Genomic DNA, 115,343 nt, shown 5'->3' on the forward strand with positions numbered 1-115,343 from the left:
CGAACGGCAAGGTCCAGGTGAACGGCAAGGCCGCGACGAGCTTCACCGGCGCCGAGCTCGCCGCCGGCAAGGTCAGCTTCGTCCACTCGGGTGCCGAATCGACCAAAGCCTCCTTCAAGGTCTCCGTCGAGGACGGCAACGAGGACCGCTCGACGCCGGTCGCCCGGACCTTCAGCTTCACCGTCACCCCGGTCAACGACGCACCGGAGCTCGTCGCCACGCAGACCTTGCGGAAGATCGCCGAGGACGCCTCGACCGCCTCGGCGCGCAAGGTGGCGACGCTGGAGATCTCCGACCCCGACGGCGGCAACAACAAGCTGTCGCTCGCCGGCAGCGACGCGAAGCTGTTCGAGATCAAGAACGGCGCGCTGTGGCTGAAGAAGGGGGCCAAGCTCGACTACGAGACCAACCCCTCCCTGAACGTCACCGTGCGCCTCGACGACCCCTCGATCGGCACGAAGCACGAGGACTGGCAGACCTTCAAGGTCGCCGTGACCGACGTGGCGGAAACGAAGACGGGAACCTCCGGCAAGGACAAGCTGACCGGCACCTCCGCCAGCGACGTGCTCAATGGCAAGGGCGGCAACGACGTGCTCGAGGGCCGGGGCGGCAACGACATCCTCTCGGGCGGCTCCGGCAACGACCGGCTGCTCGGCGGCTCCGGCAACGACCGCCTGACCGGTGGCTCCGGCGTCGACATCATGACCGGCGGCTCCGGCCGCGACACCTTCGTCTTCACCTCGATCAAGGATTCCGCCCCCGGCCAGTCCGGCCTTGTCAATAACGGCGGTTACAACCCGCTCTCGGGCAGCGACAAGCGCGACATCATCACCGACTTCGTCCACGCCCAGGACAAGCTCGACCTGTCGAAGATCGACGCCGACAGCACGCGCTCCGGCAACCAGGACTTCGTCTGGCGCGGCAAGAACGACTTCACCGGCAAGGCCGGCGAAGTGATCTTCCGCATCTTCGACGAAAAGGGCACGAAGAACGACCGCACCATCATCTACGGCGACACCGACCGCGACCAGCAGGCCGACTTCCAGATCGAACTGACCGGCATCATCGGCCTGACCAAGGGCGATTTCATCCTCTGAGGCGGGACTGGCGGGGCAATCCGGCAGCGACGAATTGCCCGGCCCCGCCCCTCACCGGAAGCCGCAACCGTCTTTCATCCAACCGACTGGAACGAAACGGTTTTTCGAGCGCCCTGACATCGGGCCGCCGGGCGAACGCCGGGGCTGCGCCCTGCGAAAGTTTGTCGGAAAAGCCGCGCCGGTATTGACGATCCGCAACGATCACCCCTACCTGTAGGGCAGCCACCCTGCAATGCCGGAGGCTCGAGGCATGCGGCCGTATCCCGTGCAGACGGCAGGGGACCGCAGGCCGCCCCCGGGACGCCGGCCTAGCGGAACATGGCCTTCCTGCCCGCCGCATGCGGGCAGGCCGATTGTGCAATACGCCTGCGAATTTCTGAGACAGTACTTTTTCTGAATGCCGGATGTGCCTGCTATTCCCTAGCCGGAGACCGGTCCCGTTTCGATCGAATCTATTCGAAGCCGAAGGCAAAGCTCATGACCAGGATCCTCGTGCCTGCCAGTCTCTTCGTCGCAATGTCCGCCTTTCTCGCCTCCGCGGTTCTCCCCTCGACAGCGCTTGCCCAGAACGCTCCGCCGAGCGTCACCGCGGCGAAGCCGATCGTCCGCGAGGTCATCGACAACGACGAGTTCATCGGCCGCTTCCAGGCGGTGGACGAGGTCTCCGTGCGCTCCCGCGTCGGCGGCTACCTCCAGGAGATCCATTTCAAGGACGGCTCAATCGTCAAGCAGGGCGACCTCCTGTTCGTCATCGACCAGCGGCCCTTCCGGACAGCGCTCAACGAGGCGGAGGCGACGCTGGAGGTCGCCCGCTCGACGCTGACCTTCGCCGATGCCCAGTTCAAGCGCGCCGACGCGCTGGTCAAGAGCGGCAGCCAGGCGATCCAGACACTCGACGACCGCCGCCGCGAACTCGCCTCCGCCGAGGCCAACGTGCGCGGCGCCGAGGCCTCCGTCGAGCGCGCCAGGCTCGACCTGGAATATACCAGCATCACCGCGCCGATCGCCGGCCGCGTCGATCGCCGGCTGCTGTCCACCGGCAGTCTCGTGCAGGCCGACCAGACCGTGCTGACCACGATCGTCAGCCTCGACCCGATCGACTTCTATTTCGACGTGGACGAGCGGCGGCTGCTCTCCTATGCCGACACTGCCCGCGCCAGCGGTACGCAATTGCAGGAGGGCGGCAGCGGCCTGCCGGTGAAGGTGACGATCGGCGACTTCCAGCACTCCACCTTCGACGGAACCCTGAACTTCGCCGAGAACCGGGTCGACGACCAGACCGGCACCATGCGCATCCGCGCCCGCCTGCCCAACCCCGACTACGTGCTGCAGCCCGGCCTGTTCGGCCGCATCCAGATCGGCGGCTCCCTGCCCTACCAGGCGATCCTCGTGCCCGACGAGGCGATCGGCTCCGACCAGAACGAGCGCGTCGTCTATGTCGTCGCCGAAGACGGCTCCGTCAGCACCAAGCCGGTGCGGACCGGTCCGCGCATCTACGGCTACCGGGTGATCCGCGACGGGCTGGACGGCAACGAGACGATCGTCGTCAACGGGTTGATGCGCATCCGCCCGGGCATCAAGGTCGCAGCCGAGACGGTGCAACTGCCGGCCGAGCGCGCGCAAACCGTTCCCGAAACGATCAGCGCGGAGCAGATGCAGTGAGGTTCGCCCATTTCTTCGTCGACCGGCCGATCTTCGCCTCGGTCCTCTCCATCGTGCTCCTGATCGTCGGCAGCATCGCCTATTTCCAGCTGCCCGTGGCGCAGTATCCCGAGATCGCGCCGCCGACCATCGTGGTGCGCACCAGCTATCCCGGCGCCGACGCCCAGACGGTCGCCGACACGGTGGCGACGCCGATCGAGCAGGAGATCAACGGCGTCGAGAACATGCTCTACATGTCCTCCTATTCCACCGCCGACGGCTCCATGGCGCTGACCATCACCTTCAAGCTCGGCACCGACCTGGACCAGGCGCAGGTGCTCGTCCAGAACCGCGTCGCCATCGCCGAACCGCGGCTGCCCGAAGAGGTCCGCCGCATCGGCATCACCACGGTCAAGAGTTCGCCCGACCTGATGATGGTCGTGCACCTCCTGTCGCCGAACGACCGCTACGACCAGCTCTACATCTCCAATTTCGCCAAGACCCGCATCCGCGACCGGCTGGTGCGGCTGGACGGCGTCGGCGACGTCACCCTGTTCGGCGAGCGCGAATATGCGCTGCGCATCTGGCTCGACCCCGAAAAGCTCAGTGCCTACGGCATGACCGCGAGCGACGTCGTGCAGGCGCTCCGCGACCAGAACGTGCAGGTTTCCGGCGGTTCGATCGGCGGCCCGCCGACCTCCGGCGACAACGCCTTCCAGTATACGGTGACGACGGAAGGGCGCTTCTCCGATCCCCGCCAGTTCCGCTACGTCATCGTCAAGTCGACCGAGGCGGGACGGCTGGTGCAGTTGCAGGACGTCGCCCGCATCGAACTCGGCGCCAGAGACTACGTCTCCAACAGCTATCTCGACGGCAAGCCCGCGGTCGCGATCGGCATCTTCTCCCGGCCCGGCACCAACGCGCTGGACGCCGCAACCGACATCCAGGGCGTGATGGACGAGGTCTCGCCGCTGCTGCCGCCGGGCCTCGAATACCGCATCGTCTACAATCCGACCGAGTTCATCTCCGAATCGATCAACGAGGTCTACAAGACCATCATCGAGGCGGCCTTGCTGGTGGCGATCGTCGTGCTCGTCTTCCTCCAGTCCTGGCGCACGGCACTGATCCCGATCATCGCCATCCCCGTCTCGCTGATCGGCACCTTCGCCTTCCTGCTGGCCTTCGGCTTCTCGCTGAACATGCTGACCCTGTTCGGCCTCGTGCTGGCGATCGGCATCGTCGTGGACGACGCCATCGTGGTGGTGGAGAACGTCGAGCGCAACCTCGCGCTCGGCATGACGCCGAAGGAGGCCGCGCACGTGACGATGGACGAGGTCGGCGCGGCCGTCATCGCGATCTCGCTGGTGCTGATCGCCGTCTTCGTGCCGACTGCCTTCATCCCCGGCATCTCCGGCCAGTTCTACCAGCAGTTCGCCGTAACGATCGCAGTGGCGACCGCGATCTCGGCGTTGAACTCGCTGACCCTGTCGCCGGCGCTGGCCGGCATCCTGCTCAGGCCCCACTCGCAGGAAAAGCACAGCAGCAATCCCCTCACCCGCACCGTCCGCAAGCTTTCGGACGGCTTCAACTACGGTTTCGACCGGCTGAGCGAAGGCTATTCCTGGATCGTGCGCCACCTCGTCTCGACCTGGACGGCGATCGGAGCCAGCCTGCTCGTTTTCGCCGGCCTGCTCTACGCCACCTGGCACATGGGCGAGGTCGTGCCGCGCGGCTTCATCCCGACGATGGACCAGGGCTATGCGATCGTCGTCGTGCAACTGCCCGACGGCGCCTCGCTCGCCCGCACCGACGAGGTGGTGCTGCGCGCCTCGGAGATCATCCGCAACACGCCGGGCGTGAAGAATGCGGTCGCCTTCTCCGGCTTCTCGGGCGCCACCTTCACCAATGCGTCCAATGCCGGCGTGATCTTCGCGAGCTTCGCAAGCTTCGAGGAGCGGCTGGAGCACGGCCACAACGCCGACCAGATCATCGGGCAGTTGTTCGGCAGCCTGCAGAGCATCCAGGAGGCCTTCATCATCGCCGTGCCGCCGCCCTCGATCCGCGGCGTCGGCAACTCCGGCGGTTTCAAGATGCAACTGCTCGACCTGGAAAGCGCCGACATGAACCGCGTGCTGGGCCTCGCCTACCAGATGATGGGGGCCGCCAACCAGACCGAGGGGCTGAACGGCGTCTTCACCACCTTCTCCGCCTCCAGCCCGCAATTCTACCTGGAGATCGACCGCGACAAGGCGCGCGCCCTGAACGTACCGATCCCCAACATCTTCGAGACACTGTCGATCAACCTCGGCACCTCCTACGTCAACGACTTCAACGCCTTCGGCCGCGTCTACCAGGTGCGCGCCCAGGCCGACCAGCAGTATCGCCTCGACCGGGCCGACATCCTGGCGCTGAAGGTCCGCTCCGCCACCAGCGCGCTCGTACCGCTCGGAACGCTGGTCGACATCCGCGACTCCAGCGGCCCGACGCTCGTCCAGCGCTACAACATGTATGTCTCCGTGCCGCTGCAGGGCAATCCGGCGCCCGGCGTCTCGACCGGCACAGCACTCGACAAGATGGAGGCGCTGGCCCGCGAGATGCTGCCGGCCGGCACATCCTTCGAATGGACGGAGCTCGCCTTCCAGGAACGGGCGACCGGCAACACGGCCTTGTTCATCTTCGCCCTGTCGGTGGTCTTCGTCTTCCTCGCGCTCGCCGCGCAGTATGAGAGCTGGGTGCTGCCGCTGGCGATCATCCTGATCGTGCCGCTCGCCGTCCTCGCCGCCCTGATCGGCGTGCATCTGCGCGGGATGGACAACAACATCCTGACCCAGATCGGCCTGATCGTGCTGATCGGGCTGGCGGCGAAGAACGCGATCCTGATCGTCGAGTTCGCCCGCCAGGCCCAGCGCGAAGGCAAGACCGCGGTGGAGGCGGCCGTCGAGGCGACGCGCCTGCGCCTGCGGCCGATCTTGATGACGGCATTCGCCTTCATCTTCGGCGTGGTGCCGCTGATGATCGCGACCGGCCCCGGCGCCGAAATGCGCCAGTCGCTCGGCACCGCCGTCTTCTCGGGCATGTTGGGCGTGACGTTCTTCGGCCTGTTCCTGACGCCCGTCTTCTTCGTCGCGCTCCGTTCCGCCGGACGGCACACCCCGGAACGGGTGAGCGAGCGCCGCAAGGACGCGGCACTGGAGGCCGCCGACCTGTGATCGCGGTGGCGACGGCCACCCGATCACGAATATATGAACGCCATTCACCGCTTCCTGGGGATCACGGATCTCCGACGGACTGGACTTCCGGCCGATATGCCACCATCACTTTTTCAGGAGGGGGCAAGGAGAGGCGAATGGCGCGCCGCGCGAGCGTGAACAAGAGCCGACGGAAGGGATCGACATGAAACCGTTTTATGCGACAGGCATCTTTCTTCTTCTGCTGACTTCGGTCTGCTCCGCCCAGGACGCCCCCCAGGCTGCCCCCGAGGACGCGCTGGTGAAGATCACCCGCAGCGGCTCACAGCCGCCCGAGATCGGCATCCCCGACTACTATACCGGCATCGTTCGCAAGGAAGCGCTCTTCGACGCCGAGGATCCCTCCCGCGTCGCCGGCGGTGTCGTGACCTACGAGCCCGGCGCGCGCACCGCCTGGCACATCCATCCGCTCGGCCAGGTCCTGATCATTTCGTCTGGCACCGGCCTGGTCCAGCAATGGGGACAACCGGTGCAGGAGGTCAGCGAAGGCGACATCATCTGGATCCCGGCCGGCGTGAAGCACTGGCATGGCGCCACCGACGGCTCCCGCATGCGCCACGTCGTGATCACCGAATCCCTTGACGGCAAGTCGGTGGAATGGCTGGAGAAGGTCGAACAGCACGACGGCTGACTTTACCCGGCGGCGGCCGGCGCCGCCCCTGACGGCGTCACGCGCGCTTGCTCCGGGAACCGGACGCCATAGTCCCGCCATACGGGAGGCTTGCGCATCCTGCGTGGTTGCTTTACCGGCCCTTACGGGCAATTCTTGACAAAAGCCAAGATCCCCAGCGACGAAGCGGGAGACTGACGAACGATGGCCGCCGAAACAGCATCGCACGGTGTCGATCTCATTCCGGTCGTCACCCTTCTCGCAGCCGGCGTCATCGCGGTGCCGCTGTTCAAGCGGTTCGGGCTCGATTCCGTCCTCGGCTATCTCGCCGCCGGCCTCGTCATCGGCCCCTTCGGCCTCGGTCTCTTCACCGACGCGCAGAGCATCATCCACGTCGCCGAACTGGGCGTCGTCATGTTCCTCTTCGTCATCGGGCTGGAGATGCGGCCGTCGCGCCTCTGGGGCCTGCGCAGCGAGATCATGGGCCTCGGCCTGCTGCAGGTCGTCCTCTGCAGCGCGCTTCTGACCTTCGCCGGCATGGCACTCGGCTATTCGCCGTCGGTCGCCTTCGTCTTCGGCATGGGCTTCGTGCTGACCTCGACCGCGATCGTCTTCCAGATCCTGAACGACCGCGGCGAGCTCTCGACGCCGAAGGGACAAAGGATCGTGTCGATCCTGCTTCTGGAGGACCTGGCGATCGTTCCCCTCCTCGCCGCCGTCGCCTTCATGGCGCCGGGGGCGGAGACCTCCGACCTGTCCTCGGACCTGATGCACGTGGCCATCGCCCTCGGCGCGCTGGCGGCGCTGATCCTGATCGGGCGCTATCTGCTGAACCCGCTGTTCAAGGTGCTGGCGCAGGCGGGCGCGCGCGAGGTGATGACGGCCGCCGCCCTCCTCGTCGTGCTCGGCGCCGCGCTCGCCATGCAACTCGGCGGGCTGTCGATGGCGATGGGCGCGTTCCTCGCCGGGGTCATGCTGTCGGAGAGCACGTTCCGCCATCAGCTCGAAGCCGACATCGAACCCTTTCGCGGCATCCTGCTCGGCCTGTTCTTCCTCGGCGTCGGCATGGCGCTGGACGTCGACATGGTCATATCCAACTTCCCACTGATCTCCTTTGCCGTCGTGGCCTTCATGCTGCTGAAGGGCATCGGCATTTACGCCGTCGCCCGGCTGCTCAGGTCGGACCACGAGGAGGCGATCGAGCGGGCGGCGCTGATGGCCCAGGGCGGGGAGTTCGCCTTCGTGCTCTACGCCGCGGCGACCACCTTCGGCGTCATCGACGCGCAGACCAACGCCATCTTCACCTCGACCGTCATCATCTCGATGGTGCTGACGCCCCTCGTCACCATCGCCGTGACCATGGCCACCAACCGGCTGACGCCGGCTGCTGCCGCCACCTCGCTCGATGGCATCGACGCGCCGGACGGGTTGACCGGCAACGTCCTCATCGTCGGCTTCGGCCGCTTCGGCCAGATCGTCAGCCAGCCGCTGCTCGCGCGCGGGCTGGAGGTCTCGATCATCGACAACGACGTGGAAATGATCCAGGCCGCCGCCGAATTCGGCTTCAAGGTCTACTACGGCGACGGCACCCGGCTGGACATCCTCCATGCCGCCGGCGCCGAGAACGTGGGGGCGATCATCGTCTGCGTCGACAAGGCCGACGTGGCGCTGCACATCGTCGAACTGGCCAAGGCGGAGTTCCCGCTGGTGCAGGTGTTCGCCCGCGCCTACGACCGCGGCGCCGCGCTGTCCCTGATCGCGGCCGGCGTCGACTACCAGCTTCGCGAGACGCTGGAATCCGCGCTCGTCTTCGGCTGCTATGCCCTGACCAAACTCGGCGTACCGGAACTGGAGGCCGAAGAGATCATGGAGGAGGTCCGCCGCCGCGACGAGCAGCGGCTTGCGATCCAGCAGGTCGAGGGATTGTACGGCGGCAAGCAGTATTTCCAGGGCAACCGGCCGACCCCGACCCCGCTGACCACGCCGAAGCGGACCGGCCGGTCGGGCAACGCCGAAGCCGAAGCCGTGCTCAAGGGCTCCGCCGACGCCGGCGGCACGGCTGCGACCTGACGCCCGGCAACAGCGACGGGCGCATCAGGCCTGCGCGATTTGCACGGCTGGATCGCCGCCGACGCGCTATCACATTCCTTCGACTTCGCCCGCCGCGGTTTGACACGGCCGCCCGGCACGTTACGGCTCGCGGGCCCTGCCGCGACTGCGGCGGACGGATGCGGCCCCGCCCCGGGCGGCACCGCAAATGACATCGACACCGGCTGGCCGCAGCCCTGCGACGGGCCGGGAACGGGAGTTCACACATGGCAGACTATTCCTATCCGCACACGCAACTCTTCCTGAACGGCGAATGGAGGCCGGCGGCAGGCGGTGAGACGATCGCCGTCACCGACCCGGCCACCGGCGAGGTGATCGGCCAGGTCTCCAAGGCCGGCATCGCCGATCTCGACGCAGCCCTTGCCGCGACGCAGGCGGGCTTTGCGACCTGGAGTGCCACCTCGGCCTATGAGCGCGCCCGCATCATGCGCAAGGCCGCCGACATCCTGCGCGAGCGCAAGGACAGGATCGGCTGGATCATGACCCGCGAGCAGGGCAAGCCACTCGCCGAAGCCACCGGCGAGGTGGCTGCTGCGGCCGACCTCATAGACTGGTTTGCCGAAGAGGCGCGCCGCACCTACGGCCAGGTCATCCCGTCGCGGGCGCCGAACGTCTCGCAGCAGACCATCAAGCTGCCGGTCGGCCCGGTCGCGGCCTTCACGCCGTGGAACTTCCCGATCAACCAGGTCGTGCGCAAGCTCTCCGCTGCCCTTGCCGCCGGCTGCTCGATCATCATCAAGGCGCCGGAAGAGACCCCGGCTTCGCCCGCCGAACTGATCCGCGCCTTCGCCGACGCCGGCGTGCCGGTCGGCGTCATCGGCCTCGTCTATGGCGTCCCGGCGGAGATCTCGGAATACCTCATCCCCCACCCGGTCATCCGCAAGGTCACCTTCACCGGCTCGACCCCGGTCGGCAAGCATCTGGCGGCCCTCGCCGGCAAGCACATGAAGCGGGCGACGATGGAACTCGGCGGCCACGCGCCGGCGATCATCATGGCGGATGCCGACATCGACAAGGCCGCCAAGGTCATGGCCTTCTCCAAGTTCCGCAACGCCGGCCAGGTCTGCGTCTCGCCGACGCGCTTCCTCGTCGAAAAGCCCGCCTTCGGCCGCTTCGTCGACGGCTTCGTCGCGGCGACCAGGGGCGTAAAGGTCGGCAACGGCCTCGATGCATCCTCCACCATGGGCCCGCTCGCCAACGAGCGCCGCATCCCGGCGCTGGAGGAACTGATCGCCGACGCCGTCGAGCACGGCGGCAAGCTCGAGACCGGCGGCCGCCGGATCGGCAACAGCGGCAACTTCTTCGAGCCGACGGTGCTGACCAACGTGCCGGTATCGGCACGCATCATGAACGAGGAGCCCTTCGGCCCGGTCGCCGTCATCAACCCGGTCGCCGGTCTCGAGGAGGCGATCACGGAATCGAACCGCCTCCCCTTCGGCCTGGCCTCCTACGCCTTCGCCGCCTCGCAGGCCGCCGTGCACGCGATCGGAACGCGGGTGGAATCGGGCATGACGACGATCAACCACCTGGGCCTGGCGCTGCCCGAAGTCCCCTTCGGCGGCATCAAGGATTCCGGATACGGCGACGAGGGCGGTTCGGCCGCGATCGAAGCCTACCTGGTGACCAAGTACGTCACCACCGCGGCCTGACGGTCCACGCCGGGACCGGAACCCGGCGCACGAACGCACAAGGAAGCCGCGGACCGATCCGGGTCCGCGGCTCTTCCTCGGGGTTCTTCGCTTCCCAGATGGCTCCGGTAATACCAGTGTATAGTGTCGCCGCCGCGCGCCGGGCGCTATTCTTTCTTCATCGCCCCATCGGCGTGTAGCGCGGCCCTCCCGCTACCGGCTCCGGAGACCTCCCCTCCTCCGGGTCCGCGGATCGCGCGATCCGTCTGACCGCCCGGCTCCGCCCCGGGCGGTCTCTTTTTTTATCGCTCGACCGGATGAACCGGAGATGGCGGCCCTTGCCAATCGCGCCGCCCTGCTCGACAATTACACATGCGTAGAATTTGCCCTTTACAGTTTTCATCGAACTGTGATTTGTTGTGATCATAATTACAAAAAGCCTATCACAAAGCTGAAGAAGAGCCGCCGAAGCGGCCGCCCAACCCCCGGATCTCGGAAGAGGAAACCGAGTTCCGGACGAGACATGGGGAACTTATGGAGCAATCCCGAGCGACGGCCGCCCATGGCGGCTCCATCGGAATGCATGGCATCAAGAAGTGGTTCGGGAACTTCCAGGCCGTCGATGACGTGTCGCTGGAGATCCGCCCGAACGAGTTCTTCACCCTGCTCGGCCCTTCCGGCTGCGGCAAGACCACGCTGCTGCGGATGATCGCCGGCTTCGAGATGCCAACCGAGGGCAGCATCCGGCTCGACGGTACCGAGATCGCAAGCCTTCTGCCCAACCAGCGGCCGGTCAACACGGTCTTCCAGAACTACGCGCTGTTTCCGCATCTGACGGTCGCCGAAAACATCGGCTTCGGCCTGAAGATGCTGGGCAAGCCGAAGGCGGAGATCGCCGCCACCGTGGCGGAGATGCTCAAGCTCGTGCACCTGGAGGGCCGCGGCGAAAGTCCCGTCACCCAGCTTTCCGGCGGCCAGCAGCAGCGCGTGGCGCTGGCCCGTGCGCTCGCCCCCCGGCCGAAGGTGCTGCTGCTCGACGAACCGCTCTCCGCGCTCGACCTGAAGCTCCGGAAATCGATGCAGATCGAGCTGAAGCGGCTGCAGGCCGAGACCGGCATCACCTTCGTCTTCGTCACCCACGACCAGGAGGAGGCGCTGACGATGTCCGACCGCATCGCGGTGATGAGCCAGGGCAAGGTCCGCCAGGTCGGCGAACCCTGGGAGATCTACGACCGCCCGGCCGAGCGTTTCGTCGCCGACTTCATCGGCGACACCAATTTCCTCGACGTCGACGTGGTCTTGATCGATGGCGAGCGGGCGCGCGTGCGGCTGGCCTCCGGCGCCGAGATCCTTGCCACCTTCCCCGCCGACATCCGCCCGGAGGGCAAGGTGACGATCGTCATCCGGCCGGAGCATGCGCGCGCCGTTTCCCCTTCCTCTGGCTCTCCGCTGTCGGGCACGGTCCACGACGTCGTCTATCTCGGCACGGACACGCACTTCCACGTGCGTCTTGCGGACGGGACGAACTTCATGGTCCGCCAGCAGAACGCCCGCAGCGGCAGCCGCGGCTTTGCGGTCGGCGAGCCGGTGGGGATCGAACTCGGCGACGACGTCGCCCAGATCCTGAGGGATTGAGATGAGCGTCAGCCCCGCCGAACTCAGCGAGACGCTCCGCCGGAAGGACATCCGCGACCGCTGGTTCCTCAGCGCTCCCGCCCTCCTCCTGATCGGCGTGGCGAGCGCCGGGCCGCTCCTGATCGTCGTGCTCTATTCCTTCCTGGCGCCCGGCAGCTACGGCGACGTGAAATGGGTGTTCTCCACGGACGGCTGGTTCAACGTCTTCTTCTCGCGCGACATCTTCGACGAGACCGTGTCGCTGGCCGAGGCCCACTTCAGCATCTTCTGGCGTTCGGTCCGCATTGCGCTCGCCACCACGGTCCTGTGCCTGATCCTGGGCTTCCCCACCGCCTATTTCATCGCCACGCGCCCCCCGCACAACCGCTCGCTCTGGCTCTTCGTCATCACCATCCCGTTCTGGACGAACATGCTGATCCGGGCGTTCGCGATCCAGGAGGTGATCCGCACCGAGGGCCTCGTCAACACGCTGCTGATCAGGCTCGGCATCATTTCCGCCCCGATCCAGATGCTGTTCACCGATTTCGCCATCCTGCTCGGCATGACCTACGTGCACCTGCCGCTGATGGTGCTGCCGCTCTATGCGAGCCTGGAGAAGCTGGATTTCCGCCTCGTCGAGGCGGCCTACGATCTCTATGCCTCGCGCCTGAACGTGCTGATGAAAGTGATCGTGCCGCTGGTGAAGCCCGGCCTGATCGCCGGCTCCATCCTCGTCTTCATCCCGGCGCTGTCGTCCTACGTCATCCCGCGCGTCCTCGGCGGCGGCAAGAACCTGATGATCGGCAACCTGATCGAGCTGCAGTTCGGACAGGGGCGCAACTGGCCGCTCGGCGCAGCCCTCTCGGTGACGCTGGTCGCCATCGTGCTGGTCGCGCTTCTCTTCTACGTCCGCAATGTCGGCAAGGCCGGAGGCGGCGCGCATGGCTAGAAACGGCGCCAGGAACTTCTCGATCAAGCGCCAGCCGGGCTTTGCGACGATCGCCATGCTCTGCTTCTTCATCCTTTACCTGCCGATCGCCACGCTGGTGGTCTATGCCTTCAACGCCGGCACGTCGATCGCGATCTGGGAGGGCCTGTCGCTGCGCTGGTTTGCGAGCGCCTGGCAGAACCAGCAGGTGATCGACGCCTCGATCCGCTCGCTGCAGATCGCCTCCGTCGCAGCCGTCATCGCCACCGCCTGCGCCACGCTCGCAGCCCTTGCCACCACCCGGACGGCGCCCTATCGCGGCCTCACCTTCAAGTATTCGATGCTGAACATGCCGCTTCTGGTGCCGGAGATCGTCACCGCCGTGGCGCTCCTGATCCTGTTCTCGCGGATCAAGGTGTGGACGGGCTATTCCGGGCTCGGCTACCTCATCGCCGCCCATTCGGCCTTCTGCGTGCCCTTCGCCTACCTGCCGATCCGCGCGCGGCTGGAGAACATGGACCTGTCGCTGGAGCGCGCGGCGGCCGACCTCTACGCCACGCCCTACAAGACGTTCCGCTACGTGACGCTACCGCTTCTGTGGCCCGGCATCCTCGCCGGCATGATGCTCGCCTTCGTCATCTCGCTGGACGACGTGGTGATCACCGAATTCGTCAAGTCCGGCGGCCAGGACACGCTGCCGACCTACATGCTCGGCCAGTTGCGCCGCGTCGTCACCCCGGAGATGAACGCGATCTCGACCGTCTTTCTGATGCTGTCGTTCGCCATCGTCACCGTGTTCTTCCTCATCAGCCGAAATCCGCAGAAAGACGAACCATAACGACAGCCAACAGGAGAACAGCATGAAACCGGTACTGGGAGCAGCAACCTTCGCCGCAGGGCTCATGGCCTCGACCGCCATCGCCTTTGCCGCCGGCGAACTGAACATCTTCAACTGGGGCAACTATACGAGCCCGGAGATGATCAGGAAGTTCGAGGAGGCCTATGACGTCAAGGTGACGATCACCGACTATGACAGCAACGACACGGCGCTTGCCAAGATCCGCCAGGGCGGCCACGGCTTCGACATCGTCGTTCCCTCGGCCAGCGCCATGCCGACCTTCATCTCCGAGGGCCTGCTGCTGGAATCGCACCCCGACCAGATGGAGAACTTCAAGAACGTCGATCCGCAGTGGGTGGACGTGCCCTTCGATCCGGGCCGCAAGTACTCCGTTCCGTGGCAGTGGGGCACGACGGGCGTGACCGTCAACAAGTCCGTCTATTCCGGCGACGTCAACACCTCGGCGATCTTCCTGGACCCGCCGGCAGAGCTCGTCGGCAAGGTCAACGTCCTTCCCGAAATGTCCGACGTCATGCACATGGTCGTCACCTATGCGGGCGGCGAGCCCTGCACCGGCGACCTGACGGTGCTGAAGAAGGCGCGCGACCTGCTGCTCGCCGCCAAGCCGAAGTGGATCGCGATGGACTACGGCAACATCGAGAAATATGCCAAGGGCGACCTGTCGGCCGGCACCAACTGGAACGGCGCCTCCTTCCGTTCGCGCCTGCAGAACCCCGACGTGGTCTACGGCTATCCGAAGGAAGGCTATCCGGTCTGGATGGACAATGCCGCGATCCTGGCCGACGCCAAGAACGTCGACAACGCCAAGCTCTTCCTGAACTTCGTCATGGATCCGGAAAACGCCGCCATGCTCTCGGCCTTCGCGCGCTATGCCAACGGCATCAAGGGATCCGAGGCCTTCATGCCGGAGGACATGAAATCCGCGCCGGAGATCGTCATCCCCGAGGAACTCAGGGCCGCCGGCAAGTTCAACCTCGCCTGCCCGCCGGACGTCCAGGAGCTCTACACCAAGATCTGGACCGAGTTGCAGAAGTAACGGACAGGACAATCGAAAGGATCGTGGACGCGGGGGCGCGAATGCTCCCGCCTGTCTGCGGCGGATGACCATGATACCGACATTCAAGGACGAGAACGGCTTTGCCCGCCGCGACGTGACGCTCGCGAACTGGCGCACTGCGCCTTTCAGCCGCTGGGCCTTCCACAACGTGCGCGACCTCGTGCCGACCGCCGCCTTCGAGAGCCGCCGGCCGGAACCGGAAGAAGCGATCGACAGTCGCGACCGGCTCGACGCGCGGCTGGAGACGGAGATCGAGGGGGCGGCCACGATCCGCGCCTATCTGGAGAAGGCGCAGACCGACGGCTTCCTCGTCATGCGCGGCGGCCGCATTGTCCTCGAACACTATGCGCCCCATTCCGGCGTCAACGCCCGCCACATCGTCTTTTCGATCTCCAAGTCGCTGACGGCGCTTTTGTCGGGCATCCTCGAGGCCGAGGGCGTGATCGACCCCGACCGTCCCGTTTCCCACTACCTGCCGGAAGCCAAGGGCGGCGCCTATGGCGACAGCCGCTACCGCGACCTGCTGGACATGCGCATCAGCCTCGATTTCGAGGAGGCCTATCTCGATCCGAAGAGCGCCTTCGCGCGCTATCGCCGCGCCATGCTCTGGAACCCGCCCATGCCGGGCGAGACGCCGGAGACGCTGGCTGCCTTCCTGCTGACGCTGAAGAAGGGCGACGGCCCGCATGGCGGCCCGTTCGCCTATGCCTCGCCGAATTCCGACCTGCTCGGCACCATCATCGAGCGGGTGACCGGCGCACGGTTTTCCGACCTGTTCGAGGCGCTCGTCTGGCAGCCGCTGGGCGCCAGGAACGGCGGCTACGTCACCGTCGACGCCATCGGCACGCCCCGCACCGCCGGCGGCATGTGCGTGACCGCGCGCGACCTCGCCCGCATCGGCGAACTGATCCGGACCGGCGGCGCGGCCGGCGGCAGGCAGATCGTGCCCGAGGCCTGGATCACCGACATGAACGAGAACGGCGACCGCCAGGCATGGCAGGAGGGCCGCAACGTCGACCTTCCGAACGGGCGCTACCGCAGCCAGTGGTACCAGTCGGGAGAGGCGGACGGCGCCTGGTGCGCGATCGGCATCCACGGCCAGTGGCTCTATGTCGACCCCTCCACCGAGACCGTGATCGTCAAGCTGTCCTCGCAGGACGACCCGCTCGGCGACGAGGACAACCACGACATCTTCACCTTCTTCCGGACGCTGTGCCGGATGGACCTCTGACCGGGCAGGAGATCCCATGCAGACGAAGGCTGATCTCATCATCCGCAACGCGCACGTCCTCACCATGGACGAGGCGAGGCCCCGCGCTACCGCGATCGCAGTCGCCGGAAACCGCATCCTCGCCGTCGGCGCGGAGGCGGACGTGCTCGCCCATGCGGGCCCCGCCACCCGCACGATCGACGCGCAGGGCGGAACCGTGCTGCCGGGCTTCAACGAATCCCACATGCACATCTTCCCGGGCTCCGTCGAACTCGGCGAACTGTCGCTCTACAAGGTCAAGGGCTACGCGGCGCTGGAGAAGGCGGTCCGCGCCTATGCCGGGGAGTATCCGCAGCGACCCCTGCTGATCGCCCAGCACGCCGACTACTCCGTCCTCTCCGACGACGAGCGGCTGACCCGCCACGTGCTCGACCGCATCCTGCCCGACCGGCCGCTGCTGGTCGTCGCCCCCGACCACCACACCGCCTGGGCCAACACGATCGCGCTGGAAAAGGCCGGCATCATAGAGGGCCGCGACGTCGGGATCGGCAACGAGATCGTCATGGGCGAGGACGGGCTTGCGAACGGCGAGCTGCGCGAGAGCAACGCCATCCGCCCGGTGGCGGCCCTCGGAGAAACAGGTGGTCGCGAGATGCTCGGCATCGGCACCGGCGGCGAGCCCGAGCACGTCACCGCCGAAGACCGGGCCAGTGACATCGCCGTGCTCAGGCAGGGCCTCGCCTACGTCGCCTCGCTCGGCATCACCTCCTTGCAGAACATGGACGGCAATCACTACCAGCTCGAACTGCTGGCCGAGATCGAGAAGACCGGCGGCCTGCCGGTGCGCGTCCGCATGCCCTTTCACATGAAGAACTTCATGCCGCTTTCCGACCTTGAGGAGAAGGCGGCGCAATGGCGCGAGGAATTCTCCGGCGACCGGCTGCGCTGCGACTTCGTCAAGATGTTCATGGACGGCGTCACCGAGGGCGAGACCGCCGTCTTCGTCGACGACTATGCCCACAAGCCGGGCTGGAAGGGCGAGCCGCTGTTTTCCCAGGAGCAGTTCGACGCGATCGCCGTCGAGGCCGACCGGCTCCGCCTGCCTGTCGCAGTGCACGCCATCGGCGACGGCGCGGTGCGCATGGTGCTGAACGGCTACGAGGCGGCGATCCGGAATAACGGCAGGCGCGACAGCCGCAACCGCATCGAGCATATCGAAGTGGTGCATCCGGACGACATTCCCCGCTTCGCCGAACTCGGCACCGTCGCCTCCATGCAGCCGACCCATCCGCCCGGCAGCGCCGGCCTGCCGCTGGAACCCTATCTGGGCTTCATCGGCGAGGCGCGCTGGCCGCTCGCCTTCGCCTGGAAAACGCTGGTGGACGCGGGTGCCGAGATCGTGTTCGGCACCGACTGGCCGGTCTCGCCGCTCGACCCGATGAACTGCATCCGCGACGCCATGGTCCGCACGCCGTGGCGGGAGGGCGATCCGGACCAGCGGCTGTCGCTGGCGCAAACGCTCGCCGCCTATACGAGCACCGGCGCCTGGCTGGAATTCATGGAGGACCGCAAGGGTCAACTGAAGGAGGGCTACCTCGCCGACCTCGTCGTCCTGTCGGGCGACATCGAGGCAACCGCCCCTGCGGATTTCGCCGCCATCCGTCCGGTGACGACCATCTGCGACGGCCGCATCACCCACGAGGCCTGAGGAACGAACATGCGCACCGTCACCGTCGCCGCCACGCAGATGGCCTGCACTTGGGACACGCCGGGCAATATCGAGCGGGCGGAAAGGCTGGTTCGCACGGCGGCCGCGCAGGGCGCGAACATCGTGCTCGTCCAGGAACTGTTCGAGACGCCCTATTTCTGCCAGGACCAGGACGCGCAGTTCTTCGACCTGGCGAAGCCGTTTGCGGAAAATCTTCTGATCGCGCATTTCGCCCGGCTGGCCGCCGAACTCGGCGTTGTCCTGCCGGTCAGCTACTTCGAAAAGGCCGGCAAGGCCCATTTCAACTCTCTGGCCGTCGTCGATGCCGACGGCGCCGTGCTCGGAAACTACCGCAAGAGCCACATTCCCGACGGCCCCGGCTATACCGAGAAGTTCTATTTCTCTCCCGGCGATACCGGCTTCCGGACCTGGAAGACCCGCTTCGGCACGATCGGCTGCGGCATCTGCTGGGACCAGTGGTTTCCCGAAGCCGCCCGCGCCATGGCGCTTCTGGGCGCCGAGATCCTGCTTTATCCGACCGCGATCGGCAGCGAGCCGCAGGATCCGTCGATCGACAGCGCCGCCCACTGGCAGCGGGTGATGCAGGGCCATGCCGCCGCAAACCTGATGCCGGTGGTCGCCTCCAACCGCATCGGCACCGAGGACGGGCGAAGCGGAACCTCGATCACCTTCTACGGCTCGTCCTTCATCGCCGACCAGACCGGAGCGAAGGTGGCCGAGGCCGACCGGGACACCGAAACCGTGCTGACGGCGACCTTCGACCTCGACGCGATCGAACGCCAGCGTCGGGCCTGGGGGCTGTTCCGCGACCGGCGGCCGGAACTCTACACCCCGCTTGCGACGCTCGACGGCATCTCCTGATCGCCGGACCGGCAGAAAAAGGCCCGCGCGACGACCGTTGCGCGGGCCTTTTTGCATGTTCCGGCAGAGGGCCTGCCTCAGTGCCCCGCCGGTTCCTGTTCGTCGCGGCTCTGGTCCAGCGCCCGGCTGACGGCGAGGACGACGAGCGTGCAGATCGCGCCCGAGATCAGGTAGCCGCCGATGAAGATGATGCCGAAATTGGTGGCGAGGCCCAATGCCACCAGCGGCGCGAAGGCCGCGCCCACCAGCCAGGCGAGATCGGAGGTGAGGGCTGCGCCGGTGTAGCGATAGTACTGGCCGAAGCGCGAGGACATCACACCGGAAGCCTGGCCGAAGGACAGGCCGAGGATGCCGAAGCCGATGATGATGAAGGCGTCCTGCCCCTTGCCGCCGGCATCCAGCAGGAACGGGGCGGAGAACGAGAAGATGGCGATGATGACCGCGCCGATCATCAACTGGCTGCGTCGCCCGATCCGGTCGGCGATCACACCCGAAAGCACGATGCCGATGAGGCCGACCGCCGCCCCGATCACCTGCACGAACAGGAACTCCGCCGGCGACTGCCCGCCGTTCAGCGTGACCCAGCTCAAGGGGAAGATCGTCACCAGGTGGAACATCGCGAAGCTTGCGAGCGGCACGAAGGCCCCGAGCACGACGTCGCGCGCATGCTTGCTCAGCATTTCGAAGATTGGCCGTGCCTCAAGTTCCTGGGCCTCCATCGCCGTGCCGAACTCCTTGCTGCCGACGATGCGCAGGCGCGCGAACAGCGCCACCACGTTGATGGCGAAGGCCACGAAGAACGGATAGCGCCAGCCCCAGTCGAGGAAGTCCTGCTCGGACATGTTGGAGACGAGATAGCCGAACAGCACGCTCGCCAGCGCAAAGCCGATCGGCGCGCCGAGCTGCGGGATCATCGCATACCAGCCGCGATGGTTGGGCGGGGCGTTGAGGTTCATGAGCGAGGCGAGACCGTCCCAGGCGCCGCCGAGCGCAAACCCCTGGCCCAGCCGGAACAGCGCCAGGAGCGCAACCGCCCAGTATCCGATGGATTCATAGCCCGGCAGGAACGCGATCGAGGCCGTCGAGCCGCCGAGGATGACGAGGGCCACCGTCAGCTTCGTCCCGCGTCCGTAGTTCCGGTCGATCCACATGAAGATGAACGAGCCGACCGGGCGGGCGATGAAGGCCAGCGGAAAGATCGCAAACGACATCAGCGTCGCTGCGACCGCATTGGGCGCGAAGGGGAAGATGAGCTTGGGGAAGACGAGCACGGAGCCGATGCCGTAGACGAAGAAATCGAAGAACTCCGACATGCGGCCGATGATCACACCGATGGCGACGCTGCCCGGTGAAACGGGCTTGTCTCCATGGAAGCGTCGGGCGTCGGCTTCGAGGCCTCTCGATGTGGGGTTGGCAACCGTTGCCATGTCGTTCATCCTCCTGGCGATAATGCGCCTCTTGGGAATGTTGATCAAACCCCCGGCGAGATCAAGAAAATGCGCAAACAAAAATATCGCAGTGCCCGTTTGCCGCCTTTTCGTACCCGTCTGGGAGCATGCATAGACCTCTGCTACAGTGCCTCGGCGCCCCTTGTGCAACGCGACAGATTGCTGCACTGCGACAAATGAACCCATTTCCCCCGGCGCTCCTGCGCGAGTAGTCAAAACTTAGACAAACGCAAATTCGAGTCCGAAATGTCCATTAAGTTCAAGTCCGCGGCAGGCCTGTTGGCCCTCCTGCCCCTTTTGGCACTTTCCGGATGCAACATGGTCGTCATGTCGCCATCGGGCGACATTGCCATGCAGCAGAAGGACCTGATTCTCGTCTCGACCTTCCTGATGCTCCTGATCATCGTCCCGGTCGTCTTCCTGATCTTCTTCTTCGCCTGGCGCTACCGACACTCCAATACCAACGCCACCTACGACCCCGAATGGCATCACTCGACCGGCCTCGAGGTGGTGATCTGGTCGGCGCCGCTGGCGATCATCATCGCGCTCGGCGCGATCACCTGGATCAGCACCCACAAGCTCGATCCCTACCGCCCGCTCGACCGGATCGACGCCGAGCGCGCCCTTCCGGCCGAGACCAAACCGCTGGTGGTCGAAGTGGTGGCGCTGGACTGGAAATGGCTGTTCTTCTACCCCGAATACGGCATCGCCACCGTCAATGAGATGGCGGCTCCCGTCGACGTGCCGATCCAGTTCAAGATCACCGCCTCTTCGGTGATGAACTCCTTCTACGTCCCCGCCCTTGCCGGCATGATCTATGCGATGCCCGGCATGCAGACCCAGCTTCACGCCGTCATCAACAAGGAAGGCGACTTCGAGGGCCTGTCGGCCAACTACAGCGGCGACGGTTTCTCGCACATGCGCTTCCGCTTCCACGGCCTGCAGCAGGGCGGCTTCGACGAATGGGTGGCCCGCGTCAGGCAGAACGGCACCGCCCTGAACCGCGACACCTACCTCAAGCTCGAAAAGCCGAGCATCAAGGACCCGGTCCGCTACTTCGCCACCGTCGATGACGGACTCTTCCAGGCCATCCTTAACATGTGCGTTCGCCCCGGCCAGATGTGCATGAGCGAGATGATGCATGTCGACATGATGGGCGGCGCCGGCGTCGAAAGCCACGAGAACCGCCAGAAGCTGGAATACGACAACCGCCACGCCAACGAGGAAGCCCCCGGTGCGACCCATCCCGCCACCGGCAACGCTCCCCGCAGCGAGGAACCGGCCGAGGGCATGGACGAAAGCGGCGCGGCCGCACCTCACGACATGAATCACACCATGAACCATGACATGCACCAGGGCCATTCCATGCCGCAGGACGGCCAGGACGGGCCGGCCCCGGCGCAACTGAACACCAACGACAGTGCGCAGCCCTGAGGCTGCATTTCTAGAGAATTTGGACAGATCGATGTTCGGCAACACTACTCTGACGCAATTCATCTTCGGGAGGCTTACCTGGGAGGCCATCCCCTATCACGAGCCCATCCTCGTGGTGACCTTCATCGCGGTCGCGCTCGGCGGCATCGCCCTGCTCGCGCTGGTCACCAAGTTCAAGCTCTGGGGCTATCTCTGGAAGGAATGGTTCACCAGCGTCGACCACAAGAAGATCGGCATCATGTACGTGGTGCTGGCGCTGGTCATGCTTCTGCGCGGCTTCGCCGATGCGATCATGATGCGTATCCAGCAGGCCTGGGCCTTCAACGGCAGCGAGGGCTATCTCAACCCGCATCACTACGACCAGGTCTTCACCGCCCACGGCGTGATCATGATCTTCTTCATGGCCATGCCCTTCGTGACCGGCCTGATGAACTACGTCGTGCCGCTGCAGATCGGCGCCCGCGACGTCTCCTTCCCGTTCCTGAACAACTTCTCCTTCTGGATGACGACCGCCGGCGCCGTCATCATCATGATGTCGCTGTTCGTCGGTGAGTTCGCCCGCACCGGCTGGCTGGCCTATCCGCCGCTGTCGGGCGCCGACTACAGTCCCGGCGTCGGCGTCGACTACTACATCTGGGGCCTGCAGGTCGCAGGTGTCGGCACGACCTTGTCGGGCATCAACCTGATCGCCACGATCGTGAAGATGCGCGCACCGGGCATGACCTTCATGAAGATGCCGATCTTCACCTGGACGTCGCTCTGCACCAACATCCTGATCGTCGCCACCTTCCCGATCCTGACGGTGACGCTGGCCTTGCTCTCGCTCGACCGCTACGCCGGCACGAACTTCTTCACCAACGACCTTGGTGGCAATCCGATGATGTACGTCAACCTCATCTGGATCTGGGGCCATCCGGAGGTCTACATCCTCGTGCTGCCGGCCTTCGGCATCTTCTCCGAAGTCGTCGCCACCTTCTGCGGCAAGCGCCTGTTCGGCTATGCGTCGATGGTCTACGCGACCTGCGTGATCATGATCCTGTCCTACCTCGTCTGGCTGCACCACTTCTTCACCATGGGGTCCGGTGCGTCGGTGAACGCCTTCTTCGGCATCACCACCATGATCATCTCGATCCCGACGGGGGCGAAGATGTTCAACTGGCTCTTCACCATGTATCGCGGCCGCATCCGCTACGAAGTGCCGATGTACTGGACGGTCGGCTTCATGTTCACCTTCGTGATCGGCGGCATGACCGGCGTCCTCCTCGCCGTCCCGCCGGCAGACTTCGTGCTGCACAACTCGCTGTTCCTGATCGCCCACTTCCACAATGTCATCATCGGCGGCGTCGTGTTCGGCCTGATGGCGGGCGTGGTCTACTGGTGGCCCAAGGCCTTCGGCTACAAGCTCGATCCCTTCTGGGGCAAGATGAGCTTCTGGTTCTGGCAGATCGGCTTCTTCTTCGCCTTCATGCCGCTCTACGTGCTCGGCCTGATGGGCGTCACCCGCCGCGTTTCGCAGTTCGAGGATCCCTCGCTGCGGATCTGGTTCATCATCGCCGCCTTCGGCGCCTTCCTGATCGCGCTCGGCATCGCCTCCTTCATCGTCCAGCTCGTCGTCAGCTACCTCAGGCGCGACCAGTTGCGCGACTTCACCGGCGACCCGTGGAACGGCCGCACGCTTGAGTGGTCGACCTCATCGCCGCCGCCCGACTACAACTTCGCCTTCACCCCGGTCGTGCACGATCACGACAGCTGGTACGACATGAAGAACCGCGGCTACGAGCGCCCGCTCGGCGGCTTCAAGCCGATCCACATGCCGAAGAACACCGGGACGGGCGTGATCCTGGCCGGCCTCAGCATCGCGCTCGCCTTCGGCCTGATCTGGTACATGTGGTGGCTCGCGATCGCCTCCTTCGTCACCATCGTCGGCGTGTCGATCGCCCACACCTTCAACTACAACCGGGACTTCTACATCCCCGCCGAGACGGTAACGGCAACAGAGGACGCGCGCTCCGAGCTGCTGGCGGAGCGGACCTGACATGAGCAACGAAGCACTCCAAGAAACCGAAGCGCCCCAGTTCTACCTGGAAGAGGACCATCATCCCGAAGGCAGCACCATGCTGGGCTTCTGGATCTACCTGATGAGCGACTGCCTCATCTTCGCCGTGCTGTTCGCCACGCACGGCGTGCTCGGCCGCAACTATGCGGCCGGCCCTTCGCCTGCCGATCTCTTCGACCTGTCGCTCGTCGCCATCAACACGGCGATGCTGCTGTTCTCGTCGATCACCTACGGCTTCGCCATGCTCCAGATGGAGCGCAACGCCAAGATGGAGACGATCTTCTGGCTCGGCGTGACCGGCCTCTTCGGCCTGGCCTTCCTCGGGCTGGAGCTCTACGAGTTCTATCACCTGATCCATGAGGGCGCGGGCCCCGGCCGCAGCGCCTTCCTGTCGTCGTTCTTCGTGCTCGTCGGCACCCACGGCCTGCACGTCACCTTCGGCATCATCTGGCTCGTCACGCTGATGGTGCAAGTGAGGATGCACGGTCTCATTCCGGAGAACCGCCGCCGGCTGATGTGCCTGTCGATGTTCTGGCACTTCCTCGATGTCGTCTGGATCGGCGTCTTTTCCTTCGTCTACCTGATGGGAGTTCTCGGATGAGCCCGCAAGCCCACGCACCCGCCCACGAAGACGCCCACAACGTCCACCATGGCCACAGCCACGGGCACGACGCCGGCCACGGCTCGCTCAGGACCTACCTGATCGGCTTCGTCCTCGCCGCCATCCTGACCGCCATTCCCTTCTGGCTGGTCATGGGCGAGGTGTTCGAGAACAAGCTCATCACGGCCGTGCTGATCATGATCTTCGCAGCCGTCCAGATCGTCGTCCACATGGTCTGCTTCCTGCACATGAATGCGCGTTCGGAAGGCGGCTGGACGATCATGGCGCTGATCTTCACGCTGATCATCGTCGCGATCATGCTGGCCGGTTCGTTCTGGGTCATGCATCATCTCAACACGAACATGATGCCCATGTCGCCCGAGATGATGAAGAACATGCCCTGACGGGCCGGAGGGCAGACCCATGGCCGCCGGCCATCGAGATCAGGGCGGCGCGGCGGCACCGGGTGCCGCCCGCGCCGGCAGATCCCGCCTCGTCTTTACCGGCGCGATGCTGCTCCTGGCCGCCGTCTTCATACTGCTCGGCACGTGGCAGGTGCAGCGGCTCTTCTGGAAGCTCGACCTGATCGCCCGGGTGGAAGCCCGCATTCATGCGCAGCCTGTGCCGCCGCCGCCACGGACGGCATGGCCGGACATCGCCGCGCCGGCCCATGAATACCTTCGGGTGACGGTCGAAGGCACGTTCGACCACGCCCGGGCAGTGCTGGTGCAGGCGGTGACGGAACGCGGCGCCGGCTTCTGGGTCATGACCCCGCTTCGCCAGGCGGACGGGACCGCCATCCTCGTCAATCGCGGCTTCGTGCCGCCCGACCGGCGCGATCCGGCATCGCGCAGCGAAGGCGACATCGCGGGACCTGTGCGGGTGACCGGGCTCGTTCGGATGAGCGAACCCGGCGGCGGCTTCCTGCGCGCCAACGATCCAGCGCACGGGCGCTGGTACTCACGCGACGTCGCCGCGATCGCGACGGCCACGGGTCTCGAAGGCGCCGCCCCCTATTTCCTCGACGCCGACGCCACGCCCAACCCCGGCGGCCTGCCGGCGGGCGGACTCACGATCGTCCGTTTCCGCAACAGCCACCTCGTCTATGCGCTCACCTGGTACGCCATGGCCGCGATGAGCATCGGCGCCATGCTCGTCCTCGGGCGGCACGCGCGCCGCGCGGGGTAGCCCCCCGCCAGCGCATCTCCCGCCCTGAGGAAACCGCCCATCCACCGCATGCGCAAGGCTGCGCCGCCTACTCCCTGGACGCGCTTCGCGCGCGCTTTGCAGCGGCAGGGGGAATGCACCTAGTCAAATAGGGGGAGACCCCGCGCCGCCAGGTACTACCGATTGCGGTAGTTTGTCGGCGCCCAAATGTCGGCAGAATGATCTCCGGGCAAAGACAAAGCGCGGGGGCATCGATGTTCAGGTTTCAGATCAAGAACCATGACCTGCTGAGCATGTCGGGCGGTTCGGCAAGAACCTATGTCGGCACCACCAACGGCACGCTGCCGGCTGGCGCGAACACCGACCATTCCGCCGGTACGCCGGCCGCGCACGGGGCGCAGACGGCCGGCGACGCAGGCTTCGGACCGGCGCTGGGACGCGCACTGCAGCCGATCGCATCCGCCCTGTCCTTCGCGTCTAGCCTGGACTTCTCCTCGGGAACGCCGGCTGCACCGTTGCCCGGCGGTCCGGCCATCGCAAGCCCGGTCTCCCTCTGGTCCTACGTCTTCAGTGCGCCTTTGGGCGACTGGAGTTCCCTGAAGCCCTCGGGCGATGCCGGGGGGCGGCCCGGTGCTACGGATGCCGGCGGCAAGCCGGCCCTCTCCCCCTTCGGCGCGGCCTCGAAACCGGCGGATGCGGCAGGTCCCGCGAACACGCCGGCCGCTACCGGTGCAACGACCCCGCAGGCCTCCGCCACGCCGGCCATGAAGGTTCCGACGGGGCAGACGCCCGGCAATCCGGAGGGGACGGATAGCTCCACCACCTCGACCGAGTCCCTCTCCCCGACCACGCAGGGGAGCACGCTCGAGGGCAGCGACAAGGAGACCATCGCACCGGAAATGACCGCCGGCACGGCCGGCGCGGAAATGCCGGGCCAACAGACGGCGTCCTTGTCGGCCACGGGCGCGCAGGCTCCCGCATCAGCGCCGGACGCCACGACTGCCGAAGACGGCGGCGCCGCAACACTTGCAGCCGCCGCCGCGGTGCCGAACAAGATCGCGCTCGAGAACATGAAGGAGGGCAACCCCTATTCGGAATGGAGCATCGAGGGCGACGGCGACGCCACCATCCAGGGGTTTGCGACCGAGATCAGCACCAATATCGGCGGCACGGTCGACTTCAAGATCGCGACCGATTCCACGAACTACCGCATCGATATCTACCGGCTCGGCTACTATGGCGGCGACGGCGCCCGCCTGGTCGATTCCATCCAGAAATCGCTGACCACGGCGCAGGTGCAGCCGCACCCGATCGTCGACATGTCGATCGGCCTCATCGATGCCGGCAACTGGGACGTGTCGGCGAGCTGGGAGATCCCCGACGACGCCGTCTCCGGCGTCTACATCGCCAAGCTCGTGCGCCTCGATGGCAGCGAGGGCGCGAGCCACATCCCCTTCGTCGTGCGCGACGACGCCTCGACCAGCGACATCGTCTTCCAGACCTCGGACACCACCTGGCAGGCCTACAATGCCTGGGGCGGCGCCAGCCTCTACTTCGGCGAGGTCCCCGTCGATCCCGCCGACATGATCGGCTACCTGCCGCCGAACTGTAGCTGCGGCGTGACCGCCATCGGCCGCGCATCCGCCGTCAGCTACAACCGCCCGATCGTCACCAATACGAGCCCGATCGGCGGCACCCACGACTTCGTCTTCGGCGTCGAGCACTCCGCCATCCAGTGGCTGGAGCAGAACGGTTATGACGTCTCCTACATCTCCGGCGTCGATTCCAGCCGCAACGGCCAGATGATCCTCAACCATGACGCCTTCCTCTCGGTCGGCCATGACGAGTACTGGTCCGCCGAGCAACGCGCGGCTGTCGAACAGGCACGCGATTCCGGCGTCAACCTCGCCTTCTGGGGCGGGAACGACATGTACTGGAAGATCCGCTGGGAAGACAGCATCGACGGCAACGGCACGCCCTACCGCACGATGGTCTGCTACAAGGAGACCTGGGGCACCAGCACCGACCCGAGCGACACCGGCACCGGCACCTGGCGCGACCCGCGCTACGCCGACCCCGGCCAGAAGCCGGAAAACGCGCTGATCGGCACGATGTTCACCGTCGACAGCTATCGCAGCGACGAGATCACCGTCGGCTACGATTTCTCCAACCTGCGCTTCTGGCGCGACACCGACATTGCCGACCTGCAGCCCGGCCAGACCTACACCATGCCGAAGAACATCCTCGGCTACGAGTGGAATTCCGACGTCGAGAACGGCTTCAGGCCGGCCGGCCTCGTCAACCTGTCGCTGTCGACCGTCTCTGTGGAATCCTACCTGCGCGACTACGGCACGACCGTCGGCGATGCGGTCGTCGAGCACAGCCTGACCATGTACCGCGCCGAAAGCGGCGCGCTCGTCTTCAGCGCCGGAACGGTGTTCTGGTCCTGGGGCCTGAACGACCAGCATTCCGGCCCCTACATGGAGACGGACAGGAACGTCCAGCAGTCGATGGTCAACATGTTCGCCGACATGGGCATCCAGCCGACGACGCTGGTCTCCAGCCTGATCCTGGCATCGGAATCGACCGATACGCTTCGACCGACCTCGACCATCACCACGCCGGTGGTCGGCGCAACCTTCATCGAGGGCCAGCACGTGACCGTCACCGGCACCGCGGCCGATCTCGGCGGCGGCGTCATCGCCGGCGTGGAGATCTCCACCGATGGCGGCCAGAGCTGGTTCAAGGCCACCGGCCGCGAGAACTGGAGCTTCAACTGGGTGGTCCAGGCGAGTGGCACCTACACGATCATGTCGCGCGCGGTCGACGACAGCCTGAACCTGGAGACGCCGGGTGCCGGCAAGCAGGTCACCGTCAACCTGCCCTCCAACACCGTCAGCCTGTGGACGCAGGCGTCGAAGCCCGCGATGGAAACGACGATCGACCGCGACGGCGTCGAGGTCGGCCTGCGCTTCGAGACGACGACCAACGGCACCATCGAGGGCATCCGCTTCTACAAGGGCTTCTATAACACCGGCAGCCACCGGGTCAGCCTCTGGGACGAGGCCGGCAACCGGATCGCCACCGGCATCTCCACCAACGAATCGATCACCGGCTGGCAGACGGTCAAGTTCTCGAGCCCCGTCCAGATCACCGCGGGTACGACCTACACCGCCTCCTACCATACCAAGGGCTACTACTCGTCGACGCTCGACTACTTCGACACCGGCTATCAGAACGGCTTCCTCAAGACGAATGCAAATGCCAGCGTCTATTCCTACACCGACACGCCCGGCACCTTCCCGGGCAGCATCGCGGACGGCCGGAACTACTGGGTCGACGTCCTCTTCAACCCCGGCGCGAACACAGCGCCGGTAGCCGTGGACGACAACGGCTTCACCATCGGCCGCAACGGCATGCTGACCCTGTCGATCGCGGCCCTGGTCGCCAACGACACGGATGCCAACGGCGATCAGCTGACGATCACCGCCGTGGGCGGCGCGGTCAACGGCACCGTCACCCTCAACACCCAGAACGGCACCGTCATCTTCCAGCCGAACGAGGGCTATTCCGGGCCGGCGAGCTTCACCTACACCGTCTCGGACGGGCGCAACGGCACCGACCAGGGCAGCGTCAGCCTCACGGTCGAGGAAGGCCCGAGCGGCGTCTCCCTGTTCAATCCCGGCGATACGCCGGTGGGACCGGTCTATGTCGAAGGCACCGGCGTCGAACTCGGCATGAAGTTCGTCGCCTCCTCGGCCGGCGAGATCACCGGCATCCGCTTCTACAAGGCCCCCGGCGATACCGGCACGCACACCGGCGCGCTCTATGACGCGAACGGAACCCGGATCGCCTCGGTGACGTTCACCAACGAATCGCTCAGCGGCTGGCAGACCGCCACGTTCTCGAACCCGATCCAGATCACCGCGGGCCAGACCTACACGGCCTCCTATCACAGCAGCAACGGCACCTACTACGCCACCGGCGGCTACTTCAGTTCGTCGCGCACGAACGGGCCGCTGACCGCCCCCTCCTCCGATTCTGTGGACGGCGGCAACGGCGTCTTCCGCTACGGCACCGGCGGGCTGGTCCCGACGCAGAGCTACAACGCGTCCAACTACTGGGTCGACGTCGTCTTCAAGCAGAGCACGGTCAACGCCGCGCCCGTCGCCGCAAACGACAATGGCTATGTCGCGACCTACAACACCGCGCTGTCGATCGGCGCGTCCCTGCTGCTGGCCAACGACAACGACCCGGATGGCGACGCCCTTGTCATCACCGGTGCCGGCAACGCCACGAACGGAACGGTCGCCTACAACAGCCAGACCAATTCGGTCGTCTTCACCCCCACGACCGGGCACACCGGAGCGGCGAGCTTCTCCTACACCGTCTCGGACGGCCGCGGCGGCACGGATACGGCGACCGTCAGCCTGACGGTGGCGCCGCAGTCGAACGCCACCAGCCTGTTCTCGCCCTCCGACACCCCGTCGGTAACGTCGAGTTCGGACACCACGCCGGTCGAGCTCGGCATGAAGTTCGTCTCCTCCTCGAGCGGCCAGATCACCGGCCTGCGCTACTACAAGAGCGCACAGGACAACGGCACCCATGTCGGTTCGCTCTGGACGGCCTCTGGCGACCTGATCACCTCGGCCACCTTCGTCAACGAGAGTGCGAGCGGCTGGCAGACCGTCCTGTTCTCGCAGCCGGTCACCATTTCGGCCGGGACCACCTACGTCGCGAGCTACCAGTCGAACGGCCGCTATGCGGTGACCCCGAACTACTTCACCACGACCCGGACCAATGGCGACCTCAGCGCGCCGTCGAGCGCCACGATCGGCGGCAACGGCGTCTTCGCCTACGGCTCCGGCAACGAATTCCCCAACCAGAGCTGGAATTCGTCGAACTACTGGGTCGACGTGCTCTACGAGCGCAACACCGTCAACACCGCGCCGGTCGCCGTGAACGATCCCGGCTACCAGACGCAGACCGGCACGCCGATCACGATCCAGGCCTCCGCCCTTCTCGGCAACGACACCGACGCCGACGGCGATCCGCTCACGATCACCGGCGTCTCCAATGCCGTCAACGGCCAGGTCTCGTTCGACAGCCAGGCGAACACGGTCACCTTCACCCCGACGGCCGGCCACCAGGGATCCGCGAGCTTCCGCTATGAGATCTCGGACGGCCAGGGGGGCGTGTCGTCGGCCCAGGTTTCGCTCAACGTCAACGCGCCGAACACCGACCAGACGATCTTCGCGAATTCCACCCCGACGATCGTCTCCGTCAACGACAACTCCCCGGTCAATCTCGGGATGAAATTCCAGGCGGACGTGGATGGCTGGATCACCGGCATCCGCTTCTACAAGGCCGCCAACAACACCGGCCCGCATACGGGCTACCTCTGGAGCGCGGACGGCGACCTGATCACCAGCGCCACCTTCACCAACGAGACGGCGAGCGGCTGGCAGCTGGCCGATCTCGCCCAGGACGTGGAGATCGACGCCAACACCACCTACATCGTCTCCTACAGCACCAACGGCAACTACTCGGCGACCGCCGGAGGCTTCAACTCCGAGGTTTCGAACGGCAACCTGCGCGCCCTCTCCTCCACGCTGAGCGGCGGCAACGGGGTCTATGCCTACGGGTCTTCGGGCGTGATGCCGGCCAGTTCCTACAACAGCACGAACTACTACGTCGACGTGGCCTTCCGGCCGCAGTTGGCGGCATGAGGAGGTCGATGGCGGTCTCGAAGGGCGACAATCGGCTCCCCGTCACCGTGCTTTCGGGGTTTCTGGGAGCCGGCAAGACGACGATCCTCAACCAGGCCCTGCGCAACCGCGAGGGGCGCCGCGTCGCAGTCATCGTCAACGACATGAGCGAGGTCAACATCGACGCTGACCTCGTGCGCGACGGCGGTGCCGGCCTGTCGCGCACCGACGAGACGCTGGTCGAACTGACCAACGGCTGCATCTGCTGCACCCTGCGCGACGATCTGCTGAAAGAGGTCCGCCGCCTCGCCGCCGAGGGCCGGTTCGACTACCTGCTGATCGAGGGAACCGGCATTGCCGAGCCCTTGCCGGTCGCCGCGACCTTCTCCTTCCGCGACGATGCGGGGCAGGCGCTCTGCGACGTGGCGCGGCTGGACACGATGGTCACCGTCGTCGACGCGGCCAGCCTGCTCTCCGACTACCGCAGCACGGACTTCCTGCGCGACCGCGGCGAGACGCGCGACGATGCAGACACCCGCTCCCTTGTCGACCTGCTCGTCGAGCAGATCGAATTCGCCGACGTCGTCGTCGTCAACAAGGTTTCCGAGGTCGCCGCCGGCATGCGGGCCGAGATCCGCCGGGTCATCGCCGCGCTCAACCCCGACGCCCGCGTCGTCGAGGCGGACTACGGCCGCATTCCGCTGCAGGTGATCCTCGATACCGGCCTCTTCAGCGAGGCGAAGTCGGCACGGCATCCGTTCTGGCACAAGGAACTCTTCGGCTGGGGCGACCATGTGCCGGAGACCGAGGAATACGGGATTGCGAGCTTCGTCTACCGCGCAAGGCGCCCGTTCGATCCGGCGCGGTTCCACGCCTTCCTGGCGCTGGAGCGGCCCGGCCTCCTGCGCGCCAAGGGACACTTCTGGCTCGCCAGCCGCCCGGACTGGATCGGCCTCCTGTCGATCGCCGGCACGCAGGTCCGCGCCGAGCCGAAGGGGATGTGGTGGGCGAGCGTGCCGCGCGCGCACTGGCCCCGCCACCCGCAGTTCCAGGAGATGCTGCAACGGCACTGGACCCCCGCCTGGGGCGACCGGCGCCAGGAGCTCGTCTTCATCGGCAGCGGCATGTCCGAGGACGCCATCCGGCAATCGCTCGATGATTGCCTGACCGGCGAGGACACCGGATACGACCCGCGCCTCGCGCGCGGGCTCTTCGACCCCTTCCCCGTGTGGGGACACGATCATGTCGCCTGAGCGACGCGACGCAACAACCAAGGAGGCCCAAATGTCCAGCGAACTCTATTCCGACGGCATCGGCGAGATCACCGTCACCGGCACCATCGTCCGCATCGACCTGATGTCGCTGTCCGCCACCGAGCGCGACGCCAACAACAATCCCGTCCCCGTCTTTCGCCAGCGTATCGTCATGCCCGTCGATGCCTTCGCCAACGCCGTGGACCTGATGCAGAAGGCGCTGGGCGGGCTGGTGGAGGCCGGCGCCGTCCGCCGCGTCGGCGACGTGCCGAATGTGCAGGCGGCCGAGGCCGCGCAGAAGGGCCAGCCGACGTCGAACGCATCGCCCAACTTCAACTAGACCCGTCCGGGGCCGCAACGGCATGACCAAGAACCCGCATACGAACCTGCAGTGCCTGGTGCTGGTGGCCCGCCATCACGGCGTCGACCTTTCGCCCGAGCGGCTGATGCACGACTATGCCGTGGGCGACGCTCCCGTCACCCGGCGCCAGATGCTGCGCATGGCCAAGGACGCGGGACTGCGGGCGCGCCACGTCACCCTCGACTGGGACGGGCTGTTCGGGCTCGGCGAGGCGTTTCCCGTCATCGCCGAGCTGGAAAACGGCAACTGGGTCCTGATCGCCGGCGCCGGCGGCGAGGGCGACAACCGGATGATCCGGGTCCTCGACCCGCTCGCCGAGCGTCCGGAGTTCATGCTGCTGGAGAAGAAGCGGTTCCTGCGGTCCTGGCACGGCTCGGTCATCCTCGCCAAGCGCAGCTACCGCATGTCCGAAGTCGACCAGCCGTTCGGCTTCCGCTGGTTCATACCCGAGATCATCCGCCAGCGCAGCCTCTTCCGCGACGTGGCGCTCGCGGCGCTGGTGCTCTACGGGCTGGGGCTCGCGACCCCGATCTTCTTCCAGCTCGTGATCGACAAGGTGCTGGTGCACCAGAGCTATGCGACGCTGACGGTGCTGACGATCGGCATTGCGATTGCGCTCGTCTTCGACGCCGCCTTCACCTTCCTCAGGCGATACCTGCTGCTCTACGCGACGAACAAGATCGACATCAAGATCGCCACCCGCACCTTCGGCCACCTCTTGAACCTACCCGTCGCCCTCTTCGAGCAGACCTCGGCCGGCGTGCTCGTCAAGCACATGCAGCAGACGGGCCGCATTCGCGAATTTCTCACCGGCCGCCTGTTCCTGACGCTGCTGGACGGGCTCTCCCTCTTCGTCTTCGTGCCGATCCTCTTCCTCTACAGCGTCAAGCTGACCCTCGTCGTACTCGCCTTTGCCGGCCTCGTCGGCCTCGTCGTCATGCTCCTGGTCGGCCCGTTCAACCGCCGCCTGCAGGCGCTCTACCAGGCCGAGGGCGAGCGCCAGGCGCTGCTGGTCGAGACGGTGCACGGCATGCGCACCGTCAAGTCGCTGGCGCTGGAGCCCCGCCAGCGCAAGGTCTGGGACGACAGCTCCGCCCAGTCCATCTCCGTGCGCTTCCGTGTCGACCAGATCTCGGCGATCGCCCAGTCGCTCATCGGGCTGGTGGAAAAGCTGATGAGCGTCGCCATCATCGGGCTCGGCGCGCTCGACGTCTTCGGCGGCGCCATGACCATCGGCGCGCTCGTCGCCTTCAACATGCTTGCCGGTCGGGTCTCCGGGCCGCTCGTGCAGATCGTCACCATGGTGCACGAGTACCAGGAGGTGGCGCTGTCGGTGCGCATGCTGGGCGAGATCATGAACCAGCGGCCGGAGCAGTATGGCCGCGGGCGCGGCATGCGGCCGGAGCTGCACGGCCGCATCGAGTTCGACAACGTCACCTTCCGCTACGGCCCGGACGGCCCGCCGGCGCTGGATGCCGTCTCCTTCACCGTCCCGGCCGGCTCGGTCTTCGGCATCGTCGGCAAGAGCGGCTCGGGCAAGACCACCGTCACCCGGCTGATTCAGGGCCTCTACCAGAACCAGCAGGGGATCGTGCGCATCGACGGCTACGACAGCCGCGAGATCGACCTGGTCCACCTGCGCACCAGCATCGGCGTGGTGCTGCAGGACAACTTCCTGTTCCGCGGCACCGTCCGCGACAACATCGCCGCCGCAAGGCCCGACGCCAGCATCGAGGAGATCGTCGAGGTCGCGCACATGGCCGGCGCCGAGGAGTTCATCGAGCGGCTGCCGCGCGGCTTCGAGACGATGCTGGAGGAAAACGGCTCGAACCTGTCCGGCGGCCAGAAGCAGCGCCTCGCCATCGCCCGCGCGCTGCTCACCAATCCGAAGCTCCTGATCTTCGACGAGGCGACCAGCGCGCTCGATCCCGACAGCGAGGCCATCATCCGCCAGAACCTCAGCCGGATCGCCGCGGGCCGAACCGTCATCATCGTCTCCCACCGCCTTTCCACGCTCGTCGACGCCGATGCCATCCTCGTCGTCGATCGCGGCAAGGTCGCCGACATCGGCCGGCACGACCAGCTCGTCTCGCGCTGCATGACCTACCGGCACCTGTGGAGCCAGCAGACGAGGCAGGTCGCATGAGAAAGAGAACCGGACCTCAAGGGAAGCCCCCCTCGAACGGTGCCGCCCCGGACGACAGACCGGGCGTCGGCAAGCCGGACGCGGACCGACCGCAGGAGCAGGGGCCGGGCGAAGGCGGGCCGGTTGAAGTCAGCGCAGTCGAAGTCGGTTCGATCGAAGCTGCGGCCGGAAAAGTCGAAGACGGCGAAGCCAGTGCCGACGAGAGCAAGCCGGACGGAGACGACCGGGCAGACGAGAAGATCAACCTGCCCGTTCCGGTCAGACAGCCCGGCACCGAGCTCGTCATCCGGCGCACGCTGCCGCCGGTCATCGCCGAGTTCCAGAGCGACGCGGTGGAACTGGAAGAGCGCGTACCGCCGCGCATCGCAAGGCTGACGCTCTACGGCATCACCGCGCTGATCGCCGCCGCCATCACCTGGGCGAGCCTGTCGGAGATCGACGAGGTGGTGGTGGCACCCGGCAAGCTGATCACCACCCGGCCCACGATCGTCGTCCAGCCGATCGAGACGTCGATCGTCCGCACCATCGATGTCGCCCAGGGCGATACCGTGCGCGCCGGCCAGGTGCTGGCGACCTTCGACCCGACCTTCAGCCAGGCCGACGTCGACCTGCAGCGCACCAAGTTCGCCGCCCTCGACGCGCAGGCGAACCGGCTTGCCGCGGAGCTCAGCGGCGAGGACTATGCGAAGTCTGCCGGCTTCTCTCCCGACGAGCGGCTGCAACTGCAGCTCTTCGGCCAGCGCCTCGCCTTCCACACCGCGCAGTTGCAGAATTTCGACCACCAGATCGCCGGCCAGAACGCCACCCTCGTCGCCAGCGCCAACCAGCAGCACATCCTCGCCAGCCGCAAGCAGAACCTGGCCGAGATCGAGGCGGCGCGCGAGCTTCTGTGGCGGACCGACAGCGGCTCACGCATCAATTTTCTCGGCGCGCGCGACGCGCGGCTCGACGTCGAATCCGACCTGTCGCAATTGCAGGGCCAGGCGGCGGAGGCCGTCCATGCGCTGGCCAAGCTCAGGGCCGACCGCCAGGCCTTCATCGAGGATTTCCGTCGCACCACCATGGAGCAGCTGGTCGAGACGAAGACCCAGCGCGACGCCGCCGCCGAGGAACTGAAGAAGATGGAGCGCCGCCGCGACATGGTCGAGATGCGGGCGCCGGCCGATGCGGTCGTGCTCGACATGGCGCAGCGCTCTGTGGGATCGGTCGTGCGCGAGGCCGAGCCGATGGTGACGCTCGTCCCGCTCGACGCGCCGCTGGAAGCCGAGATCTCGATCAATTCCCGTGACATCGGCCAGGTCACCGCCGACAAGGACGCGCGCATCAAGTTCGACGCCTATCCGTTCCAGAAATACGGCACGGTCAACGGCAGCATCCGCACGGTCAGCCGCGACGCGTTCAGCCCGAGCCAGCAGGAAACCGCCGCGGGCCAGCCACCCACGCCCTATTTCAAGGCGCGCATCCCGCTGGCCGACACCGAACTCCACTATGCCGGCCAACCCGTCCGGCTGCTTCCGGGCATGACCGTATCGGCCGAAATCAAGGTCGGCCGCCGCACCGTCATCTCCTATTTCCTCTATCCCCTCGTCCGCGGCCTGGACACCGCCCTGCGCGAGCCCTGACGATCGGCTCTCGCCGGGGACGAACAAACAGAAGCACGCCTCTCACGATCGCGCAGCGTTATCGCGAACCGCGCACGATCGAAATACGCGAGGACAAGAGCGGTTCAGAAGACGCGAGGTTGCCTCAGTCGGGACACTCGGCCCCGGTCGCGACCCACGCGTCGATCAGGGCGGCAAGGGCTTCCTGCGAACCCGGAGGCGTACTCCTGCCCTCGCCCGGATGCCAGGCCCAGCCGACCAGATGGTCCTCGCCCATATGGCGCACGAGGTCGGCATGCGTGCGATCGCCGTTCCGCTCCGGATCCTTCACCTGCCGGCAGATCTCGCCGACCGTCAGCCCCTGCCAGGCCATGCTGGCCGGTGCCAGCGACCAATGGGCATTGCCCGGAATGGACTTCAGCCGGCTGCCGACGATCGGACGGTTCTCGTCGCCGTGGCAGGCGCTGCAGGCGAGTCCGGCCGGACCCACGGAACTTTCGGCCGCGATCATCAGCGGCACATGCGGATGCAGGTCCTCGCCCTGGGTGGGGCTGCGCGTCGCCGGATGGCAGTTGATGCAGCGCGGATGCGTCAACACCCGGCTGGCCTCCACGAAGATCGCTTTCGAGCGCGCGCCGGTGTCGGCGATGGTCTCGAAGTCGGAGGCCGCCTTGAGGGGGCCGCCATCCGACGTCTCGGCGTAGCTGCTCAGGGGGCCCATGCCGGCGGCGACGCCGACGGCGGCCAGAACGGCAAGAAGCGGCATTGCAATTGCCTTGCTGGCCATGGTCATACCCTCCGCAATTCGCCCTGGTCGATCGGGAGCGTCCGCAGCCGCTTGCCGGTCGCCACGAACAGCGCATTGAGGAGTGCGGGCGCCACGCCCGGGGTGCCGATCTCCCCGATGCCGCCCGGCGCCTCCGAACTCGGCACGATGTGCACCTCGATCTTCGGTGTCTCGTAGATCCTGAGAACGGGAGAATCGTCGAAGTTGCCCTCCACGACGGCGCCATTCTGGACCGTGATGCGCCCATAAAGGGCAGCGCTCAGGCCATAGACGATACCGCTCTGGATCTGCGCCTCCACCGTGTCCGGATTGATGACCTGGCCGCAATCGACGGCGCAGACGATGCGGTCGATCCTGATACTTCCGTCCGCGGCGATCCCGGCTTCGGCGATCATCGCGGCAAAGCTGCCGAAATCCTCTGCGACGGCGATGCCTCTGCCCATCCCTTGCGCCGGCGCGCTCGACCAGCCCACCTTCTCGGCCGCGAGATCAAGTGCACCCAGGAGACGCGGCTTGTGCTGGAGCAGCCGGCGGCGGTATTCGAGCGGATCGATGCCGGCAAGATGGGCCAGTTCGTCGATCCCGCCCTCGACCGGCGGGATGTTGCGCGTGGCGCCGACGCCGCGCCAGTTGCCCGTCAGCATGCCGTCTGGCGCCTCGTGCCGCACGAAGTCGGTATGTTTGTTGACGATGGCATAGGGCGTCTCCGCACCCGCCATGATGTCGAGGTCGATGCCGTCGCGCGTGAAGGCGGGCAGCCAGCGCGCCATGACGGCAGGGCCGATGACACGGTGACGCCACGACGCGGGCAGGCCGTCGGCCCCCAGGGTCGCGGTGACCTTGCTGTAGTTGAGGTAGCGATAACAGTCGTGGCGGATGTCTTCCTCGCGGCTCCAGGTCACCTTGACCGGGCCGTCGACCTGCTGCGCGATCTTCGCCGCCACGATGACGCCGTCGACGTCCAGCCTACGGCCGAAGCCACCGCCCAAAAGGTGGTTGTGCACCACGACCTTCTCCACCGGCAGCCCGGTGACATCGGCCACCGCCTGCCTTGCCCGCCCCATGACCTGCGTGCCCACCCAGACCTCGCAGCCGTCGCTGCGGACATGGAGCGTGCAGTTCATCGGCTCCATCGCCGTATGCGTCAGGATCGGCAGGCGATAGACGAATTCATGGACCGGCCCGTGCTCGGCCTCCGCCTTTTCGACATCGCCCTCGTTGATATGCGGCAGGGCGCTGCCCTCGATCGCATCCTCGATGCGCCCTTCAAGATCGGCGAGCGTAAGGGCGCCGTTCGGGCCCGGGTCCCACTCGATGGAAAGAGCGGCGAGCCCCTTGCGGGCGGCGCCGGTATTGTCGGCCACGACGGCAACGGCGTCCTCGACCCGCACGACCTGCCTGACGCCCTTGACCGCCAGTGCGGGCGCATCCTCGAGCGCGCGCAGCTTGCCCCCGAAATGGGGACAGAGCGCGATCGCCGCATAGGAGACGCCGTCTGGGCGGGCATCGATCCCGAACATGGCCGTACCGTTGACCTTCTCGGGACTGTCAAGCCGCCGGAGGGACTGGCCGATCACCTTGAAACTGGTCGCAGGCTTCAGCGGCACCTCCTGCGGGACCGCCTGCGCCGCTGCCGCCTCGACCAGGCTGCCATAGGCGGCGCGGCGGTTGCTTGCGGCATGGACGACGTGCCCGGCCTCGGCCGTGCAGGTCTCCGGCGCCACGTCCCAGCCGCGCGCGGCGGCATTCACCAGCATGACGCGCGCGGTGGCGCCGGCCTTGCGCATCTGCTCGTAGACGCCGCGGATGGCCAGCGAGCCTCCGGTGATCTGGTCGCCGAGCAGGGGGTTTGCATATCGCGCCGGATCGGCGGGCGCATGCTCCAGTTCCACCTGGTCGAGGGAGACTTCCAGTTCCTCGGCCAGAAGCATCGCCACGGCCGTGTAGATGCCCTGCCCCATCTCCACCGAGGGCATGACGAACACGATCTTGCCCTCGGGCGGGATGCGGATGAAGGCACCGGCCTCGAAGGCCTCCGGTGCGGCGGATGAAGGGGTGGGCCTGAGGCCGATGACGAGGCCTGCGGCGGTCAGGGATGCGCCGATCAGGAAATGGCGGCGCGATACGGGAAGGGTGACCTTGTCGTGGATGGACATCGCGCTCACCTCTCCGCGGCGGCCAGCTTGATCGCGGCCCGGATGCGCGGATAGGTCCCGCATCGACAGATGTTTCCGGCCATGACCGCGTCGATATCGTCGTCGGTCGGCGAGGGATTGGCGGCAATCAGCGCTGTGGCCGACATGATCTGCCCGGACTGGCAGTAACCGCACTGAACGACGTCGATGTCGAGCCAGGCCTTCTGCACCCGCGCCCCCTCCGCAGTCTCGCCGATCGCCTCGATCGTCGTGATCGCCTTGGACACGGCGTCGGACACCGGCATCACGCATGAGCGGACAGGCATGCCGTCGACATGCACCGTGCAGGCCCCGCACATGGCGATGCCGCAGCCGAATTTCGTTCCGGTGAGCCCTATGGTGTCGCGCAGGACCCACAAAAGCGGAATATCGCCGTCTACATCGATGGAATAGGACTTACCATTGACTTGAAGATCGTATGACATGTGGAATATCGGCAAATAGCCGCCCCCTGGGGATCCATGCCGCGCCGGCAAAATAGCACAACTCCGGCGCGACGGAGCGCTAACAATATTGTGAAATCCGGACGCCCGTTGGCGCTTGCAAGTCACCGTTTGGCCATATTTCGAGCAGCCCGGAATTTGCCCGCCGCCGCGACGCCTGAAGCCGGCCGGGCGGCTATTGCGCCAGGTAGCCGCCGTCGATCACCAGTTCGGTGCCGGTGACGTAGCTTGCCTCGTCGGAGGCGAGGAACAGGCAGCCATAGGCGATCTCCATCGGCGTGCCGCCGCGCTTCATCGGCGTCGCCGCGATGACCGCATCGTTGAGGTCCTGCGCCTGCGCGTCCGTCAGCGGCGTATGGATGAAGCCCGGATGCACCGAGTTGACCCGAATCCCGTCGGAAACATAGGTCATCGCCGCGTTCTTCGACATGTTGCGGACGGCCCCCTTGGCGGCGTGATAGGAATGCGCGCCGGCGACCGCAGCACTGCCCCAGATCGAGGAGACGTTGACGATCGAGCCGGACTGCTGCTTGCGCATGACGCGCACCGCCTCCCGCATGCCGAGAAACACGCCGGTCTGGTCGACCGCGATCATCTTCAGCCAGTCCTTCATCTCCAGCTTGTCCAGCGGTTCGTAGGCGATGATGCCGGCATTGTTGATCAGCACGTCCAGCCGTCCGTGCTTCCGGACGATCGCGGCGACGACCGTAGCCCACTGTTCCTCGCTGGTGACGTCGAGCTTCATCGCCTCGGTCGCCTTGGGATAGGGCTTTTCCGGCTGCTTGATGTCGCCCGCAACCACGATGGCGCCTTCGCTTTCGAACAGTTCCGCGACGGCGTGGCCGATGCCGCCCGCAGAGCCCGTGACCAATGCAACCTTGCCCTTGAGTCTCATCTCGAAGCTCCCTTCGGTTTGGTGCGTCCTGCGCCGACAATGGGCCGGGCGCGCTGCCCTAGTTGCCGTCCGGCGCGAGGATCTCCATGCGCATCACCTTCACGCCGCCGTCGGCCAGTTCGGGCAGCCTGGCAAACCAGTCCTGCACATAGGGCATGGCGTTGTGGGCCTCGAAGTCGGCCTCGTTGGCGAAGATCTCGTAGAAGATGAAGTGCCCGGGGCTCTCGTGGTTCTCCTGCAGGAAATAGACGATGTTCGCGGGATCGCCGCGGACGAGATCGATCAGCGGGAGCGTGATCGCGCGCAGTTCGGCCTCCTTGCCCGGCTTGGCCCGGACCTCGGCAACGATCGAATAGGCTCCGCCGGCGACATTTGCATAGCCGCCGCCGGGCCCCTGGCCGGAACCGTCCTGTGCCGTCGCCGCGCCCGCGGCGGGAAACAGGCCGGCGAGCAGGACGGCGCCCGCGATAAGGCGGGCCGGAGTGTGCAGCCGCAGCGTCGTGGTCATCTCGTTTCTCCCTGTTCCGTATCCAGTGTCCCGTGTCTGGTGTCCCGTCGAGGGCAGCAGGGCGATCCGGACCGGACCGCCACAGGCCGGATACGCCTATTGCGCCTCAGAGGCCCAGATGGGCCTGAAGCGCATCGGCGAACCGTTTCTTCACCGGTCCGATCGCCTTGACGAATTCGAGCTGCTCGCCCTCCGGGCCCTTGCAGTAGATCAGTTCCCAGCCGTCAGAGGGCGCAACCGTCACCTTGTTGGTGTTGGCGCTCATGGGCGCCGCCCTTCGCTCGTCTTCGGTGGAAACGCGGATGATGCGGTTGGCCCGCACCTGCGTCATGCCGCGCCTGGCGGATTCCGCCTCGAGATCGGCGATGAACTGGTTGAAGTCGACATCGTCGCCGACATGGAAGCAGATGTGCATCATCCGCGGGAACGCCGGGCTCATGTGTTCCACCGGCTCGGCGAAAGCCTTGGGACCGCCCATCGGCTGGTCGGCGTCGCGATACTGCAGAAGCTCGATCACGACGTTGTCGAACTGGATGAAGCGGACATCGAGCCGCTGGGCCCCGCCCCTCAGGTCGGGCACGCCGATCGTCCGCGGGTTGACGCCGAGCTCGTTCGCCAGGATCTCCTGGTCGGCCAGCAGCGTGTTCTGGACGGCGTCGCCCTGGAAGTCGCCGTGGCGAAAGACTTCCGTCCCGCCGAGGACCGCCGTGTAGAACTCGTAGGCGCGCTCCATGTTCTGCACGGTCAGGCCGAAATGCTGCACGCCCTGGAGCCGGCCGCCCAGCGAATTCGGATCGCGGCTTGCGGCCGGCGTTTCCTCGGCCGACGCCGCCGTGCCGGCCGCAAGCGCGGCGGCAATTCCGCCGATCGCGGCGCCTCCGGCGGCGCACAGGATGGCGCGGCGCTCCGGGTCATCCGGTTGGACGGCTGCTGGCTGCTGAGACATCGTCGCCTCCTGTCGGTCTTGGGGAACTGTCCGGATGCTAGCGCAGCCGCCGGCGCAAGGGTTGTTAAGAACGGTGAAATTTGGTGAACTGCCTGCGGTCCGGTCGGCACGACCAAGGCCTCTGCGAACCACACGGCAAGGGCGGTCGGGACATGGATACGGACGCGGGGCGGGGCCGACGGATTGCAATCGTGCTGGGTTCCGGCGCCGGGATGTATCTCAGCATCGGCATCGTGCTGATCTACGGCTTCAGCGTCTTCATCGTGCCGATCGCGGACGACACCGGCTGGGACCGGACGCTGGTGGCTGCCGTCGTCGCGCCGATCGCCATCGTCAACGGCCTGATGTCGCCGGTCGTGGGCGCGCTGACGGATCGCTTCGGCCCGCGCCGGGTGCTCACCTTCTCCTCCGTGTCAATGGCGGTCGGCCTGATCTCGATCGGGATCGTCTCGCACAGCCTGCCGGCCTTCACCGCCGCCGTCGTCGCAGCGAGCCTGCTGGGCGCCGCACAGACCGGCGTGCCCTATACCTATGTGATCGTCGGCTGGTTCAGCGCCCGGCGGGGCCTCGCGCTGGGCGTCATGCTCTCCTTCGTCGGGCTCGGGATCGCCACCGTTCCGCCGGCCCTTGCGCTCCTGATTTCGCAATGGGGCTGGCGCTCCGCCTTCATGGCGGCCGGCCTCGTGTCGATGGCGATCACCCTTCCGGTCGCGCTCTTCGTCATTCGCGACCCGCCCGTACCGAGGTCGCCCGACCGCGCCGGGGTCGAGGGCGAAACCGTTCGCCAGGCGGTGGGGACGGCGAGCTTCTGGCTGATGCTGGGTGCGTTCTTTCTCAACTACTTCGCCGCCGCCGCCGGATCCATTTCGCTGCCCGTCGTGCTGGCCGACCGCGGCGCCGATCCGGCAGAGGCGGCCCTGGTCATGAGCCTCGTGGGGCTGGCCTTCATCGTCATGCGCCTCGGCTTCGGGGCCCTGCTCGACCGGTTTCCCCCGGTTCCGTTGACGAGCCTTGCCTTTCTGTCGCCGCTTGCCGGCCACCTGGTCCTGGCGAATTCCGACAGCCAGGTCCCGGTCTACGTCAGCGCCGTCATCTTCGGGCTGGCCACGGGAGCGGAAGGCGACGCCATCGGCTTCCTTCTGGCGAGACGCTTCAGGATGCGAAGCTTCGGCAAGCTCTACGGCATCAACTACATGGCCCTGACCATCGGCGCCGGCCTCGGCCCGGCCTCGCTGCACGTCATGGCCGCCGAAGGCACGCGCTACGCCGAGACCTTCACCACCTTTGCCGCCATCGCCGCGATCGCCCCGATCCTGCTGATGCTGGACAGGCGCACGCGATCGCTGACCCGATAGAAGACAGTGTGCAGCGGGTTTGCGACGGCGACATGCGTAAGGTCAAAGGACCGAAGCGCGGGAGCGAACCCGAAAGAGCGCGGCGCGCTTTGGATCCTGCGCTCAAGGACGGGCAAGCATATGCCTGCCGCGGCGGGCCCCGGAGACGCCCGCACCTCTCTCGCGTCCCTCCCCGGCGGCATCGAGAAGCGCGCGCGCCGCAAGCAGGTCGCGGGTGGCAAACCCTTCCGTAAAGCGCCGATGGATCGGCGCCAGAAGGCCGACCGCCTTTTCGCCCCGGCCCGCGGCAAGCCAATGCCCGGCAAGCCCCGTGGCCGTGCGCAATTCCCAAGACAGCGCACCCTGCCCGCGCGCCAGGTCGAGGGCCTGCACGAAGAGCGCCTCCCCGCCCTCCGTCGACCGGCCGGGGCCTTCCTTGAGCGACAGTTCCGCCTTGATCCGCAGCAGTTCCGGCATGCACCAGATCTCTCCCGTCGATGCCGAAAGCGCGATCGCCTCGTCGATCGCCGCCTGCGCCGCCGCAATCTCTCCGTGATCGCCCAGCCCCGCCGCATAGACGCCGACGTAGAAGGGACCGCGCATGCGGAAACCGACCGCGAAAAGCTCGTCGAGCGCGCCTCTCAGAAGGGCCAACCCGGCAGCATCGCCCCCCTGAAGGAGCCAGTCGGCGCGCAGGCAGCGCGCCATGGCGCTCCAGATCGTCATGGCGTGCCGGGCCACATGCGCCTCGATGGCGGCGAGCATCCGCTCCGCACCGGCAAGATCCCCCGTCAGAAGCGCGATCGGGCAGGTCGTGTGGACGAGGGCGTTGCAGAGCGCCAGCGCATGCTCCGCCGCCCGCGCCTCCTCCAGCTGGCGCTGCGCCATGGCGACCGCCTTGTCGGGGTGCCCCTGCAGCCAGAGGATGTTCGCAAGCGTTCCCCGCGCCGCCGACCGCGGATCGAGCTGGAAGCGCGCAATGTCCGAGCGGGCGACCGGGGGCGCGTAGAGGGCGATCATGCGTTCGAGGTGACGCCGCGCGCCGGCGAGTTCTCCCAGGTAGCGCAGGGCCGTGCCCGCCTGCCTGTCGACGTTGGTGCAGGCGGCGAGGTCGCCGCGATCGCTCGCCAGCTTCCTGATCCTTTCGGCCATCGCCAGCGCCGCGTGGTGATCGCCCGTCCAGGTGTGGTAGTCGCACAGTCCCCAGAGGCAGCCGAGCGCGCATTCGGCGTCGCCCAGCGTCTCGGCACAGGCGAGCGCCGTCGTCCAGGCCGCCTTGACCTCGGGAAGCGGACCGCTCGTATGAAGCAGCGTGGTGCCGAGCGCGAGCTGCAGCTTCATGTCGTCGCGGACGCTGCGGAACCGGGCAAAGGCAGGGTCGAGCGCGCGCTCGACGCCGGCGCGGCCCTCCTCCACCAGCGACAGGTTCTCCCAGAACGGGATCGCCGCGACCGTGAGCGCGATGCCGGTGGCGATGCTGCGGTTTCCGGAAAACGCCCAGCTCAGGGCGCCGCGAATGTCGTCGACCTTGCGCCCGTATTCGGCAAGCCACTGGGCGGTCGGCCGGATCCTCCATTCCGCCCCCGCGCGTTCGCCAAGGGCCAGCAGATGCTCGGCATGGCGCTGGCGGAGCCAATCGAGCTCGCCGCTCTCGGCCAGTTTCTGCAGCGCGTAGCGGCGGGTCGTATCGAGCAGCCGGTACTGCGTGCCGAATTCTCCCCGCTCGGTCGAAACCAGCGATTTCGCAACGAGGCTGGCGACGCCGTGAATGCATTCGGCGCGGGCGCGGCCCTTGTCGAGCACGACCGTGCAGGCCGATTCCAGGCTGAAGGCGCCGGCGAAGACCGAAAGGCGTCGCAGAAGCATGCGCTCGGGTTCGGCAAGAAGGCCATAGCTCCAGTCCAGCGTCGCAGCCAGGGTATGATGGCGGCTGTGGCCCGATCGCCTGCCGCCCAGCACATGGGACTGATCGGAAAGGAGCCCCACGAGTTCGCGGGGACTGAACGCATCCAGCCGCGGTGCGGCGAGTTCGATCGCGAGCGCCAGGCCGTCCAGCCTGCGGCAGATCTCCGCCACGTCCGGCGCATTGCCGTCGTCGAGCGCGAACGCGCCGAAGCTGCCGCCGGCGCGCTCGACAAAAAGCTCGACCGCCGGGAACGCCAGCGCCCGGGCCGCCGAAAGGCCGCAACCCTCGAGCGGCGTGTCCAGCGGCGGCAGGCGATAGACCTGTTCTCCCGGGGTCCCGGTCGGCTCGCGGCTCGTGGCGAGAATGCGCACCCCGGCCGCCGCGGCAAGCAACATGCCGGCGCAGGCCGCAACCGCCTCGACCAGATGCTCGCAATTGTCGAGCACGAGCAGGAACGCCCGGTCGGCCGCAAAGGCTGTAAGCGCAGCGCCGATATGCGCCGAATGCACCCGCAGCCCGATCGCAGCCGCAATCGAGGTCGGCACCAGCGCCGCATCGTTCACGGTCGCGAGATCGACGAACCAGACACCATGCTCATAGGCCGCGGTGCCGGAGCCCTCAGCGCTGGAAACCTCAGTACCGGCCTCCTCCGTGCCGACACCGTCCGTGGCGCATCCTGCCGCCAGCCGCTCGGCGACGGCAAGCGCCAACCTGGTCTTGCCGATCCCTCCGGGACCCACGATCGTCAGCAGCCGCGAGGCCTCAAGGGCGCGCAGGACCGCCGCCACCGCGTCGTCCCGGCCCACGAGGCGACCGGTCGAGACCGGCAGATTATGAGCTCGGCCATCCTGGGACCCTGCTGGAACCGCGATCCCGCCCTGCCCCGACACATCCACGGGCGCGACGAAACGATAGCCGCGGCCGCTCACCGTCGCGATATAAGACGCCCCGTTCGCCCCGTCGCCGAGCGCCCGGCGCAGCGCTGCGACGTTGACCTTGAGGTTGCTCTGTTCGACGAAGGTCTCCGGCCAGGCCCGCGCCTCGAGCTCGGCTTTGCTCAGAAGCTCGCCGGGACGCTCCACCAGCGCCGCCAGGATCTCCAGCGCCCGGCTCCCGACCCGGACAGCCGCCTCCCCCCGCCTCAGCGACTGCCGCGCAGGAACAAGGACGAATGGCCCGAAGGAATAGGAACGCACGATCAAAACTCCGCACGCGAATGAACAGACCTCCCCGGCCCCTGAACGACGGCTTAACGAAACCGCTCACAGCCTACCCTGCGACAATAACGGCTATCGCACGGGAAAGACACTGTAAGGGCGGTATTGCGAGCGAACGCGGCGATCGACAAGATCGCCTCCGCGGCGCACGGGTGCGTGGAACAGAGAGTTTTGGTGGGCCCGGAGGGACTCGAACCCCCAACCAAGCGGTTATGAGCCGCCGGCTCTAACCATTGAGCTACAGGCCCTGCCGCCGGGGCGGCTCGGGGTCAATGGCGGCCCCGGGGAATTTCGTCTAGACGAAATCGTCGCGGCCGACAAGCGCCGCCGCAATGCTTACACAATCGCACTGGATGAAACGTGCGAGGACAACCAATGGGAGACCCCTTATGCTTCGAGTAGGATTTTCGCGTGCGCTGGCCGCCACCGCGCTGGCAGCGGCACTGACGGCGGCAGCCGCCGCACCGGTGCTGGCGCAGGAGACGCGGCCGCGCGAGCCCGTGATCACGGTGACCGGCGAAGGCCGCGCCGATGTCGCCCCCGACATGGCGGTCGTCGATCTCGGCGTCGTCAAGGACGGCAAGACCGCCCGCGAGGCGCTGGACGCCAACAATGCGGCCATGGCCGAAGTGATGAAGGCGCTGAAGGATGCAGGCATCGCCGAGCGCGACCTACAGACCTCCGGCTTCGTCATCAACCCGCAGTACCAGTTCCCGCAGGGCGACGGGAACGAGAACAAGCCGCCCGTGCTGGTCGGCTTCCAGGTCTCCAACATGCTGTCGGTGCGTATTCGCGACCTCGCGAAACTCGGCACCATCCTCGACCAGACCGTGACGCTCGGCGTCAACCAGAGCGGCGGCATCCGCTTCACCAACGACAAGCCGGAAGCTGCCATCAGCGAGGCGCGCAAGAAGGCCGTGGAAGACGGCATCGCCCGGGCGCGCGAACTGACATCCGCCGCCGGCATCGATATCGGCAAGGTGCTGGAGATCTCCGAGACCTCCTACCGCGCACAGCCCATGCCGATGATGCGCGCCGCGATGGCCAAGGACTTCGCCCCCGAGGCCGTGCCGGTCGCAGCCGGAGAGAACAGCTACTCCGTCACCGTCACCATGACCTTCGAATTGAAGAACTGACTTTACGCTGCGAGGGCGCCCGCAAGACGGCGCCCTCGATGGCATCCCCTCCCTGCGGAACGTGTCCGCAGCGCCCGGATGCATGCGTTGACCGCTGCCGGCGGCATCTATCGGTCGGATAACGGATCTCCCGGGCCGCTCGCCGTCTGCAGCTCATCCTGCGATGGCCAAGGACTTTGCCGCGAGACTGCTCCGGTCGCAGCCGGAGAGAACAGCTACTCCGTCATCGTCCCCATGACCTTCGAACTGAAGAATGACGTCGCGTCGCGAGGGCACCCGCCAAGGCGGCGCCCTCGATGGCATTTCCTCCCCGCGGAGCGTGTCCGTGGCGCCCGGACGTGCGATCGGCCGGTGCCGGGGCCCGCTGGGCCGCCGCCGTCCGTAGCCCATGCCGAAGCGCGCAGTGATGGTCGACTTTGCCGCCGAGGCCGTTCCGGTCGCTGCCGGCGAGAGCCGAGGAACTGAGCGCAGACCGACAGCATCGGTAGAAGGAGCCGGGAAGCCGGGAAGCCGGCGGCTGGCCTCCGGCCAAGCCCGGATGACGAAAGAAGGCGAGATCCCGCAAAGCGAACATGTCCACATACAAAGGCGGCGCCGGATGGCGCCGCCTTTTCCGTTTCAGGGCTTCAGGCCGGCCATGATGCCCGGCCGGGGTCCCCCCCGTCTCAACGCCAGAGCGTCGGGCAACGGGCGACGTTGGCGAAGGCGACCTGCGTGTAGCGATGGTGGCGCCAGCCCTCGACCACGACGCGGCGGTGGTTGACGGCGGCGACGCGGGCGCCGCGAAGGCCGTGGCTGCGGGCCTTGTCGACGGCGACCCAGGGCGCGCAGCGGCCGCGACGGTCGTCCCAGCGGTCATGCCGGCGGTCGTGACGGTCCGGGCCGCGGCCGTAGTAGCCGTCCCGGTAACCGACCGTCTCGATGCGGATATCGAGCCCGCCCGCCGAGGCGGCAGGGGCTGCGGCGGACAGGCCGGCGACCGCCAGCAGGGCGACGGCCACCGCCTTTCCAAGAAGGGACTTTGCAGACGAGGATTTTCCAGAGAGGTTCGACATCGGTTGCGCTCCATCGAATGCGCCGTCGAGTGTTGCAGGGCATCGTCCGTCGCGGGTTTCAATGAGAGCACCCTATCCATGCCGGGCTGAACGATAGCGGAACCGCGCGTTCAGCCGTCGTTCAGCCGCCGATCCTGCCCGGGAGACTGCGGCGGGTTGCAACGATTCCCCGCCGGGCCCTTTCGCGAGCCATTATCTGCCGGCCGCTGCCCCGGCGTCCGAAAACAGCGAAAGGCGCGATATCCTGCCGCCGTCGATCTCGACGAGCAGCACCTTCTCCATCGAATAGGATGTTGCCGAAGCGTCCCGGCCCCGCGCCGTCACGCGGATCGCGACGGGCGAACCGCCAGCCGCCTGCATGACCACAGCGTCGCCGAAGCTCTCGTCCAGCGCCGCGAAATGGCGGGCAAGTCGGTCGCGCAAGGCCTCCCGGCCCTGATCGCTCCCCGCACCGAGCCCGGAGATCGCCACGTCCTCGTCGCAGAGCGCTGCGATCGTCGCATAGTCGCGCGCATTCAGGGCGGCAACGAGATCCGTTGCGATGGCTGCTGTATCCGGCATGGCGTGGTTCCTTTCCTGTCTCGCTTCCTGTGGGCAGCAATGCGCGGCCGGCCCGGGAGTTCCGCAATTCGCTTTCACGGCCCCAGATGCAGGACGATCTCGCGGTCGTGCGGACGGTCACGATGCTCGAACAGGTAGAGCCCCTGCCAGGTGCCGAGCACAAGCTGGCCATCCGCCACCGGAATGCCGATCGAGACCTGGTTGAGCGCCGCCTTGATATGGGCCGGCATGTCGTCCGGCCCCTCCATCGTATGGACAATCCAGCGCATGGACGGATCGTCGGACGGCGGCACCAGGCGGCGGAAGAAGGCGGCAAGGTCGCGACGCACGTCGGGATCGGCATTCTCCTGGATGAGGATCGAGCAGGAGGTGTGGCGGACGAACACCGTCAGAAGCCCCTCCTCCCTGCGGTTCTCGCGCACAAAGGCGGCCGCCTGCGCGGTGAATTCGTAGAGCCCCTGGCCCCTCGTCGCTATGGAAATTCTCGTCTGCGGCACGCTGCCCCCGTTGGCATCGAAGTCTGCTTCATGGCTTGCATCCGGCCCGGCCGCCATGGAGACGAAGGGCCGGACGCAAGGTGGCGCTCACAGGGCCAGGAAGCTCTGGAAGCCGCCATAGATCATGCGCTTGCCGTCGAATATGTCCCGCCATTGGTCTCCGGCAAGGCGCGGGTCGTCCATCACCTTGGCGACGACGGCGTCGCGCATCTCCCGGCTGTCATAGGTCACCCACGAGAAGATCACCACCTCGTCGTCCTTGGCATGGACCGCACGGGGAAAGGACGTGAGCTTGCCGTAGGGCACGTCGTCGCCGACGCACTCGACATAGGTGAGCGCGCCATGCTCTATCCAGATCGGCCCGGCGAGGTCCGCCAGCGCCTTGTAGTCGTCAAGCTTCTGTTTCGGAACGGCAATCAGGATACCATCGACATATGGCATGGATACCTCCCAACGGGCAACTCAAACGCGTGCCCTGTCCGCCGCGCCGATGCGCGGTCCCCGCAGGACAAGGGAGCCCGACCGGTTTTTCGATATCGTCCCGCGGCGACTGCGTCATGGACGGCAACGAGGGCCGCGGGGATGGCCGGTCCGGCTGTGGTCCTGGGGCAACAGCAAGGATACGCCCGCCCCGACCGCCGGACAACTGCGGCACTACCCCCTACCACCATTGCCGGAGAGACAATTAGTCTTCACTGATATAATCTTTGCCGGCTCGGTCAGTCTGGATGCACCGGGAGGCGCGGATGTCGGAGTTGCAGCGCGTTGCGATCGCCCTCGCCGGATCGGCGATGCTCTTCTGCGCGTCTATGGCACCCGCCGCCGAGGTGATCGGCCAGGCGTCGCATATCCGCACCAGCGTCACCGGCGACGGCCAGGAGATGGTGGTCCGTGACCCCGTCCACCGCGACGAACGCATCCGCACCTCCCGCTCCGGCCTCGGCCAGTTCGTCTTTCGCGACGGCACCCGGCTCGCGGTCGGCTGGGGTTCCTCGGTCGTGATCGACCGCTTCGTCTTCGACGACGGCAATTCCCTGAAGAAGCTGACGCTGAATACCGCCAGGGGCACGTTCCGCTGGGTCAGCGGCAAGTCGAAGAGCAACGCCTACGAGATCGTCACGCCGGCCGGCACGATCGGCGTGCGCGGCACCGCCTTCGATTTCTACGTCGGTCCCGACGGGACCACGGCGATGGTGCTGCTGAACGGCTCCGCCTCGTTCTGCGGCCGCGGCGGATGCCGTCAGCTGGTGCGGCGCTGCGATTGCGTGATCGCGACGCCGGGCGGCGGCATGACCAATGTCCGGCGCGTCGACCGCAGCATCCTGCAGCAGGTCGGCAACGCCAGGGCCCTGCCCTTCCTCTCCGGCCACCAGCAGCTTGCCGGCGGTTTCCAGGACGGCGCCTGCAGGCTCGAAGCGGCGATGCAGCCGCGGCAGGAACGGCAGGAGCGGCCCCCGCGTCAGCCTGCCCCCACGCCGCCGCCCGACAAGCGCAAGAAGGTGGAACGGCCGAGCTGGGACCGGCCGGACCGCGAAACGCGCGGCAGGGACAAGGCCGATTTCGACACGCCCGGCCGCGTCAAGCCGGACCGCGACAGACCGGGCTTCGACCGGCCGGACAGGGAAAGGCCGGACAGGGACCGGCCGGGACGCGAACCCTCCGATCGCGACCGGCCGGGCCGCGACAGACCCGACCGAGATCGGCCGGACCGCGACGGCGGCGGCCCGGGAACGCCGGCCCGGGACAGCCCCGGCCGCGACCGCCCGGATTTCGACTGAACGGGCGCAGGTCGCCAGAAACCGCCACCGCCTTTATTTTGCCTGACCGGCCTTGCTTTTCGTCTTCGGCGACGGCTCGACATGCTGCAGCGCCATCTCCTGGTCGCGCGCCAGTCGCAGGTCGGCAAATGCGCCCTGGATGCCGGCGAGCGCTTCGAGCAGGCCGGGATCGTTTCCGATCTGCCGAACGATGCTTCGGCGACGCTCGATCAGCCGGATGACCGCGGCGTCTATTTCGTCTACGAATTGTGAAGCCATGAGACGCCTACCCCCCATGCGTGCATCATCGCACAGGATACACGCGGCGGCGACGCAGTCGCTATTTCGTGGCAACCTCCGGCGGGTCTTCCAGTTCGCGCTGGAAATGCTCCCCGCGGCGGCCCATGCGGCGGTAGAATTCCGGCAGCGCCGCGTCGAACGCCGTTGCCTTCTGCCGGGCAAGGCGGACGAGGTCGCGGGCCCTGCCAGACCGGGCGCGCAGCGCCTCGACGAGGCGCGCGTGGAGTGCGCTCAGCTCGGTGAAGGCGCCGGTGGCCGCTACCTGCTCGTCGCCCACCACCGCGAGAATCTGCGTGCGCGACTGCCGCCCCCGCAGCGCCAGCGCGCCGGCCTCGAGGAGCGCCATGCCGGACAGGCCGCGCGCCGTGCTGTCGGAGATGAGCACGTCGTAGCCCACCTCCTTGCTGGCCGCCTCGATCCGGGCGGCGATGTTGACCGTGTCGCCCACGGCCGAATAGTTGAAATGCACCTCCGCGCCCATGTTGCCGACGCAGGCGAGCCCGGTATGGATGCCGATACCGATCGCCACCTTCTGCCCGCCGAAGCCGAAGGCGTCCCGCGCATTGAGGCGCGCGAGCGTCCGGCGCATGGCAAGGGCTGCGCGCACCGCCTTTGCGCCATGGTCGGCGACGTCGACGGGCGCGTTCCAGAAGGCCATGATGGAATCGCCGATGAACTTGTCGAGCATGCCCTCATGGGCGATGACGTCGCGGCTCAGCGCGTCGAGCAGCAGGTTCAGGAATGCCACCACCTCCTTGGGCGAGCGGTGCTCGCTGATGGCGGTGAAGTCGCGCACGTCGACGAACATCACGGTCAGTTGGCGCTCGTCGCCGCCGAGCTGCAGGGCGTCGCGGGTATGCTCGACGCGATGGAGGAGCTCCGGCGAGAGATACTTGCCAAAGGCGCGGCGGACCTCGCGGCGCTCCCGGTCGATGACCAGGATCCGGAAGGCGGTGACGGCGAAGTGCGTGATCGTGCCGCAGACGATCGGGGCGAGCGGATCGAGAAGCAGCCCGGCATAGAGAAAGGCGAGCCAGGAGGCCCCGAGTGCGGCGACCGTCACCAGCAGGCCGAAGGCGAGCGCGATGGCCGGGCTGAAGGCCATCGTCAGCTGGACGATCAGGATCCCCGCAAGCGCGATCGACACGATCTCCAGCCCGTCGGCCCAGTCTGGCCGCGACAGGAACCGGCCCGTCAGCACCTGCTCGGCCGCCTGGGCATGGATCGACACGCCCGGGACATGCTGGCCGAGTGCGGTGGTGCGGATATCCTGCAGGCCGGCCGCCGAGGTGCCGACGAAGACGATCGCGCCCTGCAGCGCCGCGCGCACCTCGTCGGGCGGGCCGCCGTCGGCGAGCACCTTCGCCGCCGACACATAGCGCTCGGCCCGGTCGGGGGTGACGTAGAGCCACATCTCGCCGGCTGCCGTCACCGGGATGACGAAGGCGCCGACCTTCACCATCATGATCGTATCGGCCCGGTCCGGCGCATTGGCAAGGACATAGGTCGAAGCCCCCTGGGCGATGCGCAGCGCCTCCATCATCAGATTCGGGTAAAGCTGCTGGCCGTCGCTGAGAAGCAGCGGCATCGTGCGCACCACCGAAGACGGGTTGCCCGGGTCAAGGCTGATATGGCCGATACCGGTGGCGTTCTGCTCGAATTCGGGCAGAAGCGGCGTCGCCGCCCGGATCTGCGGCGGCGCGCCGAACGGGGGCTCGCCGGTGAAGGCGAAGCCGGCCTTGACCTGCGGCAGGAAACGGCCGTCGTTGGAAATACCGAAGCCGAGCACGATCGGCCGGCCCTCGAAACTGCGCGCGAAGACCGCATCATTGTCCGGCAGCCGGCCCAGGAGCTCGGGCGACACGCCCTCGACCTCGCGCACGACCGAGCGCGGCGACAGCCGGTCGGGCTCGGAGAAGAGGATGTCGAAGGCGATGGCGGCTACCCCCATGTCGGAGAGCCGCTCGACCAGCCGCGCCAGCCGATCCCGCGGCCACGGCCATTGTCCCAGCACCTTCAGCGACGCCTCGTCGATATCCACCACCCGGACCGGCACGTCCTCGAACGGCCGCGGCGCCAGCCTCTGGTACTCGTCGAACACCGTTTCCCGCGCCAGCCTGAAGAACAGCGGATCGCTGGCCCGCAGCAGCGTCAGCGCTGTGACGATGACAAGCCCGACGATGACGCCGACCTGCTGCGCGCGTGTCATGATGCCCTGCTCGCCCTCCCCTTGCCCGCACGCCGCCAAAGGCGGCTGCGCGCCCGGCCGGATCGGCATCGGCACGGGCCATGCCCGGCGCGCCGGGACGGGTGGCGGAGGTGTCGGATGCCTGTATCGGATGCCCGTATCGATTGCAGCCGCTTACGATCGCTGAACGACCGACGCCGGAAGCCGCAGCATACAATGCTTTGCGCCCGTGGCCAGCGCCTGCGGGAAAATGCGTGGCCGCCCTCAGGCCGGAGAATGCGGGCGCCTGTCTACCAGGCGCTGCAGTTGCGCAACTGGGTGGAGTAGCGCGCTGCCATCTTCGAGGCGCGGTTCGCGCCGGCCTTGGCGGGCGCGCTCCACCGGCCGCGCTTATAGCCGGCGTGACCTTCGTGGTAGGCGATGTAGAGCCGGTAGGCGTCGTTGAGCGCAATGCCGTTCTTCAGGTGGCTCTGGTGATGGTACCAGCCGATGAAGCGGATGGCGTCGCCGAAATCGTTGCGCTTGGCCATCCACCGCCCGGTCTGCTTCTTGTAGCTGGCCCAGGTGCCGTCGAGCGCCTGCGAATAGCCATAGGCGGAAGAGACGCGCTTCCACGGGATGAAACCCAGAAGCTTGCGGCGCGGCGGCTTGGCGTTGTGGCGATAGCCGGACTCGGCATAGACCGTGGCCATCAGGACGGCGACGGGCACGCCGTATTCGCGCTCCACCCGGCGGGCATCGCGCTCCCAGTTCTCGAACAGGCCGTCGCGCTGCTCGAAAACGGCGCAGGCATTGTCGGTCTGGCGCGGAACGGTTCCGCAGGCAACTAGCATCATCGTGAGGACGACGACAAAAACGCAACGCATCGCTCGATCTCTCAATTTTCGAGAGATTGATAAATCGTAAAGTTTAAGGTTTGGTTTTTACGCGATTGCGAACATCCTGTGCGCCTGCGAGATGTGGCCGGCCGTCACGGCTGCGGCCGGTCCGCGCGGAATGCCTCCTTCAGCTTTCCGGCCGCTTCCGGCGTCCACTGCCCCTCGAGCCCGAGCACGGCGATCCACGGATCGACGTGATGCTCGCCGGCATAGACATGGCCGAAGCCCATCGGCGTCGTCGTCGCCATCGCCATGTCGAGCCCGAGCTGCAGGAAGGTCACCAGCGGATACCAGCGCAACTGCTGCGACACGTCCGGGCCGCGCGGGCCAACCATCCAGGCGGGCGGCCGGCGATAGGCGCCCTCGTCGAAGAAGGTCACCGGATCGCTCGCATATTGGAGGTAGACGAGCCGCATCGGCCCCCACGGCGCCGTCGCCTCGCCGAGCGCATCCTTCTGGCTGGTGAAACGGACATAGGAGCCGTCGCCGAAGCGGGGCAGCCAGGCCGGCGTTCCCGCGTTGCGGCCGGCGGTGAAGCGACGCCAGATGCGGCTCTCGAAGGGAGGACCGACCCAGAGCGCGCCCTGGTAGGGATCGCCGATCACCTCGAACAGTTCCGTCGACTGCTCCGAACTCAGCGCGCCGAGGCTGAGACCGTAGAGATAGAGCTTCGGCCGGGCATCCCGCGGCAGCTTCGTCCAGTGGTCGTAGACCTGGCGGAAGAGCGCACGCGCGGCATCGGACCCGTAGCTCGGCTCCACCAGCAGCGACAGCCAGCTCGACAGGTAGGAATACTGGATCGCCACGGAGGCGACGTCGCCGTCGGTCAGGTACTCCAGCGGACCCATCGCCTCCGGATCGATCCATCCCGTCCCCGTCGGGACGATGACGACGAGGTATTTGCGCGAGAACCCGCCGGTGCGGATCAGTTCCTGAAAGGCGAGATGCGCCCGCTCTTCCGCGTCTTCGCCGGAGCTCAGGCCGGCATAGACCCGCACCGGCTCCTTTGCGGGCCGGCCGGTCACGGCCGAGATCTCCTCCGGCCGGGTGATGCCGGCGACGAATTCGCGCCCGCGCCGGCCGAGATCGGCCCAGGAGACCAGAGAGGCGGCGCTGCCGGTGCGCTGCGGGTCGGTCGGCTGCGGCGTGTCCGGCTCCATCAGCTCGTCGAGCCTGCGAAGGGAGGAGTCCATCGCATGCAGGGCCGAGCGGAAGAGAACCCCCTCCACCGCCGTCCAGAACAGCACCAGCGCGATCAGGCCGCCGACAAGGCTGGCGACGCGCCGGGGGGCCACGCGCAGAAGCGCTCGCGAAATGAGCCGCCAGGCCAGCGCGAACAGGCGGGCGAAGACGATCACGACGACGAAGGTGGCAAGCGCGATCAGCCCGACCTTGAACGGATGGCCGGTCTCGACCGGAGCGAGCTTCATCAGCGTGCGGATCGAGTTCTGCCATTCGGCCGTCCGCCAGAGGAACACGAGCACGACGACGACGCAGGCGGCGGCAGCCAGGAGTTTTACCCCCCGCCAGAAGCGGCCGGCCGGCATCGGCAGTTCCAGATAGGCCCAGACCAGTGCTGCCAGCGCGCCGATGCCGTATCCGACCGCAAAGCAGACGCCGGACAGGACGCCCTGTGTCAGGAAGGTGCGCGGCAGGAGGCTCGGCGTCAGCGATCCGGCGAAGAACAGCGCGCCGAGCAGAAGACCGAGAACCGAGAGCGACCCCCAGAACCTCAGAATGAACCGATGCGCCATCAACTGCCCCCTGCTTGCCGCCCTGTCGCGGCCCCGTCGCGGCAGATTGGCATGCCGGCCGTCGCGAGGCAATGCGGGGTTGCGGCACAGAGCCGCAGCCAAAGGCATCTCGGAAATCGCTCGAACTGCATGAATCGCATTTTCCGCAATCGACAGCAACCCCATGATCCGAATGGCATTTTCGACGGACTGCGAGTGCATGCGCGGAGGCAGGCGATCCAATCCCTGCCCTGCCGATGCGACGGATTTCGGCGCCGTTCCGAGGGATGGTGTATAATTCGATTGCGGTTGCGTATTTATGTTGCGCGCAGCAGGCGCATTTCCTAGTTAACATGCTTAAATTAGCGCCATCTCGATCAAAAAAATCGCATGTGCGCTTGGAGGCTTCCGCTGCAACCCTGCCCTCCGGCAAGGGAGGCACGCGGATATCGGGATCCGTCGGATCTGCTCAAGGGAGATGAACCATGAAACTGAAGACACTCGCCGGCGCCACGTTTGCAGCGACGCTGCTCCTGTCCAGCGCGGCCTATGCCGACATCACCATCGGCGTGATCGCGCCCCTCACCGGCCCGGTCGCTGCCTATGGCGACCAGGTCAAGAAGGGCGCCGAGGCGGCTGTCGCCGAGATCAACAAGAACGGCGGCATCCTCGGTGAAAATGTCGTGCTGAAGCTCGCCGACGATGCGGGCGAACCGAAGCAGGGCGTGTCGGCGGCCAACCAGCTGGTCGGCGAAGGCATCCGCTTCGTGGTCGGCCCGGTCACCTCCGGCGTTGCGATCCCGGCCTCCGACGTGCTGGCCGAGAACGGCGTGCTGATGGTCACCCCGACGGCCACCGCCCCGGACCTCACGGCGCGTGGCCTGCCAAACGTGCTGCGCACCTGCGGCCGCGACGACCAGCAGGCCTCCGTCGCTGCCGAGTTCGTGCTCGCCAACCTCAAGGACAAGAAGATCGCGATCGTCCACGACAAGGCCGCCTACGGCAAGGGCCTGGCCGATGCCTTCAAGGCCGGCCTCAATGCCGGCGGCGTGACCGAGGTGCTCTACGAGAGCGTGACGCCGGGCGAAAAGGACTTCGGCGCGCTCGTCACCCGCCTGAAGGCCGAGGGTGCGGAGATCATCTACTTCGGCGGTTACCACCCCGAGGCCGGCCTGCTCGCACGCCAGCTGCACGACATGTCGGTCAACGCCACGATCATCGGCGGCGACGGGCTCTCCAACAGCGAACTCTGGGCGATCGGCAACGAGGCCGTGGCCGGCACGATCTTCACCAACGCCATCGACGCCCTGCAGAACCCTGACTCCGCCAAGGCGGTGGAAGTTCTGAAGGCCGCCAACATCCCGCCCGAGGCCTTCACGCTCAACGCCTATGCCGCCGTCGAGGTCATCAAGGCCGGCATCGAGAAGGCCGGCAGCGCCGACGATGCGATGGCCGTCGCCGCCGCACTGAAGGCCGGCGAACCCGTGCAGACGGCGATCGGACAGCTGACCTACGGCGAAAACGGCGACCTGACCTCGCCGAGCTTCTCGCTGTTCAAGTGGGAAGGCGGCAACATCGTCCCGGCGAAGTAACACGCGCCACACGACAGACTGCCGGCGCCGGAACCCCGGCGCCGGCCCCGTCCCGGCAGGTGCGGTGCGTCCATTTGCCCGGAAATGCGCGGCTTCCCGACGAGCCGGCGCGACCAGCCTTAGCGCTTGGTTAAACTATGCGCGCTAGCTTTTGCGGCGGACAAACCGTCGGAGCATGAGGCGCCGATCTCCTCACATCTCCAGGCATTGGCGGCGGCCCCATGACGGCCCGCGCCGCGATTTCGGCGTCCTCCCATGAAAAACCTTCGTATTCCCATCCAGCTTTTCCTGCTGATCGGCGTGCTCATGCTCGCCTTCTCCGTCGCCACCTTCCTGCAGCTCCGCTCGACCACGCAGATGATCTACCAGCAGCGCTACGAGATGCTGCGCACCGAGGTCGAGACGGCGCTCTCCCTGCTCAAGACCTATCACGACAGGGAACTCGCCGGCGAACTGACCCGCGAAGAAGCGCAGAAGCAGGCCTACGCCCAGGTCGGCGCGCTCGCCTTCAAGCCGGACGGCTATTTCTTCGCCTATGACGAAGACGTCACCATGGTGCTGCACCCGGATCCGAAGCGCGTCGGCCAGAATTTCAAGGGCAAGGCGGACAGCCAGGGCTACGCCTATCGCGACGAGCTGGTGAAGCTCGCCCAGGCCGGCGGCGGCCGCACCGACTTCTACGGGCCGAAGCCCGGAGAGGACGGCGACGGCTTCCGCAAGACGGCCTATGCCGAAGAATTCAAGCCCTGGAAGATCGCCATCGTCACCGGCCTCTACATGGACGACCTCGACGCCGAGGTTTACTACACCATCGCCAAGGCGCTCGCGATCGGCATGGTCGGCACGGTCGTCGCCCTTATCCTCGCCTACGTCGTCGTGCGCGGCATCTCCCGTCCGCTGACCGCGATCCACGGCGCGCTCGAAGCCGTTGCCGACGAGGACGTCGACATCGCCATCCCGCACACCGAGCTGAACAACGAGATCGGCCTGATGGCCAAGGCGACCAGGTCGCTGCAGGAGAAGGTCCGCGAGCGCCACGCCATGGCCGTGCGCCAGCAGGAGCAGCAGCGCGAACTCGAGGGCGAGCGCCAGCAGCACGCCTCCGAGCAGGAGGCCGAGGCCCGCCAGCAGGCCCATGTCGTCTCCACCATCGGCGCCTCGCTGGAGCGGCTCGCCGAAGGCGACCTCACCGTGCGCTGCGGCGATCTCGGCCCCCGATACACGGGCCTGCGCGACAACTTCAACGACGCGCTCGCCCGTCTCGAGGAAGCCGTCGGCCGCGTCAGCCTCAAGGGCATCGACATCGGCGTCAGCAAGGAGGAGATCCGCCGCGCTTCCAATGAACTCGCCCAGCGCACCGAGCGCCAGGCTGCCAACCTGGAAGAGACCTCCGCCGCCCTCGACGAGCTGACGGTTGCCGTGCGCCAGACCGCCGAAGGCGCCCGCGATGCCGCGAGCCGCGTGGGTGCGGTCAGCGCCGAGGCCAGGGAGAGCGACGCCGTCGTCGCCCGCGCCATCGAGGCGATGAGTGGTATCGAGCAGTCCTCCGCCGAGATCTCCAAGATCATCGGCATGATCGACGACATCGCCTTCCAGACCAACCTTCTGGCGCTGAACGCCGGCGTCGAGGCAGCGCGTGCCGGCGAGAGCGGCAAGGGCTTCGCCGTCGTCGCCCAGGAAGTGCGCGAGCTCGCCCAGCGCTCGGCGGCCGCCGCCAAGGAGATCAAGGACCAGATCGCCCGTTCGTCGACCCAGGTCGATCAGGGCGTCCAGCTGGTCGGCCAGGCCGGCGAGGCGCTGAAGCGCATCTCCCAGCAGATCGGCGGCGCCAACGAGATCGTCTCGAAGATCTCCCACAGCGCCCAGGAGCAGGACACCACGCTCCGCTCGATCTCGTCCTCGCTCAACCAGCTCGACGCCGCCACCCAGCAGAACGCCGCCATGGCGGAGGAAACCACCGCCTCCGCAGAAGTCCTCGCCAGCGACACCGGCGACCTTCTCGAACTGATCGGCGGCTTCAAGACCGCCCAGTCGCGCGCGCATGGCCAGTCGGCAACCCAGCCGACCTCCGTGTCCGCTCCGCTGCGCAAGGCAGGCTGACGCCACAATCACAGCTCAAACGACCAGGCCGCCGGCATCGCCGGCGGCCTCTCTTTTTTCCGAGGTCCATTGTCGCGGCCCGGCGCCACCATTGACCCGGCGCGGCTATCCGAGCGTCGCGATCAGTTCCCTGTAGGCCTTTTCGGGGAAGGCCTTGAGCGTCTTTGTACGGACATTGCCGCCCTGCCCGAGCGTCAGGCAGAAGCGGGCGATGACCGCGTCGTCCGGCGCCTCGCAGACGGCGACCATGTCGTGTTCACCCATGGTCAGGTAGAAATCCTTGAACGAGCCCCCCATGTCGCCAAGAACCTTCTTGGCGATATCGAGCCGCTTCGGCGACTCGCGCACGTTCTTCACGCCCTGTTCCGTCCAGTTGATCAGCATGATGTACATGGTCATGGCAGACCTCCCCTGCTCGCGTCCGCGACGCGGCGAACCTGCCCTCAGCCCATCTGGATTATACGCCTGCGTCGTTGCCCCAACAAGGAAGACGGGGCCTCGCGAGCGAGGCTTGCCGCAGTTCAGAGCGAGGGGAAACCCCGGCTTTTCCATTCGTTCCGCGGGACCTCCGAGCCGATGTCGAAGGCGAAGGAAACCACGCGCCTGGCATCCTGATCCACCTCGCAGCGGAAGGCCAGGTTGTACCAGCGGGTATTGGCGCGAAACGCCGCGCGCCGGATGTCGAGCACGGTGCCCTGCTGCAGGCGATAGGAGGGCAGAAGCTCCGGATTGTAGGACGGCGAGCCGTTCCGGAGCTGCGCCAGAAGCTCGGTGCTGCACAACTGCTCGATGCGCGTGCTGCGCGGAATGTCGCCCATCGCCGTCTGCGCGATCATGCCGCCGGTATCGTTGTCGGAATAGATGCGCTCGGCCTCGGTCAGCGGCTCGCGGGCAGCCTCAGTCTGGGCGGCAGCCGCGTCGACCTCCGCCGTCTCGGTCTCCTGCGCAGGCGTCGTCGCCTCCTCGCCGGCAGACGGCGCGCCATCCACGAGCGCGGTCGGCACGCCTTCCTCCGTATCCGTCTCCGGCTCCGTGGCCTCCTGCGGATCGGGCATGGCGGACGCATCCGCGGGCTCGCCCGCCTCTTCGGCGGCCGCCGTCTCCGATGTCTCCGCCTCGCCCTCGGCCGGCGCGTCGGGCGCAACGCCGCCCCGGGCCAGTTCGCTGACGTCGACGCGCGGCCCCGTATCCTCGTCGCCGAACTCCAGCACCGGCCGCAGCACGGGAAGCGGCCCCTGGTCGGGAAGTCCCGCCCCGGCCTGGTCCTGTTGCTGCTCGGCCTCCTGCTGCTGCGCCTCTTCCGGCGGCGGCTCCTGTGTCTCTTCCGGGGGCTGTTCTTCGGCCTGCTGCTCTTCCGGTTCCGGTGGCGGCGGCGGCGGCGGGGCCTCGACGCCCTGCTCTTCGGCAGGCGTCTGCTCCTCCGGCGGTGGCGGCGGAGGCGGTTCCTCTTCCGGCGGCTCCGCCTCGGCCTGCTCTTCCGGCTGCGGTTCTTCTTCCGGCTGAGGCTCCTCTTCCGGCGGCGGGACAAGCTCGACGCTGACGCTTTCCTCCTCCGGCACCGGCGGCTCGTAGGGCGGCAGGTGGATGAGCAGGGCGATTGCCACGGCGGCATGCAGCAGCACCGAGACGATCGCGCCCCAGCTCAGCTCCTTTACCCGCTTCTTTTCGCCCTGCCTTGCCACCTAAGCCATCAGCCTTCGCTGCGCGCGCCGGTCCGGAGAAGTCCGAAGCCTGCGGCGCACGCTCACCATCCGGTCAGTTTGGTTGTCCAGGCGGTGATTTCAAGGCAAGGCGATGTCACATGGACCAGTCCGCATCAAGCGAATAGGCGCGCACATAGTCGATTTTCATCTGCGCGCCGTCGTCGAAGTCGCTCGACGGCGTCCCGGCCGTGCCGCCGACGGCGAGGTTGAGGACCATGTACATCGGGTCGTGCATGTCGGCCGGCGTCTTCTCCCGGGCGATCTCGACGTCGTCGAAGTACCAGACGAGTTCGTCCTCCGTCCACAGCAGGCCGTAGTTGTGAAACCCGTCGGTGCTCGGCACGGAGGTGGCGGTCGTCTCGCTTGTGCGCGAACCGGTCTCCATCGAGTGGACGGTCGTGTGGATCGTGTTCGGCTCCTGCCCGCGCATCTCGACCACGTCCAGTTCCGGCGGCCAGGTGCCGTCCTCCGGCAGGAGCCAGAAGGCCGGCCAGGCGCCCTGGTCGTCGGGCATGTCGGCACGAACCTCGAAATAGCCGTAGGTCTGGGAGAAGGAGGCATGGGTCGTCAGGATGCCAGAGGTGTAGTCGTAGCCGGACACGGCGGACTTCATGTCCTCCGGTGTCCGCTGGGCGGTGATCGTCAGGATGCCGTTCTGCACGGAGAAGGGATTGAGCGATTTGGTCGGCCCGTAGGCAGGGTTGACGTACCATTGCAGTTCGCCGTTGGTGTGCAGCGTGCCGCCGCTCTCCGGCGCCCAGGGAAATTTCCCCTCCCAGATGCCGCTCTTGCCGTTGTGCAGCCAGAGCGTGGAGAAATTGTCGAAGAAGCTCTGCGTCATGTTCGACTTGTCGATCGACAGGTCGAACTGGTCGGCGCGCAAGTCGTCGGCGCTGGTATTGGCGAAGACCAGCTTCTCGCCGCCGCCGAGGTCGAGATGCAGGTTGTCGCCCTTCTGCATCAGCCGCGCCTGCACCTCGTCGAAGGACTTGATCCCGTAGCCCTTCAGCCGCACCGTGTCGTCGGCGCCGAAATCGGCGATCAGGTCGCTGCCGGTCCCCTTCTCGAGAAGGAAGATATCCGCGCCGCCGCCGCCGATCAGCACGTCGTTGCCGCGCCCGCCGTAGAGCGTCTGCGATCCGGCGCCGCCGGTGATGATGTTGTCGAGCCCATTGCCGAAGCCGTAGCGTCCGTCGCCGGTCACTTCCAGGTTCTCGAAATTCGAAGGCAGCGTGTAGCTCATCCAGGTGGAGATCGTGTCGATCCCCTCGCCCGCCGCCTCGTAGGCGACATTGTGTGCGGAGTAGACATAGTAGATGTCGTCGCCCGTCCCTCCGTTCATCGTCACCGCCACGCCGGCGCTGCCCCAGATGGAATCGTTGCCGGCCGTGCCGTCGAGGACCGGTCCGGAACCGACGGCGGAAAACCAGGCGGTCGATGCGCCGCTGTAGGCGAGCGGCTTGCCGAGGGCGTTGAGGATGCTTGAACTCATCGGGCTTCTCCGTTTGAAGGCGCGGCCCCCGCCCCGGCGACAGCAATGGGTCGCGATGACGGGAGGCCCATTTGCTGCAATGCAACAAATGAACGGTATCGCACACAACGAAGGAAAGCAACCGCTGGTCGCACGGAAAGCCGCGCCGGCGGCTCACCGCGGCGCGGACGGTCGAAACGGGGCGGAATGGGCGGGTCGCTCAGACCTTGCGCACGGGCGGGATCACCCACGAGCCGTCCAGGATCGACGGCGGGCTGTCGTCGGGCCAGTAGAGCCGCATCATCAGCACGAACTTGCCCGCCGGCGCCGGCAGCCAGTTCTCTTCCTTGTCGGCCCCCGGAGACTGGTGCTGGATATGGAGGTCGATGGAGCCGTCGGGATTGGCCTTGAGATTTTGCCGCGCACTGATCGAATAACGGTTGATCGGATTTTCGACGAAGAAATACTTGTCGTTGTACATGGTGATCGACCAGAAGCCGCGGACCGGTGGCATCTGCCCCTTCGGGAAGGTGATCACATATTTGTTGGCCCCGTCATATGCCCGCCCGAACAGCCCCTCCTTCATCTTCGTCGAGGTCGGGTAGATCGCGTCCTGTGGCCGGTTGGCCCCAAGCCCGATCGCGGTGATCAGCGCGCGCTGGAGGTAGTCGGTACCGTAGACGCCGGTCTTGGTGGTGAAGCCCCAGCCGTTGATGTCCTTCAAGTCGCCGTCGGAGAACTTGAAGTGCAGCATGATGCGGCCGACGGCGATCTCCGGGATCTGCCGGACGAAGCGCGTGTCGAGCTTGCTCTTGTCGAAATCCTGGCCGGGCACGAGGCCGACCCGCGCCATTTTCTCCACCATCTCCGCATCGGCTGCCGTCGGCGGATTGGTCTTCATCAGCTCGCTCAGAAGCGTGAAGTATTCGATGGCGTCCATGCGGTTGACCTGGTCGCGCACCGCCGTCTTCATGTCGATGCTTGGGTCGACCTTGCCCGGCGGCGGCGTCCACGGCTTGCCATGGGCGCTGAGCGGGCAGAGCGTGCATTCGTCCTGGATGGCGTGTACGGCCTTGTAATCTTCCGGCGTGCCGGTGCAGTAGATGCGCCCCAGGATCCAGACGAGGCTCGTCGGCGACTTGTATTCGACGACGCCGTCGGGAAGCGTGCCCTCCCAGCCCGGGCCGGTGATCGCCACGACATGCCCGCCCTGCCCGGTCGTGCGCGATCCCGGCACCTGGAACACCGTCGTCCAGCCGTCCAGCATCGGAAACAGGAAATAGCGGTCGTCCTTCATCTCGGGGAAGGAGAACACCCATGGCTCCGCGCCGACGTCGATGAAGGCGGTGGTGTAGAGCGTGTCGGCGTTCGGCGCGGTGACGGCGGTGAACGAGGCGTCCGGATACTCGCGCAACTTGATGATGTGCCCCATCGGCCCCTTGCTGCCCTCGGGCTTCTCGACGTTCGTGACGACGCGCCGCGTCATTTCCATGGTCACGAGCGGATAGCCGTAGATATAGGCCTCGACAGCCGTCCAGAAGTCGCCGTCCCCTTCGAAGGGGTCGGTGATCGGAAGATCGAAGGCACGGGCAGGCAGGGTGCTTGCGGCAAGCAGGCCCATCCCGCCGAACGATACGGCACGGCGCGAAATCTTCATCGGAATCTCCCCCAAGGAAAGTCGTGGCGCGACGGGTCCCACCATCGGCGGCACGATCAAAACGTGCATTTCCGATGTAGGCCCCGGCCCCGGCAGGACCATCGGCAAGGAGAAGTAGACGGGACACACCCATCCGGCGTAGGCGCCTACACCCTCCGGCGTAGGCAGCAAGGTCGACCAATCCGCGAACGAAAAAGGGGCCGGACACTTGGTCCGACCCCTTCGATGTTTCCAGATGTGCGTCCGGTCAGCTGTCGAGGAAGCTTCTCAGCTTTCTGGACCGGCTCGGATGCTTCAGCTTGCGCAGCGCCTTCGCCTCGATCTGGCGGATACGTTCGCGGGTCACCGAGAACTGCTGGCCGACTTCTTCCAGCGTATGGTCGGTGTTCATGCCGATGCCGAAGCGCATGCGCAGGACACGCTCCTCGCGCGGCGTCAGCGATGCCAGAACGCGGGTCGTCGTCTCGCGCAGGTTCGCCTGGATGGCGGCGTCGATCGGCAGCAGCGCGTTCTTGTCCTCGATGAAATCGCCGAGGTGGCTGTCCTCTTCGTCACCCACAGGCGTTTCGAGCGAGATCGGCTCCTTGGCGATCTTCAGGACCTTGCGGACCTTTTCTAGCGGCATGGCAAGCTTCTCGGCCAGTTCCTCCGGCGTCGGCTCGCGGCCGATCTCGTGCAGCATCTGGCGCGAGGTTCGGACGATCTTGTTGATCGTCTCGATCATGTGCACCGGGATGCGGATCGTGCGGGCCTGGTCGGCGATCGAACGGGTGATCGCCTGCCGGATCCACCAGGTCGCATAGGTGGAGAACTTGTAGCCGCGACGATACTCGAACTTGTCGACCGCCTTCATCAGGCCGATATTGCCTTCCTGGATCAGGTCGAGGAACTGCAGACCGCGGTTCGTGTACTTCTTGGCGATCGAGATCACGAGACGGAGGTTGGCTTCCACCATCTCCTTCTTGGCGATGCGCGCCTCGCGCTCGCCCTTCTGCACCATCGAGACGATCCGCCGGAACTCGGCGATCGAAATGCCGGTTTCGGTGGCGAGGTTCTGGATCTCCTGGCGGATGTCGCGGATGGTCGCGTTCTCGGCCTTGGCGAATTCCTTCCAGCCCTTGGCGGCGAGGTTGCCGATCGACTTCATCCAGTTCGGGTCGAGCTCGGCCCCGGAATACTGCTCCAGGAACGAATCGCGCTTGACGCCGTAGCTCTCGGCGAGCCGCAGCAGGCGGCCCTCGTTCTGCATCAGCCGCTTGGAGATGTCGTAGAGCTGCTCGACCAGGCTGTCGACGCGATTCTGGTTCAGAGACAGCGACTTCACCGCGGTGATCAGTTCGTCCTTGAGCTCCTTGTAGCGGCGCTCCTGGGCCGGCGACAGCGTACCGGTCGCCTGCAGGCGGGCTTCCACCTGCTGGTCCTGCAGCTTGCGCAGCTTCTTGTAGGTCTCGGCGATCGTGTCGAGCGTCTCCATGACCTGAGGACGCAGTTCCGCTTCCATGGCGGCGAGCGAGAGGTTCGACTCGTCGTCGTCCTCTTCCTCTTCCTCAGGCGCAGGCATGTCGCCGCCGACATTGGTGATGTCGTCGTCGTTGGCAGCCGTGCGCGCCTTCTTCGCCTTTTCCTTCTCCTCGGCCGCCTTGCGGTCGGCCTCGATCTTCTCCGGGCTCTGGAACTGCGGCGCAGCCTTCGCCTCGGGACCCGAATAGGTCGTCTCGAGGTCGATGATCTCGCGCAGCAGCGTCTGGCCTTCGTTCAGTTCGTCACGCCAGATGATGATGGCCTGGAAGGTCAGCGGGCTTTCGCACAGACCCGCGATCATCGTCTCGCGGCCGGCCTCGATGCGCTTGGCGATCGCGATTTCGCCCTCGCGCGACAGAAGCTCCACCGAGCCCATCTCGCGCAGGTACATCCGCACCGGATCGTCGGTCCGGTCGGTCGGCTCCTTCTTCTTGGCGGCCGCAAGCGCGGTGCCGCTGGAAGGCGCCAGATCGCCGCCTTCGCTCTCGGTATCGTCGTCGCTGTCGTCGTCGCTCTGGGCTTCCTCGGCTTCCTCGTCCTCGATGACGTTGATGCCCATGTCGGAGAGCATGGACATGGTGTCCTCGATCTGCTCGGAGGTCACTTCCTCCGACGGCAGCACCGAATTCAGCTCGTCCATCGTGACATAGCCGCGCTTCTTGGCGGCCTTGATCATCTTCTTGACGGCGTCGTCGGAAAGATCCAGAAGCGGGCCGTCCGGTGCACCTTCGCGTTCGGTTTCGGCTTCTTCGTTCTCTTTGACCTTTGTTGCCATTTAGTCTTCGCTTTCCTGGGGTGTCCAGTTTCAGTGCCGCCGGGATCCATGCGAGCGCCCGCTTTACGCTCCGGCGCCGTGCCAACCCGTTTCACTGACCTAACGGAATGAAACTTAAATCCTGATTAACCACGCCTCGCTTCCGGAGGCCGCGGACATGTCGCCGTGGCAACATGATTGACATGACTTCCCGGTCCGCCGTACCCATCGCATTCTTTGCCAGAGATGGTGATTCCCAGATTTTTCGGCTCCGTCAAGCTTTTCCGCCAAAAAACCCGGAAAACCCTTTGATTCGGGTCTTCAAGGCGTGGGGCGCCGGTTGCGGGTGTTGGCCAAGATGTAGGAGCGGCCGCGAAAAAGACAAGGGGGCGCTGTCGCCGCTGATTCGCAACCGCACCGCCCCGCCGCAACCGACCCCTCACCAGTCCATCACCACCTTGCCGGAATTGCCGGACCGCATCGCCTCGAAACCGTCCCGAAACTGGTCGATGCCGATGCGGTGGGTGATGATCGGCGAGAGGTCGAGCCCGCCCTGCACGAAGGCGATCATCTTGTACCAGGTCTCGAACATCTCGCGCCCGTAGATGCCCTTCAGCGTCAGCATCTTGAAGATCACCTTGTTCCAGTCGATGCCGAAGCCATCAGGCGCGATCCCCAGGATCGCGATCTTGCCGCCATTGTTCATCGCGTCGATCATCGAGCGGAAGGCGGGCGGCGCACCGGACATCTCAAGCCCGACGTCGAACCCTTCCGTCATGCCGATCTTCGCCATCACCTCGCTCAGGTCTTCGCTCGAGGCATCCACCACATGCTCGATGCCGACCTTGCGGGCAAGCTCGAGCCGCACCGGATTGATGTCGGTGATCACCACCTTGCGGGCGCCGGAACGCCGGGCCACCATTGCCCCCATGATGCCGATCGGACCGGCCCCGGTGACGAGCACGTCCTCGCCGACGAGATCGAAGGAGAGTGCGGTGTGCACCGCATTGCCGAACGGATCGAAGATCGCCGCCACCTCGTCCGGCACTTCGTCCGGGATCGGCACGACATTGTGCTCGGGAATGCAGACGAACTCGCCGAACGAGCCCGGCCGGTTGACGCCCACGCCTTTCGTGTAGTGGCACAGATGGCCGCGCCCGGCCCGGCAGTTACGGCACTTGCCGCAGACGATGTGCCCTTCGCCGGAGACCCGCTCACCCACCTGGTACTTGGTGACAGCCGAGCCGATCTCGGCGATCTCGCCGACGAACTCGTGGCCGACCACCATCGGCACGGGAATCGTCTTCTGCGCCCACTGGTCCCAGTTCCAGATATGCACGTCGGTGCCGCAGATCGCAGACTTCTTCACCCGGATCAGGACGTCGCTGGGGCCTGGCTCCGGCACCGGAACACTCTCCATCCAGAGCCCGACCTCGGGCTTCGATTTGACCAGCGCACGCATCATGTTCGACATGGCTCGTTCCTCATTGATAGAAACCCCTCCCGGCCTGCCGGGAGGGGACTTGAGCTAGATCACACCCAGCTCCCGCCCCACCTCGGCAAACACCGCGATCGCCTTTTCCACGTCCGCGCGCGAATGCGCCGCCGACATCTGGGTGCGGATGCGCGCCTGGCCCTTGGGCACCACGGGGAAGGAGAAGCCGATCACGTAGACGCCCTTCTCCAGCATCCGCGCCGCCATCTCCTGGGCAAGTGCTGCATCCCCGAGCATCACCGGGATGATCGGATGCCCCTCGCCCGCAAGCGTGAAGCCGAGCTTCGTCATCTCGGCACGGAACAGGTCGGCATTGGCGGAAAGTCGCTGGCGGAGTTCGTCGCCGTTCTCGATCAGGTCGAACACCTTCAGCGAGGCGGCCGCGATGACGGGCGCCAGCGTGTTGGAAAAGAGATAGGGCCGCGAGCGCTGCCGCAGCCAGTCGACCACCTCGCTCCGGGCAGAAGTATAGCCGCCCGACGCACCGCCGAGCGCCTTGCCGAGCGTGCCGGTGATGATATCGACCCGGCCCTCGACGCCACAATGCTCGGCCGAACCGCGGCCGTGCCGGCCGACGAAGCCGACGGCGTGGCTGTCGTCCACCATGACCATCGCGCCGTATTTCTCGGCAAGGTCGCAGACGCCGCCGAGATTGGCGATGATGCCGTCCATGGAGAACACGCCGTCGGTGGCGATCAGCTTGAACCGGCTGCCCTCGGCCTTCTTCAGCTCCTCCTCCAGTGCCGCCATGTCGTTGTTGGCATAACGGAAGCGCTTCGCCTTGGAGAGCCGCACGCCGTCGATGATAGAGGCATGGTTGAGCGCATCCGAGATGATCGCGTCCTCGTCGGAAAGCAGCGTCTCGAACAGCCCGCCATTGGCGTCGAAGCAGGAGGAGTAGAGGATCGTGTCCTCCATGCCGAGGAAGGCTGAGATGCGGGCTTCCAGTTGCTTGTGCTCCTCCTGGGTGCCGCAGATGAAGCGCACCGAGGCCATGCCGTAGCCGTAGTGGTCGAGCGCGGCCTTCGCGGCCTCGGCCAGGTCCTCGCTGTCGGCGAGCCCGAGATAGTTGTTGGCGCAGAAGTTCAGGACCCGCGCACCCGAGGCGACCTCGATCGTGCCCGCCTGCTTGGAGGTGATCACGCGCTCGGCCTTGTAGAGGCCCGCCGCTTTCAGGGTCTCGAGTTCGCTGCGCAGATGGGAGAGGAAGTCAGTGCTCATGAGGCTATGCTCCGGTCGTCGGGATGGCGGGTTCTATCACGTCCGCTGTCGCCATGCAGCCTTCATCGTCGGCGATCCGCCCCCTACCCCACAAGCGCCTGCGCCGGGGCGGCGATCCGCTCCTCCAGCGCAGCCAGCGGCACCGGCCGTCCGAAATGGTAGCCCTGGAATTTCCGGCAGCCGCAGGACAGCATGAACTGGAACTGCTCCTCCGTCTCGATGCCTTCCGCAAGGATCTCCAGGCTCAGGTCGTGGCCCATCTTGGCGATGTTTCTCGCGAGCGAGGCGCCGCGGCCGCTCTCCGTCACCGCGCGCACGAAGCTGCGGTCGATCTTGAGCTGCTGCAGCGGAAGCTGGCGAAGGTGGCTGAGCGAGGAATAGCCGGTGCCGAAATCGTCGAGCGCGATGCCGATGCCGGCGCGCTCCAGAGCCTTCATCTTCGTCACCACATCGTCGATGTCGGCGACAAAGACGCTCTCGGTCAGTTCCAGCTTCAGGACGGCCGGCTCGATGCCGTAGGCCTCGATCGTTTCCGTCACCAGCGGTACGAAATCGGCCATCCGGAACTGGTCGGCGCTGACATTGATGGACAGGACCAGATCCCTTGTCGCGGGATGCGCCCGCCAGGCCGACAGCGTCTGCGCCGCTTCCTTCAGCACCCAGCTTCCGAGCCGCGGCATCAGGCCGGCGCGCTCTGCCGCCGGCACGAACTCGTCCGGCGGCACGTAGCCCCGTTTCGGATGCTTCCAGCGCAGCAGCGCCTCCGCCCCGATCACCGTTCCCGCCTGGTCCACCTGCGGCTGGTAGAACAGCTCGAACTGGCTGTCAGCAAGCGCTGAGCGCAGCTCCCTGGCCGTGTTGCCGTCCAGCGTGAACTCGCGCTGAAGCAGCACGACCCCGCCGGCAAGTAGGATGGCGACGGAGGCGACGTTGATCCAGGCGGTGACGGCGCGCACCGCCTCCGGCAAGGGCGCGGCGAACGAAAAGGCCATCGGCGAACTGGCAAAGACGACGAAGCCGAAGAGACACAGCAGGATCACCACCAGTTGCAGCACGCCGCGATCCCGCCCGAAATTGGCATAGCCGGCCAGCGCGATGACGAGGAAATAGAGGTGGCACACGCGCGGCACCGCTTCGCTCGGCACGTCGTAGAGCAGCGAGAAGTAGACGACGAAAATCCCCGATGCGAACTGGGCGGCGATGTAGCCGGCCGAGAAATATCCCCGCCGCGCCGCCTCCCAGCAGGCGGCCATCACCAGCAGCAGGAAGCCGACGAGCAGGACGAGGAACCAGTCGCCGACGAAGGCGAAGATCGGCATCCACAGCGCGGTGACGACGACACCGACCGGCAACGCCGCCTGGCAGACGAGCATCAGATGTTGCGAATGCCGCGCGGCGGGATCGGTCGAGAGGCGATTTCTAATATTTTTGAATATGTTAATGTTCATTGGCAATGGATCTGTTTGACAGGCGCTCGATATCACACCCTCCTACAGACGTGTCTGGCGCATCCAACGATCATTAACGGAGGGTTAATCGCCGGACGATCGGCGTGCGGCATATTCGCCGACGAGCCCCTCATAGGCCTCGAACGGCGGAAACCGATCGAATCTGTGGACGGCCGGCGTCTCGACCCACGGCAGCTTCTCGCTCGTATAGGTCTCGATGAAGGGTACGAACCAGCCCGTATCCTCCAGCATGGTCGGGCGAAGGTTGACGAAGAAATCGATCCCCTTCGGCCGCGTGAACATCCACGTCATGCAGTGCGGGCAGAAATGGTGGCCGGCCTCGGCGTTGGCGCCGGCGACGACCGGCTCGCCCTCGACCACGGCGAACCCTTCGGCCGGAATGGCGGCACTGAGCGAATAGGCGCTGCCCGACATGCGCTGGCAGCCGGTGCAGTGGCATGCCATCGTCAGAAGCGGCGGCGCGCTGATCTTCAGCCGCACACGTCCGCAGCGGCAGACCCCATGCCAGGGCAGGTTCCATTCGGTCATCGGCTCTTCTCCCATCTTTCACGGCGACCGCGGCCGCCGCATCTCACGCGCCCTCGACGTAGTCCTCGATCACCGCCAGAAACGCCTTGCCGAACCGTTCGCGCTTGCTCTGGCCGATGCCGGGAATGTCGAGCAGTTCGTCCCAGTCTCCCGGCCTCTCCTTCGCCAGCGCGATCAGCGTCGCGTCGGGGAAGACGACATAGGGCGGCACGTCCAGGTCCTTGGCGATCGACAGGCGCTCGGCGCGCAGCTTTTCGAACAGCTCGCGATCGGAGCCTGCAAGGTCGGCCCGCTCGCGCGCCGCCGAAGACGGTTTCGCCCCGCGCGAAGCCCGCGCCGGCGCCGGCCGGTCCTTGCGGAAGCGGACCTCCCGTTCGCGCCGAAACACCGCCCGCGCCTCCGCCTCCAGCTTCATCGCCCCGAAGGCCGCATGGTCGATGCGGATCAGGCCGGCGGCAAGAAGCTGGCGGAACACCGATTGCCAGGTCCGTGCCGGAATGTCCTTGCCCGCCCCGAATACCGGCATGCCGGTGTGGCCGAAGCGCTCGGTCTTCTCGTTTTCAACCCCCATCAGCACGTCGATGACATGGCCGGTGCCGAAACGTTCACCGGTGCGGTAGACGGCGGCAAGTGCTGTGATCGCGGCCTCCGTCCCGTCCCAGGTCTCGACCGGGTTGCGGCAGGTGTCGCAATTGCCGCAGCCGCCGGGATGCGCCTCGCCGAAATGGGCGAGGATCGCCTGCCTGCGGCAGGACACGGTCTCGCAGATCGCAAGCAGCGCATTCAGCTTGGCGCGCTCGACGCGCTTGATGTCTTCGGCCGCATCCCCCTCGTCGATCATCCGCCGGCGCTGCATCACGTCGGCCATGCCGTAGGCCATCCACACCTCGGACGGCAATCCGTCGCGCCCGGCCCGGCCCGTCTCCTGATAATAGGCCTCGACGGAGCCGGGCAGGTCGAGATGGGCGACATAGCGCACGTCCGGCTTGTCGATGCCCATGCCGAAGGCGACGGTCGCCACGAGGCAGAGGTTCTCCTCCTTCAGGAAGGCGTCCTGGTTGGCGTCGCGGACGGAGCGGTCGAGCCCGGCATGATAGGGCAGCGCGCGGATGCCCTGCGCGTCGAGCCAGGCCGCGGTATCCTCCACCTTTGCGCGCGACAGGCAGTAGACGATGCCGCTCGCATCCTTGTGGCGCGACAAAAAGCGCAGGAGCTGCTGGCGCGGCTGGTCGCGCTCGACGATGTCATAGGCGATGTTCGGCCGGTCGAAGGAGGTGGTGAACACCTGCGCGTTCGTGAGCGACAGGCGCTCGATGATGTCCTCGCGGGTATGCGGATCGGCGGTCGCCGTCAGCGCGATCCGCGGCACGCCCGGATAGCGCTCGGCGAGCCGGTCCAGCGCGCGGTATTCGGGCCGGAAATCGTGCCCCCACTGGGAGACGCAATGCGCCTCGTCGATGGCAAAGAGCGCGATCCGGGCATTGCCGATCAACTCCGCGAAACCGTCGGTAACGGTCCGCTCGGGCGTGACGTAGAGAAGGTCGAGCTCGCCCACCCGCACTGCCCGCATGACGGCGCCAGCCTCCTCGCGCGACAGGGCGGAATTCAGCGCCGCCGCCCGCACGCCGAGCTGCTTCAGCGCCTCCACCTGGTCGCGCATCAGCGCGATCAGCGGCGAGACGACGATGCCGACGCCGTCGCGGCAGAGCGCCGGGATCTGGAAGCAGAGCGACTTGCCCGCTCCCGTGGGAAAGAGCACCACCGCGTCTCCGCCCGCCGTCACATGCTCCACCACCGCCTGCTGCTTGCCGCGGAAGGCATCGTAGCCGTAGACGCGCTTCAGCACCTCCAGCGGACTGGCGTTTGCGGAGAACGGCCGCCCGCTCGAAAACGGTGGCTCCTGTCTTTCAAATGGCGGCATCGGTCCTCTTCCGGGAATCGTCGTGGCATCATCGCCAGCCGGCGGAGCGATGCAAGGGGCAGCGGGGCGCGAAAGCGCGGAGCATGGCAGGAGGTGCAAATCCTCCTTCTTGTCCCGGCGAGGGGACGTGCCGAGCGAAGCGCAGCGATGAGGGGGGCTTCGCCGCAAACGCCGCGCCCACCGCCCCTTCATCCGGCGGCACTACGCGCCACCTTCTCCCCGACGGGGAGAAGGGCCCCGCGCCGCTATCCCTTGGCGGGTCCCTTGACGCGGCCGGACATCACGCCGAAGCCGTCGATGATCGCCTCCTGGTTCTCCATCCGCTTGGTTTCCATCTGCACTTCCTGCAGCGCCCGTAGGATCTGCGGAACGCGGTCGCCGTCGCCATCCTCGGTCGCCTCCGCCAGTTCGCGCTCGAGCTCGCGCCGCTGCCAGAGGAGCGCCCGCGTGCGCTTGTGCAGCGCCATCGCCTGCAGGTAGCCCTCCCGGGCGTCGCTGGGGGCCGCCTCCTCCGTCGCCGTCCACAGCCGCGAATTGCGGATCTGCTGGTCGAGCGCCTTCAGCGTCGGCTCGAAACCGGAAGCCTCCAGTTCCTCCACCAGCCGCTCGCGCGACAGCCGCTCGCCCATGCCGGCGGCGATGCCGAGCACGGCCGACCAGAAGCGCTGCAGGTCGCGATTGTCGAACTCGATCGCCGAAACCTCGTCGTATTCCTCGAACAGCAGTTGCGGCTGGTTGACGATCGTCAGCGCCAGCACGCTTTCGCGCAGGGCCGGCAGTTCCTGCGCGCCGCGCACCAGCGTCGAGCGGGCGAGCCGGTCGGAGATCGCCGACGGCGTCGACGACGGGCCGCCGCCGCCGTTGCGGCCGCCCTGCTGGCGTCCCTGCCCCTGCCGCCCGCCGAAGCCGCGCCGCTCGCCGCCCTGTCGGGAGGCGGGCTGGAAGAAGGCGTTCAGCCGGTCGCGCATGTCCTGCTGGTAGTGCCGGCGCACGTTCTCGTCGGCGATGACCGAGACGAGCTGGTGCAGCCGCGCCTCCAGCTCCGCCCGGCTTTCCGGCGTCTCGTAGGTGCCGCCGCCGGCTTCCCGGGTCCAGATCATCTCGGCGAGCGGCCTGGCGCCGGCCAGCACCTTGTCGAACGGCTCGCGCCCCTCGTGGCGAACGAGGTCGTCGGGGTCCTTGCCGTCGGGCAGGAGCGCGAAGCGGACGGTGCGGCCCGGCCGGATATGCGGCAACGCCAGCTCTGCGGCGCGGTTGGCCGCGCGGATGCCGGCCCCGTCGCCGTCGAAGCACAGGACCGGCTGCGGCGTCATCTTCCAGAGCAGGTCGAGCTGGTTCTCCGTCAATGCCGTGCCAAGCGGCGCGACGGCATTCTCGACGCCCGCCTGGTACAGGGCGATGACGTCCATGTAGCCCTCGACGGCGATGATCGTGCCGGCACCCCGGTCGTCCTGCGCCCCGCGGCCCGTCCCCTGCGCCGCCTTGCGGGCACGGGCGAAATTGTAGAGCACGCTTCCCTTGTGGAAGAGTTCGGTCTCGTTCGAGTTCAGGTACTTTGCCGGCGCATCCGGCGACATGGCGCGGCCGCCGAAGGCGATCACCTTTTCCCGAGACGACAGGATCGGAAACATGATGCGGTCGCGGAAGCGGTCGTAGGAGACGGGAATCTCCGGCCCATGCACCACCAGCCCGCAAGCCTCGATCTGCTCCTTCGGCACGCCCTTGCCGGCCAGATGCTCCTTCAGCGCATTGCGGCCTTCCGGGGCATAGCCGAGCCGGAAGGTTTCGATCGTCCGCCCCGTCAGCCCGCGGTCGCGCAGATAGGCGCGGGCACGCGCGCCGGCAGCCGATTGCAGCTGATCCTGGAAGAAGGCCGTCGCCATTTCCATGACGTCGAGAAGCGAAGTGCGCTCCTTCTCGCGGCGCTCGGCCTGCGCATCCGGCTGCGGCATCGGCACGCCGGCCATGTCGGCCATCTGCTGCACGGCCTCGGGAAAGCTCATCCCGTCGAGTTCGGTGAGGAAGCGGAAATGGTCCCCGGAAACGCCGCAGCCGAAGCAGTGATAGCGGCCCTTGCGGTCCTCGCAGTGGAAGCTCGGCGATTTCTCGCCATGGAACGGGCAGCAGGCCCAGTAGTCGCCGCGCGAAACGTTGGTCTTCTTCTTGTCCCAGCTCACGCGGCGGCCGACCACGGCCGAAATCGGCACGCGATCGCGAATCTCGTCGAGGAACGAAGGGGAAAAGCGCATCTTTGAACGTGATCTCCGTCGCCGCCGTCCGGGCGACCCGGCCCTTATAATGATTGCTGCCGACGAGCGCTACAAGTGTCCGGCTGTCAACAGGCAATGCGCGAGAGGACGCCTGTTGGTAAAAATTAGCTAAAGGTCGAAATTGACAGATGCTCAACTTGGTGGCGAAGAGAAGGGCGATGACAAGCCGGCCGATACCGGCCGATACCGGACTGAACGACATGCCGATCCCCGCAGCCACCCTCGAAGCCGATCCCCGCTTCTTCTACGCCTTCCGGCAGGGCGCCCGGCTGCTTCTGGACATCTACGACGCCGATCCGCCGCTGGGGAGGCTGTTCTCCTCGCAGCAACGGTGGCTGATGAGCCACGCTGCCTTCGCGCTGGCCTGTTCGCGCGACCCCGCAGATCCGGCAAGCGGCCTCTACACGGCGCGCTTCATCGCGCTCGTCGTCGAAAAGAACGTGGCGAGCAAGAACACCGCCGCCGATTTCATCCAGGAGATCGTGGCCAACGGTTTCGTGCGGGTCGTCAGCGGCCACGAGGACCGCCGGAGGAAGCCGCTGCAGGCGACGGACGTACCCGACCGGGCGATGTCGCAATGGCTCGAACTGCACCTGGCCGGTCTCGACGGGATTGACGGCGGCAACCGCGCCGATATCTACCGGGCCGACCCGACGCTGCAATACCGCCTGCAGCCGAAGATTGCCGAGCGCATCCTGGTGGCAGGTTCGGTCCGCAGCCAGGGACCGGCCTTCGATCTCTTCACCTGGGCCAATTTCGGCGGCCTCATCCTGGATCTCCTGATCGCCGGGGTGGATGCCGGCGTGGCCGACGCCGGGCCTGCCACCGACCGCCTCCCCGCCGGCACGCTGTCCCTGACCGAGACCGCGCGCCGCTTCACCATCTCGCGCACCCATGTCGTCCGCCTGTTCGGCAAGGCGGCGGAAATGGGCGATATCGGCTGGAGCGGCAGGCGCGGCGAGAGCGACGTGTGGATCTCCCGCAGGCTGCTGCGGCAGTACTGGCAGTACCAGGCGGCCAAGCACGCACTGGTGGACGAGGCCTTCGCCGAGGTCACAGGCTCCAGGGCGGCGCGGACGACCTGAGGCCGGCCGGGTCCTGCGGATCCGTGCCGCAGACAGCAGAACGCCGCGGACCTGCCGCGGCGTCTTCGTTTGCTTGTTCGCCGGCGGGTCCCTGCCGGCAGCCTATTTCAGCAGGTCCTTCACCACGCCCGAGGCCTTGGCGAAGTCCATCTGGCCGGGATAGCGCTCCTTCAGCGCGTTCATGCACTTGCCCATGTCGCGAAGGCCATGCGCCCCGGTATCCCGGACCACGTCGGCGCAGAGCACCTTGACCGCGTCCTCCGAGAGCTGCTCGGGCAGGAACCCGTTGATGACAGCGATTTCCTCGCGCTCGTGCTGGGCGAGCTCGGGGCGGCCGTTCTCGGCATAGATGCGAGCCGATTCCTCGCGCTGCTTGATCATCTTGGCCAGGATCTGGCGGATGCCGTCGTCATCGACGGGATCCTTGCCGGCGCCGCGATTGGCGATGTCCCGGTCCTTGATCGCAGCCTGGATCAGCCGCACGGTCGAAGTCCGGCGCGTGTCCTTGCTCTTCAGGGCGTCCTTGAGGCATTCTGCGAGTTGCTCGCGCATTGTCTATCTCCGCTGGACCGCCTGCCGCTGCCGGGCGCGACGGGTCCGCATTTTCTCGATGTTGTGCGTCAGTTCGTGCGCTCTCATAGACCAGCAAGGCCTCGGCAATCAAATTCATTGCTTAAGCCATTGATTCTGAACAGCGAAAATTCGAAGCAATCCACAGCCGGAAGGTTGACCCGGCGGCATGCTTTGTCTATTTTCCGGCACCTGCACGAAATTTGCATGTAGTGGCCTTGCCGCGGATTTTCCGCGTGCCCACGTCTGCGACATTAAATGGCGCCTGAACCCTCGCCTTTCAAGGCGGGCCGGTCCGCGCCGGAAAAGGGATGACCATGACCTCGACTGCCCCTTCGACCGCCCCCTGGACCGCCGACAAGCCCACGGCACTGCTCGTTCTCGCCGACGGCACCGTGATCGAGGGCAAGGGCATCGGCGCGACCGGCAAGGTCCAGGCGGAAGTCTGCTTCAACACCGCGCTCACCGGCTACGAGGAAATCCTGACCGATCCCTCCTATCTCGGCCAGATCGTCACCTTCACCTTCCCCCACATCGGCAACGTCGGCACCAACGACGAGGATATCGAGGACCTGACGCCGGCGGCCCGCCACGGCGCGGTCGGCGTCATCTTCAAGGCCGACATCACCGATCCCTCCAACTACCGCGCCGCAAAGCACCTCGACGCCTGGCTGAAGGCACGCGGCATCATCGGGCTCTGCGGCATCGACACCCGCGCCCTGACCGCCTGGATCCGCGAGCATGGCGCCCCGAACGCGGTGATCGCCCATGATCCCTCCGGCGTCTTCGACATCGAGACGTTGAAGACCGAAGCGAAGGCCTGGAGCGGGCTCGAGGGCCTCGACCTCGCCAAGGTCGCCTCGTCCGGCCAGTCCTCGCGCTGGAGCCAGGAGCCCTGGGTCTGGAACGAGGGCTTCGAGGACCTTTCGGAGGCGGATGCGAAGTACAACATCGTCGCCCTCGACTTCGGCGTGAAGCGCAACATCCTGCGGCTCTTCGCCGGTCTCGGCTGCAAGGTCACCGTCATGCCGGCGACCTCCAGCACCGAGGAAGTCCTGGCGCAGAAGCCGGACGGCATCTTCCTCTCCAACGGCCCGGGCGACCCGGCCGCGACCGGCGAATATGCCGTTCCGGTGATCCGCGACCTCATAAAGTCCGAGATCCCGATGTTCGGCATCTGCCTCGGCCACCAGATGCTGGGCCTCGCCGTCGGCGCGAAGACCGAGAAGATGCACCAGGGCCACCACGGCGCCAACCATCCGGTCAAGGACTACACCACCGGCAAGGTCGAGATCGTGTCGATGAACCACGGCTTCGCCGTCTCCTCCGACAGCCTGCCGGAAGGCGTCGAGGAAACCCACGTGTCGCTGTTCGACGGCTCCAACTGCGGCCTGCGCCTCACCGGCAAGCCGGTGTTCTCGGTGCAGCATCACCCCGAGGCCTCGCCCGGCCCGCAGGACAGCCACTACCTCTTCCGCCGCTTCATCAACCTGGTGCGGCAGAAGAAGGGCGAGGAAGCGCTCGCCGAGCGCGCCTGACCCTGCCCTGAGCGGGAGAGCGAAGTCCCGGCCTCACCAACGAGGAGGCCGGGCCGATCCCTGACGGATCGCACAGATCCGCGCACCATTCCCTGGCATTGCCGATCGAGTCCTGCCTACGCCGCCCGGCTCTGCGCCTCCGGCAGCGCCCGGCTCCGCCCTTCCACCGCCATCCGCACGTAGAAGCGCCAGCACAGCAGGATCGCCGCCGCGGTGAGCCCGCAGAGGAAGCCGAGCCAGACGCCGATGCCGCCCAGGCCGAGCGGGAAGGCGAACAGCCAGGCGCAGCCGAAGCCGATCGGCCAATAGGACAGGATCGCCAGCAGCATCGGCACCCGCGTGTCCTTCAGGCCGCGCAGGAGGCCGGCGGCGATCGCCTGCAGGCCGTCGACGAGCTGGAACACGCCGGCAATCACGATCAGCGGGCCGGCATAGGCAAGCACCTGCGCAGCTTCAGCGGACTGGCGATCGAGGAAGATGCCGGCAAGCTGCGTCGGGATCGCCGCAAACAGGGCGGTGCCGGCCATGGCAATACCGGTCGCCACGATCATGCAGGCGATCGCCGCCCGGACTATCCCCATGTGATCGCCGCGCCCGTGCGCGACCCCGACCCGCACGGTCGCCGCCTGCGCCAGCCCGTAGGGAAACATGAAGGCGATCGAGGCGAACTGCAGGGCGATGCCGTGCGCGGCAAGCTCGATCGTGCCGATGGAGCCCATCAGGAGCGAGGCGGCCGTGAACAGGCTGACTTCGGCGATGATGGTGAAGCTGATCGGCAGGCCGAGGTACACCACCTCGCGGAAGGCCGACCAGTCCGGCCGCCAGAAGCGGACGAAAAGCTCGTAGCGCCGCATCTCCGGACGGCTCTGCACATAGGCCACCATCAGCACGAACGACAGGAGGTTCACGCCGAAGGAGACGTAGGCGGCCCCCTTGATGCCGAGCGCCGGCAGGCCGAAATGCCCGAGCACGAGGCCATAGGCGAAGATCGCGTTGAGGATCAGGATCGTGATCGTGATCTTCAGGATGATGCCGGCCTTGCCCACCGCGCTTGCAAGCCCGCGAAGCGCCATGAACAAGAGCGCCGGCGGCATGCCCCAGTGGGCGATCGCGAGATAGTCGCCGGCAAAGGCCGCCACCTCCGGCTTCTGGCCGGCATGGAGCAGGATCTGCTCGGCATAGGAGAAGACCGGCGCCGTCAGCAGCGAATAGAGCAGCACCACCCACATGCCCATGCGCACGGAGCGGCGCACCGAGACGGTGTCGCCGCGCCCGAAGGCCTGGGCCACCATCGGGATCACCGCCGTCGCAAAGCCCGAACCGAAGATGAAGATGATGAAGAAGAACTGGCTCGCCAGCACGATCGCCGCCAGATGCGCCGCGCCGAGCCGGCCGAGGATGACGACGTCGGTCGTATGGATTCCGAGCTGGGCCAGCTGCGCACCGATCAGCGGAATGCCGAGGGTGAAGGTCGCCCGGAAATGGGACGCCCAGCTGTTGTCGTGCCGCGGTGCGATCATGTGCATGTTGCTGCCACCTTTCGGCTCGCTTCCGATCACATCGGCGCAAGGCGATCAACCCAATAGAATTGATCCATTCATCAAAAATGCGCCCGTTCGTGCCAAAATCGCGGGATTTCGGCGCCGGAAGCTCGAAAACGGGCGAGAAAACACAGATCCGACCGCCTTTTCCCGAAAAATCGGCGAAAACTGCCGAACCCCCTGAAACCCCGACCTAGCCCGCCACCTCGACGGCACCCGTCACCGGGCTTGCGCCGCCGCGGACCTTGAGGACGAAGAGGACGACACCCGCAAGCAGGATTGCGGCCGCGAGCGCATAGGGTGCCCCGGCGAAGGAGACGGTCGCGGACGGGCCGGTGAACAGGCCGAACATCTGCGTGAAGATCAGCGGCCCGACGATCGTCGTCACGCTCGCGAGGCTGGAGAGCGCCCCCTGCAGTTCGCCCTGCGCGGACGGGGGAACCTTTGCCGACGCGATCGATCTGAGCGCGGGGTCGGCGACGTTCTCGATCGCCGTCAGCAGGATCACGGCATAGATCATCCAGCCCTGCCAGGAGGCGGCGTAGCCGGCAAGCCCGAGCGAGGCGAAGGAGAGGCCGAGCACCGCCGTGCGCCATTCGCCGAGGACGGGAACGATGCGCGGCAGCGCAAACGCCATCACCAGCGCCGCGCAGATGCCGAACATGCCGAGCGACAGCCCGATCTGCCCCTCCGACCAGCCGTAGCGATAGGCGGAGACGAAGGCCCAGACGGCCGGATAGACCGAATGGGCGAGCCAGTAGCAGAAGAAGACCAGCAGGACCCAGAGGATGCCGGGATAGTGGCGCATCTGCTGCAGCGCGCCGAGCGGATTGGAGCGGGACAGCTCGAAAGGCCGGCGATGCCGTGCTTCCAGGCTCTCCGGCAGGAATGCCCAGGCGGCGGCGAAATTGAGGAAGGCCAGCAATGCGGCGCCGAAGAAGGGAACGCGCGGGCCGAATTCCCCGAGAAAGCCGCCGATCACCGGACCGAGCGCAAAGCCGGTGCCGAAGGCGATCCCCATCAGCCCGAAGTTCTTCGCCCGCGTCTCGTCGGTGCTGACATCGGCGATGTAAGCGGCGGCCGTGCCGAAGCTGGCGCCGCTGACCCCTGCCAGCACCCGGCCGACGAACAGCATCCAGAAGCTGGTCGCGAGCGCACAGATCAGGTTGTCGATCGCGAAGGTGAAGACCGAGACGAGCAGCACCGGCCGTCGCCCGAACCGGTCGGACAGGTTGCCGATGAGCGGAGCGAACAGGAACTGCATGGCCGAGTAGACGATCAGCAGCCATCCGCCGTCGATGGCCGCCGTGCCGATGTCGGCGCCCGTCAATTCCTCCAGGAAGCTCGGCAGAACCGGCATGATGATGGCAATGCCGATCACGTCGAGAAACATGATCATGAAGACGAGGGCCAGCCCCCGGCGGACGTGTTTTTCTTCGATCATCGGATGGCATCCCGGTGCGGAAATCGCGATTTTCTCGATCCGAAGCGTCATAATCCGGAACGACGCGCGAAACAATACGTGAACATCGCAAAATTCCTGATGCCAGGATCGCAAATTTTGATCCTTCCGGCCGTTCGTCCGCCCCCGCGCCGTTCTTCCCCGCCCCGCCGCGCCAGGCTGGCCAGCCGTTTCCGGCGCATCTTGGGTTGCCCTATCGCATCCGCTACGATCGCGGGCGACGACGATTCGCAGGTTTCGAGACCCGCGGAGACGCGGCCGATCGCCGGCTGCGGGGATCAAGGGAGCTAGGGAATGAGCGAGCTAATCTGGCGTGGCGCACTGATCGGCGTCGGCGCAACCGTCATGATGGACCTCTGGGCCGTACTGCTGCACGTCGCCTTCGGACAGCCGAAGCCGAACTGGGCACCCGGCGGACGGTGGTTCCGGCATCTGGCCGACGGCAAGGTGTTTCATGAGGCGATCGCGGATGCGGAGCCCTATCGCCACGAGAATGCCCTGGGCTGGACCGGCCACTATGTCGTCGGCATCCTTTACGGCATCGTTTTCGCGCTGATCGTCGGGATGGACTGGTTCGCCGCGCCGAGCTTCCTGCCCGCCTGGATCTTCGGCATCGTCACCATCGCCGCCGGCTGGTTCCTGATGCAGCCCGGCATGGGCCTCGGCTGGGCCGCGTCGAAGACCGCAGAACCGAACAAGGTCCGCCTGATGGGCCTTCTCGCCCACACCGCCTTCGCGCTGGGCCTCTACGGCACGGCCTTCCTCGTTCGCTAGACACAAGCCCGGGCGCCGGACGGCGCCCGTTCTCCGGCGCACCCGAGCGGGCGATGCCGGCCGGGCGTTTAGGCGTCCTCACACGTCGTTCGAGAACGTGTCGCAATCCTGAACCCGGCCGCTGTCGAAGCCGCGCTTGAACCAGCGCATGCGCTGCTCGGAGGTGCCGTGGTTGAAGCTCTCGGGCACGACATAGCCCTGCATGCGCTTCTGGATCGTGTCGTCGCCGATCTGCACGGCCGCGTTCAGCGCCTCCTCCAGGTCGCCGGCGCTCAACAGACCCTTCTGCTCGGTGTACTTGCCCCAGATGCCGGCATAGCAGTCGGCCTGCAGTTCGACGCGGATCGACATCTGGTTGGCCTCCGCCTCGCTCATCGACTGGCGGGCACGGTTGAATTTCGGCAGCACGCCGGTGAGGTTCTGCACGTGATGGCCGACCTCGTGGGCGACGACATAGGCCTGGGCGAAATCGCCGGCGGCATCGAACTTGTCGGCGAGTTCGTCGAAGAAGCTCATGTCGAGATAGACCTTGCTGTCGCCCGGGCAATAGAACGGTCCGGACGCGGCGGAGGCAAAGCCGCAGGCCGACTGGATCGAATTGGAGAAGAGCACGAGCTTCGGCTCCTCGTACTGCACGCCGCTCGCCTGGAAGATGCCGTTCCAGACGTCTTCAGTCTCGGCGAGCACGGTGGCCATGAACTGCTTGGTCTCCTCCTGCCGCGGCGAGTTCGCGCGGCTGGCGCTCTCGGTCTGCTCGAATCCCGGCAGGTTCACCTGCCCGCCGCCGCCCTGGCCGAGCACCTGCAGGAGATCGATGCCCATCATCTTCAGCACGAAATAGATCACGACCAGGAAGATAATGGTGCCGACGCTCAGGCCGCCGCCGGCCCGGCGCGGCCCGCCGCCCATCGGAATGCGGAAGCCGCCGCCGCGGCCGAAACCGCCGGGCCCGCCAGCCCCGCGCTGGTCCTCGACATTGCTGGATTGCCGCCGGCCTTTCCATTCCATGATCGTTCCCTCTGTTGCACGGTCGGAACGGCCGAATGGCGGTTTCGTTCCTGCAATTTAGTTATAGGGCGGAGAACCCGCGTTGCAATCGGATTGAACGGCGTCATTGGCGATGTCCGGCCCACGGTCTTAGCGCCCGATCGTCGTCTCCACGGCCCTCACCACCGCAGGAAGAACCGTCCGAGCAGCGCTCCAAGGCTCACCAGAATGGCAATGGCAAGCGGGTACCAGACAGCAACGAACAGTGGCGAATCGTCAGGGCAATGGGCGGCATAGAAGGCGGCGGCAATGCCCCCCGCCAGAAGCCCCGACACCGCGCCGGCGGTGGTCGCGTTGGCCGGCGCACCATGCCGCATGGCCAGCAGCAAGACGACGAGGGGAATGACCCCGATGAGGGGAACGAAGGTCAGGCATACCATGCTGTTGGTCCCGATCAGCCGGGCAGCCCAGTTCGTCGACGGCACTGCGACCAGTTCCAGCAGGACGGCAAGGACAAGAAGCAGCGGCGCCACCAGCAGGCCGGAGAGTGCTGCCCGCCAGTTGCCGCCCGGTCGCGAGACCGCGACGGCAAGCCGGTAGGCCGCGACCGCCAGTGCAACAGTGACGATGAACTTGAAGACGAAGCGCACGGTGGAAAGCGCAGCCCCGGCATCAGGGCGGGGGCCGAGCAGCGCGAAGAACACGACCGCCGCCACGAGCACGGCGACCACCAGCGCCGCGATCCATGCCCGCCCCAGCGGTAGCCCCTGGCGCCGCGTATCGGTGGCAAGTGCCTTGATCAGGTCGTTCGTTTCCATCCTCATGTCCTTCCGAACCGCCTGGCGATCGCCGCCAGCCCACGGTGCAGCGCGACCCGCACCGCCGTCTCCTTCATTCCCAGGTCCCGTGCCGTCTCCTGGATCGAGCTGCCCTCGATCGAGACCGCCGTCACCACCGAGCGCTGCCCGGGCGTCAACACTTGCAGGGCGCGGTCGATCTCCCAGCTCTGCAGCACCTCCGGCTCTTCCGCCTCGACCTCTTCCAGGGCCGGACTGTCGGCGAGCGGCTGACGACCGTGGCGGCGGAAGGCGTCGATCAGCTTGTGGTTGGCTATGGCGAATATCCAGGGCCTGACCGGCTCGTCACTACGCCAAGTATGCCGTTTCAGGTGGATCGCAAGCAGCGTTTCCTGAACGACGTCTTCCACGTCCAGGCTGCCGTACGTCACCTTCCGCCTCAGCCACGTCCGCACCAGCTTCGCCACCGCCTCGAGGAACGCGAAGTAGGCACGCTCGTCGCCCTCGATCGCCGCAACGAGCATTCGCTCGAGACTGCGCTCATCGGCTTTGTCCAAGCTGCTTCTCCTGTCTGTTCGCGCGGGAGGTTCGGTCCGTTACAGGTTGTGGACGGTATTTGCCATTGCAAGCGGCGGTGATCACGAAGTCGTGTTCGCCGGCAGTGTAACGCATGGCCGCCTCCGACGAAAAAGCCGATGTGCGTCATGTGGCGCATCGAAAGCAAAACGTTCTGGAGACTACGACATGACAACACGTTCAGCAGTAAGCACCGCGGTTCTGGCAGGCGCCGTCGCATCGGCCCTTTCGTCGCTGGCCCTCGCGAGCCCCCTGTCGGAAGCCGACGTCAAGTCGGCCATGGATGCCGGCAAGGAGAAGTGCTTCGGCGTCTCGCTGAAGGGGCAGAACGACTGCGCGGCAGGTCCCGGTACGACCTGCCAGGGCACCTCGACCGTCGACTACCAGGGCAATGCCTGGAAGTTCGTCGACGGCGGAACCTGCGCGACCATGCAATTGCCCGATGGCCGCAAGGGTTCGATGGAGCCCCTCGACCGCGACATCCCGGCCTGATCGAACGCGTGTAGAAAGCGGAGGGAACGATGACGGAACCGAACAGCATTGCGACCGGGTATCGCGCCCTTCGCTTTCCCCGCCACCGGATCGACGGCATGGCAGGAACGAGCTTCAAGCACGAGCATCTCACGGCGATCCTTGAGGAGGATCGCCGGCACGGCTTCTTCGAGGTCCATGCAGAAAACTATATGGGCGACGGGGGCATGCCACATCGCGCCCTGACGCGCATCCGTCAGGACTATCCCGTCTCCATCCACGGGGTCTGCATGTCGATCGGCGGCCCGCAACCCCTCGACAGGCGACACCTCGCACGTTTTAAGACGCTGATCGAACGCTACGAACCGACGCTCGTCTCCGAGCACCTGGCCTGGTCGACGCACGAAACCACCTATTTCAACGACCTGCTGCCCCTGCCCTACACTGCCGACACATTGCAGCACGTGGCCGACCATATCGACGAGGTGCAGGAAACGATCGGCCGGCAGATCCTGCTGGAGAACCCGTCCAGCTACCTGAGCTTCACGGAATCGACGATGACCGAGACCGCGTTCATCCGCGAACTGGCGCGGCGCACCGGCTGCGGCCTGCTGCTCGACGTCAACAATGTCTTCGTCTCCGCCACCAATCTCAGGACCTCGGCCCTCGCCTATCTCGCGGACTACCCGCTCGACGTCGTCCAGGAAATCCACCTCGCCGGTCATACCGCGCAGAGTGACGAGAACGGCGAACCTCTCCTGATCGACAGCCACGACGGACCGGTCTGCGATGCGGTCTGGGATCTGTACGAGACAGTCCTGTCCGGAACTGGTCCGATCGCCACGCTTGTCGAGTGGGACAGCGCGATACCGAACTGGCCGACGCTGACGCGCGAGGCCGCAGCCGCACAGGCCATCCTGGACCGCTGCATCCTTCCAGACCACAGGAGGACGCGCCGTGCGGCCATCTGACGTGAAAATTGCCGCACGATGTGAGGCTGCACTTTATACCGCCCGTTTCGCGGGACGCCTGCTCGACCCGGAAAGGCCGGCCCCGCCGGATGTGGCTGGCCCGGCCGGCAAGGCGGCGGAGCAACGGTTCGGCATCTATCGCAACAATGTCACCGTCAGCCTGATCGAGGCGCTGGCGGCCGTCTTTCCGGCGACCCGCCGGATCACCGGGCCGGACTTCTTCCGGGCCATGGCCCGTTTCCACGTTCGCGCCGCGCCGCCGACCTCGCCGTTGCTGTTCGAATACGGCCACGACTTTCCGGCATTCATCGAGCGGTACCCGCACGCCCGATCCATGCCGTGGCTTGCCGATGTCGCCCGGATAGAGCGGGCCTGGCTGGATTCCTATCACGCGGCCGATGAGGCCATTCTTGTCATGGAAGCCTTGGCTGCCGTATCGCCGGAAGGCTTGGGAGCGATCCGGCTCGTCGTGCATCCGGCAACCCGCCTGCTCGCCTCGGACCATCCGGCATTCAGCATCTTTTCCGCCAACCGCCGGGATGCCCCTGTCGGGCGCATTTCGGCGACGGAGCCGGAATGGACGCTCCTGACCCGTCCGCACCTCGATGTCGAGGTTCGAAAGATTTCGCCGGACGTGGCGATGATGATTGCAGGCCTGATGGAGGGCGTTCCGCTCGGGCGGGCCGCGGGCGACACACTGGCCGCATATGCCGATTTCGACCTTTCAGCCGCGATCGCGTTCATCATTGAGGCCGGCGCCTTCTGTGGAATATCAACGAACGGAGTGCACGATGAAACATGAAACGACGGCAAGGCAGTCGCCATACACGGGCCTGACCGGCATCCTCGGGCGGGCCTATGCGAACATCACCCATCTTGCCCCGCCGTCCCTGGCGCAATTCGCCCTCCGGTTCGCGCTGGCGGTGCCGTTCTGGCGCTCGGGGGTCAACAAGTGGGACGGTTTCCTGCAACTGAACGAAGTGGCGGTTCTGCTCTTTTCATCGGAGTTCCGGCTGCACCTGCCGGGGGGACCGTACCCCTACCCGTTTCCCGCGACCGTCGCCTTCGCATCCGGCATGGCGGAAATCGTCCTTCCGGTTCTGCTGGTGCTGGGCCTGGCCTCCCGCGCCGCAGCCCTCGCGCTCCTGGTTATGACGATCGTCATCCAGTTGACCGTGCCGGACGGATGGCCGCTCCACGTGACATGGGCTGCGATGGCGCTCGCGATCATGGCGTGGGGGCCTGGACGCTGGTCGATCGACCAGCTTGCCGGCATGGACCGTCTCACCTGCCGGCAAGCGCGCTGAAGCCGGCCAATTTCACGGCCGGAAAGCAACCGGGATCGGCTCCCGGAAGCGTGGCCGGTGCGGCGGCCCGATGCCGGCGCACCATTGCCCCCAGGTTTTCTGTTTGATCGGCCATTTTCGGGGTTCCGCTTGGCCCGGCATTTGCCTATAAGCCGCTTCTAGCCTTTTAAGACGATGCCTTGAGCGCCCCGGCCGGTGACCCTCTCACCCTGGCCGGTTTTTCGCGCAGGCAAGAAAACGGATAGAGCCATGCCCAAGCGCCAAGATATCAAATCGATCCTCATCATCGGCGCGGGGCCGATCGTCATCGGGCAGGCCTGCGAATTCGACTATTCCGGCACCCAGGCCTGTAAGGCGCTGAAGGAGGAAGGCTACCGGGTGATCTTGGTCAACTCCAACCCAGCGACGATCATGACCGATCCGGGCCTGGCGGACGCCACCTATATCGAGCCGATCACCCCGGAGGTCGTGGCCAAGATCATCGCCAAGGAACGGCCGGACGCGCTGCTGCCGACCATGGGCGGCCAGACGGCGCTGAACACGGCCCTTTCCCTCAAGCGCATGGGCGTGCTGGAGCGCTACAACGTCGAGATGATCGGCGCCAAGCCGGAGGCGATCGACAAGGCCGAGGACCGGGCGCTGTTCCGCGAGGCGATGGCCAAGATCGGGCTGGAGACGCCGCGCTCGCTGCTCGCCAACGCCACCGAGATCAAGGACGCCGACCGCAAGAAGCACGAGGCCGAGCGCACCAAGCTGAAGGGCGAACTCTCGGGCGATGCGCTCGACAAGGCACTGGATGCGCTGGAAAACCAGTGGAACCTCGGCGAGACCGACCGTAAGCAGCGCTACATGAGCCATGCCATGGCGATTGCCGCGACGGCACTGGACGAGATCGGCCTGCCCGCCATCATCCGCCCGTCCTTCACGCTCGGCGGCACCGGCGGCGGCATCGCCTACAACCGCTCGGAATTCTTCGATATCGTGTCGGGCGGCCTCGACGCCTCGCCGACGACGGAAGTCCTCATCGAGGAATCAGTGCTCGGCTGGAAGGAATACGAGATGGAAGTCGTCCGCGACACCGCGGACAACTGCATCATCATCTGCTCGATCGAGAACATCGACCCGATGGGCGTGCACACCGGCGACAGCATCACCGTGGCGCCGGCGCTGACGCTGACGGACAAGGAATACCAGATCATGCGCAACGCCTCGATCGCGGTGCTGCGCGAGATCGGGGTGGAGACCGGCGGCTCGAACGTCCAGTTCGCCGTCAATCCTGCAAACGGCCGCCTCGTCGTCATCGAGATGAACCCGCGCGTCTCGCGTTCGTCGGCGCTGGCGTCGAAGGCCACCGGCTTCCCGATCGCCAAGATCGCCGCCAAGCTCGCCGTCGGCTACACGCTGGACGAACTGGAGAACGACATCACTGGCGGCGCGACGCCGGCGTCCTTCGAGCCGTCGATCGACTACGTGGTGACGAAGATCCCCCGCTTCGCCTTCGAGAAGTTCCCCGGCGCCGAGCCGACGCTGACGACGGCGATGAAGTCGGTCGGCGAGGTCATGGCGATCGGCCGCACCTTCGCCGAATCGCTGCAGAAAGCACTGCGCGGCCTGGAAACGGGGCTGACCGGCCTCGACGAGATCGAGATCCCCGGCTTCGACGAGGGTGACGGCAAGAACGCCATCCGCTCGGCCATCTCCACGCCGACGCCCGACCGGCTGCGCATGGTCGCCCAGGCGCTGCGCCTCGGCTTCACCGACGAGGAAGTGCACGAGGGATCGAAGATCGATCCCTGGTTCATCGCCCAGTTCCGCGCGATCGTCGAGATGGAGGCCCGCATCCGCGAGCACGGCCTGCCCGAGGACGCGCAGAACCTGCGCATGCTGAAGGCGATGGGCTTCTCCGACGCCCGCCTCGCCACGCTCTCCGGCAAGCGGCCGAAGGAAGTGGCAGAACTGCGCAATGCGCTCGACGTCCGTCCGGTGTTCAAGCGGATCGACACCTGCGCTGCCGAATTCGCCTCGCCGACCGCCTATATGTATTCGACCTACGAGCAGCCCTTTGCCGGTGCCACCCGCTCGGAAGCCGGCATTTCCGACAAGAAGAAGGTCGTCATCCTCGGCGGCGGCCCGAACCGCATCGGCCAGGGCATCGAGTTCGACTATTGCTGCTGCCATGCCGCCTTCGCGCTGAAGGATGCGGGCTATGAAGCGATCATGGTCAACTGCAACCCGGAGACCGTGTCGACCGACTACGACACCTCCGACCGCCTCTATTTCGAGCCGCTGACCGCAGAGGACGTGATCGAGATCCTGAAGGCCGAACAGACCAACGGCACGCTCGTCGGCGTCATCGTCCAGTTCGGTGGCCAGACCCCGCTGAAGCTCGCCGAAGCGCTGGAGAAGAACGGCATCCCGATCCTCGGCACCGCCCCGGACATGATCGACCTCGCCGAAGACCGCGACCGCTTCCAGAAGCTCCTGCAGAAGCTGGACCTCGCCCAGCCGAACAACGGCATCGCCTATTCGGTCGAGCAGGCGCGGCTCGTCGCCGCCGAGATCGGCTTCCCGCTGGTCGTGCGCCCGTCCTACGTGCTCGGCGGCCGCGCCATGCAGATCATCCATTCGGAATCGATGCTGCAGACCTACCTGCTCGACACCGTCCCCGGCCTCGTCCCCGAGGACATCAAGCAGCGCTACCCGAACGACAAGACCGGCCAGATCAACACCCTGCTCGGCAAGAACCCGCTGCTGTTCGACTCGTATCTGACCAACGCGGTGGAAGTGGACGTCGACGCGCTCTGCGACGGCGAGAGCGTCTTCGTCTCCGGCATCATGGAACACATCGAGGAAGCCGGCATCCATTCGGGCGACAGTGCCTGCTCGCTGCCGGTCCGTACGCTTTCGCCCGAAATCGTCGACGAGCTGGAGCGCCAGACCAAGGCGCTGGCCAAGGCGCTGAACGTCGGCGGCCTGATGAACGTGCAGTACGCCATCAAGGACGGCACGATCTACGTGCTGGAGGTCAACCCGCGCGCCTCGCGCACCGTGCCCTTCGTCGCCAAGACCATCGGCGCGCCGATCGCCAAGATCGCCGCCCGCGTCATGGCCGGCGAGAAGCTGGACGCGGCGATTTCGGCCTATGGCGAGAAGCCCGATCCGCGCAACCTCAACCACATCGCCGTGAAGGAAGCCGTGTTCCCGTTTGCCCGCTTCCCCGGCGTCGACACGCTGCTCGGCCCGGAAATGCGCTCGACCGGCGAGGTCATGGGGCTGGACCGGAACTTCGCGCTCGCCTTCGCCAAGTCGCAGCTCGGCGCCAGCGTCGACCTGCCGCGCGACGGCACGGTGTTCGTCTCGATCCGCGACGAGGACAAGGACCGGGTCCTGCCGGCGATCCGCACCCTCGTCGGCGTCGGCTTCAAGGTCATGGCCACCTCGGGCACCGCCCGCTTCCTCGGCGAGCACGGCATCGAGGCCGTCAAGATCAACAAGGTCCAGGAAGGGCGCCCGCATATCGAGGACGCGATCCGCAACCGCCAGGTCCAGCTCGTCATCAACACGACGGATGGCAGCAAGGCGATCTCGGACAGCAAGTCGCTGCGCCGCGCCGCTTTGATGCAGAAGGTGCCCTACTACACGACGATGGCCGGCGCCGCTGCGGCGGCCGAAGCCATCAAGGCGCTGAAGGAAGGCCAGCTCGAGGTCCATCCGCTGCAGAGCTACTTCGCTTAACTCAGCCGCTCCGTCGGAAAGCCCTTCCGGCAGGCCGGTGCCGCAGGTCTTCTCCCCTTGCGGGGAGAGGACCGGCAGGGCGGAGCGGGACTTCCCTATGTGGTTGCCTGACCGTCGTCCCGGCCTCGTCACGCGCACTCTGGCCGAAAAAATCCCGGCTTGACTGTCGCCTCCCTGGAAACGGAACTGTCCGGTTGCAGAAGTGAGTGCCGATTGTCCTTGGCAGGACTTAAGGACGCAGCAATTAAACTGGCTTTTGCTGGCAGCTTTCTGCTATAAGCGCCGTTCAAACAGTTCCGCGGGTTCCGGGGTTAACGCCCCGGAAACCGTTTTATTTTGCGTGCGTGCCTGCGGAAGGCGGGACGCCGCGACGGGAAGGACAAAGGAAAATGGTCGACAAGGTACCGATGACTCAGGGCGGATTCGTCAAGCTGCAGGAAGAACTGCGCTGGCGCCAGCAGGAGGAGCGCCCGCGAATCATCGACGCAATTTCCGAGGCGCGCGCGCATGGCGACCTTTCGGAAAATGCCGAATACCATGCCGCCAAGGAAGCGCAGAGCCACAACGAGGGCCGGATCACCGAGCTTGAGGACCTGACGGCCCGCGCCGAGGTGATCGACCTCTCCAAGATGTCCGGCGACACCGTCAAGTTCGGCGCCCGCGTCAAGCTCGTCGACGAGGACACCGAGGAAGAGAAGACCTACCAGATCGTCGGCGACCAGGAAGCCGACGTGAAGGAAGGCCGGATCTCCATCTCGTCCCCGATCGCGCGCGCGCTGATCGGCAAGGAAGTCGGTGAATCGATCGAGGTCAACGCCCCCGGCGGCTCCAAGGCCTACGAGATCCTCTCCATCACCTGGGGCTGATGCGCCAGGCATGACCGGCTCCCGCAAAAAGGACGCCGCACGCGTCGACATCGCCGATGTCGACGTCGTCGCGCCGAACTTCAAGCGTCGCCTCTCCGGCGTCACCTCGACCATCGTCCAGCTGGTGCCGATGCAGAGGGCCCTCGGCCAGCGGGTGGCGACGCTCGGGCCGGGGCTGCCGGACGACCTGCCGCATCTGCGCTTCCGTGATCTCCTCTTTTTCTGGCGCCCGCCGGCCGGCCGCAGCCACCGCGTCTGGCATGCCCGCCGCAACACCGAAATGCTGCCCGGCATCGTCATGAGGACGCTGCTGCGCATGCCGCTGAAGCTGCTCTTCACCTCCGCCGCCCAGCGCCGCCACAGCCGCTATACGAAATTCCTGATCCGCCGCATGGATGCCGTCATCGCCACCAGCGGCCGTTCCGGCTCCTTCCTCGAGGTCCCGCACACCGTCATCCGGCATGGCGTCGACCTCGAGCGGTTCCACCCGCCGGCAGGCCCGGACGACACGATCGCGGCGGCAGGCCTGCCGGGACGATACCTCGTCGGCTGCTTCGGCCGCGTGCGCCACCAGAAGGGCACCGACCTCTTCGTGCGCGCAATGATCGCGCTCCTGCCACGCCATTCCGAATGGACCGCCGTCATCTCCGGCAGGATCACGCCCGAACACAAGGCCTTCGCCGACGCCCTGAAGGCGGAGATTGCCGCAGCCGGCCTGTCCGGACGCATCGTCTTCCTCGGCGAGGTCGACGACATCAAGCCCTGGTACCGGTGCCTTTCGCTCTACGTCGCCCCCTCCCGCAACGAGGGCTTCGGCCTCACGCCGCTGGAGGCCATGGCCTCGCAGACGGCCGTGGTGACCTCCGACGCCGGCGCCTATGCGGAGATGACGATCGAAGGCGAGACCGGCTCCGTCGTCCCCGCCGGCGACGGCGCGGCGCTGACGAACGCGATCGGCCGCTTCATGGCCGATCCGGAAAGGACGATCGAGGCGGGACGCAGGGCGCTCGACCACGTTCGCGCGAATTTCGCCCTCGAAAGGGAAGCGACAGCCATCGGCGAGGTTTATCGCCGCCTGCTGGCCCGGTAGCTCTTCGCGGCTTCGGCGTCAGCGCACCAGCCGGTCGTCGAAGGCGATCCCGATATCCGCAAGGGCGGAGACGGGCGAAAAGTTGACGAAGGAGATGCCCTGCTCGCCGGCGACGTCCCTTGCCAGCGCGACGTGTCCGAGAATGCGCGCCTCCGCTCCGGCAATGCCGGAGAAGGCGGCCCGCCCCCTCTCCTCGTAGAAGCGCGGCTCGGTCGCGTTGCGGATGTCGATGCCGGCAAAGCCGACTTTTTCCGGCCGCAGCGCGACGGCGAACTGCAGCGCCGAGACCACCACCGATCCGCCCTGGAACACGCCCCGCCCGGGCTGGAGCGAGAAGCCGCAATCTCCCGACGGATCCAGCCGCACGAAATCGAGCGCCCTGATCTGCGCGAGCGTGCGGCGCGGCAGCCCATAGGGCTTGCGGATATCGTTGACGAGGATCACGCCCTTGTCCGACAGCCAGCCGCGATCGTGCTCGCAGATCGCCCGCAAGGCCGCGACGGAGAACAGGCAGGCCTGGCCCGCAGCGATCTTGTCCCGCATCAGGTCGAAATGGCGGTAGACGAAACGCTCGTCCTCTACGGCGACGGCAAGCGGGGCCGCGACCGGGCCGCCGGCGAGATGAATCGCGCCGTTGAGAAGGATCGCGCTGGCCGGCGCTAGCCGGGAGAGGTCGGCGCCGGCCACCGACGGCCCCGAGCCGACGATATGGACCCACTCGCGCTGACCGTCGATGAGGATGCCGATGTCCCGCAGCGTGGCCACCGGCTGGCGGCGATAGTGCAGCATCCGCCGCTCGTCGATCGAAAGCCCCGGGAACCAGTCCTGCACATGGGCGAGGTTGCGGCCGAGCAGCAGGCGCGTGCCGAGCTTGACGAGCGAGCGGGTGAACGGGCGGTCGGATCCGGCCAAGGCTCAGATCTCCACCAGCCCGAGCTTCTTGACCTGGCGGATCGTCAGCATGGTGCGCACCGTGTCCACGTGCTCGTTCGCCGTCAGCACTTCGATGACGAAATCCTGGAACCGCGTGAGGTTTTCGGCGACGCAGTGCAGCAGGAAATCGCTGTCGCCCGACACCATCCAGGCCTGCCGCACCAGAGGCCATTCGGCGGTGACCGCCGCAAAGGCCTTGAGGTTGGCCTCGGACTGGTGCTTGAGCCCGACCATGCAGAAGGCGACGAGGTCGAAGCCGAGCGCCGGCGCGTTCAGCATCGCATGGTAGCCCTCGATGATGCCGGCCTCCTCCAGCTTGCGCACGCGCCTGAGGCAGGGCGGCGCCGATATGCCGGCCTTGGCGGCCAGTTCCACATTGGTCATGCGGCCGTCGGCCTGGAGTTCCTTGAGGATCTTGATGTCGATGGCATCGAGTTCGGCGCGAAACACGGATGAGCTTCCCCTGTCTGTTTTGCACGCGCATTACCAGAAACCGTTCGCCGGCGTAAGATAATTGCAGGTGCAGGCACAAAAATGTCACGCCCCGTCGCCAAGTCTGTTGGCAAATACGGCCTTGCCCTTGAATAATGGGGGGCCGCACTCATAAATGAACGACGATTTCCCTACCAAGCCCGCAAGCGCGCCTCAGCCGCGACGCGGGCGCGAGAATTGCCAAGGAGCGCAGCCATGTCTGCCCGTCACGTCAAGGTCCTGATCATCGGCTCCGGCCCGGCCGGCTACACCGCCGCCATCTACACCGCCCGCGCCATGCTCGAGCCCGTGCTGATCGCGGGCATGGAGCAGGGCGGCCAGCTGATGATCACCACCGACGTCGAGAACTATCCGGGCTATGCCGATCCGGTGCAGGGCCCGTGGATGATGGAGCAGATGCTCAAGCAGGCCCAGCATGTCGGCGCCGAGATCGTCAACGACCTCGTCACCGAGGTCGATCTCGACGTGCGCCCGTTCCGCGTTTCGACCGACAACGGCAACGTCTGGACCGCCGACGCGCTGATCATCGCCACCGGCGCCAAGGCGAAGTGGCTGGGCATCGAGACGGAGCACAAGTTCCAGGGCTTCGGCGTGTCCGCCTGCGCCACCTGCGACGGCTTCTTCTACCGCAACAAGGACGTGATCGTCGTCGGCGGCGGCAACTCCGCCGTCGAGGAGGCGCTCTACCTCTCCAACCTGGCAAAGACGGTGACGGTGATCCACCGCCGCGATTCGTTCCGCGCCGAGAAGATCCTGCAGGAGCGCCTGTTCGCCAAGGAAAACGTCAAGGTGATCTGGGATCACGAGGTGATCGAGTATCTCGGCACCGAGGCCAAGCCGCCGATGCCGGCATCGGTCAACGGCGTGCGGCTGAAAAACACCAGGACGGGCGCTGTCAGCGACATGGCGATCGACGGCGTATTCGTCGCCATCGGCCACGCGCCGGCCGTCGAGCTCTTCGAGGGCAAGCTGAAGCAGAAGCCGAACGGCTACCTGTGGACGGCGCCCGATTCGACCGCCACCGACGTACCGGGCGTTTTTGCCGCAGGCGACGTCACCGACGACATCTATCGCCAGGCGGTCACGGCCGCCGGCATGGGCTGCATGGCCGCGCTCGAGACGGAAAAGTATCTCGCGGGTCATATGCCTGTCGCAATTGCGGCCGAGTAGAAGCCGCCTATAACGCGAGGCGGGAACCTCCCGCACACGCGGGAGTGGGAACAGTTCATCAGCAACGGCGGGAAACGGACAGCGTTCCCCGCCTTGAAGACATATGGGGGAAAGAATGGCGCTCGACTGGGACAAGCTGCGGATATTCCACGCCGCGGCGGAGGCCGGTTCGTTCACGCACGCAGCCGACAAGCTGCACCTGTCGCAGTCCGCTATCAGCCGCCAGGTCAGCGCGCTCGAACAGGACGTCGGCATCAAGCTGTTCCACCGCCATGCCCGCGGCCTGATCCTCACCGAGCAGGGCGAGATCCTCTATCGCACCGCCCACGACGTCTTGATGAAGCTCGAGAGCGTCCGCGTCCAGTTGACGGAGACGACCGAGAAGCCGAGCGGCAAGCTTAGAATCACCACCACCGTCGGCCTCGGCCAGGGCTGGCTGACCGACAAGGTGCAGGAATTTTTGGCGCTCTATCCCGACATGCAGGTTCAGCTGATCCTCGACAACGAGGAACTGGACGTCAACATGCGCCACGCCGACTGCGCCATCCGCCTGCGCGAGCCGCAGCAGTCCGACCTGATCCAGCGCAAGCTGTTCACCGTGCACATGCACGTCTATGCGGCCCCCTCCTACATCAACCGCTACGGCGAGCCGCAATCGATCGACGATCTCGACCACCACAAGATCATCACCTTCGGCGAGCCGGCGCCCAACTACCTGCTCGACGTCAACTGGCTGCAGATCGCCGGCCGCGATTCCGACAATCCGCGCCCGTCGGTGCTGCAGATCAACAGCCTGACCTCGATCAAGCGCGCCTGCCTGCTCGGCATCGGCATCGCCATGCTGCCGGACTATATCGTCGGCCGCGACCCGGGCCTGCTGCAGCTCGTCACCAATGCGGACGTGCCCTCCTTCGACACCTATTTCTGCTATCCGCACGAGATGAAGAACGCTGCCAAGCTCAAGGTATTCCGCGACTTCATCGTCTCCAAGGCGCGCAACTGGAACTTCTGAGGCAGCGGCGCGCTGTCGCGGGATATCCGTCTCGAAACAAAGGCCTGCGCCCATCGCATGGCTGACATGCACACAAAAAGATTGCCGCCTGCCCAAAAAACCATCATACAGCATCCAGCTGATGCACATCCGGTGGTTTTCCTCCCAGTGCCACCCGCAGCAGCTGTTCCCCTCTGGAGGTTTTTACCTTCAAAACTATAAAGGGCCCAAGTTCATCTTGCGGCCCTCTTTTTTTGCCCGCGCGCCGACTGCTCTTGCGCATTCGCAATTATATTCCCTGTTTGCCCGATGGCGCGACAAGCCTTTCCCTTGAAAGCACAGCCAGACTGCCCCATATCCAAATCAGCCGATGCGACTGGCGGTCTATTTCCTCCCAGTACCGCCGCATTGGCTGTTCCCCTCTGGAGGTTCAGACCTTCACACCTACAGGGCCCAGGCTTCGCTTGTGGCCCCTTTTTTTTTGCGCTCGCGAACTTTTCCTTCCCACTGCCCTTGAATATCGGAAATTGACGATCCACGTATCGCCTAATCGCAATACAGCGAAATGAGATGAAGATGGACACGGTCGAAATCCTCAAGGCACTGGCGCACCCGGTGCGCCTGCAGATCCTGAACTGGCTGCGGGAGCCCGAAAAGCACTTCACCACCCAGGAGCATCCGCTCGAGATGGGTGTCTGCGCGGGCCAGTTCGAGCGCTGCAGCCTGTCGCAATCGACGGTCTCGGCCCATCTCGCCACCCTCCAGCGCGCCGGCCTCGTCACGACCAGGCGCGTCGGCCAGTGGGTCTTCTACAAACGCGACGAGGAAACGATCGCAGCCTTCCTGAAGCACCTCGACGGTTCTCTCTGACCAACCCAATGCCGCGGAACCCTCGAAGGACCGCGGCCGATCCTCCCAACGAAAAGGAACCACCATGACCAGCCTGTTCGATCCCCTGGAAGCCGGCGACCTCAAGCTTGCCAACCGCATCGTCATGGCGCCGCTGACGCGCAACCGCTCCCCGGGCGCCGTCCCCAACACGCTGAACGCCACCTATTACGAGCAGCGCGCCACCGCCGGCCTGCTGATCACAGAGGGCACCGCCATCACCCAGCAGGGCCAGGGCTACGCCGACGTGCCCGGCCTCTACAAGCCGGAGGCGCTGGAGGGCTGGAAGCACGTCACCGAGGCCGTACACCGCGCCGGCGGCAAGATTGTCACCCAGATCTGGCATGTCGGCCGCGTCTCGCACACGAGCCTGCAGCCGAACGGCGGCCAGCCGGTCGCCCCCTCCGCCATCACCGCCAAGTCCAAGACCTACATCATCAACGAGGACGGCACCGGCGCCTTCGCCCCCACCTCCGAGCCGCGCGCACTCGAGGTCTCCGAGATCGCCGGCATCGTCGAGGACTACCGCAAGGCCGCCCGCGCGGCGATCGACGCCGGCTTCGACGGCGTCGAGATCCACGCAGCCAACGGCTACCTGCTCGACCAGTTCCTGCGCTCGGGCGCCAACCAGCGCACCGACGCCTATGGCGGCTCGATCGAGAACCGCGCGCGCTTCCTGTTCGAGGTCGTCGCCGCCGTCACAGCCGAGATCGGCGCCGGCCGCACCGCGATCCGCATCTCGCCGGTCACGCCCGCAAACGACATCTCCGATCCGGACCCGCAGCCGCTGTTTGAGCATGTCGTGGCCGGCCTGCCGGACGACATCGCCTATATCCACGTCATCGAGGGCGCCACCGGCGGTGACCGGAACTTCCTGCAGGGCGAGGTGCCCTTCGACTATGCCGCGCTGAAGGCCGCCTACCGCAACAAGGGCGGCAAGGCCGCCTGGATGGTCAACAACGGCTATGATCGCGAACTGGCGACCCAGGCTGTCGAAAGCGGCTACGCCGACCTCGTCGCCTTCGGCAAGCTCTTCATCGCCAATCCCGACCTGGTGGGGCGCCTGCGCGACGACACCCCGCTCAACGCCCCCGACCAGGCCACCTTCTACGGCGGCGGCGCCAGGGGCTATACCGACTACCCGGCCAAGGAAAAGGCCGCCTGATATCCGCCACTGCAGCGACGATGGGGCGGGCGCGACATTGCCCCGCCCCTCATCCGGCCTACCCCTCACCCTGACCCTCTCCCCGCAAGCGGGGAGAGGGAACATGCCCTGCGCCGGCTTTGTCCCGGTCCGAACGGCATTGATTGTCTGGCCATATGGCCGCAGCACCTTCCCTTCTCCCCGCCTGCGGGGAGAAGGTGCCGGCAGGCGGATGAGGGGCAACAGCGCCCATCCTCCCCCCCCGGCTATCCCGCCCCGTCCCTCGCCTTCGCGCGGCGTTGCCGCCGGCTCCCGAACGATGATATCAAGGCGGGCACGCTGGCAGCGCGGGGGATCTTGGCGATGTTCGGAGCGAGATGGCGATCCGGTCCTGTGCGCCATGGCGGCGCCGTCATGGCGTGGGCGCTCTCGCTTGCCGTGACCCTCGGCCTGCCGCAGCCGGCCATAGCCCAGTCCGAATGGCGCGCGCCGCCGCCCTGCCTCTTCGCCTCCACGCTCTCCGACGGCAGCCGCCTCTGCGTCCGCACCGACACCTACAACCGCGACATCTGCGTGGCCATGGAGAGCTATGCCCGCCTCAACGCATTGCCGCCGGACTATTTCGCCAGGCTGATCTGGCGTGAGAGCCTGTTCCGTCCCGACGCCGTCAGCCCCAAGGGCGCGGAGGGGATCGCCCAGTTCATGCCCGGCACGGCAAGGCTGCGCGGGCTGGAAAACAGCTTCCATGCGCTGCACGCGCTCGACAAGTCGGCCGAATATCTCGCCGACCTGCGTGACCGCTACGGCAATCTCGGCCTTGCCGCCGCCGCCTACAATGCCGGCGAGGCGGGCCTGAACACCTTCCTCGCCACCGGCCGGCTGCCCTTCGAGACGCGCGCCTACGTGATGGCGATCACCGCCAACACGGCCGAGCAGTGGAAGGATGCGCCGCCGGAGACGCTCGATCTCTCGCTCGAGAAGGACAAGCCCTTCCAGGAGGCCTGCGTGGCGCTTGCCGAAAGCCGGCGGATGCGGGAGATCGTGTTTCCCGACGAGGGCGTCTGGGCGCCCTGGGGGGTGCAACTCGCCGCCCATTTCAGCAAGCCCGCGGCCCATCGGCTGTTCATGATGGCGGTGGCGCGCCTGCCGGCGCCGATCAGCGCGGAGAAGCCGCTGATCCAGCGCGAACGCCATGCCCGCTTCGGCGCGCGGCCGCGCTACACCGCCCGCATCGGCCGCCAGTCCCGGGCGGAGGCCGACAACCTGTGCGACCAGATCCGCAAGGCCGGCGGCGCCTGCATCGTCTTCAAGAACTGACGCCGGCCTGCCGGCGAGCCGACCGTTGCCAAGTCGCAAGCGTGGACTATCTCTTGCAGGGAGCGGCGTTCTCCAATCATTCCCGATGGTTGCTCGCCGCTCCGGAATCACCTTCTCAAGCCGCGGACGACCTCCTTGACCAAGCCAGGCCTCTTCAGACGGGAACTCTTCCTCATCATCGCCCTTCTGGTGGCCGTCGCGGCCTTTGCCGGCGAACACGCGATCCTTTCGGCCGGCCGCGCGCTGACCCTGACCGCCGCCTTCGCCATCGTCGCCACCATCATCCTCGCCTCCACCCGCGTCGCCCATCATGCCGAGGTGCTGGCCGTCAAGGTCGGCGATCCCTACGGCACGATGATCCTGACGCTCTCGGCGGTGCTGGTCGAGGTCGTGGTGCTCGCCATCATGATGCGGGGAGAGACGTCGCCGACGCTGGTGCGCGACACGATCTACGCCGCCGTGATGCTGGACATCAACGGCATCATCGGCCTTGCCGCCCTGCTCGGCGGCCTGCGCCACGGCGAGCAGCCCTACAACGACGATTCCAGCCGCACCTACAGCGTGATGATCCTGACCGCCATGGGCATCTCCATGATCGTTCCGGAATTCGTGCCGCGCGCAAGCTGGCAGGCCTATTCGGTGTTCACGATCTGCGCGATGATCGCCCTCTATGCGCTGTTCCTGCGCATGCAGGTCGGCCAGCACAGCTACTTCTTCAGCTATGCCTATCCGCGCGCCGCCCGCGGCGACGGGCATGCCCGGCATCCCGAGGCCGACCAGCCCGCCCTGCCCTCGATCCTGGTCATCCTCGCCGGCGTGGTCGTCATCGGCGCGCTCGCCGAACTGATGGCGGCCACGCTGAACGTGGGGCTCGAAGGAACCGGCGCACCCGTGGCGCTGATGGCGGTCATCGTCGCGGCGATCTCGGCCGCGCCCGAGATCCTCACCGCCATGCGCGCAGCGCTCGCCAACCGCATGCAATCGGTCGTCAACATCGCCATGGGCGCCTCGCTGTCGACCGTCATCCTCACCGTGCCGGTCATGGAGGCAATCGCGCTCTACACCGGCCAGCCCTTCATCATGGCGATGACGCCGGTGCAGACCGTCATGGTCGCGATCACCCTGATCGTCGCCGCCATCAACCTCAACGACGGCATGACCAACGCGATCGAGGGGATGACCCACTTCATCCTCTTCGCGACCTTCGTCATGCTGACCGTGATCGGGCTATAGGGCAGATATTACAACATCTTGGGCCGACGACCGGAATCACTTCCGGAACGACTTGAAGAGGCACGCGCGTGCCAGAAACGACAAAACCCGCCATCGCTGGCGGGTTTTGCAAATGCCTGAGCTGGCTGAGGGCCGCTTACTTGCAGGCCGCGCAGAAGCGCTGGATGCGCTTGCAGGCCTCTTCCAGCAGCGCCTCGGAGGTCGCATAGGAGATGCGGAAGTTCGGACCGAGGCCGAAGGCCGAGCCGTGCACGACAGCGACGCCTTCGGCTTCCAGAAGCTCGGAAACGAAGTCCTCGTCGGTCTCGATCACCTTGCCCGACGGCGCCGTCTTGCCGATCAGTCCCTTGCACGAGGGATAGACGTAGAAGGCGCCTTCCGGAGAAGGGCACTCGATGCCCTTGGCCTGGTTGAGCATGGAGACGACGAGGTCGCGGCGCCCCTCGAAGATCTTCTTGTTCTCGGGGATGAAATCCTGCGTGCCGTTCAGCGCCTCGACGGCGGCCCATTGCGCGATAGAGCAGGCGCCCGAGGTCTGCTGGCCCTGGATCATGTCCATCGCCTTGATCAGCGCGAGCGGGCCTGCGGCATAGCCGATGCGCCAGCCGGTCATCGCATAGGCCTTGGAGACGCCGTTCATCGTCAGCGTGCGGTCGTAGAGCGTCGGCTCGACCTCGACCGGGGTGGCGAACTTGAAGTCGCCATAGGTCAGGTGCTCGTACATGTCGTCCGTCAGGATCCAGACGTTCGGATGCTTCAGGAGCACGTCCGTCAGCGCCTTCAGCTCGTCATGCGAATAGGCGGCCCCCGACGGGTTGGAGGGCGAGTTGAAGATGAACCACTTGGTCTTCGGCGTGATCGCGCGGTCGAGGTCTTCCGGCGTCAGCTTGAACTTGTTCTCCTGCGTGGTGGCGACGAAGACGGGCGTGCCGCCGCACAGCGCCACCATTTCCGGATAGGAGACCCAGTAGGGGGTGGGGATGACGACTTCATCGCCCGCATTCAGCGTCGCCATGAAGGCGTTGAAAAGAATCTGCTTTCCGCCGGTGCCGACGATCGTCTGGGCGGCGGTGTAGTCGAGGTTGTTCTCGCGCTTGAACTTCCTGACGATCGCCTCGCGCAGCTCGGGAATGCCCGAGACGGGCGTGTACTTCGTCTCGCCGCGATTGATCGCCTCGATCGCCGCCTGCTTGATGTTGTCGGGCGTGTCGAAGTCCGGCTCGCCGGCACCCAGGCCGATCACGTCGCGGCCCTTGGCTTTCAGTTCGCGCGCTTTCTGCGAGACGGCGATGGTGGCGGAAGGCTTCACACGGGAAAGGGCGTCGGCAAGAAAGGCCATGGTCGATTGTCCGTTTTAGGGTTCAAAGACAGCGTAGGGCCACGGGCCGCGCAAAAGCGGCCCCCAGGCGGATAGGTCTATGGCCAAACTGCAACGCTCTGGCAAGACGCGACAAGGCAAAAACACGCCGGCAGGCCGTATCCGCCCCCCGGATGAATAAGTTTCATGGACGCCATAAGGCAGACCGATGGGTCGGCTCCTGGGGCGATCTTGATCCGATATGCAACGAATGATTGCATAACCCCGGCATTTTAGCGGAAACCTTAAGCGCGGGTTAAGGCCTGCGGCGGTAGTTTCGGGAAGGCCGCCCGGCATTATCGGCGTGCCGGAAGACACACATGATCGAACGCAGCATATTTGCAAACATAGACAGGGACGCCGACGGAACGACGACGGCACGCTACGGCCACTACATCCTCCAGTCGGCACTGCAGCCCATCCTGCGAGAAACCTCCGATGGCCGGCTCGAACTCGAGGCGGTCGAGGGCCTGGTGCGCGCCAGTTGCGACGGCGCGCTGGTGCCGCCGGCGGACTTCTTTGCGCTGGTCCCGGAAGAGGACCGGCCGATGGTCGACAGCCTCTGCCGCAGCCTGCATATCCTCAATACCGGCCAGCTCGCCCGCAAGGACGTGACGCTGCTCGTCAACTCCCAGCCGGGCCTGTTCCAGTCGCCGCATGCGATCCGCCAGGAAGTCGATCGCATGCGCCTTGCCGCCCACGAGGCCGGCATGGCGCCGGCCAGGATCGCCTGCGAGATCCGCGAATGGCCGGACGACGACCCGGACACGCTCGCCCAGTTCGCAAGACAGCTCCACGACGCGAACTTCCTTGTCGCCATCGACGAATATGCGGCGACCGACGAGGACATCGCCCGGCTTGCCCGACTGTCGCCGGACCTTCTGAAATTCGATCCGATCTGGGTGAAGCGCTTTGCCGAGGGCTCCACAGGCTCGGGCCTCATGCGGGTGGTGGTCGCCCGCCTCGAGCGCGAGGGCATCCGCCCGATCGTCACCAACATCGAGGAGCCCTGGCAGGCGGAATTCTGCCGCGAGATCGGCATGCCGTTGATGCAGGGCTACCTGCTCGCCCGGCCGCAGGTCACGCCCACCTCCTTCGAGCGGGACTTTCCCGAGGAACAGCCGGCCTCGCCCGCCCCTGCCGCGCACGAGGCGCGAGCCCACAGGGCGGCACCCCGCTTCGGCCGCCGCACGGGCTGACCGGCGACGGGCCGCCCGGCCCCGCAGCCGTTGCCAATGACGTTCCGTCGGGACCCGTCTGTACGTCCCGCACCGCGCGTGGGCCGACCTTTCCGCAACCGCCACGTTTTCACCACAACAACTGTCGGGCGGCGCCGCATTTCAGTCCCCCTGACGCCGACTTCGGCGTGCCTTCTTGCAGCCAACAGGGAGACAAGCCCGGCAGCGAAAGACAAAGGGGTGGGATATGTTCATCGACGACGAGAAGGCAATCCGCAACCATCGCCGGCGCGAAGGCCGGGCGGTCCTCTACATCACGCTGACGGCGCTCGCGGCCTGCGTCCTGATGTTCGTCGGCCTGATGAACGTCGCCAACGCCGCAGCCCTCGGCGACGAACGCAGCCTCGTCGTCGGCATGCTGGGCGATACGCATCCTTCGCTCGACCCCGCCGCCATCGGGACGGTCGGCCACGCCGGACGGACCGCCATCTCCGCTCCGGCCCTGCCGGACGGGCTCGACAGGATCACCACGACTGCGATGACCGGCGCGAAGGACGACGATGCGGCCTCGTTCGACCGGCGTCTCGCAACCGCACTCGGTCTCGGCGCGCTGATCGTCGTTGCCGGCGTCGGCCAGCTGGCCGGACGGGCCACCGAATCCGTGCACGCCGGCGACACAAGCCGCAGCAGCGAGGCCTGACGCGTGCCTCTTCCTCCAGTCGACGGACGCAGGATCCCGGGGCACCCCTGCACCTCGGTTCCCGCGTCCGCCGCCCTCTTGAAAACGCATGACTATGGCTTCAGTTATGTGGCGGATGGAGGAAGGATCGCCGATGCACCCGCCTGACCGAGCAGAGTTTCCTGAGACCGCCGGCCGACCGATCGACCTTGCGCGCCTGACGATGCAGCTCTCGGCAACGCTGCTGCTGGCAGCCGGTCTCGGCGCCACAGTGTCCGCCGCGCCGCAGGAGTTTCCCACCAGCAAGGTGCCGCTTGCCGTCGAGCCGATCGCAACGGGGCTGAAGCATCCCTGGGCGGTCGAGGTCCTGCCGGACGGCGCCTACATCGTCACCGAGCGCGAGGGCAACCTGCGCATCGTCCGCAACGGGCAGCTTTCCGCCCCGATCCGCGGCGTCCCGCAGGTGGTGGCGCAGGACCAGGGCGGCTTGCTCGACGTGGCCATCGCGCCCGATTTTGCGACGAGCCGCATCCTCTTCCTCACCCACAGCGCCCCCGGGCAGGACGGTACGGGCACGGCGGTCACGCGCGCCCGGCTTTCAGCCGACGAGAAGAGCCTGGAGGACGTGCGGCGCATCTTCACGATGAACAGGGCGACGCCGAACGGCGAGAACTTCGGCGCGCGCATCGCGATCGCCGCCGACGGCAGCCTGTTCTTCGGCACCGGCGACCGCGGCGAGCCCGACCGGGCGCAGGACCCGCGCGACCACGCCGGCGCGATCCTGCACATTGCCGCCAACGGCGGCATCCCCGCCAGCAATCCCCATGCGGGGCACGCGGGCGGGCTGCCGGAGATCTGGTCGAAGGGCCACCGCAATCCGCAGGGCATCGCCATCGATCCGAAGGACGGAACGCTCGTGACCGCCGAGCACGGCGCGCGCGGCGGCGACGAGATCAACCTGCCGCAGCCGGGCCGCAACTACGGCTGGCCGGTCATCAGCTACGGCAAGGACTATTCCGGCGCCGAGATCGGCAAGGGCACGGCAAGGGACGGCTACGAGCAGCCGGCCTACTACTGGGATCCCTCCATCGCGCCCGGCGCCGTTGCCGTCTATCGCGGCCCGATGTTCCCCGAATGGGACGGCGACCTGCTCGTGGCGGCGCTGAAATACCAGACGCTCGTCCGGCTGGAACGCGACGAGGCCGGCGTCATCCACAGCGAGGAGCGCATGCTGGACGGCGCCTTCGGCCGGCTGCGCGACGTCAAGGTCGCCCCCGACGGCGCGATCCTGCTGCTGACGGACGAGGACGACGGCGCCCTGCTGCGCGTCTCCAGGCTCCCCTCCTCGCAATAGCGACACGCCCCTGCCCCGACGTCTATCGAAAATCGCCCCGGCTTCGTCCCGGCGGGAGAGGCCCTGTCTGCCTCCCTGTTCGATGTATTTCCGATGAGCGACAGCATTCCGGTGCCGGATCGGCCGACCGCACGATCTTTTTCGCCGCGATGCTTGCGATCGGACCTGTACCGGAACTGGAGAAGACCAAGGAAAAGCGGGGCAAAGCGGCATAGTTCGCCCCCTTCTTGAACATGTGAACCAGGCCTCTCTGCGCTTTGCTGTCCCCCGGCCGGGTTATTGGGCAGCATGCTCAATATAGTTGCTATGATGCCTGCGAAACTGTTCCGGAATGCTGCAAGTCTATTGCCCCAACCGCCGGAAAGACGCCGAACCGGAGCGGTTCACGAAGTGTTCGAAACTTTTGCTTGCCAATTAATGATAAACACAGCACTCTTGCCCTGTTCGGGCAATTTGCGGACATGGGAAGACCTTCAATAATAGCGCGCCGGAGACGCGATAAAAATCCGGGCAGCCGTGCTGATAAGTTCCATGAGGAACAGCGCTTGGCTGGCTGCGGTAAAACAGGACCCTTTCCTCACATCGGAACTGCCTGCCTCACGCCCCTTCGGGGGCAAACCGAAATGCTGCCCGCCGCCAAACTACCGGGCAGAGAGAAAAGGACCTGACGCATGGCCGAAACTGGCACTGTAAAATTCTTCAACACCGAAAAGGGCTTCGGTTTCATCAAGCCCGACAATGGTGGTGCGGATATCTTCGTACACATCTCTGCCGTACAGGCTTCCGGCCTGAACGGACTCTCCGAGAACCAGAAGGTAAGCTTCGAGACGGAACCCGACCGCCGCGGCAAAGGCCCCAAGGCGGTGAACCTGCAGATCGCCGGCTGAGGCGATCTTCAACCAAGACCATTGCGACCCGGCATCCTGCCGGGTTTTTTTTTTGCCCGGCGCCGTTCAGCGCCCGTTCATTCGGATCTCCCTAGGATCGCCGCTATCGGATGGTCGCAGGTTCGCGACCGGAACCAGGGACGAATGAGATGAACAGATACCTGAAGTCGGCCGTGCTGGCATTTGCAGTGGCAGCGACAACGCTCTCCTCCTTCGGAGCCGCCGAGGCAGGCGATCGCGGCCACTGGCGCCACGGCCGCCACCACAACAACGATGCCGCCTGGGCAGCTGGCGCCGCCGGCCTCGTCACCGGCGTGATCGTCGGCAGCGCGATCGCCAACACCCCGCGCTACGACGACGGCTACTACCGCGCGCCCCCCCGCCGCGTCTATGTCGAGCCGGAATACCGCCCGGTTCGCCGCGTCTACCGCGAACGGGTCGTCGTCGGCACCCTCGAGCCCTGGAGCCCGGCCTGGTACGACTACTGCGAAAGCACCTATCGCTCGTTCAATCCCCGCTCCGGCACCTTCGTCGGCTATGACGGGCGGGAGCACTTCTGCGTCGCCGGCTGAGGCAGGCACGGCTGCACGCAGGAAAAAGGCGGATGGGAAACCATCCGCCTTTTAATTTTGCACCTTGCGGCGGAGTTCAGAGACCGCGCAGGAAGGGGTTGGTCAGCCGCTCCTCGCCGATCTTGCCGCCCGGGCCATGGCCGCAGATGAAGCCGACATCGTCGCCGAGCGGCAGCACCTTGTCGCGGATCGAGGCGAGCAGCACCTTTTCGTCGCCGCCCGGCAGGTCGGTGCGCCCGACCGAGCCGCGGAACAGCACGTCGCCGAGATGGGCGAAATTCTGCTTGCGGTTGAAGAAGATGACGTGACCCGGCGCATGGCCGGGCGTGTGGTAGACCTCGAACGCGTGTTCGCCGAAGGAGACGCGGTCGCCATCTTCAAGCCAGCGGTCGGGAACAACGTTCTGCACCTTCATCGCGACTCCGAATTTCTCGGCCTGCGTCTCCATGCGTTCCAGCAACGGCAGGTCGTCCTTGTGCGGGCCGATGATGTCGAGGCCGAGCGCTTCCTTGAGCTCCTTCGCCCCGCCGGCGTGATCGAGATGGCCATGCGTCAGCCAGATGGCCTTCAGCGCAATCCCGTTCTTCTGCACCACCTCGACGATCGCCTCGACGTCTCCGCCCGGATCGACGATGACGCCTTCCTTTGTGTCCATGTCGAACAGGATCGTGCAGTTCTGCTGGAAGGGGGTGACGGGGATGATGCCCGCCTGAAGCATGCCCATGGGGTCCTCGCTGGGAAGTGGTGCCGACCCCGCATATAGCCGCTCCCGGCCCGGGATGCCACGGTCAATGGCAAGACCGCACACGGGACCGGGCGTGGGAAGTGAATTCAGCGCGCGCTGGCGACCTGCTGGACCGGCGCATCCTGGCCGGCAATGGCGGTCGGCGCGGGCGTCACCGTCGACAGCAGCAGGGCCGCGACGGCGATGTTGGCGAGAGCGTAGGCATAGACCACGGCGCGCAGCCGGACCGCGACGGTGCCGCCATCTGCAGGCATCTGATTTTCCATTACCCTGTTCCTTCGACCCGATGACGGTGCCTGATTGTTTGATTGCAACCTACAACGACGATCCGGGCCATTCTGTTCCGCTGGAAACACGGACAGGCACGACAATCTATTCGGTGCGCTCAGACGGGAAGCGCCGTCGTCTCCTTCAGCGTGTCGAGCACGATCGCCGTCTTCACGTGCGAGACGGATTCGTGCGGCAGGAGCACGTCGTTCACAAAAGCCGAAAGCGCCTTCAGATTCGGCACCACCACCTTGATGATGTAGTCCATCTCGCCCGTCAGCGAAAACGCCTCCAGCACCTCCGGAAGGCTGGAGATGAGCCGGGCGAAGCGCTGGGCGTTGTCGCGATTGTGGGTGGCGAGCGTCACCGTCACGATGATGACGATGCCGAGGTCGAGCTTCTCGCGGTCGAGTTCGGCCCGGTAGGCCCGGATGATGCCCTCCTCCTCCAGCCGCGCACGCCGCCGCGAGCATTGCGACGGCGACAGGTTGATGCGCTCGGAGATTTCGCTGTTGGTCAGGCGCGCATCCCGTTGCAAAAGCGCCAGCAATTTTCGGTCGAATGCGTCCAGATGCACGACTTCGTCTCCATCTCCACATATCATGCAAGAATACGTCACATCGGCTCGATTGACCACCGACTTTGCAAACATCATGCGCCGCGGTCGGCGCATACTTGCGTTTCATCAGGGAATTCGAGGAGGAGAATGCCATGGGACCGTTCCCGCACGACGCACCGCCGGCTGTGATCAGCACCGAGAACCCGGCCGGAACCGATGGCTTCGAATTCGTGGAATTCGCCCATTCCGAGCCGGAGAAGCTGCGCGAACTCTTCGCCCGCATGGGTTATGCGGAAGTGGCGCGGCACCGGACGAAGGACATCTCCGTATGGCGCCAGGGCGACATCAACTACGTGCTGAATGCCGAGAAGGGTTCGTTTGCCGAGCGCTTCGTCGAAAAGCACGGCCCCTGCGCGCCCTCGATGGCCTGGCGCGTCGTCGATGCCGGCCATGCCCTGAAGCACGCCGTGTCGATGGGGGCGGAGGAATATACCGGCACCGACAAGTGCATCGACGCACCGGCGATCGTCGGCATCGGCGGGTCGCTGCTCTATTTCATCGACCGCTACGGCGAAAAGGGATCGGCCTACGACGCCGAGTTCGACTGGACCGGCGAGCCCGACCCGAAGCCTGCCGGCGTCGGCTTCTACTATCTCGACCACCTGACCCACAACGTCTTCCGCGGCAACATGGACAAGTGGTGGGCGTTCTACCGCGAACTGTTCAATTTCCGGCAGATCCACTTCTTCGACATCGCCGGCAAGATGAGCGGGCTGGTTTCGCGGGCGATCACCTCGCCCTGCGGCAAGATCCGCATCCCGCTGAACGAATCGACCGACGACCGCAGCCAGATCGAGGAATATCTGCGCAAGTATAACGGCGAGGGCATCCAGCACATCGCCGTCGGCACCGACGAGATCTACGATGCCACCGACCGGCTGGCGGGGAACGGCCTGAAATTCATGCCCGGCCCGCCGGAGACCTACTACGAGAAGTCGCAGGAGCGCGTCCACGACCACGACGAACCGCTGCACCGGCTGAAGAAGCACGGCATCCTGATCGACGGCGAAGGCGTGATCGACGGCGGCACGACGAAGATCCTGCTGCAGATCTTCTCGAAGACCGTCATCGGACCGATCTTCTTCGAGTTCATCCAGCGCAAGGGTGACGAGGGTTTCGGCGAGGGCAACTTCAAGGCCCTGTTCGAATCGATCGAGGAGGACCAGATCCGCCGCGGCGTCTTCAACGACGCCGCCGAATAGAGGCGCGGCCCCAGCCTCCCTTCCCCCGCCATGCCCGGGCCTACCCCGGGCATCTGCGCGGCGTTTCCGGCCGGGGCGACTGCCAGCTGGCCGCCGTGCCGAAAAACACTGAAAAATTGACAGCTTGCAATTTCGCAACCACCATATGCGCGCCGAGGGTATCGGCACTGGCGATTCGGCCGCTCGGGAGGGCGCCGGCCAGCTTCACGTGTTCGTTGCCGGAAGGTCTCGACGCGCTTCCGGCACGACCCGAACGGGGGGACTGCACATGGAAGCATTGATGCCACTCATCACACAGCTCATCAGCGGCGCGGTCGGCGGCAACGCCGTTGGCGCCATGCTGAAACAGCAGGCGACCAGCGTCATCGTGCGCACGATCGTGGGTGCGATCGGCGGTGTCGGCGGCGGCCTGCTGCTGCAGGCGGTGGGCGGCGAGGCCGGCCTGTCCGTGCTCGTCGCCAATGCGCTGGGCGGCCTGATCGGCGGCGGCGTACTGCAGGCGATCGCAGGCAGCCTGTTCGGCCGCAAGCAGGCCTGAGGCCCGGATCGACCGAACACATCAGACCCGTGAAAAGGCGGCTGGAACGTGCCGCCTTTTCAATCCGCCCTATTCCGCCGCCGCTGCGACCGGATGGACCTCGGCCATGTAGTCGTTCATCAGCGTCTCGCAGATCGTGCCGGGCGTGAAGCGGTAGGGGCCGATCTCCGATACCGGCGTCACTTCGGCGGCCGAGCCGGTCAGGAAGCATTCGCTGAAGCCGGCGAGTTCCTCCGGCAGGATCGCCCGCTCGACCACCTGGTAGCCGCGGCGCCCGGCGAGCTCGATGACCGTCTGGCGGGTGATGCCGTTCAGGAAGCAGTCCGGCGTCGGCGTGTGGATGACGCCGTCCTTGACGAAGAAGATGTTGGCCCCGGTCGCCTCGGCCACCTGGCCGCGATAGTCGAGCATCATTGCATCCGCATAGCCCTTGGCCTCGGCGGCATGCTTGGAGATGGTGCAGATCATGTAGAGCCCGGCGGCCTTGGATTCGCACGGCGCCGTCCTCGGATCGGGCCTGCGGTACTCGGCGATGTCGAGGCGGATGCCCTTCAGCTTCTCGGCCGGGTTGAAGTAGCTGCCCCACTGCCAGATGGCGATGGCGACGTTGATCCGGTTCGCTTGCGCCGAGACGCCCATCATCTCCGAGCCCCGCCAGGCGATCGGCCGCACATAGGCCTCAGAGAAGCCCTGCCGCTTTAGAAGCTCGACGCTTGCCGCATCCAGTTCCTCGACCGAATAGGGAATCTTGAAGCCCAGGACCTCGGCGGACCGGTGCAGACGCCGGTTGTGCTCCGTCAGCTTGAAGATGCGCCCGCCATAGGCGCGCTCGCCCTCGAACACGGCACTGGCATAGTGCAGCCCGTGCGTCAGCACGTGGATCTTCGCGTCCGCCCATGCGACGAATTCGCCGTTGAACCAGATCTGGCCTTCCATTTGATCGAAGGCAACCGCCATGATGCTTCCTCCCGGCCCGAAGGACCGTTCTTGATGTTGATTTTGCTGCCCGATACGGTCTAACCAGAAACAGGCATGATACCGCCTTGCCAAGGTGCCGGAAGCGCCGGTGAGAACGGAAGAACGCCTTCGGCGCGACGGATGCGAGGGGCCGTCGGCAAGTTGTGGACAACGCCTACCAAGAGTGTAAAAATATGTCAACAACGCTGACATATTTTTACGGAAGTTGCGCGAAGTGCTGCTGCGAGGAAAGGAAATGACCGCGTGGGACGAATGACTTCGGAACGCAAGGCGACGACCGAGTTCTGCGACCAGCCTTTGACCGACGAAGGCGGCATCGACTTCGAGATCATCGAGGGCTTCTTCTTCGCCTATCGGGACTTCATCTCCGATCCCGACGCCATCCTGGAGAGCAGCGGCTTCGGGCGCGCCCACCATCGCGTCGTCCACTTCGTCAACCGCGAGCCGGGGCTGACGGTGGCCGACCTGCTCGAAACGCTCAAGATCACCAAGCAAAGCCTTGCACGGGTTTTGAAACAACTGATCGATTCGGGCTATATTCGCCAGATGGCCGGCCCGGAGGACCGCAGGCAGCGCAAGCTGTATCCGACGCGATCCGGCCGCGACCTGGCGCTGGCGCTGGCGCAGCCGCAGCAGGTGCGCATCGAGCGCGCCTTCGAGGGCATGAGCGCGGAAGACCGCAAGGCCGTGACGCGTTTCCTCGCCGGGATGCAGAACGCGCGCCAAGAGTAACCGGGACAGACGGAAATGACGATGCAAGACAGGCCCTCCGACGACGCCGCCCACCTCCTGATCGTCGACGACGACAAGCGCATCCGCGAACTCCTCAGCCGCTATCTGGCGGGTGAAGGCTTTCGCGTCACCGTCGCCGGCGATGCCGACGAGGCTCGCCGGCGGCTGGAAGGCCTCGATTTCGACCTGATCGTGATGGACGTGATGATGCCGGGCGAAACCGGCCTGCAACTGACGGAGAGCCTGCGCGCGATCCGCAACATACCGATCATCATGCTGACGGCGCTGACGGAGACGACGGCGCGCATCGAGGGACTGGAGGCCGGCGCCGACGACTACCTCGCCAAGCCCTTCGAGCCGCGCGAACTGGTGCTGCGCGTCAACAACATCCTCAAGCGCAACGCCCAGCCCGCAGCCCCGAAGATCGAGCAGGTCATGTTCGGGCCATACACCTTCTCTATCGTGCGCAAGGAGCTCAAGCGCGGCGGCGATCCGATCCGGCTGACCGATCGCGAGCAGGAGATCATGCTGCTCTTTTCGCTGCGCGCCGGCGAGACCATCCCGCGCCACGAACTGATCGGCGAGGAGACAGACGTCGGCGAGCGGACGATCGACGTGCAGATCAACCGCCTGCGGCGAAAGATCGAGGACGACCCGACCAATCCCGTCTGGCTGCAGACGGTGCGCGGCATCGGCTACCGGCTGAGCATCGAGTAGCCGGCACAGGCCGGCCAGGAAATTGAAACGGCGAACCGCGACATGACAGCCTTCGAAACCTTCAGACGCGAAATCGAGCGGACACCGCTGGCAGGCTGGCGTAGCTTCGTGAAGTGGCTGCGCAGGCGGTTGCCGACCGGGCTCTACACGCGTTCGCTGCTCATCATCATCATCCCGATGGTGCTGCTGCAGTCGGTCGTCGCCTTCGTCTTCATGGAGCGCCACTGGCAGTTGGTCACGGAGCGGCTGTCGATGGCGGTCACGCGCGACATCGCCGCGATCATCGACCTGATCGACACCTTCCCCGACGGCAGCGCCAATGCCGAGATCGTCCGCATCGCCCGCGACCGGATGAACCTCAACATCGCCATCGAGAAGGGCAACGAACTGCCCCCGCCGCAGCCGAAGCCGTTCTTCAACATCCTTGACCATATCCTCAGCGCCCAGATCACTAAGCAGATCAGGCTCCCCTTCTGGATCGACACGCTCGGCGACAGCGACCTTGTCGAGATCCGCATCCTCGTCGACCAGGACAAGACGCTGCGCGTCTATGCCCGCCGCAACCACACCTACGCCTCCAACACCCACATCTTCCTCGTCTGGATGGTCGGCGCCTCGCTCGTGCTACTGACGATCTCGATCCTGTTCCTGCGCGGCCAGATCCGCCCGATCCTGTCGCTGGCGCACGCGGCCGAGAGCTTCGGCAAGGGGCAGAAGATGCCGGAGGACTTCGCGCCGCGCGGGGCCGACGAGGTGCGCCGCGCCGGCCTCGCCTTCATGCTGATGCGCGAGCGCATCGAGCGGCAGATGGAGCAGCGCACGGCGATGCTGACCGGCGTCAGCCACGACCTGCGCACGATCCTCACCCGCTTCAAGCTGCAACTGGCGCTCGCCGGCAAGAACCCGGACCTCGACGGGCTGAACAAGGACGTCGAGGACATGCAGAGCATGCTGGAGGGCTACCTGTCCTTCGCCCGCGGCGAGGCCGAGGAGGATGTCGGCCATCTTCGCCTTTCCAACCTCTTCGACAAGTTCGAGATGGAGGCGGAGCTCCACAACAAGGAACTGACCAGCACAATCGAGGGCGAGGACGAGATCATGGTGCGGCCGAACGCGTTTTCGCGGCTCGTCGGCAACATCGTCTCCAACGCGCTGCGCTATGCCGGCAAGGTGCAG

General features: G+C 66.2%; 94 protein-coding genes and 1 tRNA gene (1 of these 95 running past the window's edge). 55 read left to right on the forward strand and 40 right to left on the reverse strand.

The window, feature by feature from the left end:
* From OCK02_RS17160 to aguB, 13 genes are all read left to right on the forward strand, one after another.
* Positions 1–1,097: M10 family metallopeptidase C-terminal domain-containing protein (locus OCK02_RS17160; protein ID WP_263814089.1), on the forward strand; the 1,097-nt coding region annotated here is incomplete at its 5' end.
* Positions 1,098–1,613: 516 nt separating this feature from the next.
* The gene (locus OCK02_RS17165) at positions 1,614–2,759 is read left to right on the forward strand and encodes an efflux RND transporter periplasmic adaptor subunit (protein WP_263814273.1); all 1,146 of its coding nucleotides are present in this window, start codon (positions 1,614–1,616) and stop codon (positions 2,757–2,759) included.
* Positions 2,756–5,947: an efflux RND transporter permease subunit gene (locus tag OCK02_RS17170; protein WP_263814090.1), complete on the forward strand. Its 3,192-nt coding sequence runs from the start codon at positions 2,756–2,758 to the stop codon at positions 5,945–5,947. Before OCK02_RS17165 ends, OCK02_RS17170 begins: the two co-directional genes overlap by 4 nt.
* 184 nt (positions 5,948–6,131) lie before the next feature.
* On the forward strand, positions 6,132–6,617 hold the full coding sequence (locus OCK02_RS17175) for a cupin domain-containing protein (RefSeq protein ID WP_263814091.1): 486 nt from the start codon (positions 6,132–6,134) through the stop codon (positions 6,615–6,617).
* A 183-nt stretch (positions 6,618–6,800) separates the two neighbouring features.
* The gene (locus OCK02_RS17180) at positions 6,801–8,666 is read left to right on the forward strand and encodes a monovalent cation:proton antiporter-2 (CPA2) family protein (protein ID WP_263814092.1); all 1,866 of its coding nucleotides are present in this window, start codon (positions 6,801–6,803) and stop codon (positions 8,664–8,666) included.
* 245 nt (positions 8,667–8,911) lie between these two features.
* Positions 8,912–10,354, forward strand: coding sequence for an NAD-dependent succinate-semialdehyde dehydrogenase (locus tag OCK02_RS17185; RefSeq protein WP_263814093.1), 1,443 nt, complete (start codon positions 8,912–8,914; stop codon positions 10,352–10,354).
* A 558-nt stretch (positions 10,355–10,912) separates the two neighbouring features.
* Positions 10,913–11,968 carry an ABC transporter ATP-binding protein gene (locus tag OCK02_RS17190; RefSeq protein ID WP_263814274.1) on the forward strand — a complete coding sequence of 352 codons (1,056 nt, stop codon included), beginning with the start codon at positions 10,913–10,915 and terminating at the stop codon, positions 11,966–11,968.
* Between the two features lies 1 nt (position 11,969).
* Positions 11,970–12,896 carry an ABC transporter permease gene (locus OCK02_RS17195; protein ID WP_263814094.1) on the forward strand — a complete coding sequence of 309 codons (927 nt, stop codon included), beginning with the start codon at positions 11,970–11,972 and terminating at the stop codon, positions 12,894–12,896.
* Positions 12,889–13,713, forward strand: coding sequence for an ABC transporter permease (locus OCK02_RS17200; RefSeq protein ID WP_263814095.1), 825 nt, complete (start codon positions 12,889–12,891; stop codon positions 13,711–13,713). The genes OCK02_RS17195 and OCK02_RS17200 overlap by 8 nt, the downstream gene beginning before the upstream one ends.
* Before the next feature lie 22 nt (positions 13,714–13,735).
* The gene (locus OCK02_RS17205) at positions 13,736–14,770 is read left to right on the forward strand and encodes an extracellular solute-binding protein (RefSeq protein WP_263814096.1); all 1,035 of its coding nucleotides are present in this window, start codon (positions 13,736–13,738) and stop codon (positions 14,768–14,770) included.
* A 70-nt stretch (positions 14,771–14,840) separates the two neighbouring features.
* Positions 14,841–16,022: a serine hydrolase domain-containing protein gene (locus OCK02_RS17210; protein ID WP_263814098.1), complete on the forward strand. Its 1,182-nt coding sequence runs from the start codon at positions 14,841–14,843 to the stop codon at positions 16,020–16,022.
* A 16-nt stretch (positions 16,023–16,038) separates the two neighbouring features.
* On the forward strand, positions 16,039–17,709 hold the full coding sequence (locus OCK02_RS17215) for an amidohydrolase (RefSeq protein WP_263814100.1): 1,671 nt from the start codon (positions 16,039–16,041) through the stop codon (positions 17,707–17,709).
* 9 nt (positions 17,710–17,718) lie between these two features.
* The gene (aguB, locus tag OCK02_RS17220; RefSeq protein WP_263814101.1) at positions 17,719–18,591 is read left to right on the forward strand and encodes an N-carbamoylputrescine amidase; all 873 of its coding nucleotides are present in this window, start codon (positions 17,719–17,721) and stop codon (positions 18,589–18,591) included.
* A 77-nt stretch (positions 18,592–18,668) separates the two neighbouring features.
* Here aguB and OCK02_RS17225 read toward each other — a convergent pair whose 3' ends face one another.
* On the reverse strand, positions 18,669–20,018 hold the full coding sequence (locus OCK02_RS17225) for an MFS transporter (RefSeq protein WP_263814102.1): 1,350 nt from the start codon (positions 20,016–20,018) through the stop codon (positions 18,669–18,671).
* Positions 20,019–20,285: 267 nt separating this feature from the next.
* Here OCK02_RS17225 and cyoA point away from each other — a divergent pair, with 267 nt between their 5' ends.
* The 10 genes from cyoA (at position 20,286) to OCK02_RS17275 (ending at position 36,387) form a co-directional block, all read left to right on the forward strand.
* Positions 20,286–21,473 (forward strand): ubiquinol oxidase subunit II, encoded by a 1,188-nt coding sequence (cyoA, locus tag OCK02_RS17230; RefSeq protein ID WP_263814104.1) that lies wholly within the window; start codon positions 20,286–20,288, stop codon positions 21,471–21,473.
* Between the two features lie 31 nt (positions 21,474–21,504).
* Positions 21,505–23,508, forward strand: a complete 2,004-nt coding sequence (cyoB, locus tag OCK02_RS17235; protein ID WP_263814105.1) for a cytochrome o ubiquinol oxidase subunit I — start codon at positions 21,505–21,507, stop codon at positions 23,506–23,508.
* Between the two features lies 1 nt (position 23,509).
* On the forward strand, positions 23,510–24,130 hold the full coding sequence (gene cyoC / locus OCK02_RS17240; RefSeq protein ID WP_230809190.1) for a cytochrome o ubiquinol oxidase subunit III: 621 nt from the start codon (positions 23,510–23,512) through the stop codon (positions 24,128–24,130).
* Complete coding sequence (cyoD, locus tag OCK02_RS17245; protein ID WP_263814106.1) at positions 24,127–24,534, forward strand: cytochrome o ubiquinol oxidase subunit IV; 408 nt, start codon at positions 24,127–24,129, stop codon at positions 24,532–24,534. The genes cyoC and cyoD overlap by 4 nt, the downstream gene beginning before the upstream one ends.
* 19 nt (positions 24,535–24,553) lie before the next feature.
* On the forward strand, positions 24,554–25,318 hold the full coding sequence (locus OCK02_RS17250) for an SURF1 family protein (RefSeq protein WP_412178855.1): 765 nt from the start codon (positions 24,554–24,556) through the stop codon (positions 25,316–25,318).
* 233 nt (positions 25,319–25,551) lie between these two features.
* Complete coding sequence (locus OCK02_RS17255) at positions 25,552–31,026, forward strand: DUF4082 domain-containing protein (protein ID WP_318530139.1); 5,475 nt, start codon at positions 25,552–25,554, stop codon at positions 31,024–31,026.
* 8 nt (positions 31,027–31,034) lie between these two features.
* Positions 31,035–32,258, forward strand: coding sequence for a GTP-binding protein (locus OCK02_RS17260; protein ID WP_263814107.1), 1,224 nt, complete (start codon positions 31,035–31,037; stop codon positions 32,256–32,258).
* Positions 32,259–32,289: 31 nt separating this feature from the next.
* Positions 32,290–32,598, forward strand: a complete 309-nt coding sequence (locus tag OCK02_RS17265) for a hypothetical protein (protein ID WP_263814108.1) — start codon at positions 32,290–32,292, stop codon at positions 32,596–32,598.
* Between the two features lie 22 nt (positions 32,599–32,620).
* The gene (locus OCK02_RS17270; protein WP_263814109.1) at positions 32,621–34,765 is read left to right on the forward strand and encodes a peptidase domain-containing ABC transporter; all 2,145 of its coding nucleotides are present in this window, start codon (positions 32,621–32,623) and stop codon (positions 34,763–34,765) included.
* The gene (locus OCK02_RS17275; protein WP_263814110.1) at positions 34,762–36,387 is read left to right on the forward strand and encodes an HlyD family type I secretion periplasmic adaptor subunit; all 1,626 of its coding nucleotides are present in this window, start codon (positions 34,762–34,764) and stop codon (positions 36,385–36,387) included. The genes OCK02_RS17270 and OCK02_RS17275 overlap by 4 nt, the downstream gene beginning before the upstream one ends.
* A 124-nt stretch (positions 36,388–36,511) precedes the next feature.
* On the opposite strand, the gene OCK02_RS17280 is transcribed toward OCK02_RS17275, so the two are convergent.
* The 6 genes from OCK02_RS17280 to OCK02_RS17305 form a co-directional block, all read right to left on the reverse strand.
* Positions 36,512–37,153 carry an Isoquinoline 1-oxidoreductase subunit gene (locus tag OCK02_RS17280; RefSeq protein WP_263814111.1) on the reverse strand — a complete coding sequence of 214 codons (642 nt, stop codon included), beginning with the start codon at positions 37,151–37,153 and terminating at the stop codon, positions 36,512–36,514.
* Between the two features lie 2 nt (positions 37,154–37,155).
* Complete coding sequence (locus OCK02_RS17285) at positions 37,156–39,309, reverse strand: xanthine dehydrogenase family protein molybdopterin-binding subunit (protein ID WP_263814112.1); 2,154 nt, start codon at positions 39,307–39,309, stop codon at positions 37,156–37,158.
* A 5-nt stretch (positions 39,310–39,314) separates the two neighbouring features.
* Positions 39,315–39,773, reverse strand: a complete 459-nt coding sequence (locus tag OCK02_RS17290; RefSeq protein WP_263814113.1) for a (2Fe-2S)-binding protein — start codon at positions 39,771–39,773, stop codon at positions 39,315–39,317.
* 193 nt (positions 39,774–39,966) lie between these two features.
* Entirely contained in the window at positions 39,967–40,686 is a 720-nt protein-coding gene (locus tag OCK02_RS17295; RefSeq protein WP_230809180.1) for an SDR family NAD(P)-dependent oxidoreductase, read from the reverse strand.
* A 58-nt stretch (positions 40,687–40,744) separates the two neighbouring features.
* Positions 40,745–41,194, reverse strand: coding sequence for a putative quinol monooxygenase (locus tag OCK02_RS17300; RefSeq protein ID WP_263814114.1), 450 nt, complete (start codon positions 41,192–41,194; stop codon positions 40,745–40,747).
* A 106-nt stretch (positions 41,195–41,300) separates the two neighbouring features.
* Positions 41,301–42,140, reverse strand: coding sequence for a VOC family protein (locus OCK02_RS17305; protein ID WP_263814115.1), 840 nt, complete (start codon positions 42,138–42,140; stop codon positions 41,301–41,303).
* 191 nt (positions 42,141–42,331) lie between these two features.
* Here OCK02_RS17305 and OCK02_RS17310 point away from each other — a divergent pair, with 191 nt between their 5' ends.
* Positions 42,332–43,495 carry an MFS transporter gene (locus OCK02_RS17310; RefSeq protein WP_263814116.1) on the forward strand — a complete coding sequence of 388 codons (1,164 nt, stop codon included), beginning with the start codon at positions 42,332–42,334 and terminating at the stop codon, positions 43,493–43,495.
* Positions 43,496–43,597: 102 nt separating this feature from the next.
* Here OCK02_RS17310 and OCK02_RS17315 read toward each other — a convergent pair whose 3' ends face one another.
* The gene (locus OCK02_RS17315; protein ID WP_263814117.1) at positions 43,598–46,576 is read right to left on the reverse strand and encodes an ATP-binding protein; all 2,979 of its coding nucleotides are present in this window, start codon (positions 46,574–46,576) and stop codon (positions 43,598–43,600) included.
* Between the two features lie 193 nt (positions 46,577–46,769).
* Positions 46,770–46,845 (reverse strand) — tRNA-Ile (locus tag OCK02_RS17320).
* A 141-nt stretch (positions 46,846–46,986) separates the two neighbouring features.
* Between OCK02_RS17320 and OCK02_RS17325 the strand changes: the two genes are divergently transcribed.
* On the forward strand, positions 46,987–47,733 hold the full coding sequence (locus OCK02_RS17325; RefSeq protein WP_263814118.1) for an SIMPL domain-containing protein: 747 nt from the start codon (positions 46,987–46,989) through the stop codon (positions 47,731–47,733).
* A 665-nt stretch (positions 47,734–48,398) separates the two neighbouring features.
* Here the strand turns inward: OCK02_RS17325 and OCK02_RS17330 are convergent.
* The 4 genes from OCK02_RS17330 to OCK02_RS17345 all read right to left on the reverse strand — a co-directional run bounded on the left by OCK02_RS17330 (position 48,399) and on the right by OCK02_RS17345 (position 50,287).
* Entirely contained in the window at positions 48,399–48,788 is a 390-nt protein-coding gene (locus tag OCK02_RS17330; RefSeq protein WP_263814119.1) for a hypothetical protein, read from the reverse strand.
* A gap of 192 nt (positions 48,789–48,980) precedes the next feature.
* Positions 48,981–49,349, reverse strand: a complete 369-nt coding sequence (locus OCK02_RS17335) for a nuclear transport factor 2 family protein (RefSeq protein ID WP_263814120.1) — start codon at positions 49,347–49,349, stop codon at positions 48,981–48,983.
* Between the two features lie 74 nt (positions 49,350–49,423).
* Positions 49,424–49,846, reverse strand: coding sequence for a secondary thiamine-phosphate synthase enzyme YjbQ (locus OCK02_RS17340; protein ID WP_263814121.1), 423 nt, complete (start codon positions 49,844–49,846; stop codon positions 49,424–49,426).
* Positions 49,847–49,933: 87 nt separating this feature from the next.
* Entirely contained in the window at positions 49,934–50,287 is a 354-nt protein-coding gene (locus OCK02_RS17345) for a DUF1428 domain-containing protein (protein ID WP_230808210.1), read from the reverse strand.
* 305 nt (positions 50,288–50,592) lie between these two features.
* Between OCK02_RS17345 and OCK02_RS17350 the strand changes: the two genes are divergently transcribed.
* Together OCK02_RS17350 and OCK02_RS17355 are read left to right on the forward strand one after the other, a co-directional pair.
* Positions 50,593–51,624 carry a FecR domain-containing protein gene (locus tag OCK02_RS17350; RefSeq protein WP_263814122.1) on the forward strand — a complete coding sequence of 344 codons (1,032 nt, stop codon included), beginning with the start codon at positions 50,593–50,595 and terminating at the stop codon, positions 51,622–51,624.
* Between the two features lie 81 nt (positions 51,625–51,705).
* On the forward strand, positions 51,706–51,876 hold the full coding sequence (locus tag OCK02_RS17355; protein WP_263814123.1) for a hypothetical protein: 171 nt from the start codon (positions 51,706–51,708) through the stop codon (positions 51,874–51,876).
* Positions 51,877–51,943: 67 nt separating this feature from the next.
* On the opposite strand, the gene OCK02_RS17360 is transcribed toward OCK02_RS17355, so the two are convergent.
* From OCK02_RS17360 to OCK02_RS17370, 3 genes are all read right to left on the reverse strand, one after another.
* Entirely contained in the window at positions 51,944–54,112 is a 2,169-nt protein-coding gene (locus OCK02_RS17360; RefSeq protein WP_263814124.1) for a CHASE2 domain-containing protein, read from the reverse strand.
* Between the two features lie 269 nt (positions 54,113–54,381).
* Positions 54,382–54,957: a hypothetical protein gene (locus OCK02_RS17365; protein WP_230808206.1), complete on the reverse strand. Its 576-nt coding sequence runs from the start codon at positions 54,955–54,957 to the stop codon at positions 54,382–54,384.
* Positions 54,958–55,061: 104 nt separating this feature from the next.
* A complete protein-coding gene (locus OCK02_RS17370; protein ID WP_263814125.1) occupies positions 55,062–56,723 on the reverse strand; it encodes an alpha/beta hydrolase in 1,662 nt (553 codons plus the stop codon).
* 464 nt (positions 56,724–57,187) lie between these two features.
* Between OCK02_RS17370 and OCK02_RS17375 the strand changes: the two genes are divergently transcribed.
* Both OCK02_RS17375 and OCK02_RS17380 read left to right on the forward strand, forming a co-directional pair.
* A complete protein-coding gene (locus OCK02_RS17375) occupies positions 57,188–58,294 on the forward strand; it encodes a branched-chain amino acid ABC transporter substrate-binding protein (RefSeq protein ID WP_230808204.1) in 1,107 nt (368 codons plus the stop codon).
* A 255-nt stretch (positions 58,295–58,549) separates the two neighbouring features.
* Positions 58,550–60,394 (forward strand): methyl-accepting chemotaxis protein, encoded by a 1,845-nt coding sequence (locus OCK02_RS17380; protein WP_263814127.1) that lies wholly within the window; start codon positions 58,550–58,552, stop codon positions 60,392–60,394.
* A 105-nt stretch (positions 60,395–60,499) separates the two neighbouring features.
* Here OCK02_RS17380 and OCK02_RS17385 read toward each other — a convergent pair whose 3' ends face one another.
* The 11 genes from OCK02_RS17385 to dnaG form a co-directional block, all read right to left on the reverse strand.
* The gene (locus OCK02_RS17385) at positions 60,500–60,793 is read right to left on the reverse strand and encodes a GYD domain-containing protein (protein WP_230808202.1); all 294 of its coding nucleotides are present in this window, start codon (positions 60,791–60,793) and stop codon (positions 60,500–60,502) included.
* A 122-nt stretch (positions 60,794–60,915) separates the two neighbouring features.
* Complete coding sequence (locus tag OCK02_RS17390; protein ID WP_263814128.1) at positions 60,916–62,076, reverse strand: DUF930 domain-containing protein; 1,161 nt, start codon at positions 62,074–62,076, stop codon at positions 60,916–60,918.
* A gap of 115 nt (positions 62,077–62,191) precedes the next feature.
* Positions 62,192–63,589, reverse strand: a complete 1,398-nt coding sequence (locus tag OCK02_RS17395; RefSeq protein WP_263814129.1) for a family 16 glycosylhydrolase — start codon at positions 63,587–63,589, stop codon at positions 62,192–62,194.
* Positions 63,590–63,788: 199 nt separating this feature from the next.
* Positions 63,789–65,225, reverse strand: coding sequence for a DUF1254 domain-containing protein (locus OCK02_RS17400; RefSeq protein ID WP_263814130.1), 1,437 nt, complete (start codon positions 65,223–65,225; stop codon positions 63,789–63,791).
* A gap of 247 nt (positions 65,226–65,472) precedes the next feature.
* Positions 65,473–67,521, reverse strand: coding sequence for an RNA polymerase sigma factor RpoD (gene rpoD, locus OCK02_RS17405; protein ID WP_263814131.1), 2,049 nt, complete (start codon positions 67,519–67,521; stop codon positions 65,473–65,475).
* A gap of 418 nt (positions 67,522–67,939) precedes the next feature.
* Positions 67,940–68,974, reverse strand: a complete 1,035-nt coding sequence (gene tdh / locus OCK02_RS17410) for an L-threonine 3-dehydrogenase (protein WP_230808197.1) — start codon at positions 68,972–68,974, stop codon at positions 67,940–67,942.
* 54 nt (positions 68,975–69,028) lie between these two features.
* Positions 69,029–70,216, reverse strand: a complete 1,188-nt coding sequence (locus OCK02_RS17415; protein WP_263814132.1) for a glycine C-acetyltransferase — start codon at positions 70,214–70,216, stop codon at positions 69,029–69,031.
* Positions 70,217–70,299: 83 nt separating this feature from the next.
* Positions 70,300–71,589 carry a putative bifunctional diguanylate cyclase/phosphodiesterase gene (locus OCK02_RS17420; protein WP_263814133.1) on the reverse strand — a complete coding sequence of 430 codons (1,290 nt, stop codon included), beginning with the start codon at positions 71,587–71,589 and terminating at the stop codon, positions 70,300–70,302.
* 159 nt (positions 71,590–71,748) lie between these two features.
* Positions 71,749–72,213 (reverse strand): GFA family protein, encoded by a 465-nt coding sequence (locus tag OCK02_RS17425; protein WP_263814134.1) that lies wholly within the window; start codon positions 72,211–72,213, stop codon positions 71,749–71,751.
* 43 nt (positions 72,214–72,256) lie between these two features.
* On the reverse strand, positions 72,257–74,134 hold the full coding sequence (recQ, locus tag OCK02_RS17430) for a DNA helicase RecQ (protein ID WP_263814135.1): 1,878 nt from the start codon (positions 74,132–74,134) through the stop codon (positions 72,257–72,259).
* Positions 74,135–74,379: 245 nt separating this feature from the next.
* The gene (dnaG, locus tag OCK02_RS17435; RefSeq protein WP_263814136.1) at positions 74,380–76,383 is read right to left on the reverse strand and encodes a DNA primase; all 2,004 of its coding nucleotides are present in this window, start codon (positions 76,381–76,383) and stop codon (positions 74,380–74,382) included.
* 179 nt (positions 76,384–76,562) lie between these two features.
* On the opposite strand from dnaG, the gene OCK02_RS17440 reads away from it, so the two are divergent.
* Complete coding sequence (locus OCK02_RS17440; RefSeq protein WP_263814137.1) at positions 76,563–77,489, forward strand: hypothetical protein; 927 nt, start codon at positions 76,563–76,565, stop codon at positions 77,487–77,489.
* Positions 77,490–77,591: 102 nt separating this feature from the next.
* Here the strand turns inward: OCK02_RS17440 and OCK02_RS17445 are convergent, their stop codons facing one another.
* Positions 77,592–78,041 carry a GatB/YqeY domain-containing protein gene (locus OCK02_RS17445; RefSeq protein ID WP_230808190.1) on the reverse strand — a complete coding sequence of 150 codons (450 nt, stop codon included), beginning with the start codon at positions 78,039–78,041 and terminating at the stop codon, positions 77,592–77,594.
* Positions 78,042–78,376: 335 nt separating this feature from the next.
* Here OCK02_RS17445 and carA point away from each other — a divergent pair, with 335 nt between their 5' ends.
* Positions 78,377–79,597 carry a glutamine-hydrolyzing carbamoyl-phosphate synthase small subunit gene (carA, locus tag OCK02_RS17450; protein ID WP_412178860.1) on the forward strand — a complete coding sequence of 407 codons (1,221 nt, stop codon included), beginning with the start codon at positions 78,377–78,379 and terminating at the stop codon, positions 79,595–79,597.
* A gap of 116 nt (positions 79,598–79,713) precedes the next feature.
* On the opposite strand, the gene OCK02_RS17455 is transcribed toward carA, so the two are convergent.
* Positions 79,714–81,123, reverse strand: coding sequence for an MATE family efflux transporter (locus OCK02_RS17455; RefSeq protein ID WP_263814139.1), 1,410 nt, complete (start codon positions 81,121–81,123; stop codon positions 79,714–79,716).
* 208 nt (positions 81,124–81,331) lie between these two features.
* On the reverse strand, positions 81,332–82,582 hold the full coding sequence (locus OCK02_RS17460) for a TCR/Tet family MFS transporter (RefSeq protein WP_263814140.1): 1,251 nt from the start codon (positions 82,580–82,582) through the stop codon (positions 81,332–81,334).
* 312 nt (positions 82,583–82,894) lie between these two features.
* On the opposite strand from OCK02_RS17460, the gene OCK02_RS17465 reads away from it, so the two are divergent.
* The gene (locus OCK02_RS17465; protein ID WP_263814141.1) at positions 82,895–83,374 is read left to right on the forward strand and encodes a DUF2938 domain-containing protein; all 480 of its coding nucleotides are present in this window, start codon (positions 82,895–82,897) and stop codon (positions 83,372–83,374) included.
* 78 nt (positions 83,375–83,452) lie between these two features.
* Here the strand turns inward: OCK02_RS17465 and OCK02_RS17470 are convergent, their stop codons facing one another.
* The 3 genes from OCK02_RS17470 to OCK02_RS17480 form a co-directional block, all read right to left on the reverse strand.
* A complete protein-coding gene (locus tag OCK02_RS17470) occupies positions 83,453–84,382 on the reverse strand; it encodes a neutral zinc metallopeptidase (protein ID WP_230808185.1) in 930 nt (309 codons plus the stop codon).
* Positions 84,383–84,540: 158 nt separating this feature from the next.
* Positions 84,541–85,179 carry an NrsF family protein gene (locus OCK02_RS17475; protein WP_263814142.1) on the reverse strand — a complete coding sequence of 213 codons (639 nt, stop codon included), beginning with the start codon at positions 85,177–85,179 and terminating at the stop codon, positions 84,541–84,543.
* A gap of 2 nt (positions 85,180–85,181) precedes the next feature.
* Positions 85,182–85,715 carry a sigma-70 family RNA polymerase sigma factor gene (locus OCK02_RS17480; protein WP_230808183.1) on the reverse strand — a complete coding sequence of 178 codons (534 nt, stop codon included), beginning with the start codon at positions 85,713–85,715 and terminating at the stop codon, positions 85,182–85,184.
* A gap of 187 nt (positions 85,716–85,902) precedes the next feature.
* Between OCK02_RS17480 and OCK02_RS17485 the strand changes: the two genes are divergently transcribed.
* From OCK02_RS17485 to OCK02_RS17515, 7 genes are all read left to right on the forward strand, one after another.
* Complete coding sequence (locus OCK02_RS17485; protein ID WP_263814143.1) at positions 85,903–86,226, forward strand: DUF2282 domain-containing protein; 324 nt, start codon at positions 85,903–85,905, stop codon at positions 86,224–86,226.
* 29 nt (positions 86,227–86,255) lie between these two features.
* A complete protein-coding gene (locus tag OCK02_RS17490) occupies positions 86,256–87,176 on the forward strand; it encodes a DUF692 domain-containing protein (protein WP_263814145.1) in 921 nt (306 codons plus the stop codon).
* Complete coding sequence (locus tag OCK02_RS17495) at positions 87,163–87,978, forward strand: DUF2063 domain-containing protein (protein ID WP_412178856.1); 816 nt, start codon at positions 87,163–87,165, stop codon at positions 87,976–87,978. The genes OCK02_RS17490 and OCK02_RS17495 overlap by 14 nt, the downstream gene beginning before the upstream one ends.
* A complete protein-coding gene (locus OCK02_RS17500) occupies positions 87,968–88,483 on the forward strand; it encodes a DoxX family membrane protein (protein WP_263814146.1) in 516 nt (171 codons plus the stop codon). Before OCK02_RS17495 ends, OCK02_RS17500 begins: the two co-directional genes overlap by 11 nt.
* Positions 88,484–88,732: 249 nt before the next feature.
* A complete protein-coding gene (carB, locus tag OCK02_RS17505) occupies positions 88,733–92,218 on the forward strand; it encodes a carbamoyl-phosphate synthase large subunit (protein WP_263814147.1) in 3,486 nt (1,161 codons plus the stop codon).
* Between the two features lie 389 nt (positions 92,219–92,607).
* Complete coding sequence (gene greA / locus OCK02_RS17510) at positions 92,608–93,084, forward strand: transcription elongation factor GreA (protein WP_230808178.1); 477 nt, start codon at positions 92,608–92,610, stop codon at positions 93,082–93,084.
* Between the two features lie 10 nt (positions 93,085–93,094).
* On the forward strand, positions 93,095–94,174 hold the full coding sequence (locus OCK02_RS17515) for a glycosyltransferase family 4 protein (RefSeq protein ID WP_263814148.1): 1,080 nt from the start codon (positions 93,095–93,097) through the stop codon (positions 94,172–94,174).
* 18 nt (positions 94,175–94,192) lie between these two features.
* Here OCK02_RS17515 and OCK02_RS17520 read toward each other — a convergent pair whose 3' ends face one another.
* Positions 94,193–95,086 (reverse strand): glycosyl transferase, encoded by an 894-nt coding sequence (locus tag OCK02_RS17520; protein WP_263814149.1) that lies wholly within the window; start codon positions 95,084–95,086, stop codon positions 94,193–94,195.
* Between the two features lie 3 nt (positions 95,087–95,089).
* On the reverse strand, positions 95,090–95,557 hold the full coding sequence (locus OCK02_RS17525) for an Lrp/AsnC family transcriptional regulator (protein WP_230808175.1): 468 nt from the start codon (positions 95,555–95,557) through the stop codon (positions 95,090–95,092).
* Between the two features lie 237 nt (positions 95,558–95,794).
* Between OCK02_RS17525 and trxB the strand changes: the two genes are divergently transcribed.
* The 6 genes from trxB (at position 95,795) to OCK02_RS17555 (ending at position 102,342) form a co-directional block, all read left to right on the forward strand.
* Positions 95,795–96,769 carry a thioredoxin-disulfide reductase gene (gene trxB, locus OCK02_RS17530; protein WP_263814150.1) on the forward strand — a complete coding sequence of 325 codons (975 nt, stop codon included), beginning with the start codon at positions 95,795–95,797 and terminating at the stop codon, positions 96,767–96,769.
* 115 nt (positions 96,770–96,884) lie between these two features.
* On the forward strand, positions 96,885–97,781 hold the full coding sequence (locus tag OCK02_RS17535) for a LysR family transcriptional regulator VtlR (RefSeq protein ID WP_176951775.1): 897 nt from the start codon (positions 96,885–96,887) through the stop codon (positions 97,779–97,781).
* 555 nt (positions 97,782–98,336) lie between these two features.
* A complete protein-coding gene (locus OCK02_RS17540; RefSeq protein WP_318530140.1) occupies positions 98,337–98,630 on the forward strand; it encodes a metalloregulator ArsR/SmtB family transcription factor in 294 nt (97 codons plus the stop codon).
* A gap of 64 nt (positions 98,631–98,694) precedes the next feature.
* Positions 98,695–99,813: an alkene reductase gene (locus OCK02_RS17545; protein WP_263814153.1), complete on the forward strand. Its 1,119-nt coding sequence runs from the start codon at positions 98,695–98,697 to the stop codon at positions 99,811–99,813.
* Between the two features lie 342 nt (positions 99,814–100,155).
* Entirely contained in the window at positions 100,156–101,109 is a 954-nt protein-coding gene (locus OCK02_RS17550) for a lytic transglycosylase domain-containing protein (RefSeq protein ID WP_263814154.1), read from the forward strand.
* 135 nt (positions 101,110–101,244) lie between these two features.
* Positions 101,245–102,342, forward strand: a complete 1,098-nt coding sequence (locus OCK02_RS17555) for a calcium:proton antiporter (RefSeq protein ID WP_263814155.1) — start codon at positions 101,245–101,247, stop codon at positions 102,340–102,342.
* A gap of 136 nt (positions 102,343–102,478) precedes the next feature.
* Here the strand turns inward: OCK02_RS17555 and OCK02_RS17560 are convergent, their stop codons facing one another.
* Complete coding sequence (locus tag OCK02_RS17560; protein ID WP_263814156.1) at positions 102,479–103,681, reverse strand: pyridoxal phosphate-dependent aminotransferase; 1,203 nt, start codon at positions 103,679–103,681, stop codon at positions 102,479–102,481.
* Between the two features lie 338 nt (positions 103,682–104,019).
* Between OCK02_RS17560 and OCK02_RS17565 the strand changes: the two genes are divergently transcribed.
* From OCK02_RS17565 to OCK02_RS17585, 5 genes are all read left to right on the forward strand, one after another.
* A complete protein-coding gene (locus OCK02_RS17565; protein ID WP_263814157.1) occupies positions 104,020–104,898 on the forward strand; it encodes an EAL domain-containing protein in 879 nt (292 codons plus the stop codon).
* A 226-nt stretch (positions 104,899–105,124) separates the two neighbouring features.
* Positions 105,125–105,577 carry a hypothetical protein gene (locus OCK02_RS17570; protein WP_263814158.1) on the forward strand — a complete coding sequence of 151 codons (453 nt, stop codon included), beginning with the start codon at positions 105,125–105,127 and terminating at the stop codon, positions 105,575–105,577.
* 202 nt (positions 105,578–105,779) lie between these two features.
* Positions 105,780–106,910 (forward strand): PQQ-dependent sugar dehydrogenase, encoded by a 1,131-nt coding sequence (locus OCK02_RS17575; RefSeq protein ID WP_263814278.1) that lies wholly within the window; start codon positions 105,780–105,782, stop codon positions 106,908–106,910.
* Between the two features lie 671 nt (positions 106,911–107,581).
* Entirely contained in the window at positions 107,582–107,797 is a 216-nt protein-coding gene (locus OCK02_RS17580; RefSeq protein ID WP_097142268.1) for a cold-shock protein, read from the forward strand.
* A 149-nt stretch (positions 107,798–107,946) separates the two neighbouring features.
* Positions 107,947–108,369 carry a BA14K family protein gene (locus tag OCK02_RS17585; RefSeq protein ID WP_230808164.1) on the forward strand — a complete coding sequence of 141 codons (423 nt, stop codon included), beginning with the start codon at positions 107,947–107,949 and terminating at the stop codon, positions 108,367–108,369.
* A gap of 76 nt (positions 108,370–108,445) precedes the next feature.
* Here the strand turns inward: OCK02_RS17585 and OCK02_RS17590 are convergent, their stop codons facing one another.
* The 3 genes from OCK02_RS17590 to OCK02_RS17600 all read right to left on the reverse strand — a co-directional run bounded on the left by OCK02_RS17590 (position 108,446) and on the right by OCK02_RS17600 (position 109,985).
* Positions 108,446–109,087 carry an MBL fold metallo-hydrolase gene (locus tag OCK02_RS17590; protein WP_263814279.1) on the reverse strand — a complete coding sequence of 214 codons (642 nt, stop codon included), beginning with the start codon at positions 109,085–109,087 and terminating at the stop codon, positions 108,446–108,448.
* 113 nt (positions 109,088–109,200) lie between these two features.
* Positions 109,201–109,368 (reverse strand): hypothetical protein, encoded by a 168-nt coding sequence (locus tag OCK02_RS17595; protein WP_263814159.1) that lies wholly within the window; start codon positions 109,366–109,368, stop codon positions 109,201–109,203.
* 131 nt (positions 109,369–109,499) lie between these two features.
* Positions 109,500–109,985, reverse strand: a complete 486-nt coding sequence (locus OCK02_RS17600; RefSeq protein ID WP_263814160.1) for an Lrp/AsnC family transcriptional regulator — start codon at positions 109,983–109,985, stop codon at positions 109,500–109,502.
* 107 nt (positions 109,986–110,092) lie between these two features.
* Here OCK02_RS17600 and hppD point away from each other — a divergent pair, with 107 nt between their 5' ends.
* Together hppD and OCK02_RS17610 are read left to right on the forward strand one after the other, a co-directional pair.
* The gene (hppD, locus tag OCK02_RS17605) at positions 110,093–111,202 is read left to right on the forward strand and encodes a 4-hydroxyphenylpyruvate dioxygenase (RefSeq protein WP_263814161.1); all 1,110 of its coding nucleotides are present in this window, start codon (positions 110,093–110,095) and stop codon (positions 111,200–111,202) included.
* A 268-nt stretch (positions 111,203–111,470) separates the two neighbouring features.
* The gene (locus OCK02_RS17610) at positions 111,471–111,740 is read left to right on the forward strand and encodes a hypothetical protein (protein ID WP_230808160.1); all 270 of its coding nucleotides are present in this window, start codon (positions 111,471–111,473) and stop codon (positions 111,738–111,740) included.
* Positions 111,741–111,809: 69 nt separating this feature from the next.
* Here OCK02_RS17610 and OCK02_RS17615 read toward each other — a convergent pair whose 3' ends face one another.
* Entirely contained in the window at positions 111,810–112,700 is an 891-nt protein-coding gene (locus OCK02_RS17615; protein WP_263814280.1) for a branched-chain amino acid aminotransferase, read from the reverse strand.
* Positions 112,701–112,970: 270 nt separating this feature from the next.
* Between OCK02_RS17615 and OCK02_RS17620 the strand changes: the two genes are divergently transcribed.
* The 3 genes in view from OCK02_RS17620 to OCK02_RS17630 are tightly spaced (at most 42 nt apart) and all read left to right on the forward strand, a layout consistent with a single transcriptional unit that may run on beyond the window.
* The gene (locus OCK02_RS17620) at positions 112,971–113,450 is read left to right on the forward strand and encodes a MarR family winged helix-turn-helix transcriptional regulator (protein WP_230808222.1); all 480 of its coding nucleotides are present in this window, start codon (positions 112,971–112,973) and stop codon (positions 113,448–113,450) included.
* A 21-nt stretch (positions 113,451–113,471) separates the two neighbouring features.
* Positions 113,472–114,167, forward strand: a complete 696-nt coding sequence (locus tag OCK02_RS17625) for a response regulator (protein WP_263814162.1) — start codon at positions 113,472–113,474, stop codon at positions 114,165–114,167.
* Between the two features lie 42 nt (positions 114,168–114,209).
* Positions 114,210–115,343, forward strand: the 5' portion of a protein-coding gene (locus tag OCK02_RS17630; protein ID WP_263814163.1) for an ATP-binding protein. The gene runs 252 nt beyond the window's last position; only the first 1,134 of its 1,386 coding nucleotides appear in the window; its start codon is at positions 114,210–114,212; its stop codon lies off the right edge, out of view.

The sequence above is a fragment of the Rhizobium sp. TRM96647 genome (genome assembly GCF_025780115.1).
In the GTDB taxonomy this organism is placed as follows: domain Bacteria; phylum Pseudomonadota; class Alphaproteobacteria; order Rhizobiales; family Rhizobiaceae; genus Mycoplana.

Excerpts from the sequence above, each read along its gene's own strand:
- OCK02_RS17475 (WP_263814142.1), bottom strand. The coding sequence starts at position 85,179 with ATGGAAACGAACGACCTGATCAAGGCACTTGCCACCGATACGCGGCGC.
- OCK02_RS17625 (WP_263814162.1), top strand. The coding sequence starts at position 113,472 with ATGCAAGACAGGCCCTCCGACGACGCCGCCCACCTCCTGATCGTCGAC.
- OCK02_RS17610 (WP_230808160.1), top strand. The coding sequence starts at position 111,471 with ATGGAAGCATTGATGCCACTCATCACACAGCTCATCAGCGGCGCGGTC.
- trxB (WP_263814150.1), top strand. The coding sequence starts at position 95,795 with ATGTCTGCCCGTCACGTCAAGGTCCTGATCATCGGCTCCGGCCCGGCC.
- OCK02_RS17375 (WP_230808204.1), top strand. The coding sequence starts at position 57,188 with ATGAAACTGAAGACACTCGCCGGCGCCACGTTTGCAGCGACGCTGCTC.
- OCK02_RS17485 (WP_263814143.1), top strand. The coding sequence starts at position 85,903 with ATGACAACACGTTCAGCAGTAAGCACCGCGGTTCTGGCAGGCGCCGTC.
- aguB (WP_263814101.1), top strand. The coding sequence starts at position 17,719 with ATGCGCACCGTCACCGTCGCCGCCACGCAGATGGCCTGCACTTGGGAC.
- OCK02_RS17260 (WP_263814107.1), top strand. The coding sequence starts at position 31,035 with ATGGCGGTCTCGAAGGGCGACAATCGGCTCCCCGTCACCGTGCTTTCG.
- OCK02_RS17455 (WP_263814139.1), bottom strand. The coding sequence starts at position 81,123 with ATGCACATGATCGCACCGCGGCACGACAACAGCTGGGCGTCCCATTTC.
- OCK02_RS17575 (WP_263814278.1), top strand. The coding sequence starts at position 105,780 with ATGCAGCTCTCGGCAACGCTGCTGCTGGCAGCCGGTCTCGGCGCCACA.
- OCK02_RS17180 (WP_263814092.1), top strand. The coding sequence starts at position 6,801 with ATGGCCGCCGAAACAGCATCGCACGGTGTCGATCTCATTCCGGTCGTC.
- OCK02_RS17440 (WP_263814137.1), top strand. The coding sequence starts at position 76,563 with ATGACAAGCCGGCCGATACCGGCCGATACCGGACTGAACGACATGCCG.
- OCK02_RS17540 (WP_318530140.1), top strand. The coding sequence starts at position 98,337 with ATGGACACGGTCGAAATCCTCAAGGCACTGGCGCACCCGGTGCGCCTG.
- OCK02_RS17270 (WP_263814109.1), top strand. The coding sequence starts at position 32,621 with ATGACCAAGAACCCGCATACGAACCTGCAGTGCCTGGTGCTGGTGGCC.
- OCK02_RS17395 (WP_263814129.1), bottom strand. The coding sequence starts at position 63,589 with ATGAGTTCAAGCATCCTCAACGCCCTCGGCAAGCCGCTCGCCTACAGC.
- OCK02_RS17400 (WP_263814130.1), bottom strand. The coding sequence starts at position 65,225 with ATGAAGATTTCGCGCCGTGCCGTATCGTTCGGCGGGATGGGCCTGCTT.
- OCK02_RS17425 (WP_263814134.1), bottom strand. The coding sequence starts at position 72,213 with ATGACCGAATGGAACCTGCCCTGGCATGGGGTCTGCCGCTGCGGACGT.
- OCK02_RS17355 (WP_263814123.1), top strand. The coding sequence starts at position 51,706 with ATGCTGCAGCGCCATCTCCTGGTCGCGCGCCAGTCGCAGGTCGGCAAA.
- OCK02_RS17445 (WP_230808190.1), bottom strand. The coding sequence starts at position 78,041 with ATGCGCGAGCAACTCGCAGAATGCCTCAAGGACGCCCTGAAGAGCAAG.
- OCK02_RS17420 (WP_263814133.1), bottom strand. The coding sequence starts at position 71,589 with ATGCTCGTCTGCCAGGCGGCGTTGCCGGTCGGTGTCGTCGTCACCGCG.
- OCK02_RS17490 (WP_263814145.1), top strand. The coding sequence starts at position 86,256 with ATGACGGAACCGAACAGCATTGCGACCGGGTATCGCGCCCTTCGCTTT.
- cyoB (WP_263814105.1), top strand. The coding sequence starts at position 21,505 with ATGTTCGGCAACACTACTCTGACGCAATTCATCTTCGGGAGGCTTACC.
- rpoD (WP_263814131.1), bottom strand. The coding sequence starts at position 67,521 with ATGGCAACAAAGGTCAAAGAGAACGAAGAAGCCGAAACCGAACGCGAA.
- OCK02_RS17500 (WP_263814146.1), top strand. The coding sequence starts at position 87,968 with ATGAAACATGAAACGACGGCAAGGCAGTCGCCATACACGGGCCTGACC.
- OCK02_RS17165 (WP_263814273.1), top strand. The coding sequence starts at position 1,614 with ATGTCCGCCTTTCTCGCCTCCGCGGTTCTCCCCTCGACAGCGCTTGCC.
- OCK02_RS17265 (WP_263814108.1), top strand. The coding sequence starts at position 32,290 with ATGTCCAGCGAACTCTATTCCGACGGCATCGGCGAGATCACCGTCACC.
- OCK02_RS17250 (WP_412178855.1), top strand. The coding sequence starts at position 24,554 with ATGGCCGCCGGCCATCGAGATCAGGGCGGCGCGGCGGCACCGGGTGCC.
- cyoD (WP_263814106.1), top strand. The coding sequence starts at position 24,127 with ATGAGCCCGCAAGCCCACGCACCCGCCCACGAAGACGCCCACAACGTC.
- OCK02_RS17590 (WP_263814279.1), bottom strand. The coding sequence starts at position 109,087 with ATGCTTCAGGCGGGCATCATCCCCGTCACCCCCTTCCAGCAGAACTGC.
- carB (WP_263814147.1), top strand. The coding sequence starts at position 88,733 with ATGCCCAAGCGCCAAGATATCAAATCGATCCTCATCATCGGCGCGGGG.
- OCK02_RS17365 (WP_230808206.1), bottom strand. The coding sequence starts at position 54,957 with ATGCGTTGCGTTTTTGTCGTCGTCCTCACGATGATGCTAGTTGCCTGC.
- OCK02_RS17380 (WP_263814127.1), top strand. The coding sequence starts at position 58,550 with ATGAAAAACCTTCGTATTCCCATCCAGCTTTTCCTGCTGATCGGCGTG.
- OCK02_RS17515 (WP_263814148.1), top strand. The coding sequence starts at position 93,095 with ATGACCGGCTCCCGCAAAAAGGACGCCGCACGCGTCGACATCGCCGAT.
- OCK02_RS17325 (WP_263814118.1), top strand. The coding sequence starts at position 46,987 with ATGCTTCGAGTAGGATTTTCGCGTGCGCTGGCCGCCACCGCGCTGGCA.
- OCK02_RS17215 (WP_263814100.1), top strand. The coding sequence starts at position 16,039 with ATGCAGACGAAGGCTGATCTCATCATCCGCAACGCGCACGTCCTCACC.
- OCK02_RS17580 (WP_097142268.1), top strand. The coding sequence starts at position 107,582 with ATGGCCGAAACTGGCACTGTAAAATTCTTCAACACCGAAAAGGGCTTC.
- OCK02_RS17285 (WP_263814112.1), bottom strand. The coding sequence starts at position 39,309 with ATGTCCATCCACGACAAGGTCACCCTTCCCGTATCGCGCCGCCATTTC.
- OCK02_RS17360 (WP_263814124.1), bottom strand. The coding sequence starts at position 54,112 with ATGACACGCGCGCAGCAGGTCGGCGTCATCGTCGGGCTTGTCATCGTC.
- OCK02_RS17205 (WP_263814096.1), top strand. The coding sequence starts at position 13,736 with ATGAAACCGGTACTGGGAGCAGCAACCTTCGCCGCAGGGCTCATGGCC.
- OCK02_RS17175 (WP_263814091.1), top strand. The coding sequence starts at position 6,132 with ATGAAACCGTTTTATGCGACAGGCATCTTTCTTCTTCTGCTGACTTCG.
- hppD (WP_263814161.1), top strand. The coding sequence starts at position 110,093 with ATGGGACCGTTCCCGCACGACGCACCGCCGGCTGTGATCAGCACCGAG.
- OCK02_RS17460 (WP_263814140.1), bottom strand. The coding sequence starts at position 82,582 with ATGATCGAAGAAAAACACGTCCGCCGGGGGCTGGCCCTCGTCTTCATG.
- OCK02_RS17600 (WP_263814160.1), bottom strand. The coding sequence starts at position 109,985 with ATGATATGTGGAGATGGAGACGAAGTCGTGCATCTGGACGCATTCGAC.
- OCK02_RS17210 (WP_263814098.1), top strand. The coding sequence starts at position 14,841 with ATGATACCGACATTCAAGGACGAGAACGGCTTTGCCCGCCGCGACGTG.
- OCK02_RS17370 (WP_263814125.1), bottom strand. The coding sequence starts at position 56,723 with ATGGCGCATCGGTTCATTCTGAGGTTCTGGGGGTCGCTCTCGGTTCTC.
- OCK02_RS17280 (WP_263814111.1), bottom strand. The coding sequence starts at position 37,153 with ATGGCCAGCAAGGCAATTGCAATGCCGCTTCTTGCCGTTCTGGCCGCC.
- cyoC (WP_230809190.1), top strand. The coding sequence starts at position 23,510 with ATGAGCAACGAAGCACTCCAAGAAACCGAAGCGCCCCAGTTCTACCTG.
- OCK02_RS17415 (WP_263814132.1), bottom strand. The coding sequence starts at position 70,216 with ATGAGCACTGACTTCCTCTCCCATCTGCGCAGCGAACTCGAGACCCTG.
- OCK02_RS17550 (WP_263814154.1), top strand. The coding sequence starts at position 100,156 with ATGTTCGGAGCGAGATGGCGATCCGGTCCTGTGCGCCATGGCGGCGCC.
- OCK02_RS17295 (WP_230809180.1), bottom strand. The coding sequence starts at position 40,686 with ATGAGACTCAAGGGCAAGGTTGCATTGGTCACGGGCTCTGCGGGCGGC.
- OCK02_RS17350 (WP_263814122.1), top strand. The coding sequence starts at position 50,593 with ATGTCGGAGTTGCAGCGCGTTGCGATCGCCCTCGCCGGATCGGCGATG.
- OCK02_RS17190 (WP_263814274.1), top strand. The coding sequence starts at position 10,913 with ATGCATGGCATCAAGAAGTGGTTCGGGAACTTCCAGGCCGTCGATGAC.
- OCK02_RS17565 (WP_263814157.1), top strand. The coding sequence starts at position 104,020 with ATGATCGAACGCAGCATATTTGCAAACATAGACAGGGACGCCGACGGA.
- recQ (WP_263814135.1), bottom strand. The coding sequence starts at position 74,134 with ATGCCGCCATTTGAAAGACAGGAGCCACCGTTTTCGAGCGGGCGGCCG.
- OCK02_RS17200 (WP_263814095.1), top strand. The coding sequence starts at position 12,889 with ATGGCTAGAAACGGCGCCAGGAACTTCTCGATCAAGCGCCAGCCGGGC.
- OCK02_RS17300 (WP_263814114.1), bottom strand. The coding sequence starts at position 41,194 with ATGACCACGACGCTGCGGCTGCACACTCCGGCCCGCCTTATCGCGGGC.
- carA (WP_412178860.1), top strand. The coding sequence starts at position 78,377 with ATGACCTCGACTGCCCCTTCGACCGCCCCCTGGACCGCCGACAAGCCC.
- OCK02_RS17595 (WP_263814159.1), bottom strand. The coding sequence starts at position 109,368 with ATGCCTGCAGATGGCGGCACCGTCGCGGTCCGGCTGCGCGCCGTGGTC.
- OCK02_RS17305 (WP_263814115.1), bottom strand. The coding sequence starts at position 42,140 with ATGTCTCAGCAGCCAGCAGCCGTCCAACCGGATGACCCGGAGCGCCGC.
- OCK02_RS17290 (WP_263814113.1), bottom strand. The coding sequence starts at position 39,773 with ATGTCATACGATCTTCAAGTCAATGGTAAGTCCTATTCCATCGATGTA.
- OCK02_RS17465 (WP_263814141.1), top strand. The coding sequence starts at position 82,895 with ATGAGCGAGCTAATCTGGCGTGGCGCACTGATCGGCGTCGGCGCAACC.
- greA (WP_230808178.1), top strand. The coding sequence starts at position 92,608 with ATGGTCGACAAGGTACCGATGACTCAGGGCGGATTCGTCAAGCTGCAG.
- OCK02_RS17330 (WP_263814119.1), bottom strand. The coding sequence starts at position 48,788 with ATGTCGAACCTCTCTGGAAAATCCTCGTCTGCAAAGTCCCTTCTTGGA.
- dnaG (WP_263814136.1), bottom strand. The coding sequence starts at position 76,383 with ATGCGCTTTTCCCCTTCGTTCCTCGACGAGATTCGCGATCGCGTGCCG.
- OCK02_RS17185 (WP_263814093.1), top strand. The coding sequence starts at position 8,912 with ATGGCAGACTATTCCTATCCGCACACGCAACTCTTCCTGAACGGCGAA.
- OCK02_RS17535 (WP_176951775.1), top strand. The coding sequence starts at position 96,885 with ATGGCGCTCGACTGGGACAAGCTGCGGATATTCCACGCCGCGGCGGAG.
- OCK02_RS17255 (WP_318530139.1), top strand. The coding sequence starts at position 25,552 with ATGTTCAGGTTTCAGATCAAGAACCATGACCTGCTGAGCATGTCGGGC.
- OCK02_RS17560 (WP_263814156.1), bottom strand. The coding sequence starts at position 103,681 with ATGGCCTTTCTTGCCGACGCCCTTTCCCGTGTGAAGCCTTCCGCCACC.
- OCK02_RS17620 (WP_230808222.1), top strand. The coding sequence starts at position 112,971 with ATGACTTCGGAACGCAAGGCGACGACCGAGTTCTGCGACCAGCCTTTG.
- tdh (WP_230808197.1), bottom strand. The coding sequence starts at position 68,974 with ATGTCGAACATGATGCGTGCGCTGGTCAAATCGAAGCCCGAGGTCGGG.
- cyoA (WP_263814104.1), top strand. The coding sequence starts at position 20,286 with ATGTCCATTAAGTTCAAGTCCGCGGCAGGCCTGTTGGCCCTCCTGCCC.
- OCK02_RS17570 (WP_263814158.1), top strand. The coding sequence starts at position 105,125 with ATGTTCATCGACGACGAGAAGGCAATCCGCAACCATCGCCGGCGCGAA.
- OCK02_RS17470 (WP_230808185.1), bottom strand. The coding sequence starts at position 84,382 with ATGGAATGGAAAGGCCGGCGGCAATCCAGCAATGTCGAGGACCAGCGC.
- OCK02_RS17225 (WP_263814102.1), bottom strand. The coding sequence starts at position 20,018 with ATGGCAACGGTTGCCAACCCCACATCGAGAGGCCTCGAAGCCGACGCC.
- OCK02_RS17275 (WP_263814110.1), top strand. The coding sequence starts at position 34,762 with ATGAGAAAGAGAACCGGACCTCAAGGGAAGCCCCCCTCGAACGGTGCC.
- OCK02_RS17545 (WP_263814153.1), top strand. The coding sequence starts at position 98,695 with ATGACCAGCCTGTTCGATCCCCTGGAAGCCGGCGACCTCAAGCTTGCC.
- OCK02_RS17385 (WP_230808202.1), bottom strand. The coding sequence starts at position 60,793 with ATGACCATGTACATCATGCTGATCAACTGGACGGAACAGGGCGTGAAG.
- OCK02_RS17195 (WP_263814094.1), top strand. The coding sequence starts at position 11,970 with ATGAGCGTCAGCCCCGCCGAACTCAGCGAGACGCTCCGCCGGAAGGAC.
- OCK02_RS17335 (WP_263814120.1), bottom strand. The coding sequence starts at position 49,349 with ATGCCGGATACAGCAGCCATCGCAACGGATCTCGTTGCCGCCCTGAAT.
- OCK02_RS17585 (WP_230808164.1), top strand. The coding sequence starts at position 107,947 with ATGAACAGATACCTGAAGTCGGCCGTGCTGGCATTTGCAGTGGCAGCG.
- OCK02_RS17345 (WP_230808210.1), bottom strand. The coding sequence starts at position 50,287 with ATGCCATATGTCGATGGTATCCTGATTGCCGTTCCGAAACAGAAGCTT.